The organism is Kineococcus rhizosphaerae, from assembly GCF_003002055.1.
Taxonomy (GTDB): Bacteria; Actinomycetota; Actinomycetes; order Actinomycetales; family Kineococcaceae; genus Kineococcus; species Kineococcus rhizosphaerae.
This window is the reverse complement of sequence record NZ_PVZF01000006.1, coordinates 1-113,314: the sequence shown is the minus strand read 5'-3', so window position 1 is coordinate 113,314 and position 113,314 is coordinate 1. Positions and strand designations below refer to the sequence as shown.

Annotated in this window: 114 protein-coding genes and 1 pseudogene (1 of these 115 cut by a window edge); 70 read left to right on the top strand and 45 right to left on the bottom strand. The window is 74.2% G+C overall.

What is annotated here, in order from left to right:
- Window positions 1–1,723: the 5' portion of a putative bifunctional diguanylate cyclase/phosphodiesterase gene (locus CLV37_RS13050; protein ID WP_106210990.1), read on the bottom strand. It extends 59 nt beyond the left edge of the window; only the first 1,723 of its 1,782 coding nucleotides appear in the window; the start codon lies at window positions 1,721–1,723; its stop codon lies beyond the left edge, outside the window.
- A 189-nt stretch (window positions 1,724–1,912) separates the two neighbouring features.
- On the opposite strand from CLV37_RS13050, the gene CLV37_RS13045 reads away from it, so the two are divergent.
- The 6 genes from CLV37_RS13045 to CLV37_RS13020 all read left to right on the top strand — a co-directional run bounded on the left by CLV37_RS13045 (window position 1,913) and on the right by CLV37_RS13020 (window position 6,941).
- Window positions 1,913–2,785 (top strand): sugar phosphate isomerase/epimerase family protein, encoded by an 873-nt coding sequence (locus CLV37_RS13045; protein WP_106210988.1) that lies wholly within the window; start codon window positions 1,913–1,915, stop codon window positions 2,783–2,785.
- 178 nt (window positions 2,786–2,963) lie between these two features.
- Window positions 2,964–3,404, top strand: a complete 441-nt coding sequence (locus CLV37_RS13040; RefSeq protein ID WP_106210986.1) for an STAS domain-containing protein — start codon at window positions 2,964–2,966, stop codon at window positions 3,402–3,404.
- Window positions 3,405–3,442: 38 nt separating this feature from the next.
- Complete coding sequence (locus tag CLV37_RS13035; RefSeq protein ID WP_146149395.1) at window positions 3,443–3,820, top strand: ATP-binding protein; 378 nt, start codon at window positions 3,443–3,445, stop codon at window positions 3,818–3,820.
- Window positions 3,821–3,916: 96 nt separating this feature from the next.
- Window positions 3,917–4,897, top strand: coding sequence for an acyl-CoA dehydrogenase family protein (locus CLV37_RS13030; protein ID WP_106210982.1), 981 nt, complete (start codon window positions 3,917–3,919; stop codon window positions 4,895–4,897).
- Window positions 4,885–6,282, top strand: a complete 1,398-nt coding sequence (locus CLV37_RS13025) for a bifunctional PIG-L family deacetylase/class I SAM-dependent methyltransferase (protein WP_211298613.1) — start codon at window positions 4,885–4,887, stop codon at window positions 6,280–6,282. Before CLV37_RS13030 ends, CLV37_RS13025 begins: the two co-directional genes overlap by 13 nt.
- Window positions 6,279–6,941, top strand: coding sequence for a glycosyltransferase (locus CLV37_RS13020; protein ID WP_106210980.1), 663 nt, complete (start codon window positions 6,279–6,281; stop codon window positions 6,939–6,941). Before CLV37_RS13025 ends, CLV37_RS13020 begins: the two co-directional genes overlap by 4 nt.
- A gap of 147 nt (window positions 6,942–7,088) precedes the next feature.
- Here CLV37_RS13020 and CLV37_RS13015 read toward each other — a convergent pair whose 3' ends face one another.
- From CLV37_RS13015 to CLV37_RS13005, 3 genes are read right to left on the bottom strand one after another with little or no spacing between them, the layout of a single operon-like run.
- A complete protein-coding gene (locus CLV37_RS13015) occupies window positions 7,089–8,240 on the bottom strand; it encodes an FUSC family protein (protein ID WP_106210978.1) in 1,152 nt (383 codons plus the stop codon).
- 8 nt (window positions 8,241–8,248) lie between these two features.
- On the bottom strand, window positions 8,249–9,457 hold the full coding sequence (locus CLV37_RS13010; RefSeq protein WP_106210975.1) for a zinc-dependent alcohol dehydrogenase: 1,209 nt from the start codon (window positions 9,455–9,457) through the stop codon (window positions 8,249–8,251).
- A gap of 43 nt (window positions 9,458–9,500) precedes the next feature.
- A complete protein-coding gene (locus tag CLV37_RS13005) occupies window positions 9,501–10,385 on the bottom strand; it encodes a Rieske (2Fe-2S) protein (protein ID WP_106210972.1) in 885 nt (294 codons plus the stop codon).
- Window positions 10,386–10,570: 185 nt separating this feature from the next.
- Between CLV37_RS13005 and CLV37_RS13000 the strand changes: the two genes are divergently transcribed.
- On the top strand, window positions 10,571–11,614 hold the full coding sequence (locus CLV37_RS13000) for an NAD-dependent epimerase/dehydratase family protein (RefSeq protein ID WP_106210970.1): 1,044 nt from the start codon (window positions 10,571–10,573) through the stop codon (window positions 11,612–11,614).
- Here CLV37_RS13000 and CLV37_RS12995 read toward each other — a convergent pair.
- Window positions 11,497–12,243, bottom strand: coding sequence for a sigma-70 family RNA polymerase sigma factor (locus CLV37_RS12995; protein WP_106210968.1), 747 nt, complete (start codon window positions 12,241–12,243; stop codon window positions 11,497–11,499). The genes CLV37_RS13000 and CLV37_RS12995 overlap by 118 nt on opposite strands.
- A gap of 645 nt (window positions 12,244–12,888) precedes the next feature.
- Here CLV37_RS12995 and CLV37_RS12990 point away from each other — a divergent pair.
- The 6 genes from CLV37_RS12990 (at window position 12,889) to CLV37_RS28855 (ending at window position 17,508) form a co-directional block, all read left to right on the top strand.
- Complete coding sequence (locus tag CLV37_RS12990; RefSeq protein WP_106210966.1) at window positions 12,889–13,656, top strand: GAF and ANTAR domain-containing protein; 768 nt, start codon at window positions 12,889–12,891, stop codon at window positions 13,654–13,656.
- Between the two features lie 102 nt (window positions 13,657–13,758).
- The gene (locus CLV37_RS12985; RefSeq protein WP_106210964.1) at window positions 13,759–14,127 is read left to right on the top strand and encodes an STAS domain-containing protein; all 369 of its coding nucleotides are present in this window, start codon (window positions 13,759–13,761) and stop codon (window positions 14,125–14,127) included.
- Window positions 14,128–14,273: 146 nt separating this feature from the next.
- Window positions 14,274–14,429 (top strand): hypothetical protein, encoded by a 156-nt coding sequence (locus CLV37_RS27625; protein WP_170127243.1) that lies wholly within the window; start codon window positions 14,274–14,276, stop codon window positions 14,427–14,429.
- 188 nt (window positions 14,430–14,617) lie between these two features.
- Entirely contained in the window at window positions 14,618–15,373 is a 756-nt protein-coding gene (locus CLV37_RS12980) for a GAF and ANTAR domain-containing protein (RefSeq protein ID WP_106210962.1), read from the top strand.
- Window positions 15,374–15,441: 68 nt separating this feature from the next.
- Window positions 15,442–16,152, top strand: a complete 711-nt coding sequence (locus CLV37_RS12975) for an ANTAR domain-containing protein (RefSeq protein WP_170127242.1) — start codon at window positions 15,442–15,444, stop codon at window positions 16,150–16,152.
- Window positions 16,153–16,233: 81 nt separating this feature from the next.
- Complete coding sequence (locus tag CLV37_RS28855) at window positions 16,234–17,508, top strand: ANTAR domain-containing protein (protein ID WP_106210958.1); 1,275 nt, start codon at window positions 16,234–16,236, stop codon at window positions 17,506–17,508.
- A gap of 18 nt (window positions 17,509–17,526) precedes the next feature.
- Here the strand turns inward: CLV37_RS28855 and CLV37_RS12965 are convergent, their stop codons facing one another.
- The 3 genes from CLV37_RS12965 to CLV37_RS27050 are packed head-to-tail and all read right to left on the bottom strand — an operon-like array spanning window position 17,527 to window position 20,864.
- Window positions 17,527–19,401: a CheR family methyltransferase gene (locus tag CLV37_RS12965; protein ID WP_106210956.1), complete on the bottom strand. Its 1,875-nt coding sequence runs from the start codon at window positions 19,399–19,401 to the stop codon at window positions 17,527–17,529.
- 4 nt (window positions 19,402–19,405) lie between these two features.
- Complete coding sequence (locus tag CLV37_RS12960) at window positions 19,406–20,476, bottom strand: chemotaxis protein CheB (protein WP_106211368.1); 1,071 nt, start codon at window positions 20,474–20,476, stop codon at window positions 19,406–19,408.
- 10 nt (window positions 20,477–20,486) lie between these two features.
- Complete coding sequence (locus tag CLV37_RS27050) at window positions 20,487–20,864, bottom strand: hypothetical protein (RefSeq protein WP_146149393.1); 378 nt, start codon at window positions 20,862–20,864, stop codon at window positions 20,487–20,489.
- A 237-nt stretch (window positions 20,865–21,101) separates the two neighbouring features.
- Between CLV37_RS27050 and CLV37_RS12950 the strand changes: the two genes are divergently transcribed.
- The 8 genes from CLV37_RS12950 to CLV37_RS12915 all read left to right on the top strand — a co-directional run bounded on the left by CLV37_RS12950 (window position 21,102) and on the right by CLV37_RS12915 (window position 25,890).
- Window positions 21,102–21,638 (top strand): AraC-like ligand-binding domain-containing protein, encoded by a 537-nt coding sequence (locus tag CLV37_RS12950; protein WP_106210951.1) that lies wholly within the window; start codon window positions 21,102–21,104, stop codon window positions 21,636–21,638.
- Between the two features lie 8 nt (window positions 21,639–21,646).
- Window positions 21,647–22,060 carry a helix-turn-helix transcriptional regulator gene (locus tag CLV37_RS12945; protein ID WP_211298612.1) on the top strand — a complete coding sequence of 138 codons (414 nt, stop codon included), beginning with the start codon at window positions 21,647–21,649 and terminating at the stop codon, window positions 22,058–22,060.
- A 251-nt stretch (window positions 22,061–22,311) separates the two neighbouring features.
- Entirely contained in the window at window positions 22,312–22,764 is a 453-nt protein-coding gene (locus CLV37_RS12940) for a hypothetical protein (RefSeq protein ID WP_146149391.1), read from the top strand.
- 160 nt (window positions 22,765–22,924) lie between these two features.
- Complete coding sequence (locus CLV37_RS12935) at window positions 22,925–23,476, top strand: hypothetical protein (protein WP_106210946.1); 552 nt, start codon at window positions 22,925–22,927, stop codon at window positions 23,474–23,476.
- A gap of 24 nt (window positions 23,477–23,500) precedes the next feature.
- Window positions 23,501–24,427, top strand: a complete 927-nt coding sequence (locus CLV37_RS12930) for a manganese catalase (protein ID WP_106210944.1) — start codon at window positions 23,501–23,503, stop codon at window positions 24,425–24,427.
- 33 nt (window positions 24,428–24,460) lie between these two features.
- Window positions 24,461–24,721: a hypothetical protein gene (locus CLV37_RS12925; RefSeq protein WP_106210942.1), complete on the top strand. Its 261-nt coding sequence runs from the start codon at window positions 24,461–24,463 to the stop codon at window positions 24,719–24,721.
- A gap of 160 nt (window positions 24,722–24,881) precedes the next feature.
- On the top strand, window positions 24,882–25,385 hold the full coding sequence (locus CLV37_RS12920) for a DUF4383 domain-containing protein (RefSeq protein ID WP_106210940.1): 504 nt from the start codon (window positions 24,882–24,884) through the stop codon (window positions 25,383–25,385).
- 133 nt (window positions 25,386–25,518) lie between these two features.
- Entirely contained in the window at window positions 25,519–25,890 is a 372-nt protein-coding gene (locus tag CLV37_RS12915) for an STAS domain-containing protein (RefSeq protein ID WP_170127241.1), read from the top strand.
- A gap of 58 nt (window positions 25,891–25,948) precedes the next feature.
- Here the strand turns inward: CLV37_RS12915 and CLV37_RS12910 are convergent, their stop codons facing one another.
- The 6 genes from CLV37_RS12910 to CLV37_RS12890 all read right to left on the bottom strand — a co-directional run bounded on the left by CLV37_RS12910 (window position 25,949) and on the right by CLV37_RS12890 (window position 29,447).
- Window positions 25,949–26,338 carry an STAS domain-containing protein gene (locus tag CLV37_RS12910; RefSeq protein ID WP_170127240.1) on the bottom strand — a complete coding sequence of 130 codons (390 nt, stop codon included), beginning with the start codon at window positions 26,336–26,338 and terminating at the stop codon, window positions 25,949–25,951.
- A gap of 102 nt (window positions 26,339–26,440) precedes the next feature.
- Window positions 26,441–27,178: a PP2C family protein-serine/threonine phosphatase gene (locus CLV37_RS28100; RefSeq protein ID WP_211298611.1), complete on the bottom strand. Its 738-nt coding sequence runs from the start codon at window positions 27,176–27,178 to the stop codon at window positions 26,441–26,443.
- A gap of 21 nt (window positions 27,179–27,199) precedes the next feature.
- Entirely contained in the window at window positions 27,200–27,637 is a 438-nt protein-coding gene (locus CLV37_RS28095) for a hypothetical protein (RefSeq protein ID WP_211298610.1), read from the bottom strand.
- Window positions 27,638–27,763: 126 nt separating this feature from the next.
- Window positions 27,764–28,222: an SRPBCC family protein gene (locus CLV37_RS12900; RefSeq protein ID WP_106211364.1), complete on the bottom strand. Its 459-nt coding sequence runs from the start codon at window positions 28,220–28,222 to the stop codon at window positions 27,764–27,766.
- Window positions 28,223–28,297: 75 nt separating this feature from the next.
- Window positions 28,298–28,594 carry a DUF3140 domain-containing protein gene (locus tag CLV37_RS12895; protein WP_245885391.1) on the bottom strand — a complete coding sequence of 99 codons (297 nt, stop codon included), beginning with the start codon at window positions 28,592–28,594 and terminating at the stop codon, window positions 28,298–28,300.
- A 1-nt stretch (window position 28,595) separates the two neighbouring features.
- Window positions 28,596–29,447, bottom strand: a complete 852-nt coding sequence (locus tag CLV37_RS12890; RefSeq protein ID WP_106210934.1) for an SDR family oxidoreductase — start codon at window positions 29,445–29,447, stop codon at window positions 28,596–28,598.
- 59 nt (window positions 29,448–29,506) lie between these two features.
- On the opposite strand from CLV37_RS12890, the gene CLV37_RS12885 reads away from it, so the two are divergent.
- Window positions 29,507–31,291, top strand: coding sequence for a glycoside hydrolase family 15 protein (locus CLV37_RS12885; RefSeq protein ID WP_106210932.1), 1,785 nt, complete (start codon window positions 29,507–29,509; stop codon window positions 31,289–31,291).
- On the opposite strand, the gene CLV37_RS12880 is transcribed toward CLV37_RS12885, so the two are convergent.
- Genes CLV37_RS12880 through CLV37_RS12870 form a run of 3 tightly spaced genes read right to left on the bottom strand, consistent with a single transcriptional unit; the run spans window position 31,279 to window position 32,763 of the window.
- Window positions 31,279–32,349, bottom strand: coding sequence for a spore photoproduct lyase family protein (locus CLV37_RS12880; RefSeq protein WP_106210930.1), 1,071 nt, complete (start codon window positions 32,347–32,349; stop codon window positions 31,279–31,281). The genes CLV37_RS12885 and CLV37_RS12880 overlap by 13 nt on opposite strands.
- On the bottom strand, window positions 32,346–32,543 hold the full coding sequence (locus CLV37_RS12875; protein WP_106210928.1) for a DUF3072 domain-containing protein: 198 nt from the start codon (window positions 32,541–32,543) through the stop codon (window positions 32,346–32,348). Before CLV37_RS12875 ends, CLV37_RS12880 begins: the two co-directional genes overlap by 4 nt.
- 7 nt (window positions 32,544–32,550) lie before the next feature.
- Window positions 32,551–32,763 (bottom strand): hypothetical protein, encoded by a 213-nt coding sequence (locus CLV37_RS12870; RefSeq protein WP_106210925.1) that lies wholly within the window; start codon window positions 32,761–32,763, stop codon window positions 32,551–32,553.
- A gap of 112 nt (window positions 32,764–32,875) precedes the next feature.
- Here CLV37_RS12870 and CLV37_RS12865 point away from each other — a divergent pair, with 112 nt between their 5' ends.
- Window positions 32,876–33,769: a glucose 1-dehydrogenase gene (locus CLV37_RS12865; protein WP_106210923.1), complete on the top strand. Its 894-nt coding sequence runs from the start codon at window positions 32,876–32,878 to the stop codon at window positions 33,767–33,769.
- The gene (locus CLV37_RS12860; protein ID WP_106210921.1) at window positions 33,766–35,403 is read left to right on the top strand and encodes a RecQ family ATP-dependent DNA helicase; all 1,638 of its coding nucleotides are present in this window, start codon (window positions 33,766–33,768) and stop codon (window positions 35,401–35,403) included. Before CLV37_RS12865 ends, CLV37_RS12860 begins: the two co-directional genes overlap by 4 nt.
- Before the next feature lie 7 nt (window positions 35,404–35,410).
- On the opposite strand, the gene CLV37_RS12855 is transcribed toward CLV37_RS12860, so the two are convergent.
- From CLV37_RS12855 to CLV37_RS12845, 3 genes are all read right to left on the bottom strand, one after another.
- On the bottom strand, window positions 35,411–36,544 hold the full coding sequence (locus CLV37_RS12855; protein ID WP_106211360.1) for a DUF6596 domain-containing protein: 1,134 nt from the start codon (window positions 36,542–36,544) through the stop codon (window positions 35,411–35,413).
- Window positions 36,545–36,557: 13 nt separating this feature from the next.
- Window positions 36,558–36,965, bottom strand: a complete 408-nt coding sequence (locus CLV37_RS12850; protein WP_106210919.1) for a YciI family protein — start codon at window positions 36,963–36,965, stop codon at window positions 36,558–36,560.
- An 88-nt stretch (window positions 36,966–37,053) separates the two neighbouring features.
- Entirely contained in the window at window positions 37,054–37,878 is an 825-nt protein-coding gene (locus CLV37_RS12845; RefSeq protein ID WP_106210917.1) for a DeoR/GlpR family DNA-binding transcription regulator, read from the bottom strand.
- A 77-nt stretch (window positions 37,879–37,955) separates the two neighbouring features.
- Here CLV37_RS12845 and melA point away from each other — a divergent pair, with 77 nt between their 5' ends.
- Genes melA through CLV37_RS12815 form a run of 6 tightly spaced genes read left to right on the top strand, consistent with a single transcriptional unit; the run spans window position 37,956 to window position 44,520 of the window.
- Window positions 37,956–39,296 (top strand): alpha-galactosidase, encoded by a 1,341-nt coding sequence (melA, locus tag CLV37_RS12840; protein ID WP_106210915.1) that lies wholly within the window; start codon window positions 37,956–37,958, stop codon window positions 39,294–39,296.
- A 29-nt stretch (window positions 39,297–39,325) separates the two neighbouring features.
- Window positions 39,326–40,627, top strand: a complete 1,302-nt coding sequence (locus CLV37_RS12835; RefSeq protein ID WP_211298608.1) for an extracellular solute-binding protein — start codon at window positions 39,326–39,328, stop codon at window positions 40,625–40,627.
- A gap of 9 nt (window positions 40,628–40,636) precedes the next feature.
- Window positions 40,637–41,566, top strand: coding sequence for a carbohydrate ABC transporter permease (locus tag CLV37_RS12830; protein ID WP_106210913.1), 930 nt, complete (start codon window positions 40,637–40,639; stop codon window positions 41,564–41,566).
- Entirely contained in the window at window positions 41,563–42,438 is an 876-nt protein-coding gene (locus CLV37_RS12825; protein ID WP_245885390.1) for a carbohydrate ABC transporter permease, read from the top strand. The genes CLV37_RS12830 and CLV37_RS12825 overlap by 4 nt, the downstream gene beginning before the upstream one ends.
- A 43-nt stretch (window positions 42,439–42,481) precedes the next feature.
- Complete coding sequence (locus tag CLV37_RS12820; protein ID WP_106211353.1) at window positions 42,482–43,594, top strand: SIS domain-containing protein; 1,113 nt, start codon at window positions 42,482–42,484, stop codon at window positions 43,592–43,594.
- A complete protein-coding gene (locus CLV37_RS12815) occupies window positions 43,591–44,520 on the top strand; it encodes an N-acetylglucosamine kinase (protein WP_211298607.1) in 930 nt (309 codons plus the stop codon). The genes CLV37_RS12820 and CLV37_RS12815 overlap by 4 nt, the downstream gene beginning before the upstream one ends.
- 23 nt (window positions 44,521–44,543) lie before the next feature.
- On the opposite strand, the gene CLV37_RS12810 is transcribed toward CLV37_RS12815, so the two are convergent.
- Window positions 44,544–45,146 (bottom strand): TetR/AcrR family transcriptional regulator, encoded by a 603-nt coding sequence (locus CLV37_RS12810; protein WP_106210911.1) that lies wholly within the window; start codon window positions 45,144–45,146, stop codon window positions 44,544–44,546.
- Window positions 45,147–45,172: 26 nt separating this feature from the next.
- On the opposite strand from CLV37_RS12810, the gene CLV37_RS12805 reads away from it, so the two are divergent.
- A complete protein-coding gene (locus CLV37_RS12805; RefSeq protein WP_106210910.1) occupies window positions 45,173–45,913 on the top strand; it encodes an SDR family oxidoreductase in 741 nt (246 codons plus the stop codon).
- A gap of 109 nt (window positions 45,914–46,022) precedes the next feature.
- Window positions 46,023–46,493: a VOC family protein gene (locus CLV37_RS12800; RefSeq protein ID WP_106210908.1), complete on the top strand. Its 471-nt coding sequence runs from the start codon at window positions 46,023–46,025 to the stop codon at window positions 46,491–46,493.
- A gap of 93 nt (window positions 46,494–46,586) precedes the next feature.
- Here CLV37_RS12800 and CLV37_RS12795 read toward each other — a convergent pair whose 3' ends face one another.
- The 5 genes from CLV37_RS12795 to CLV37_RS12775 all read right to left on the bottom strand — a co-directional run bounded on the left by CLV37_RS12795 (window position 46,587) and on the right by CLV37_RS12775 (window position 51,842).
- On the bottom strand, window positions 46,587–47,465 hold the full coding sequence (locus CLV37_RS12795; RefSeq protein WP_106210906.1) for a carbohydrate ABC transporter permease: 879 nt from the start codon (window positions 47,463–47,465) through the stop codon (window positions 46,587–46,589).
- Entirely contained in the window at window positions 47,458–48,384 is a 927-nt protein-coding gene (locus CLV37_RS12790) for a carbohydrate ABC transporter permease (RefSeq protein ID WP_170127239.1), read from the bottom strand. Before CLV37_RS12790 ends, CLV37_RS12795 begins: the two co-directional genes overlap by 8 nt.
- On the bottom strand, window positions 48,377–49,705 hold the full coding sequence (locus CLV37_RS12785; RefSeq protein ID WP_106210904.1) for an ABC transporter substrate-binding protein: 1,329 nt from the start codon (window positions 49,703–49,705) through the stop codon (window positions 48,377–48,379). The genes CLV37_RS12790 and CLV37_RS12785 overlap by 8 nt, the downstream gene beginning before the upstream one ends.
- Window positions 49,702–50,892, bottom strand: a complete 1,191-nt coding sequence (locus CLV37_RS12780) for a Gfo/Idh/MocA family protein (RefSeq protein ID WP_106210902.1) — start codon at window positions 50,890–50,892, stop codon at window positions 49,702–49,704. Before CLV37_RS12780 ends, CLV37_RS12785 begins: the two co-directional genes overlap by 4 nt.
- A gap of 164 nt (window positions 50,893–51,056) precedes the next feature.
- Window positions 51,057–51,842: a DeoR/GlpR family DNA-binding transcription regulator gene (locus CLV37_RS12775; RefSeq protein WP_106210900.1), complete on the bottom strand. Its 786-nt coding sequence runs from the start codon at window positions 51,840–51,842 to the stop codon at window positions 51,057–51,059.
- A gap of 138 nt (window positions 51,843–51,980) precedes the next feature.
- Between CLV37_RS12775 and CLV37_RS12770 the strand changes: the two genes are divergently transcribed.
- Genes CLV37_RS12770 through CLV37_RS12755 form a run of 4 tightly spaced genes read left to right on the top strand, consistent with a single transcriptional unit; the run spans window position 51,981 to window position 55,534 of the window.
- Window positions 51,981–52,835, top strand: coding sequence for an ROK family protein (locus tag CLV37_RS12770; protein ID WP_106210898.1), 855 nt, complete (start codon window positions 51,981–51,983; stop codon window positions 52,833–52,835).
- Entirely contained in the window at window positions 52,832–53,800 is a 969-nt protein-coding gene (locus CLV37_RS12765) for a 1-phosphofructokinase family hexose kinase (RefSeq protein WP_106210896.1), read from the top strand. The genes CLV37_RS12770 and CLV37_RS12765 overlap by 4 nt, the downstream gene beginning before the upstream one ends.
- Window positions 53,779–54,606, top strand: a complete 828-nt coding sequence (locus CLV37_RS12760; RefSeq protein WP_106210894.1) for a class II fructose-bisphosphate aldolase — start codon at window positions 53,779–53,781, stop codon at window positions 54,604–54,606. Before CLV37_RS12765 ends, CLV37_RS12760 begins: the two co-directional genes overlap by 22 nt.
- A gap of 37 nt (window positions 54,607–54,643) precedes the next feature.
- Window positions 54,644–55,534 carry an N-acetylmuramic acid 6-phosphate etherase gene (locus CLV37_RS12755; RefSeq protein WP_106210892.1) on the top strand — a complete coding sequence of 297 codons (891 nt, stop codon included), beginning with the start codon at window positions 54,644–54,646 and terminating at the stop codon, window positions 55,532–55,534.
- On the opposite strand, the gene CLV37_RS12750 is transcribed toward CLV37_RS12755, so the two are convergent.
- Window positions 55,525–57,672: a putative bifunctional diguanylate cyclase/phosphodiesterase gene (locus CLV37_RS12750; protein ID WP_106210890.1), complete on the bottom strand. Its 2,148-nt coding sequence runs from the start codon at window positions 57,670–57,672 to the stop codon at window positions 55,525–55,527. The genes CLV37_RS12755 and CLV37_RS12750 overlap by 10 nt on opposite strands.
- A gap of 123 nt (window positions 57,673–57,795) precedes the next feature.
- On the opposite strand from CLV37_RS12750, the gene CLV37_RS12745 reads away from it, so the two are divergent.
- On the top strand, window positions 57,796–58,128 hold the full coding sequence (locus CLV37_RS12745) for a hypothetical protein (RefSeq protein WP_106210888.1): 333 nt from the start codon (window positions 57,796–57,798) through the stop codon (window positions 58,126–58,128).
- 123 nt (window positions 58,129–58,251) lie between these two features.
- Here CLV37_RS12745 and CLV37_RS28090 read toward each other — a convergent pair whose 3' ends face one another.
- On the bottom strand, window positions 58,252–58,614 hold the full coding sequence (locus CLV37_RS28090; RefSeq protein WP_106210886.1) for a response regulator transcription factor: 363 nt from the start codon (window positions 58,612–58,614) through the stop codon (window positions 58,252–58,254).
- Window positions 58,615–58,721: 107 nt separating this feature from the next.
- On the opposite strand from CLV37_RS28090, the gene CLV37_RS12735 reads away from it, so the two are divergent.
- The 3 genes from CLV37_RS12735 to CLV37_RS12725 are packed head-to-tail and all read left to right on the top strand — an operon-like array spanning window position 58,722 to window position 61,199.
- Window positions 58,722–59,774, top strand: a complete 1,053-nt coding sequence (locus tag CLV37_RS12735; RefSeq protein WP_106210884.1) for a LacI family DNA-binding transcriptional regulator — start codon at window positions 58,722–58,724, stop codon at window positions 59,772–59,774.
- A complete protein-coding gene (locus CLV37_RS12730) occupies window positions 59,771–60,187 on the top strand; it encodes a TIGR03668 family PPOX class F420-dependent oxidoreductase (protein WP_106210882.1) in 417 nt (138 codons plus the stop codon). Before CLV37_RS12735 ends, CLV37_RS12730 begins: the two co-directional genes overlap by 4 nt.
- A 25-nt stretch (window positions 60,188–60,212) precedes the next feature.
- Window positions 60,213–61,199, top strand: a complete 987-nt coding sequence (locus tag CLV37_RS12725; RefSeq protein WP_170127238.1) for a universal stress protein — start codon at window positions 60,213–60,215, stop codon at window positions 61,197–61,199.
- A 120-nt stretch (window positions 61,200–61,319) separates the two neighbouring features.
- Here CLV37_RS12725 and CLV37_RS12720 read toward each other — a convergent pair whose 3' ends face one another.
- Both CLV37_RS12720 and CLV37_RS12715 read right to left on the bottom strand, forming a co-directional pair.
- A complete protein-coding gene (locus CLV37_RS12720; RefSeq protein ID WP_170127237.1) occupies window positions 61,320–61,994 on the bottom strand; it encodes a universal stress protein in 675 nt (224 codons plus the stop codon).
- Window positions 61,995–62,117: 123 nt separating this feature from the next.
- Window positions 62,118–63,023 (bottom strand): endo alpha-1,4 polygalactosaminidase, encoded by a 906-nt coding sequence (locus tag CLV37_RS12715; protein ID WP_170127236.1) that lies wholly within the window; start codon window positions 63,021–63,023, stop codon window positions 62,118–62,120.
- Between the two features lie 129 nt (window positions 63,024–63,152).
- Here CLV37_RS12715 and CLV37_RS12710 point away from each other — a divergent pair, with 129 nt between their 5' ends.
- The 3 genes from CLV37_RS12710 to CLV37_RS12700 are packed head-to-tail and all read left to right on the top strand — an operon-like array spanning window position 63,153 to window position 67,454.
- Window positions 63,153–65,447 (top strand): putative bifunctional diguanylate cyclase/phosphodiesterase, encoded by a 2,295-nt coding sequence (locus tag CLV37_RS12710; protein ID WP_146149390.1) that lies wholly within the window; start codon window positions 63,153–63,155, stop codon window positions 65,445–65,447.
- A gap of 21 nt (window positions 65,448–65,468) precedes the next feature.
- Window positions 65,469–66,299, top strand: coding sequence for a GNAT family N-acetyltransferase (locus tag CLV37_RS12705; RefSeq protein WP_106210873.1), 831 nt, complete (start codon window positions 65,469–65,471; stop codon window positions 66,297–66,299).
- Between the two features lie 9 nt (window positions 66,300–66,308).
- Window positions 66,309–67,454, top strand: a complete 1,146-nt coding sequence (locus CLV37_RS12700; protein ID WP_106210871.1) for a hypothetical protein — start codon at window positions 66,309–66,311, stop codon at window positions 67,452–67,454.
- Here the strand turns inward: CLV37_RS12700 and CLV37_RS12695 are convergent.
- Entirely contained in the window at window positions 67,442–68,239 is a 798-nt protein-coding gene (locus tag CLV37_RS12695; protein WP_211298605.1) for a helix-turn-helix domain-containing protein, read from the bottom strand. The genes CLV37_RS12700 and CLV37_RS12695 overlap by 13 nt on opposite strands.
- A gap of 65 nt (window positions 68,240–68,304) precedes the next feature.
- Here CLV37_RS12695 and CLV37_RS12690 point away from each other — a divergent pair, with 65 nt between their 5' ends.
- Window positions 68,305–68,784, top strand: coding sequence for a VOC family protein (locus CLV37_RS12690; RefSeq protein ID WP_106211344.1), 480 nt, complete (start codon window positions 68,305–68,307; stop codon window positions 68,782–68,784).
- Window positions 68,785–68,804: 20 nt separating this feature from the next.
- Here CLV37_RS12690 and CLV37_RS12685 read toward each other — a convergent pair whose 3' ends face one another.
- Complete coding sequence (locus CLV37_RS12685; RefSeq protein WP_106210869.1) at window positions 68,805–69,362, bottom strand: GrpB family protein; 558 nt, start codon at window positions 69,360–69,362, stop codon at window positions 68,805–68,807.
- 96 nt (window positions 69,363–69,458) lie between these two features.
- Between CLV37_RS12685 and CLV37_RS27045 the strand changes: the two genes are divergently transcribed.
- The 8 genes from CLV37_RS27045 (at window position 69,459) to CLV37_RS12645 (ending at window position 74,489) form a co-directional block, all read left to right on the top strand.
- Entirely contained in the window at window positions 69,459–69,737 is a 279-nt protein-coding gene (locus tag CLV37_RS27045; protein ID WP_146149389.1) for a hypothetical protein, read from the top strand.
- A complete protein-coding gene (locus tag CLV37_RS12675) occupies window positions 69,737–70,642 on the top strand; it encodes an FAD:protein FMN transferase (RefSeq protein ID WP_106211342.1) in 906 nt (301 codons plus the stop codon). Before CLV37_RS27045 ends, CLV37_RS12675 begins: the two co-directional genes overlap by 1 nt.
- A complete protein-coding gene (locus CLV37_RS28850) occupies window positions 70,630–71,217 on the top strand; it encodes a ferric reductase-like transmembrane domain-containing protein (RefSeq protein ID WP_170127235.1) in 588 nt (195 codons plus the stop codon). Before CLV37_RS12675 ends, CLV37_RS28850 begins: the two co-directional genes overlap by 13 nt.
- Window positions 71,214–72,350: an NADH-ubiquinone oxidoreductase-F iron-sulfur binding region domain-containing protein gene (locus tag CLV37_RS12665; protein WP_170127234.1), complete on the top strand. Its 1,137-nt coding sequence runs from the start codon at window positions 71,214–71,216 to the stop codon at window positions 72,348–72,350. The genes CLV37_RS28850 and CLV37_RS12665 overlap by 4 nt, the downstream gene beginning before the upstream one ends.
- A complete protein-coding gene (locus CLV37_RS27615) occupies window positions 72,347–72,589 on the top strand; it encodes a ferredoxin (protein ID WP_211298603.1) in 243 nt (80 codons plus the stop codon). The genes CLV37_RS12665 and CLV37_RS27615 overlap by 4 nt, the downstream gene beginning before the upstream one ends.
- Window positions 72,590–72,636: 47 nt before the next feature.
- Entirely contained in the window at window positions 72,637–73,131 is a 495-nt protein-coding gene (locus tag CLV37_RS12655; RefSeq protein ID WP_106210858.1) for a DnaJ family domain-containing protein, read from the top strand.
- 140 nt (window positions 73,132–73,271) lie between these two features.
- Entirely contained in the window at window positions 73,272–73,655 is a 384-nt protein-coding gene (locus CLV37_RS12650; RefSeq protein WP_106210856.1) for a helix-turn-helix domain-containing protein, read from the top strand.
- A 9-nt stretch (window positions 73,656–73,664) separates the two neighbouring features.
- The gene (locus CLV37_RS12645; protein ID WP_106210854.1) at window positions 73,665–74,489 is read left to right on the top strand and encodes an LLM class flavin-dependent oxidoreductase; all 825 of its coding nucleotides are present in this window, start codon (window positions 73,665–73,667) and stop codon (window positions 74,487–74,489) included.
- Window positions 74,490–74,560: 71 nt separating this feature from the next.
- On the opposite strand, the gene CLV37_RS12640 is transcribed toward CLV37_RS12645, so the two are convergent.
- Genes CLV37_RS12640 through CLV37_RS12625 form a run of 4 tightly spaced genes read right to left on the bottom strand, consistent with a single transcriptional unit; the run spans window position 74,561 to window position 79,357 of the window.
- Entirely contained in the window at window positions 74,561–76,087 is a 1,527-nt protein-coding gene (locus CLV37_RS12640; protein ID WP_106210852.1) for an alpha-N-arabinofuranosidase, read from the bottom strand.
- 7 nt (window positions 76,088–76,094) lie between these two features.
- Window positions 76,095–76,991 carry a carbohydrate ABC transporter permease gene (locus CLV37_RS12635; protein ID WP_106210850.1) on the bottom strand — a complete coding sequence of 299 codons (897 nt, stop codon included), beginning with the start codon at window positions 76,989–76,991 and terminating at the stop codon, window positions 76,095–76,097.
- A gap of 1 nt (window position 76,992) precedes the next feature.
- Window positions 76,993–77,934 (bottom strand): carbohydrate ABC transporter permease, encoded by a 942-nt coding sequence (locus CLV37_RS12630; RefSeq protein ID WP_245885386.1) that lies wholly within the window; start codon window positions 77,932–77,934, stop codon window positions 76,993–76,995.
- Window positions 77,935–77,989: 55 nt separating this feature from the next.
- Window positions 77,990–79,357, bottom strand: a complete 1,368-nt coding sequence (locus CLV37_RS12625) for an extracellular solute-binding protein (protein ID WP_106210848.1) — start codon at window positions 79,355–79,357, stop codon at window positions 77,990–77,992.
- A 256-nt stretch (window positions 79,358–79,613) separates the two neighbouring features.
- Here CLV37_RS12625 and CLV37_RS12620 point away from each other — a divergent pair, with 256 nt between their 5' ends.
- Window positions 79,614–81,425, top strand: a complete 1,812-nt coding sequence (locus CLV37_RS12620) for a sugar-binding domain-containing protein (RefSeq protein ID WP_106211338.1) — start codon at window positions 79,614–79,616, stop codon at window positions 81,423–81,425.
- 94 nt (window positions 81,426–81,519) lie between these two features.
- Here CLV37_RS12620 and CLV37_RS12615 read toward each other — a convergent pair whose 3' ends face one another.
- Both CLV37_RS12615 and CLV37_RS12610 read right to left on the bottom strand, forming a co-directional pair.
- Entirely contained in the window at window positions 81,520–83,265 is a 1,746-nt protein-coding gene (locus CLV37_RS12615) for a diflavin oxidoreductase (protein ID WP_245885384.1), read from the bottom strand.
- Complete coding sequence (locus CLV37_RS12610; protein ID WP_106210846.1) at window positions 83,262–88,826, bottom strand: glutamate synthase-related protein; 5,565 nt, start codon at window positions 88,824–88,826, stop codon at window positions 83,262–83,264. Before CLV37_RS12610 ends, CLV37_RS12615 begins: the two co-directional genes overlap by 4 nt.
- A 235-nt stretch (window positions 88,827–89,061) precedes the next feature.
- On the opposite strand from CLV37_RS12610, the gene CLV37_RS12605 reads away from it, so the two are divergent.
- From CLV37_RS12605 to CLV37_RS12560, 10 genes are all read left to right on the top strand, one after another.
- Entirely contained in the window at window positions 89,062–90,489 is a 1,428-nt protein-coding gene (locus CLV37_RS12605; RefSeq protein WP_170127233.1) for a CAP domain-containing protein, read from the top strand.
- Window positions 90,490–90,567: 78 nt separating this feature from the next.
- Window positions 90,568–90,996, top strand: coding sequence for a nuclear transport factor 2 family protein (locus tag CLV37_RS12600; RefSeq protein ID WP_170127232.1), 429 nt, complete (start codon window positions 90,568–90,570; stop codon window positions 90,994–90,996).
- A 42-nt stretch (window positions 90,997–91,038) separates the two neighbouring features.
- Complete coding sequence (locus CLV37_RS12595) at window positions 91,039–91,755, top strand: helix-turn-helix transcriptional regulator (protein WP_106210842.1); 717 nt, start codon at window positions 91,039–91,041, stop codon at window positions 91,753–91,755.
- A gap of 253 nt (window positions 91,756–92,008) precedes the next feature.
- Entirely contained in the window at window positions 92,009–93,667 is a 1,659-nt protein-coding gene (locus CLV37_RS12590; protein WP_211298602.1) for an acyl-CoA synthetase, read from the top strand.
- The gene (locus tag CLV37_RS12585; RefSeq protein ID WP_106210838.1) at window positions 93,664–94,128 is read left to right on the top strand and encodes a DUF3237 domain-containing protein; all 465 of its coding nucleotides are present in this window, start codon (window positions 93,664–93,666) and stop codon (window positions 94,126–94,128) included. The genes CLV37_RS12590 and CLV37_RS12585 overlap by 4 nt, the downstream gene beginning before the upstream one ends.
- A gap of 28 nt (window positions 94,129–94,156) precedes the next feature.
- Window positions 94,157–95,095, top strand: a complete 939-nt coding sequence (locus CLV37_RS12580) for an SDR family oxidoreductase (RefSeq protein WP_106211332.1) — start codon at window positions 94,157–94,159, stop codon at window positions 95,093–95,095.
- A gap of 5 nt (window positions 95,096–95,100) precedes the next feature.
- Window positions 95,101–95,991, top strand: coding sequence for an amidohydrolase family protein (locus CLV37_RS12575; RefSeq protein ID WP_281260532.1), 891 nt, complete (start codon window positions 95,101–95,103; stop codon window positions 95,989–95,991).
- A complete protein-coding gene (locus tag CLV37_RS12570) occupies window positions 95,988–96,452 on the top strand; it encodes a MaoC/PaaZ C-terminal domain-containing protein (RefSeq protein WP_106210836.1) in 465 nt (154 codons plus the stop codon). The genes CLV37_RS12575 and CLV37_RS12570 overlap by 4 nt, the downstream gene beginning before the upstream one ends.
- A 55-nt stretch (window positions 96,453–96,507) precedes the next feature.
- Window positions 96,508–96,948, top strand: a complete 441-nt coding sequence (locus CLV37_RS12565; RefSeq protein ID WP_106210834.1) for a MarR family winged helix-turn-helix transcriptional regulator — start codon at window positions 96,508–96,510, stop codon at window positions 96,946–96,948.
- A gap of 48 nt (window positions 96,949–96,996) precedes the next feature.
- Window positions 96,997–98,052, top strand: a complete 1,056-nt coding sequence (locus tag CLV37_RS12560; protein WP_106210832.1) for an aldo/keto reductase — start codon at window positions 96,997–96,999, stop codon at window positions 98,050–98,052.
- A gap of 178 nt (window positions 98,053–98,230) precedes the next feature.
- Here the strand turns inward: CLV37_RS12560 and CLV37_RS12555 are convergent, their stop codons facing one another.
- Window positions 98,231–99,883 carry a CYTH and CHAD domain-containing protein gene (locus CLV37_RS12555; protein ID WP_106210830.1) on the bottom strand — a complete coding sequence of 551 codons (1,653 nt, stop codon included), beginning with the start codon at window positions 99,881–99,883 and terminating at the stop codon, window positions 98,231–98,233.
- 147 nt (window positions 99,884–100,030) lie between these two features.
- Here CLV37_RS12555 and CLV37_RS12550 point away from each other — a divergent pair, with 147 nt between their 5' ends.
- Window positions 100,031–100,273, top strand: coding sequence for a DUF6458 family protein (locus tag CLV37_RS12550; protein ID WP_106210828.1), 243 nt, complete (start codon window positions 100,031–100,033; stop codon window positions 100,271–100,273).
- Window positions 100,274–100,471: 198 nt separating this feature from the next.
- On the opposite strand, the gene CLV37_RS12545 is transcribed toward CLV37_RS12550, so the two are convergent.
- Window positions 100,472–102,262, bottom strand: a complete 1,791-nt coding sequence (locus tag CLV37_RS12545; protein WP_106210826.1) for a bifunctional metallophosphatase/5'-nucleotidase — start codon at window positions 102,260–102,262, stop codon at window positions 100,472–100,474.
- A 62-nt stretch (window positions 102,263–102,324) separates the two neighbouring features.
- A complete protein-coding gene (locus CLV37_RS12540; RefSeq protein WP_106210824.1) occupies window positions 102,325–104,928 on the bottom strand; it encodes an ExeM/NucH family extracellular endonuclease in 2,604 nt (867 codons plus the stop codon).
- 276 nt (window positions 104,929–105,204) lie between these two features.
- On the opposite strand from CLV37_RS12540, the gene CLV37_RS12535 reads away from it, so the two are divergent.
- Window positions 105,205–105,519, top strand: a complete 315-nt coding sequence (locus tag CLV37_RS12535) for an ANTAR domain-containing protein (RefSeq protein WP_106210822.1) — start codon at window positions 105,205–105,207, stop codon at window positions 105,517–105,519.
- A gap of 28 nt (window positions 105,520–105,547) precedes the next feature.
- On the opposite strand, the gene CLV37_RS12530 is transcribed toward CLV37_RS12535, so the two are convergent.
- Entirely contained in the window at window positions 105,548–106,288 is a 741-nt protein-coding gene (locus CLV37_RS12530) for a GAF and ANTAR domain-containing protein (protein ID WP_106210820.1), read from the bottom strand.
- 72 nt (window positions 106,289–106,360) lie between these two features.
- A complete protein-coding gene (locus CLV37_RS12525; RefSeq protein ID WP_106210818.1) occupies window positions 106,361–106,630 on the bottom strand; it encodes a hypothetical protein in 270 nt (89 codons plus the stop codon).
- Between the two features lie 169 nt (window positions 106,631–106,799).
- Between CLV37_RS12525 and CLV37_RS12520 the strand changes: the two genes are divergently transcribed.
- From CLV37_RS12520 to CLV37_RS12505, 4 genes are read left to right on the top strand one after another with little or no spacing between them, the layout of a single operon-like run.
- Window positions 106,800–107,423 carry a biliverdin-producing heme oxygenase gene (locus CLV37_RS12520; protein ID WP_106210816.1) on the top strand — a complete coding sequence of 208 codons (624 nt, stop codon included), beginning with the start codon at window positions 106,800–106,802 and terminating at the stop codon, window positions 107,421–107,423.
- Window positions 107,416–109,659 carry a SpoIIE family protein phosphatase gene (locus CLV37_RS12515; protein ID WP_106210814.1) on the top strand — a complete coding sequence of 748 codons (2,244 nt, stop codon included), beginning with the start codon at window positions 107,416–107,418 and terminating at the stop codon, window positions 109,657–109,659. The genes CLV37_RS12520 and CLV37_RS12515 overlap by 8 nt, the downstream gene beginning before the upstream one ends.
- Window positions 109,656–110,732 (top strand): DUF4037 domain-containing protein, encoded by a 1,077-nt coding sequence (locus tag CLV37_RS12510; RefSeq protein WP_211298601.1) that lies wholly within the window; start codon window positions 109,656–109,658, stop codon window positions 110,730–110,732. Before CLV37_RS12515 ends, CLV37_RS12510 begins: the two co-directional genes overlap by 4 nt.
- A complete protein-coding gene (locus CLV37_RS12505) occupies window positions 110,729–111,064 on the top strand; it encodes a hypothetical protein (RefSeq protein ID WP_106210812.1) in 336 nt (111 codons plus the stop codon). Before CLV37_RS12510 ends, CLV37_RS12505 begins: the two co-directional genes overlap by 4 nt.
- 32 nt (window positions 111,065–111,096) lie before the next feature.
- Here the strand turns inward: CLV37_RS12505 and CLV37_RS12500 are convergent, their stop codons facing one another.
- Together CLV37_RS12500 and CLV37_RS12495 are read right to left on the bottom strand one after the other, a co-directional pair.
- Window positions 111,097–111,660, bottom strand: a complete 564-nt coding sequence (locus CLV37_RS12500; RefSeq protein ID WP_106210810.1) for a dihydrofolate reductase family protein — start codon at window positions 111,658–111,660, stop codon at window positions 111,097–111,099.
- 13 nt (window positions 111,661–111,673) lie between these two features.
- Window positions 111,674–112,714 (bottom strand): LacI family DNA-binding transcriptional regulator, encoded by a 1,041-nt coding sequence (locus CLV37_RS12495; protein WP_106210808.1) that lies wholly within the window; start codon window positions 112,712–112,714, stop codon window positions 111,674–111,676.
- A 287-nt stretch (window positions 112,715–113,001) separates the two neighbouring features.
- On the opposite strand from CLV37_RS12495, the pseudogene CLV37_RS12490 reads away from it, so the two are divergent.
- A pseudogene (locus CLV37_RS12490) lies at window positions 113,002–113,314 on the top strand (sugar ABC transporter substrate-binding protein); the annotation flags it as partial.

The following is a 113,314-nucleotide window of genomic DNA, read 5'->3' as shown; positions in this document are numbered from 1 at the left end:
GCGCGGCGGCGAGCAGCTCGTCCAGGGGGAGCGGGCGGGAGAACAGGTACCCCTGGGCCAGCGGGCACCCCAGGCTCGCCAGCAGCGCGGCCTGCTCCTCGTGCTCGACCCCCTCGGCGACGACCTGCAGCCCCAGGGCGTCGGACAGGGACAGCAGCGCCTGCAGCAGCCCGGCCCGGCGTTCGGAGGTGGTGATCTGCGCGGTGAACCCGTGGTCGAGCTTGAGGTAGTCGGCGGGCAGGGTGTCGAGCCGGCTGAAGGCGGAGTACCCGGTGCCGAAGTCGTCGATGGCCACGCGCACCCCCGCCGAGCGCAGGCGGTGCAGGGCCTGCAGGGCCGGGCCCGAGGACGCGTCGAGCAGGCTCTCGGTGACCTCCACGACGAGCTGCTCCAGCGGCCAGCCGCTGGCGCGGACCGCGGCCAGGGTGCGGTCGCCGTACCCCTCGGCGACGAGCTCGCGCCCGGAGACGTTGACGGTGAGCAGCAGGCCGGGGCCGTGGACGCGGGCCAGCTCGACGGCGCCGCGGCAGGCGTCGGCCAGCACGGCCGCACCCAGGTCGAGGATCAGGCCGGTGGTCTCGGCGACCGTGATGAACTCGTCGGGCCGCACGAGGCCGCGCTCGGGGTGCAGCCACCGGGCCAGGGCCTCGACCCCGACGAGGGTGCCGGTGGCGGGGGAGACGACGGGCTGGAACCAGGCCCGCACGTCGCCGGCGGCGAGCGCCTGCGCGAGGTCGTGGGCCAGTTCGGTGCTGTCCAGGTCGTCGAGGCGCGAGCGTCCCCGGCCGGCGAGCTTGGCGGCGTACAGCGCGGTGTCGGCGCGGCGCACGAGGTCGGCGCCGCTCTCGCCGGGCAGGTGCCCGGCGACCCCGGCCGAGCAGCCCGCCCCCGCGAGGGTGGCGCGCAGCCGGTCGACGAGGTCGAGGGCGGCGGCGCCGCTGCACCCGGGCAGCAGGAGGGCGAACTCGTCACCGCCGTACCGGGCGAGCACGGCGCCGGCGGGCAGGCCCTCCTGCAGCTGCGCCGACAACTGCTGCAGCAGCCGGTCGCCGGCGGCGTGGCCCTGGCCGTCGTTGACGGTCTTGAAGTGGTCGACGTCCAGGAGGGCGGCGGCCAGCGGGGCTCCGTGGCGGGTCCGGAGCAGCTCGGCGTCCAGGGCGGCGTCGAAGCCGCGCCGGTTGCGCAGGCCCGTGAGGCTGTCGTGCTGGGCGTCGGAGGCCCGGCGCACGAGGGCGCCGACGACGACCGTGATCACGACGCACACGACGGCGAGGGTCGCGCCGACGCCGGGGGTGACCCCGGCGCGGCCGTGCAGCGCCCACGCCGCGGCGGCGAACAGGCTCAGCAGGTGCGCGATCCCGGAGGCCCAGCCGAAGAAGAACATCACGTCGATGGCGACGAACGAGTAGACGGTGGTGAGGGCCAGCGCGGTGGCGGTCGTGGGGCACAGCGGGACGGCGAGGGTGATGAGCAGCGTCCCGGCGGCCGCGGCGCCGTGGAACGCCACGCGCGGCAGGTGCCGGCCCCAGCGCGCCAGCAGGAGGCCGCCGAGGACGGCCGCCGTCGCCAGCACGAGCAGGACGGTCCGGTCCCGGGGGTGGGGGAAGGGGGCCCAGCCGATCACGGCGAACGCCGCGGTCCCGCCGGCGGTCCAGAAGGCGCCCGCCGTCAGACCCATGACGCGGGTCGTCGCGAAGAGGGGGGCGGAGGACGCGCGAGCCACGTTCGTACGTCGGGCTCCCCGGAGGGCTTCTAGAGGTGGTCCACCCGACCGGAGCAGCACCGGCGGGGGTCGCGAGCCGGTCCCGGAGGGCGGAATTGTCAAGACATCTGTACGTGGCTCTATCCTGTCCGTCGAGGCAGGGACGCCCCTCGCCGACAGCGCAGTCACGGACACGGAGGCCCGCCCGTCATGGTGAAGATCGCTCTCGACCCCACCCCCTTCCACCCCGACCACGACCTGCTCGAGCTGCCGGACCTGGTGGCCCGCGCCGGGTACGAGCACTTCCAGCTCGCCCCGCACGCCGACGTCGCGCCCTTCTTCCGCCACCCCAAGGCCGACGACGGCCTCGTCGCGGCGCTGCGCAAGACGGCCGCCGACGCCGGGGTCACCATCACGTCCCTGCTGCCCGTGCAGCGGATCTCCTGGCCCGACGAGGACCAGCGCGTCGCGGCCGTGAAGAACCTCCGGCGCGTCCTGCAGATCGCCGTCGACCTCGGCGTGCAGGTGCTCAACACCGAGTTCAGCGGCCGGCCCGAACGTTCCGAGGACTCCGAGGCGGCGTTCTACCGCTCCATGGAGGAGATCGTCCCGGTCCTCGAGCGCGAGGGGCTGCGGCTGAACCTCGACCCCCACCCCGACGACTTCGTCGAGGACGGCCTCGAGGCGTGGCGCGTCGTGCGCGGGCTGAACACCGACCACGTCGGGGTCGTCTACGTCGCCTCGCACACGTTCCACTACGGCGACCGGGCCACCACCCTGCTGCCGCTGGTCGGCGAGCGCCTCGGCGCCGTCTACGCGGCCGACACGTTCGACCACCGCCGCTCGCACGGCCTGCGCTACATCTCCAACCCGCCCGGCAACGCCGCGCGCGTGCACCAGCACCTGCGCATCGGCGCCGGGGACGTGGACTGGGCGCAGTTGTTCGGCACGCTCAAGGCCACCGGGTTCCTCGACCGCGAGGACGCGATCGTCGTGTCCAACGTGTTCGCCGAGGACGAGACGGCCCTGGAGACGTCGGCGTACCAGCTCCGGACGCTGCGCGAGCTCATCGCCGGCGCCTGAGCCCGCCCCCGTGCCGGGTGGGGGCGGCCGGTCGCACCGGAACGGGCCCGCCGGTCGGGCGAACGGCCACCCCGGGGGGGCTGGGGTGGACCCTCCCGTGGGGGTACGGTCGGGGCACCGGCTCGAGCACAGGGCGGGGCCTGCACGACCACGCGGACCACACAGAGGAGGGACCAGCGTGTCGACGCCGTCTCCGGAGCCTTCGTCCCCACGATCCCCCGACCTGCGCGAGGACCGTCCCGACGGGCTCGTCACCGTCGAGCGCGACGGCGACCGCGTCCTCGTCCACCTCTCCGGCGAGATCGACGACGAGCTGCGCCTCGACCTCGACGAGGCCGCCGCCCGCGTCGGCACCCTGCTGCGCAGCCGCCCGCGCGCCGGCGGGGACGCCGTGCACGTCGAGGCCACCGGCGTCAGCTTCATGGATTCCGCCGGGGCCGCGTTCCTGGCCCGCCTCGCCGTCCTCGCCCGCCCCGCGCGCGTCAGCGTCGCCCCCAGCCGGACCGTCGCGTTCCTCCTGGACGTCACGGCGCTCGCCGACGTCCTCGACGTCACCGGGGACGTCATCGAGGACGTCACCGGGGACGTGACCGACCCGGACGGGCGCGCGGGGTTCTGACGAGCGTGGACGCCGATCCTCGGCGACGATCGACGTCCATGTGCGAGTGGTTCCCAGCAGCTGAGTCCACCGTCGTGGTGGACCGGTCCGCGGCCCGCCACGCGCGGCGCTTCCTCGACGACCACTGGTGCGTCGAGCACGCCTCCCTCCTGCGCCCGCACGCCGAGCTGCTCGTCAGCGAGCTCGTCACCGAGGCCGTCACCCACGGCACCGCGCCCGTCGTGCTGCGGATCGAGTGCGAGGGCGACGACGGCGTCACGATCGCCGTCAGCGACCGCGACCCCAACGGGCCCCACTTCCGCACCGTGGGGCCCGACGACGCCCACACCACGAACCTCGTGGAGGTCCTCAGCGACGAGTGGGGCGTGCGGACCCGCCCGGGCGGCAAGACGGTCTGGAGCCGGCTCGTGGTCTGACGTGCCGAAGGACGGCGCCGTGGTTAGCGTGCAGGCGTCCTTCCGTGCAGACCGTCGCGGAACCGTTCACGTGCCTGCTCGAACCGGAGGTCGGCCGTGTCGTCCGTGTTGTCCACCCCGTCCCCGCCAGCGACCGTCCCGCCCGCCGTCGAGGCCGCGCTGGACGTCGCGCGACGGCTCACGCGCGAGGTCCCGCTCCCCGCGTCGGGCCGGACCCGCCGCCGCTGGCAGGTCCTGGCCACCCTCGCCGAGCAGGACCTGACGGTCGCCCGGGTCGTCGAGGCCCACCTCGACGCCGTCGCCGTCCTCGCCGAGGCCGGCCTTCCCGTCCCCGAGGGCTCCACGTGGGGCGTCTTCGCCGCCGAGGCCCCCGACGCGGTCCTGGAGTCCTCCGGCGGCCGGCTGACCGGCCGCAAACCCTGGTGCTCCCTGGCCGGCGTGCTCACCCACGCCCTCGTCACCGCCCACACCCCGGCAGGACGGCGTTTGTTCGCCGTCGACCTGCGCGGTCCCGGCGTCCACGTGGAGGAGGGCGCCTGGCACAGCCGGGGGCTCGTCGACGTCCCCAGCGGGCCGGTGCGCTTCGAGGCCGTGACGGCCGAACCCGTCGGGGAGGCGGGCTGGTACCTGCGTCGCCCGGGGTTCGCCCACGGCGGGATCGGGGTCGCCGCGTGCTGGTTCGGCGGCGCCGCCGGGGTGGCGGGGCCGTTGCTGCGCAGCGCGAAGGACGACCCGCTCACCGAACGCTCGCGCGGGACCGTCGACCTGCGGCTGCGCTCGGCCCGGCTCGCCCTCGACGCCGCCGCCGACGACGTGGACGCCGGACGGGCCACCGGCACCGCGGGTGAGCTCCTGGCCCTGCGCACCCGCTCGATCGTGGCCGGGGCCGCCGAGGACGTGCTGACCGAGGTCGGTCACGCGCTCGGCCCGGCACCCCTCGCGTTCGACGCGGCGCACGCCGCCCGCGTCGCCGACCTCACCGTCTACCTGCGCCAGCACCACGCCGACCACGACGTCGCCGCGCTCGGGCGCGCGGTGGGCGCCGCCGGGCGGGAGGACACCTCGTGGCCCTGGTGAACGACGACCCCGCCGTCCGCTCCTCCCACGACGAGTTCACCCACGACAGCCCCGGGACCCCCGAGCAGGACTGGGCCCGCTGGCCCGGGCTGCGCGATGTCCCCGCCCTCGACTGGGCCGGGGTCGAGCACGTCCTCGTCGTCGCCGCCCACCCCGACGACGAGACCCTGGGGGCCGGGGGGCTGATCGCCACGGCCGCCGCCCGCGGGCTTCCCGTCGACGTGGTCGTGGCCACCGACGGGGAGGGGTCGCACCCCGCCTCCCCGACGACGACCCCCCGCGAGCTGGCCGAGCGCCGGGGCGAGGAGGTGCGCCACGCCGTCTCGACGCTGGCCCCCGGCGCGCACCTGCACCGGCTGCGCGTCCCCGACGGCGGGGTGGGCGGGGACCGTGCCGTCCTCGCCGCCCGGCTGACCCGGCTCGTGCGCGGCGGCACCCTGCTCGTCGCGCCGTGGACCGGTGACGGCCACCCCGACCACGACGTCGCGGGGGCCGTCGCCGCGCAGGTGGCTGCCGAGCGGGGCGCGCGGTGCGTGCACTACCCGGTGTGGGTGTGGCACTGGTCGCACCCCGGTGACGTCCGGATCCCGTGGTCGCGCGGGGTGAGCCTCGACCTCGACCCCGACGCGCACCGCCGCAAGCAGGAGGCGATGGCGGCGCACGTGTCCCAGACCGAACCCCTGTCGGCCGCACCCGGCGACGAGGTGCTGCTGGCCCCGGGCGTCCTCGAGCACTTCGGCCGAGACGCCGAGTTCTTCCTCGCGGGTCAGGGGGCCGGCCGCCCCCGCAGCCTCGGCGCGGAGTTCTTCGAGGGTTTCTACGCCGAGCACGGCGACGACCCCTGGGGTTTCGAGGACCGCTGGTACGAACGGCGCAAACGTGCCCTGACCCTGGCCTCGCTGCCGCGTGAGCGGTTCCGCAACGGCCTGGAGATCGGTTGCAGCGCAGGTGTCTTCTCAGTGGAACTCGCGCAACGGTGCGAATCTCTGCTCGCGGTCGACATCTCGCCGTCCGCGCTCGAGCGCGCCCGGGCCAGGGTCCCGCAGAACGTGCGGACGCAGGTGGCGCGGGTCCCGCAGGAGTTCCCCGACGGGGAGTTCGACCTCGTCGTCCTGGCCGAGGTCGCCTACTACTGCGACCCCGACGACCTGCGCGACCTCGTCGAGCGGCTGCGGGCCTGCCTCAGCCCCGACGGGGTCCTGGTGGCCTGCCACTGGCGCCACCTCGTCGAGGACTACCCCCTCACCGGGGACGAGGTGCACCGGACCCTGCGCGGCGCGGCGGGCCTGGACCTGCTCGCCCGTCACGAGGAGGAGGACTTCCTGCTCGACGTCCTCGTCCCGGCCCCCGTCGTCTCGGTCGCCCGGGCCGGGGGACTGGTGTGAGGATCTCCGTCGTCGTCCCGGCCCGCGACGAGGAGACGACCATCGGCGCCTGCCTCGACGCCCTGGCCGCCGCGGCCCGGCACTGCCCCGTCCCGGTCGACGTCGTCGTCGTCGCGGACCGCTGCCAGGACCGGACGGAGCGGATCGCCCGCGCCGCGGGGGTGCGCGTGCTGCTCAGCGGGGCCGGCCAGGTCGGGGCCGCGCGCGCCGCGGGGGTCCGGGCCGCCCGGGCCCTCAGGCCGGTGGAACCCGCGGACGAGCACTGGATCGCCAGCACGGACGCCGACTCCCTCGTGCCCGCCGGCTGGCTGGGCTGGCACGCGCAGATCGCCGCCGCCGACGTCGACCTGCTGCTGGGCACGGTGCGGCTGGCCGGGCCCGCCGGGGCGCACCGGGCGTGGCGGGAGCGGTACGCGGCGGGGGAGTGGGCCACGGGGCACGTGCACGTCCACGGCGCGAACCTCGGGGTCCGCGCCTCGACGTACCTGGCCGCCGGGGGTTTCCCCGCACTGCCCGCCCACGAGGACCGGGCGCTCGCCGACCGGGTCCGCGCGCTGCCCGGCGCCCGGGTGCTGGCGTCCTCCCGGTTCCCGGTGACCACGAGCGACCGGCTGGTGGGCCGTGCCCCCGAGGGGGTCGCGGCCGACCTCAGCGCGTGAACCCGGCACCCGCTCCACCTCACCGCGATCAAGGAATTCCTCACCGCGATCAAGGAAGAGGCTCCCACGAGGGCGGGCGATTCCTCGATCGCTGCGTGGACTTCCTCGATCGCCGGGGGGGTCTCCTCGATCGCGGAGGGAGTGGGGTCAGTGGGAGGGGCGGCGCACGCGGTGGCGGGTGAACCGCTGCGGGTCGGGGCGGGCCCACGGCGTCGGCGGCACCCCCTCGGGGTCGGGGGTCTCGGCGGCAGCGGGGTCGAGCGCACCCAGGCAGCGCCGCAGCGACGTCACGACCGCCCCGGCGGTCTGCCGGTCGCGGGCGGTCTGGAAGTGCGCCGCGTGCTCCACCGCGGACAGGTGCTGCACGTGCCCGCGCACCGACCGCAGCCGCTCGTCCAGGACCCGCGCGTCCGGGTCGCCGTCGGGGTACTCGCGCAGCAGCCGCGCCAGGGCCACGAGCGCCGCGGCCGTCGGCCACCGCAGCCCGGCCTCCAGCGCCACCCCGCGGTCGGCCGGCGTCTGCACCTCGACGAGCAGCTCGGAGAGTTCCTCCACCCGCACCGCGACGTTCTCCAGCGTCACGCCGGCGCGGTGCTGCACCCGGACGCGGTCGAGGTTCCGGCGGGCCCTGACGTTGCCCCGCAACGACTCCTCCGTCTCCTGGCGGGTGGCCCGCAGGGACTCCCGCACGGGCGTGACGGCCCGCAGCCGCTGCTCCCACTGCTGCGCCGACGGAGGGTCTTCGTAGCGCAGACCCGCGGCCAGGTCGTCGAGCTGGTCGGCCAGCACCACCGCCAGCTGCCGCAGGGCACGCTCGGAACGGGCCAGGGGGACCGAGGGCAGCGCCGCGTTCACGGCGACGGCGACGCACCCGCCGAGCAGGGTCAGGGTGCAGTACGCCAGCGCGTACCGGACGGGGTGCTGCGCACCCGCGACCAGCACGAACACCCCGACGGTCAGGACCCAGCTGCCCTGCCCCTCGAAGACCCGCCACCCGGCCAGCAGCGTCGCCAGGAAGACCACGACGGGGATGACGAACAGGTCCCGGCCCAGGACCTGCGAAAGTCCCAGTGAGAGCAGGGCACCGCACAGGATACCCGCGACGGCCAGCACCGAGTTCCGCACCGAGCTGCGGACCGTCGAGTACGACCCGACGACGGCACCCAGCGGCGCGAAGTACGGGTAGGTGTGCGGGACCTCACCGGGCAGGTTCAGGGCGACGACCCAGGCCAGGGTGGCGGCCAGCGCGGTGCGCGCCGCCAGCCCCAGCCGGGGCCACCGGGCGAGGAACTGCCTCACGAGGACGGTCAGGGTTTCAGGACGACCTTGATGCAGCCGTCGCGCTTGGCCTGGAACATCTCGTACGCGTCGGGAGCGTCCTCCAGCGGCACCCGGTGCGTGGTGAGGTCGTCGATGCCCAGCGGGTCCGCCGGGTCCTCCACGAACGGCATGAGGTCGTCGATCCAGGTCTTGACGTTGCACTGGCCCATGCGCAGCTGGATCTGCTTGTCGAACATCGTCATCATCGGCATCGGGTCGGCCTCACCGCCGTACACCCCGGACAGCGAGATCGTCCCGCCGCGGCGGACGGCGTCGACGGCGGTCCGCACCGCCCACAACCGGTCGATCCCGCCGGTCTCCATGACCTTCTGCGCCAGGGCGTCCGGCAGCAGGCCCACGGCGGTCTGCGCGGCCTTGGCGACGACGCCCTCGGCGCCGCCGTGGGCCTCCATGCCGACGGCGTCCAGTACGGCGTCCGGGCCACGGCCGTCGGTGCGCTCGCGCAGCTGGCCGGGGACGTCGGCCCCCGAGGAGTCGGTGAGGTCGATCGCGGGAACGCCGTTGCGCTCGGCCATCGCCCGACGTTCGGGCACGGGGTCGACGCCGACGACGTGGTAGCCGAGCTGGCGGCCGATGCGGGCGGCGAACTGCCCCACCGGTCCCAGGCCCAGGACCGCGAGGGTCCCGCCCTCGGGCACGTCGGCGTACTTCACGCCCTGCCACGCGGTCGGCAGGATGTCGGACAGGAACAGGTACCGCTCGTCCGGCGCCCCGCCGTCGCCCTCACGGCCGACCTTGATCGGGTTGAAGTCCGCGTGCGGGACGCGCAGCCGTTCGGCCTGCCCGCCGGGCACCGACCCGTACAGGGAGGTGTAACCGTACAGCGCGGCGCCGCTGCCCTTCTCCCGGACCTGGGTGGTCTCGCACTGCGTCGTCAGGCCACGGCTGCACATCCAGCAGTGCCCGCAGGAGATCGTGAACGGGATGACGACCCGGTCACCGGGGACGAGGTTCGTGACCGCCGGCCCGACCTCCTCGACGATCCCCATGGGTTCGTGCCCCAGGACGTCACCCTTGGCCAGGTAGGGGGCCAGCACCTCGTACAGGTGCAGGTCCGACCCGCAGATCGCGGTCGAGGTGATCCGCACGACCGCGTCGGTGGGTTCGACGATCACCGGGTCGGGCACGTCCTGGACGGCGACCGACCGCTTGCCTTGCCACGTCAGAGCTCTCACACGTTCCTCCTACCCGTGCCCGGCCGCGGGAAACGGGTCCCGCTCACAGCGGCGGCCCCACGACGCGGGCCAGGACGCGGCCGTCGGCGACCTTCGTCTCGACCGTGGGCTGCGGGGCCGTGGCCGGGCCGTCGAGCACGTCGCCGTCGGCGAAGCGGAACTCGCTGCCGTGCCAGGGGCACGTGATGGTCGTGGCCGCACCCGTCCCCTTCACCTCGCCCTCGTGCAGGGCGGCGCCCAGGTGGGTGCAGGTGTCCGTCAGCGCCAGCACCTGCCCGCCCCGGCGCAGGACGCACAGCGGCGCGTCGCCGATGCGGCGCAGCGCGGGGCGGCCCTCGGGCAGGTCGTCGAGGGGTCCGAGGTCGCTGAACTCCTTGCCGTCCCCGGCCAGGTGCACGAGGTGCTCGGCGTGGTTCGGGCCCGCGGCCCAGCGGTAGGCCAGGTGCCCGCCGAGCGCCCCGGCCGCCCCCGCCACGGACGTGCCCGCCGTCCGCAGCAGCCGGCCGTGCCGGCGGGAGAACAGGGACGCCGTCCACAGCGCGGCGGCCAGCGCGTTGCCGGCCGCGTGCACGATCGCGGTGCGCTGCTGGTCGGGGTGCAGGTCGACGTAGTCGGCCCAGCCGGCCAGCGCCGTCGGAGCGACGGCGGCGACGCTGACGGCCGCCAGCCCGCGCGCGGGCGCCTCAAGGGCCGCGCCGCCGGGGGTCACGGTCGCGACCGCGTCCAGCAGCAGCGCCGAGACGGACGTGCCGATCGGCAGCTGGGCCAGCGCCGGGTGCGCGGGGTGGCCCGCGGGACGGCCGTGCAGCAGGGCGCGGACGCTCCCGCCGGGCAGGAGGCGGTCGGCCACGTCCTTGGCGCGCGCGGCGACGGGGTCCAGCGCCGTCCAGCGCGAGGGGGCGTCGAAGAGCGAACTCAGCAGGGGCATGGGTCCGTGCTACGCCGCCCCGGGGCACCGCGCGCGCCGAAACCCGCCGGAGCGACGACGGTCAGCCCCTCAGCGCGGGTTTCGCCCGGCCCGGGCGGGGTAGGGGACGTGGGACGGCCCGGGCCGACGGGTGCGTACCCGCCGCGACCGCAGGGCGCACGGGAGCGGGACGAGAGGGTGCACGGATGAGGGTCGCGATCACGGGGGCGTCGGGCAACGTCGGGACGGCGCTGCTGCGCCGGCTGGCGGGCACGGGCACGGAGGTCGTCGGGATCTGCCGGCGGCTGCCCGACCTCGAGGGGGTCTACGCCGACGTGCAGTGGGAGTCGATCGACGTCGCCGGCCCCGGCGCCGTGGAACGGCTCGCCGAGGTGTTCCGCGGGGTCGACGCCGTCGTGCATACGGCCTGGCTCATCCAGCCGGCGCGCGACCCGCAGGAGATGACCCGGGTGAACGTCGGCGGCAGCCGCAACGTGGTCCGCGCCGCGTTGCAGGCCGGGGTCCCGCACCTGGTGCACCTGTCGTCGGTCGGGGCGTACGCCACCCACCCGCTCGGTGGCGGCCGGGTCGAGGAGCACTGGCCGGCGACGGGCATCGAGAGTTCGCAGTACTCCCGGGAGAAGGCCGCCGTCGAGTCGTACCTCGACGAGGTCGTCGCCGAGCACCCCGAACTCGTCGTGACCCGTGTGCGACCCGCCCTGGTGTTCCAGCGCGACGCCGGCAGCGAGATCGCCCGGTACTTCATGGGTGCCCTCGTCCCCACGCGGCTCCTGCGGCGCGTCCCGCTGCCCGTCCTGCCGCTGCCGCAACGCCTCCGGTTCCAGGTCGTGCACGCCGACGATCTGGCCGACGCGCTGGCCCGCATCCTCGAGCGCGTCCCCGGCGGGGCGTTCAACGTCGCCGACGAACCGCTCCTGACGAACCGGGACCTGGCGCTGTCGCTGAACTCCCCGCGGTTCGTCGGAGTGGACCGCAAGCTCGTGCGAGCGCTCGCGGACCTCACCTACCGCGCGCACCTGCACCCCGTGCAGCCCGGGTGGCTGGACCTGGGGTACGGGGTCCCCGTGATGGACACCACCCGGGCGCGCGAAGTGCTGGGGTGGCGGCCCGCTCACGCGGCGCGCGACGTCCTGGTGGAACTGCTCGACGGCGTGCGCGACCACGCGGGGGCCCCGTCGGGCGCGCTGCGGCGGCGGACGGGGCTGGTGACGTCCCGCACGGGCACGTGAACGCCGAGCTCGACACGCAACCGCGCCAGGATGCCGGCGAGGAGGCGGGACACCTGCATCTGGCTGATGCCGAGCTCGGCGGCGATCTCGGACTGCGTCGCCTCGTCGTAGAAGCGCAGGTGCAGGATGCGGCGTTCACGGTCGCTGAGCCCGGTCACGGCCGTCCGCAGCGACAGCAGGTCGTCGACGTGGGCACTGGTGTCGTCCTCGCCGGCGACGTCGTGGCGGGGGACGTCCAGGGAGAGCGCGGAGTAGGCGTGCGTGGCCCGGTGCGCCTCGCGCAGTTCGGCGACGGTGGCGTCCAGGCGCGCGGCCAGTTCCTGCTCGCTCAACCCGGTGGTGGTCTCCTGGATCATCCGCGTCCGCAGTTCCTGCAGGCGCCGCGGCGGCCGGACGCACCAGCCGTGGTCGCGGAACCAGCGCCGCAGCTCACCGGTGATCGTGGGCGTCGCGTACGCGCCGAACTCGTGACCGGCCTCGGGCCGGAACCGCTCGGCGGCCTTGACCAGCCCGAGCCGGGCGACCTGTTCGAGGTCCTCGTCGGGGATGCCGCGGTGGCGGTAGCGCAGGGCCAGCCCCCGGGCCAGGCCCAGGTGGTCGTGGATCAACTGCTCGCGGACGTCGGGCATGCGCGTTCCCCCTCCAGGGTCCGTGAGGTACCGGCCTGGGCGAAACGCTGCTGCACCCGACGTGCACCACTCCAACACCGGCCCTCACGCTCGGCAACCGGAAACGGTGAGCGTGAGTGGTCCCCGGCCCTCGACGTGCGCTGGGACTCCTCCAGCGCGACGGAACGGGCCTCGGAGTGCGGGGGCACGACGCCCTCCCGCGGGCGGCGAGACCGGTGGCCGGGAGTTCTCCCCCGCCCTCAGCCGCAGCCGCTCGCAGAACCCCGGCCTGCAGCAACGCCCTGCGCCGCACCACCGAGGCGCCTGCGGGGAACTGCCCAGCGCCGGCCCGGGAGCCCGGGCGGGGACTCGCGCGGTTCGGCGACGACGGTGTCGTCGGCGCCGCCCGGTTCGACGAGGGCGCCTGCGGTCAGCACGGCGACCCGGCCACCGACGGGCCGCGCGCGGCCCGCACCCCGAGGTCGCGCACCGTCGTGACCACTGGCGCGGGTTCTCCCCGGATCCCCCTGCGGTTCCCTGCCCGGTTCCGGCGTCGTGGACCTGCGGTCGCCGAGCAGCACCCTGCCCGCGCCCGGCTGAGCGGGCTATGGTGGGCGGGACGTCGGGTCGAAGCAGCGGCCGGCCGTCCCGGCGAAGTGAGGACCCGTGTCCCGATCCGAGGCGAACAGGCGGCTCGCGAGTTCGCGGCTCAGCGTCGTCCGTGACGAGCCGCTCACCACGGACGTCCCCGGTTCCGACGTGCCCCTGGCCGCGGCCCTGGCGGGTCTGGCCCGCGAGCTGCAGACCGAGGCCGCGCCCCGCGACGTCGTGCAGCAGGCCGTCGCCAGTGCCGCCGCCCTGATCGGCGGGGTCGAGCACGCCTCGATCAGCCTCGTGCGCAGGCGGCGCCAGGTGTGGTCCGCGGCCGTCACCGACGAGACCGCCCTGGCCTTCGACCGGCTCCAGGAGGAGGTCGGGGAAGGACCGTGCCTGGACGCCATGTTCGCCGACGCCGTGGTGCGCACCGACGACCTGCGCGACGACCCCCGCTGGCCGGTCCTGGCCGTGGAGTCCGCCGACCTGGGCGTGCGCAGCATGCTGTGCTTCCAGCTGTTCGTGCACGAGAACACGCTGGGTGGGCTGAATCTCTTGTCCTCGCGGCCCGCCGCGTTCGACGGGGAGTCCGAGCTCGTGGGGTCGATGGTCGCCGCGCACGCCGCCGTGGCGCTGGCGGCCGCGCAGAAGTTCGACGACCTCACCACGGCGCTGAGCCACCGCGACGTGATCGGGCAGGCCAAGGGCATCCTCATGGAACGGTTCAAGCTCGACGCCGACCAGGCGTTCGCCCTGCTGGCCCGCATCAGCCAGGACCGCAACGTCAAGCTCCACCACCTCGCCGAGCAGCTCACCCGGTCCGGTTCCCTGGACCGGTAGGCGAGCGGCCGTGGACCGGTGGCGCCGCTCGCGGCCGCGGTCTACGGTCGTGCGACGGGCGGTTGAGGATCCAGCCGCCACCGGTCCACGCCAGGAGCGCAGATGCTCACGGATCCCCCCACCCACGACGCGCCGCACGACGGGCGGTTCGCGTTGCGCATCGACATCGACTACACCCCGGGCAGTTGCCGGCTCTCGCTCGCCGGGGAGCTCGACTCCGACACCGCCTCCCTGCTCGGTGACGCCCTCGAGGACGCGGCCCGCCGACGGCACGAGGTCGTCGTCGACCTGCGCGAGGTCACCGCGTGCGACGAGACGGGCATCGACGAACTCCTCGCGGCCCGGCGACGGGCCGACGCCTACGGCACCCGTCTTGAGCTGACGGGGACCGGCGCCTTCGTCCGGCGGGCCGTGCGGGCGGTGTGGGCCGAGGACCTGCCTGCCTCTCCCGACGGGCACGCCCCCGGCTGAGCGCCTACCGTGATCACGCTGCACCGGCCAGGGGCAGGCAGACGCGCCGCCGTGGACGACGACCTGTCGGCCGGGGCACGAACCCCCACTGGCCGCCCGTCGTCCCGCCCGTCCAGAGATCCGGTGACCGACCGAGAGGAAGCGCCATGACCAACCCCGCCGAGGAACCCGGTACCGAGGAGATGGCCGAGGAGCCCCTGGAACAGGGCTACGGCAACGACACCGGCTTCGCCGAAGAGGCCGCCGAGGCCGACGACGACGGCACGGACGCCGCGTCCGGGGCCGAACCCCCGAAGGTCTGACCCGGGCACGGTGCCAGGAGTCGGCACCGGTCGTGTACGTTCGGTGAACGGTTGAACCGTCAGCCTCACTGCACGTCCGCTCGACTCCTGGCTCGTCCACGGGGAAACGGCTGTGGGAGGGCCGGCCATGCCCGTCTCCCACCCTGCCCCCCGGCGCCGCCGCCGGGACCGGGCAGGGAGGAACACCGATGCCGCTGGCCCTCGAGGCCGCCTTCCTCGAGCTGGGGCGCCTCCTGCTCGACCAGCCGCTGTCCGCCGTCCTGCGCCGCGTGGCCGACCTGGCCGTGGAGTGCGTCGACGGCGTCGACGACGTCTCGATCACGCTGCTGCGCAAGGGGACCCCGCGCACCGTCGTGTTCCACGGTGACCTGGCGGCCGACCTGGACGAACGGCAGTACAGCCTCGGGTACGGGCCGTGCGTCGCGGCCGCCCAGGCGGGCGGCACGGTCCGCCTCGACGACACCGGCCACGACGACGCCTTCCCGGACTTCTCCGTGGCCGCCGCCCGGCGCGGGGTGCGCAGCGTCGTCGCCGTCGGGCTGCCCGACCCCGGGCGCTGCCAGGGCGCGATCAACGCCTACCACCTCGCCGCCGCCGGAGCGCCGCCCGTCTCGGCGCAGGCCCAGCGCGCGCTGGAGCTGTTCGCCCAGTACGCGGCCGTCGCCCTCGGCAACGCCGCCGCCCTCGCCGAGGCCGGCGAGCGTGCCGAGAACCTCCAGATCGCCATGCAGTCGCGTGCCGTCATCGAGCAGGCCAAGGGCGTCCTCGTCGCCCGGCACGCCATCAGCCCCGACGACGCCTTCGCGCGCCTGGCCTCCCTCTCCCAGCACAGCAACCGCAAGCTGCGCCACGTCGCGCAGGACCTCGTGGCGGCCGCGGTCGCCGGAACGGTCCCCGACACCGAGCCGGGCGCCGAGCCCGTCGGGGACGGGGCCCGCCGGTGACGTCGGGCTGCAGCCCGCGCAGGCGGGGTGTACCTGTCGAGAGGGGCCCGAGACCGAGGAGGGACGACGTGCCCGAACCCGCCGACCTGATCGAGGAGCAGGACGTGGACGAGCCAGCGCTGGGGGAACGCCTGCGCAGGGCGTTCGGTGAGCGCAGCGTTCCCGGCGACGGAGCCGACGACGAGGGCGTCCTGGACCGCGTCGCGGACGCGATCGAGGCCCTGGGGGCGCTGCTCGACCTCGGCTGGGTGCAGCCCGAGCCGGTCGCCGACCTGCTCGCCCGGGCCGATCCCGACCAGCACGCCCCCGTCGGCGACGGGGTGCGGTCCCTGGCCGAGGACCTCGCCGTGGCCCGGCTGCGCGCCCGGACGGCGGGGGAGCGCAGCCGCGACGCCGTCGAGCGCGCCCGCGTCGTCGTGGCCCGTTCCGAACAGCTGGCCCAGGAGGTCCAGGAGCGGTTCGTGACCTCGCGGCGCGCGTGCGGTGAGGCCGGCGCCCGGGTGCAGGCCCTGGAGGAGGAGACCCGTCAGCTGCGCACCGCCCTGGAGAACCGGCCCCCCATCGAGCACGCCGTCGGCATCGTCATGCACGCCGTCGGCTGCGACGCCGACACCGCCTGGCGGAGCCTGAGCACGCTGTCGCAGCACCTCAACGTCAAGGTCCGGGTCCTGGCCGCGAACCTGGCTGACGGCGCCTCGCACGGTACCGGGCTGTCGCCGGAGGTGCTGGCGGCGCTGCGCGTCCTCGCCGCCGGTGGCCGGCTCCGCCGGCGCGGCTGAACGGAGTTGCCGACCGCGCTCACCGTCGGCAGGATGCGGTGACCATCGAACCCACGGTGTCACGACCGCAAGGGGCTCTCGATGTCCGGGGACCGGACCAGCACGTCCGACGATGAACTCCTCCTGCGCCTCACCGTCGTGTCCCAGGAGCTCGCCGTCGCCGACGACGAGCTGGCCGCCCAGCAGCGCCAGATCGACGACCTCGTCGCCCGTGAGCTCGACGCCAGGCACACGGTGAGCGCCATCGCCCGCAGCGTCCCGGTGCCCGTGGTCGTCACCGACGCCGCCGGCAGCGTCGTGGAGGCCAACCAGGCGGCGGGGACGCTGTTCGGCATCGCCGTGGGACGGCTGTCGCGCAAACCCGTCCAGGCCTTCGTCCACCCCGACGGGCGCGGCGCGGCGCGCGACCTCGTCTCCCGGGCCGCCACCACGGGTCACGCGGAGGGCGTCCTGGTCCTGACCCCCCGCACCGGTCCCGTGCGCGAGGTCCGTGTCGTGCTCACCGCCGGTGGGCGCCACCCCGACGGCCGCACTAGCCTCACCTGGGTCTTCGCCACCCAGCCCGGGGCCGGCACCCCCGACGAGCGGGCCGCCGACGCGGCCGCCCTGCGGGCCGTCTCGGGCCTGACGGCCCTCGGGATCGGCGACCGCTCCCTGCACGACCTGCTGACCCGGATCGCCGTCCTGGCCACCACCGCCGTCGTGGGCGCCTCCTGGACCAGCGTCGTCCTGGGCGACCCCGCCGACCCCGACGAGCTCGCCGCCGACTCCGAGCAGGCCCAGCGCATGGACGGCGCGCAGTGGCGCACGCGCCAGGGACCGTCCGTCGACGCCCGCGGTGGTGACGCCCCCGTCGTGGCCCACGACCTCACCTCCGACCCCCGCTGGCCCGACCTGGCCGCCCTCGCCGGGGAACTGCCCGCCGCCAGCGCGGTGGCGGTGCCGATCCGCGGCCAGGACGGTGCCCGCGGGGTCCTGACCGTCTACGGCCGCGACGCCGACGTCTTCGGGGCCGACGTCCAGGTCGACCGGGCTCTGGTGTTCGCCGAGGCCGCCGCGGCCGTCCTGCACGACCTGCAGCGCATCGACGAGCTGCGGTCCACGGCCGAGAACCTCAAGGTGGCCATGAGCTCGCGCGCCACGATCGAGCAGACCAAGGGCCTCATCGCCGGCTGGCTGCAGTGCAGCGTCGAGGAGGCCTTCGCCGCGCTCAGCCGGCTCTCGATGGACCGCAACGTGAAGCTGCGCGACCTCGCGGCGCTCGCGGTGGCCGACCCCTCGCGCCACGACCTGCAGCCCCTGCTCGTCGAGGCGCTGGGGCGGGTGCGGCGCGAGTCCCCCGCGCGGGGCCGCTGACCGGGGCCAGGGCCGGGGTCAGGCGTCGTCGAGCTGGTCCATGACGACGATGGCCCCGGACCGACCGGACGCCCCGGCCAGCGAACTGACGGTGACCTGGACGCGGATGGAGCGCCCGCGCCGGTTCACCGCTTCGAGCAGGAACGTGCCGTCCTCGGCGGGGAGCTCCTCGCCGGCCAGGACCGTGCGCACGGCCGGCCCGACCTCGATCAGCGGCAGGCCGATGTCGAGGTTCAGCAGGTGCTGGCCGGCGGCCTCGTCGGCGCGCACGCCCCACAGGTCCGCGGCCCAGGCGTTCCACACCGTCACCCGCATGTCGGCGTCCACGACGGCCACCCCGACCCGCAGGCTCGCGAAGACCCCCTCCATGTAGGCGTTCAGGGCGCTGACCTCGTCGGTGCGCAGCCGCAGCTCGTGGTTGGAGTTCTGCAGCTCGTCGTTCATCGACTGCAGCTCCTCGTTCATCGTCTCGAGCTCCTCGTTGGTGGAGTGCAGCTCCTCGTTGGTGGTCTCCAGCTCCTCGACCGTCGACTGCAGCTCCTCGTTCGTGGTCTCGAGCTCCTCGTTGGTCGACTGCAGCTCCTCGTAGGCGGTCTCGAGCTGGCGGTGGGCATCCTCCAGCTCGTCCTGCAGCTGCCGGGACCGGGAGACGTCGATGAACACCACGGCCGTGCCCAGGGCGTGCCCCTGCGGGTTGCGCAGCGGTACGACCTGCACGTCGAACCACTGCCGGTCCGAGCGGGGCCGGGTGAACTCGACGTCGCGGATCCAGACGGTGCGGCGCTGGGTGTGGGCCTGCTCGACGGCCGAGCGCAGCTCCACCGGCCGGTAGCTGACCTCGAGGTCCTGGAAGGGCCGGCCCGTGTCGGCCGGGGTGAGGCCGAACAGGGTGTCGGCCCGGTGGTTGGACAGCACCACCTCGCCCTGGGCGTTGAGCACGATCTGCGCCACGGGGCTCGCCGCGAGCGCCTCGGCGCGCAGGGTCGCCGAGTCGTCGGAGACGGGCGGGTAGACGGCCGGGGCGACGGTCGCGGTGATCCGGTGCGGGGTGCGGCTGCCGCCGACCCGGCGGAAGAAGCGGTTCTTCAGGTCGACCGGGCTGAACAGGGCGGACTGGCTGAGCAGCATCTCGGCCTTGCCGAGGAACAGGAGCCCCTCGGGTTTCAGGGAGTAGTGCAGCCGCTCGGCGATGCGGGCCTGCGTCTCGGCCGTCAGGTACATGAGGGTGTTGCGGCAGGTGAGCAGGTCGACGTGGGAGATCGGTGCGTCCTGGACGAGGTCGGCGCGGCCGAAGATCACCGACCGGCGCAGGTCCTGCCGGAAGGTGTACCGGCTGCCGTTGGGCTCGAAGTACCTCTCCAGCAGTTCCGGCGGCAGGCTCTTGACCTCGCGCTCGGTGTACGTCGCGGTGCGGGCGTGGGTGAGGGCCTCGTCGTCGGCGTCCGTGGCGTAGATCTTGACGCGGTCGCGGAACTCGTCCGGGCCCAGGATCTCGGCCAGGCAGATGGCGATGGTGTACGCCTCCTGTCCCGAGGCGCACCCCGCGCTCCAGGCCCGGATCGGGCCCGACGGGCGCTGGGACAGCAACTGCGGCAGCAGGTCCGTGCGCAGCTTGTCCCACGCGTCCGTGTCCCGGAAGAACGAGGTGACGTTGATGAGGATGGTGTTGAACAGCGCGGTGAACTCGTCGGCGTCGACCTCGAGCCGGTCCCGGTACTCCTCGTAGCCGCTGACCCCGACGTCGTCCATGCGTCGGTGCACCCGCCGCAGCAGGCTCGCGCGCTTGTAGCCGGTGAAGTCGAACCCCCGGGCCTCCTTGAGGTGCTCCAGGAGGCCCTCGAACTGGTCCGTCGTCCCGCGGACGGGTTCGGTCTCGTCGCCGTGCTCGGTCACGTGGTCACAGGCTCGTTTCGTCGTCCGGTCCCTGCGGCGCAGAGTGCGTGTGCGGGGCAGCGGCCTCGGCGGTCCGTTCGCCGTCGGGACCGCGCAAGGCCCGCGAGGTCAGCAACCGCCGGATCGTGCGGGCCGCCTCGCCCGTCTCCACGGCCCGGTCGCCGAACCGCGTCGCGGTGAGGTGGTGCCCGTTCGCGCGGGCCCGCTCGCTCATCTCCCGGGCCAGCGCGGCCCGTTCCTCCAGGCTGCGCAGCGCGATCCACAGCGCCCCGTCGAGCTCGAACGTCTGCTTGTCCTGCAGGCTGTCCGGGCTCCAGGCGTGCCCGACCCGGCAGCGGAACCGCAGCAGGCCGTGGTCCTCGATACGCCACAGGACGCCCGAGCAGTCCGGGCACGAGTAGCCGGACGGTTCGCCCGGGTGGTCGTCGGACCCCGTCGTCGTCAGGTCGAACTCGGCCACCGCGATCTCCTCCTCCAGCAGCTCGCGCGTTGCGGGACGGGCAGGAGCTTCCTGCTTCGTGAGCTGGGCCAGCAACCCGGGCAACGCGCTCAGCGGGACGACGTGCTCGGGGGAGGCCGCCTCGACCGCCGCGCGCGGCATGCCGTCGTAGAGGGCGTCGGCGGGGTCCTGGACGACCCCCAGCCCGCCCTGGGCGCGGACGGCGACCAGCCCCGCGGCGCCGTCGTCGAGCGCGCCGGACAGGACGACGGCGATCGCCCGCGACCCCACGGCCCGGGCAGCGGACCGGAACAGCGTGTCCACGGCGGGCCGGTGCCCGTTCTCCCGCGGCCCGGCGCCGAGGGCGACGTGGTCGTCGGTCAGCAGCAGGTGCAGGTCCGGGGTGGCCACCAGCACCTCCCCGTGCCGCAGCTGCTCGCCGTGGGCGGCCGGGCGCGCCGGCAGCGGCCCCGCGCGGTCGAGGATGGCGGCGAGGGCGTTGGCGCCCGTGGGGGGCACGTGCAGGACGACGAGCACGGTCGCGGGCAGGTCGGTGGGCAGACCGGCGACCAGCGATCGCAGCGCCTCGACGCCTCCGGCGCTGGCCCCGACCAGCACGACGTCGCGGGTGGGCATGGGCTCCACCCTAGTGTCCCGGTCCCGGGGGACCGGTCCCGCTCGCCGCGGCGGCGCTCGCCCTGCGCAGGGCCGTCGCGGTCCCGGTGCAGCCGTGGTGCAGGCGCAACCGGGTGAGCCGCGCACCGAGCTCGCGCAACGGCACGTCCAGCTGTGCAGCGGCCTCGTGCGCGCTGAACCCGGCGGCGAGGAGTTCCACGAGCGCCGTCTCCTCCCCGGGCACCCGCGGTGCGGCAGGTCGGGCCGGCGGGGGTGACCAGCCCAGGTCCAGCAACGTCCGGCGCAGGCTGCGGGCCCCGGGGTGGTGTGGATCGGTGAGGGCTGCGCGCACGACGTCGCTCAGGCCGTGCGCCTGCCCGGACGAACCGGGCCGTGGTCGCGGTTCCATGACGCACCTCGTCGCTGGTGCTGCACCCGTTGCTCGAGCGTCTCCCCAGTCAAGCACTCCGGACGCCGGGAGGGGACCGGACGGTGCGACCGGCGGCGTCCGCGGCCGCCGGGACCGGTCCGTCGCAGTCCCGTCCGACCCGTGACCGGTGCCCGCCCCCGGGGCTGCGGTGGACGCGCCGGAGGAGCCGGCGTCCAACCTGCGGCGGTGCGCTCCCGGTCCGGAGGGAGTGGACACGTGGCGGTCGAGGTCCTGGAGGTGTCCACGCGGGAGCCCGACGTGGCGCACTCGATGCTGAGCGAGGTGTACTGCCCGGAGAACCCCATCGCCTTCTCCCGGCCGGGGGACCGGTTCCTGTGCGAGTTCCGGGCCGCGTCGTCCGGTGACCTGGGCGCGGACCGCGTCCGGTTCACGACGGGGATGCGGGCCGAGCTGGCGCCCATGGACTCCTTCCTCGTCGCCGCCGGGGTCCGGGGGTCGTCGCGGTACGCGGTGGGACGCGAGCAGGTGGACATGCGGCCCGGGGTCGTCTTCCGGTACCCCACCGACGCGGCCATCTCCTCCTGGTGGCAGGACACGCAGGCCGTGACCGTCCGCGTCCCCCTGTCCCTCGTCGAGCGGATCGTCGAGGAACGGTTCGGCACCGCTCCGCACGGCCTGCGCTTCGAGGGGCTGACCCCGGTCTCCGAGCCGGCGCGGCGCAGCTGGCTGCGGCTCATGCGGTTCGTCCGGGACCACCTCGACGACCCCGTCGCCGGGGGAACGCGCTGGTGACCGCGGCTGTGAGCGATCTCGTGGCGACGAGCGCCCTGACCACGTTCGCGAACAGCACGCAGAGCGGCGGCTACCTGCCCGGACCCGGGTCCGTGGCTCCCGCCACGGTGCGCCGGGCGGTCGCGCACGTCGACGCCCACGCCGCGGAGCCGATCACGCTGCACGACATCGCCGCGGCGGCGGGGGTCGGCGCCCGGGCGTTGCAGCTGGCCTTCCGCACCCACCTCGGGGTCACGCCCACCGCCTACCTGCGCCGGGTCCGGCTGGAGAACGCCCACCGCGAGCTCCAGGCGGCGGACCCCACCGGGAGAGCCACCGTCGCCGCGATCGCGGCGCGGTGGGGGTTCGTGCGCCCGGACCGGTTCGCCCGGGCCTACCGGGAGGCCTTCGGGGTCGCGCCCAGCCTCTCGCTGCGGACCTGAGGTGGGGGCGGCCCGGAACCTGCTTGGTTCAAGTCCCGGGCCTGCGTCCCGCCGGGCCGCGGACCGGCGGTGGCGCGCTCCCAGTGGACGACGAGGGCCACGGTCCGCAGCCGAACGCCGGATCGCCTTCGCCCGGTGGGGGGCCGGCTTCGCTCCCCGGCGGGGGTGAGGTGCGAGGGCGGGAGCGTGCCGGCCGGACCCACAGGTTGAGGACACCGGTTGAGGACACCGCGCGGGGGTAGGTGCCGGGCATGCGCCGTCACACCGTCCTCCTGGGGATCGTCGCCGTCAGCCTGGCGGTCCTGCCCGGGTGCTCGAAGAACGCCGACAACCGCCAAGACCAACCGAGTGCGACCGTGGCGGCGACGGACGTGCCGTCGACCGTCACGTCGCAACCCGGCCCGACGCAGGGGCAGCCGGCGACCGACACGGAATCACCGACCACGCTCACGGCCAGCCCCGACGCCGCCCAGACCACCGAACTCCTCGCGCAGCTGAACGTGATCGCCCCCGGCCTCGGCGACGACCGCGACCAGGCCGTGACCGCCGCGGCCCTGGTGTGCCAGCAGCAGGCGCGCGGCGACGACCCCGCCATGCTGTCCAGCGACGTCGGGCAGGAGTTCGGGGACCGGGGAGCTGCCCTGTCCGACGAGCAGCGTCGTGCCGTCGCCGCCGCGATCGCCGCGACGTTCTGCCACTCGTGATCCGGTTCTGAGGTGCACGGCCCCGGGAGCGGGGTCACAGTGGCCGTGGCCGCGTTCTGCGGCCACCGGTGCAAACCTCGCCGACACGTCCGGGCCCGTTCCCGGCGGGTACGTGCGCCCGCCCGACGGGTCTCCTACTCCTCAGGAGGACCGTTTCCCCATGGCAGGACGACAGACGTTCATCCGCACGCTCCACGACGCCGGCCTCGCGGCTTGGTTCGGTGGTTCCCTCTTCGGCGCGGTCGGCCTCAACGGTGCCGCGGCCGCGGCGTCGGACCCGTCCGAACGCACGAAGATCGCCGCCGCCGGGTGGGCGAAGTGGGCCCCGGTCAACGCCGTGGCCCTCGCCGCCCACACCGTCGGGGGCATCGGCCTCATCGCGGGCAACGCGGGACGGGTCGCGACCCAGAAGGGCGCGGGCCAGAACACCGCGCTCAAGACCGTCCTCACCCTCGCCGCGATGGGCGTGACGGCCTACTCCGGACTGCAGGGCGCCAAGCTGGGCAAGAACTCCCCGGCCCCGGCCGCGGGGGCCACCGAGCCGAACGAGCAGACCCCGCACGAGGTGGCGCAGGCCCAGAAGCGCCTCAAGGCGCTGCAGTGGTCCATCCCCGCGCTCACCGGCGTCCTGCTGGTGATGACCGTGCAGCAGGGCGAGCAGCAGAAGCCCTCGCAGATCGCCAAGGGCCTCATCGAGCGCGTCCGTTCCTGACCACCGACGCAGGAGGAGAACACCGTGTACCGGCACACCCGAGAACTGCAGTTCACCGCGAAACCCGAGAAGCCCGACGCGCTGTTCGCCGCCAAGTTCCAGGAACTCGTGGGCGGCCAGTTCGGCGAGATGACCGTCATGATGCAGTACCTGTTCCAGGGCTGGAACTGCCGTGTCCCCGGCAAGTACAAGGACATGATCATGGACATCGGGACGGAGGAGATCTCCCACGTCGAGATGCTCACCGTCATGCAGGCCCGTCTGCTCGAAGGCGCTCCCGGTGAGACGACTGCCAAGGCCGTCGCCGCCAACCCGGCCCTGGCCGCCGTGCTCGGCGGGCAGAACCCCCAGCACGCCATCGTCTCCGGCGGCGGGGCCCGCCCGACCGACTCCCTGGGCAATCCGTGGAACGCGGGCTACATCGTCGCCAGCGGGAACCTGCTCACCGACTTCCGGTCCAACGTCGCGGCCGAGGCGCAGAGCCGTCTCATGACCAGCCGCATCGCGAACATGACCGACGACCGCGGGGTCAAGGACATGTTGGCGTTCAACCTGGCGCGCGACACCTACCACCAGCAGCAGTGGCTCCTGGGCATCCAGATGCTGATCGAGGACGGGTTCATCGAGACCCAGGTCGAGCAGTCCAACGGCGAGTGGGAGAACAAGGACGCCGCCCACGTGTTCTACACCGGCACCGACGGCAGCCGCGCCGGGGAGGGGTTGTGGGCCACCGCGAACAGCCTCGTCGACGGCGAGCCGCTGCGCGCCGAGGAACTGCGTCCCCTCACCGACGACCAGGGCGTCCTCCCGGCGCCGGACCCGCTGCAGTTCGTCACCTACGACGGCAACCAGGGTCCCGGCAAGCCCGGCAACGCCGTCGGCGGCGTGGCGCAGCAGGCGGAGAACGTCGTGACCAAGGTCAAGGACGCCATCACCGGCGACAAGCACTGAGGGACCACCGGTGAAGTCGGCGGCGAGCGGGTCGTGGACACCCCCCCCGACGGCGGCAGTCGGCTGCCGGCGGGGGAGGTCCACGCCTGGGAGCAGGGGAACAACGCCACCGCGTGCGGTGTCCCGCTGCGGCGGGCGGGGCTGATCCGGTTCCCGCACGTCGACTTCGCCGACCTCGACCCGCTGACGGGCAGCAGCGCCGACGCCGTGCGCTGGACCTGCCCGACGTGCCAGGCCGCCACCGGCGGCCGGGCGCGGGGACGGAGCTGGGTGCGGATGGACCCCCGGCCCTGACCCCTTCCGGAGCGTCGACGCACCGGTACGGACCTTCCGCACCGGTGCGTCAACGGTCCAGCAGGTGCACCCACCCGTGGGTGGCGTGCGCCGCCACCGAAGAGGTCGAGCCCGCGGCCGCCCCACCGCCGGGAACCCCGGCCGTCCTCCAGGAGGCCTCATGAGCACCACGAAGAGCTCGACGTCGTCCCGCCTGTCCGTCCACCGCCCCGCGGTCTCCCGCGCAGCCCTCGTCGTCGGGCTGGCCTTCCTCGTCGTGGGGGTCCTGGGGTTCGTCCCGGGGATCACGACGAACTACGGCTCCCTGGCCGGAGCCGGACACCACTCGATGGCGATGCTGCTCGGCGTTTTCCAGGTGTCGGTCCTGCACAACCTCCTGCACCTCGGGCTCGGGCTCGTGGGCGTCCTGCTGTCGCACAGCGCCACCCTGGCCAAGGCCTACCTCGTCCTCGGCGGGATCGCCTACCTCGTGCTGTGGATCTACGGGCTGGTCGTCGACCAGCAGAGCTCGGCGAACTTCGTCCCGCTCAACACGGCCGACGACTGGCTGCACCTCGGGCTCGGGCTCGGCATGGTCGTCCTGGGACTGGTCCTGCCGCGGCGCTACACCGAAGCGACCGCCGCGACCTACCACGGGCCGACGGCCGGCGGCCGGATCCAGTGAGCCGACCGTCACGGAGCGGGTGTACGTCGCCCGCTGCGTGACGTACGGTTCCCCCAAGGTTGCACACCCAGCCTCGGCGACGATGCCGCGGAGCGGGGAGCCCTGGGGCGTCGAGCTCACGAAGGGCCCGGCCATGACCACCACCGCGACCACGCTCGCACCCGCCACCGCTCTGATCGCCGAGACGCCAGGACTCCGGCTGAGAGTCACCTCGCACCCCATGGGCCGTACGGTCCTGCTCGGGGGTGAGTTCGGCGTCGAGACGGCCGACCTCGTGGCCGTCGTCGTCGGCCACGTCCTGCGCTCGGGGCAGGACGTCGTGCTCGACCTCGCCGATGTCACCTTCTGCGACGTGCGCGCCTGCAACGCGCTGTTCGTGTGCGCGCGTGACGCGCGCGCCGCGGGGACGACCCTGCGGCTGGTGAACGTCCGCGCGTTCCAGCGCCGCGTGTTCCGCCTCGTGGGACTCGACGCGGTCGTGGGTGTCACGCGCCCGTGCGCGTGAGGGGAACTCCACGTCGCCCACCCCGGCGGTGAACCCTCGACCTCGCCGCGAGCGCGGGTCAGGGGGCGTCGAGGCCCAGGAGATCCTCCGCCCCGACCGAGGCCAGCAGACGTCGCAGGAACGGGCGGGCGTTGACGACGAACACTCGTCGGCGGGCCGCGGTGGCCTGGTGCGCGCAGGCCAGCAGGGCGCGGGCCGCGGCGGTGTCGCAGTAGGTGACGGCACCGACGTCCACCACGACGTCCTGCCCGGGGCGCAGCAGGTGCTCGACGGCCGCGCAGACCAGTTCCACGGACGCGGCGTCGAACTCACCGGTCAGCTCCAGGTGCCTTCGCCCGTCGTCGTCGGTCTCGGGGGCCTCGCGCAGGCGCAGCGGCGGTTCCTGGAGGGTGGGCCAGGTCGGGGACAGGGCGCGCGGGCCGGTGGTGTCGAGGACGGGTCGTCGCACGAGTCGCTCCAGCGCTGGGGACGACGGGAATCGGCCCCGTCACCGAGGCTGGCTCCTCAACCTCGCCGCACCGCACCTCCGTCCGTGTGCGGGCACAACAGATCACCGGGGCGTGGAACTCGCGCCCGCCGCGGACCGGCGCGTCCCGCCCGACCCGTGCCACTGCAGGCACAACGCCGTCGCGTCGTCGGCCAGGGACGTGGACCGCGGGCCGTGCTCGACGGCCTCCTGCACGGCGCTGGTGAGGATCTGCATGAGCTGGCGGGGGTGGACGTCGGCGTTCCGCACGAGCAACCCCTCGAGGTCCACGTCGTGGGCGTTCCGTTCCTGCATCCGGCGGTCCCCGGGTTCGAGGGCGAACTCCTGCACGGCGTACTCCGTCTCGGGCAGCACTCCCAGCGGCAGGTTCGGCTGGAGCTCGACGGGCTGCACCCGCCCGCCGCGCAGCAGCAGCGGCAACGGGTGGCCGGCGTTGACCACCCTGACCGTGCCCTCGTCCAGCCGCACGTCCAGCAGCAGCCCGGTGACGAACCCGAGCCCCGACCGGTGCTCGGCGATGGCCCGCCCGGCGGTCGCGGCCATCTCCGCCAGGTCCTGGTCCGCCCGCCGGCTGTTGCGCAGGCTGCCGACCGTCAAGGTGGCGGGCATCGCGGCGTCGACGTCGTGGCCCATGGCGTCGGTCATCGACAGGAACAACCGGTCGCCGTCGAGGACGTAGTCGAAGGCGTCACCGCCGACCGTGCTGGCCGGTTCCAGCCAGGCCGCGAGCGTGAACTGGCCCGCCTCGCAGGTGAAGGCGTCCGGCAGCCGTTGGCGCTGGATCTCGGCGGCCAGCGACACCGGCCGGGTCCGCTGGCCCCACTAGTACAGGTCGGTGTGCCGGCGTTCGGTGGTGACGACGTAGGCCAGCGCGTGCGCGGCCGCAGCGACGCGGTCCAGAGTCCCCTCGTCCGGCGTGGAAGGGAGCACGAGGTCCAGCGCACCCATGGCGTCCCCGCGGGCGGTGACGGGGGCCAGGACCCGCGCGCCCGCTCCGTCGGGGACGACCTGCACCTGCTGCTCGACGACGACCAGCCCGTACGGCAGGTCCTCGTCGTCCAGCGGGACCTGCTCGTGCTTCGTGCCCTCGCCCAGCCGGATCAGGGACCGGCCGGCGAAGTCGGTGATGAGGAAGCTGACCCGTCCGGCCCCGAACTCCTCGGTCAGCCGGTGGGCGAAGACCTTCACGGCGTCGGTCGGCGGAGCCGCCTCGATATCCTCCAGCGGAACGGGGAACGGACCAGCTTCGTCCTGCTGCACTCCTTCATCGTGCCAGGAGTTCGCGCCCCGTGCCGGACCCTCACCACCTCACACGGGGGTCGTGCCGCACGAGCGGCACGACCCCCGCGTGAAGGCCCCCGGTGTCGAACGGGCGGGCCGGGCGGATCACTTCGGCGGAGTGACGTCCCCGCGCCAGGCGCCGGTCTCGCCGCCGCGGGACTCGATGAAGTCCTTGAAGCGCTCCAGGTCCTTCTTGATCTGACGGTCGTCCGCGCCGACCGCGGCGCCGATCTTCTCCACGATGCCCTCGGTGTCCCAGTCGAGCTGGACGGTCACCCGGGTCTCGTCGTCGGAGAGGCGGTGGAAGGTGACGACCCCGGCGTGCTGCTTGCCGTCGACGCTCTTCCACGCGACGCGCTCGTCGGGGTGCTGCTCGGTGATCTCGGCGTCGAACTCGCGCTCGACCCCGGCGATCTTCGTCTTCCAGTGCGTGTGGGTCTTATCGGTCTGCGTGATCGACTCGACCCCGTTCATGAAGTGGGGGAACGACTCGAACTGGGTCCACTGGTCGTAGGCCGTGCGGACGGGGACGCTGACGTCGATGCTCTCGGTCACGTTGCTCATGGTCCAGTGGTACCGGTTCGCGCCGGTCGCGACCACTTGGAACGCGACCGGCACCGGATGTTCACCTCAGCACGTTCACTTCAGCGGGTCGTGCCCCCAGTTCATGAGCGAGTAGCGCCACTTCGTCTCCGTGACGTCGCCGTCCGGCCGCTGGGCGCTGTGCCGGGCCACGTACCCGGCGACCTTCGTCATGTGGTCGTGGTCGGCGTCGGTGAGATCGCCCTTCTTCGTGCGCAGGATCTCCACGATCCGCCGGCCCGAGCGGTGCCCGACCGACTCGCCCTCGCCGACCCCCACGGACTTCGACTCGTCGGTCTCCAGCCAGTCCTCGAGCTCCTTCGGCGTCATGTTCACCGCGTCGGAGAACTCCACGTCAGTTCCCTCCCGCGACGCGCACGACCGCGCCGCTGGTGTAGCTGGACTCGACCGAGGCGAGGTGGACGTAGGCGGGCGCGAGCTCGGCGGGCTGACCCGCACGACCGAGGGGGGTCTGCGTGCCGAAGTCCTCGACCTGGTCCGGCGGCATGGTCGCGGGGATCAGGGGCGTCCAGACGGGGCCGGGGGCGACGGCGTTGACGCGGATGCCCTTCTCCCCGAGCTCCTGGGCGAGGTTGGTGGTGAGGTTCACCAGCGCGGCCTTCGTCATGGCGTAGTCCAGCAGCGCGGGCGAGGGGGTGTCGGCCTGCACCGAGACGGTGTTGACGATCGACGAACCGGGCTGCAGGTGCGGGACGGCGGCCTGGATCAGCCACACCGTCGCGAACACGTTGGTCGTGAAGGTGCGCAGGAGCTGCTCGCTGGACAGGTCGGTGAGGCTGTCCACCGACATCTGGTAGGCGGCGTTGTTGACGAGGACGTCCAGGCCGCCGAACTCCCGCACGGCGTCGTCGACCACGCTGCGGCAGAACGCCTCGTCGCGGACGTCCCCGGCCCGGCTCAGGCCCTTGCGGCCCGCGGCCTCGACGAGCTGCACCGTCGAGTCGGCGTCGGCCTGCTCCTCGGGCAGGTGGACGATCAGGACGTCGGCACCCTCCCGGGCGAACGCGACGGCGACCGCGCGGCCGATCCCGGAGTCCCCGCCGGTGATCACCGCGCGGCGTCCGGCCAGCCGGCCGCTGCCGCGGTAGCTGTCCTCGCCGTGGTCGGGCACGGGGGTCATGTCGGCGAAGGAGCCGGGGTGCTCGAGGGACTGCGCGGGCGTGGACTCGGGGCGTTCGCTCGTCATGGTCGGGTCCTACCCGCTCTTCGGCGTGCGAACCGTCGGCACGGCTGGTCAGGTGGGGTGTGCCCACGTTCAACCACTGCGTCCGCGATGGCGACGGGTACGTCGACCTGCGCTCCTACGCCGCGATCGGCGACGGGCGCACCGTCGCCCTGGTCGCCGAGGACGGCGGCATCGACTGGCTGCCGCTGCCCGACCTGGACTCCCTGCCCGTGTTCGCCCGGCTGCTCGACGGCGAGGACGGCGGCCACCTCTCGCTCGCACCGGTCGGTGAGTGGACGGTGGCCCGGGCCTACGTCGCGGGCACCAACGTGCTGCAGAGCCTCTACACGACCCCCACCGGGCGGGTGCGGGTCACCGACTCCATGAACCTGGGTGCGACGGGCCGGCTGCCCTGGGGGGAGCTGTGCCGGTTCGTCGAGGGGCTGGACGGCGAGGTCGAGATGGCCTGGTGCGTTTCCCCGGGGTCGGGGCTGAACGCCTACTCCTCCTGGGCCGAGGACACCGGCAACGGGGCCGTGCTGCGCGTCGACGCGGTCACGATGGCCGTGCGGGCCGTGGACGTGGGCAACACCACGTTCGAGGACCGGGAGGTCTCGGGGCGATTCCGCACCTCACCCGGTTCCGAGCACCTGCTGGCCCTGCTGTCCAGCCAGGGCGAACCGCTGCGGATGCCCAGCACGGCCTGGATCCGGCGCAACCTGGACCACACGGTGCAGCACTGGCGGAACTGGAGCGAGCAGTTCACCTACGACGGGCCCTGGCGCGAGCAGACGCTGCGCAGCGCCCTGATCCTCAAGCTGCTGGCCCACGAACCGTCCGGGGCGGTGGCGGCCGCCGCGACGATGTCCCTGCCGGAGAGCGCGGCCGGGGGCAAGAACTGGGACTACCGGATGGCGTGGCTGCGCGACGCCACCTACAGCCTGCACTGCCTCATCGCGCTGGGGGAGTTCGAGGACGTCCACGCCCACGTCTCGTGGCTGCTGCGCGTCGCGCGCCGCCAGCAGCCCGACCTGCCGGTGCTGTCGCGGCTCAACGGTCACCAGCCGGACGGCCTCGTGCGCCACGACGTCCCGGGGTGGCGGGGGATCGGGCCGGTGGTCTCCGGGAACGGGGCCGCCGGTCAGTTGCAGCTCGGCGTGTACGGCGACATCTTCGACCTCGTCCACCAGTACGTCCTCGACGGCAACGTCCTGGACATCGAGACGGCCCGGTTCCTGGCCGGGGTCGCCGACCACACGTGCGACCTGTGGCGCCGGCGCGACGCGGGGATGTGGGAGCTGGAGGAGCGCCGGCACTACACGAGTTCGAAGATGGCGTGCTGGCAGGCGCTGGAGTGCGCGGTGCAGCTCGCCGAGGGCGGTCACATCCCCGGCCAGCTCGACCGCTGGCGCCGCGAGGCGGACCGGATCCGGACCTGGATCGACGAGCACTGCTGGTCGCCGCAGCGGCAGGCCTACGTCTGGTACCCCGGCACCGACCAGCTCGACGCGTCGGTGCTGCTGCACGCCGCCTCGGGGTTCGACTCCGGGGAGCGGATGTCCTCGACGATCGACGCGGTCCTGGCCGAGCTGTCCGACGGTCCGCTGCTGTACCGGTACTCCGGGGCGGCCGAGGAGGAGAAGGCGTTCCTCGCGTGCTCGTTCTGGGCGGCGAACGCCCTGGGGTCCGTGGGTCGGGGGAAGGAGGGCGTCGACCTGCTCGAACGCACCCTGGCTCTGGGCAACGACGTCGGGGTGTGGACGGAGATGGTGGACCCGGCCGACGGTTCGTTCTGGGGGAACCTGCCCCAGGCCCTGAGCCACCTGGCGTTCATGACCGCCGCTCTGACCCTTCAGAACGCGTAGCGCACCCGCAGGTAGGGGGCCCGTTCGGCGATGAGGTCCAGCAGCTGCTGCACGTAGCGGCCCTTGTCCCCGGAGCGGTACCGGACGTTGAGGCCGCCGGACTGCGAGCGCTTCGTCTCCTGCATGGCCGGGCGCCACAGCAGGTCCTCGGCCCTGGGGTGCCAGCCGAGGTTGACGCGGTGCAGGTTCTCCTCGTGGGTCAGGAAGATCACCTCGGCCTGCAGCTGCGCCTTGGTCGTCGCGTTCGTGGCGTCCCCGAGCTGGTCGAGGAGTTCGGCCCACCGGGGCAGCCAGTCCTCGTGCACGACGACGGGGGAGAGGTTGACGTGCACCTCGTACCCGGCCGCGACGAAGTCGTCGATCGCGGCGAGCCGTTCGGGGACCGGGGAGGTGCGGATGTCCAGCAGCTTCGCGACCCGGGCGGGCATCAGGGAGAACCGGACGCGGGTGCGTCCCTGCGGGTCCAGCGTCAGCAGCCGTCGGTTGACGTGCTTGGTCGCGAACGACGCCTTCGCCGTCGGCAGGTCCCGGAACAGGGTGATCAGGTCGTCGACGTTGTCGGAGATCTGCGCGTCCACCGAGCAGTCGCTGTTCTCCCCGACGTCGTAGACCCAGCTGTCCGGGTCGCACTGGTTGGGTTCGGTCTTCACACCCTGCCGGGCGACGTGCCGGCGGACGTGGGCGGTGATCTGCTCGATGTTGGCGAAGACCGTGATGGGATTGCTGTAGCCCTTGCGGCGCGGCACGTAGCAGTAGGCGCACGCCATGGCGCACCCGTTCGCCGTCGAGGGGGCGATGAAGTCGGCCGAGCGGCCGTTGGGGCGGGTCGTGAGGGACTTCTTGACGCCCAGGACGAGCGCCTCGCGCTTGATGCGGACCCAGCGGTCCACGTTCGTCTCGTCGCCGTGCACCTCGGGGATGCGCCAGTGGCTCTCCACGGGCACCACGGTGGCCTGCGGCCAGCGGTCCAGGACCTGGCGGCCGCGGGGGAGGTCCGCGGCCGCCGGTTCGCAGTAGATGCGGGTGACCTCGACGAGCTGGTCCGCGCGGTGGTTCAGGCCCCGCGACCCGTCTGCTGCTGCAGCTCGTCGATCAGCTCCGACGCCTTCGCCTTGGTCAGTCCCTCCGGGACCTCGCGCCCGGCCTCGCGGGCCAGGGTCTCCAGGTAGCTCTGCTGAGGGCCGGTCACCGGTTCGTCGCCGGTCGTCCAGTCCTCGGGGTCCTTCTCGGCGCTGGAGGTGGTCTCGCTCACGCGGTCCTCACTTCTCGTAGGTGTTGAGCGCCAGGCCGACGCCGAAGAACGTGGGCGCCCAGTGGCCCACGAAGATGCCCCAGCGGTCGGCGCGGTCCACCCCGGCGTCCTCGGCCTGCCGGGAGATGGCCCAGGCCAGGAACGACAGCCCGATGCTGGCGAAACCCGCCGTGTAGGCCCACTCGGACTTCACGCCGGCTTCGTGCAGTGCCTTGATCATGGTGCTCTCCCTCGGAGTCGTGTCGGGAGTCCCAGCAGACCCGACAGCGGGCCCGTCCGCCACCTGAACGGGTGAACGCGCAGATCCCCCAGGGTCTGCCTACGGTGAAACGGTGACCGACCAGTTCACCTTCAGCAACCCCGTGACCCTCTACCACCAGGGTGGTTTCGAACCCCAACCGCAGGACGGCCCCGGCCTGGCCTCGCAGCAGTCGCCGAAGCCGGACCACGGCGAGAGCACCTACCGCGGGACCGGCCGCCTCACCGGGCGCAAGGCCCTGGTGACCGGCGCCGATTCCGGTATCGGCCGGGCCGCCGCGATCGCCTTCGCCCGCGAGGGCGCCGACGTCGTCCTCACCTACCTGCCCGCCGAGGAGAGCGACGCCCGCGAGGTCGCCGCCCTGGTCGAGGAGGCCGGCCGCAAGGCCGTGCTCGCCCCCGGCGACCTCACGGACGAGCAGTTCGCCCGCAGCCTGGTCGCGACCACGGTGCGCGAGCTCGGCGGGATCGACCTCGTCGCCAACGTCGCCGGCAAGCAGCAGCACGTCGAGGACATCGCCGACCTCACCTCGGCCCAGTTCGACGAGACCATGCGCACCAACGTCCACTCGCTGTTCTGGATCGTGCAGGAGGCCGTCCCGCACCTGCCGCCGGGCTCGACGATCGTGAACACGGCCTCCATCCAGGGCTACCAGCCGTCACCGAACCTCGTGGACTACGCCACGACGAAGGCGGCCATCATCACGATCTCGCAGGCGCTGGCGCAGCAGCTCGCGCCGAAGGGGATCCGCGTCAACGTCGTGGCCCCCGGGCCGGTGTGGACGCCGCTGCAGGTCGCGGGCGGTCAGCCCGACGACGCCATGCCGGAGTTCGGCACCTCGACGCCGCTGGGTCGCGCGGGCCAGCCCGCCGAACTCGCTCCTGCGTACGTGTTCCTGGCCTCGCCCGAGTCGAGCTACGTCGTGGGTGAGGTCCTCAACGTCAACGGCGGCATGCCCACGCCGTGAACGACCTGCTCCGCGTCGCCCGGGACGCGTTCGGGTACGAGGCGCTGCGGCCCGGCCAGGAGGAGGCCATGCGGGCCGTCCTGGCCGGGCGCGACGTCCTGGCCGTCATGCCGACCGGCGCGGGCAAGTCGGCCGTCTACCAGGTCCCGGCCCTGCTGCTGGACGGTCCGGTGGTGGTCGTCTCCCCGCTCATCGCGTTGCAGCGCGACCAGGTCGACGGCCTGACGGACGACTGCGCGGGCGGCGACTGCGCGGGCGGCGACCTCGGGGCCGTGATGCTGAACTCGGCCATGTCGGCCGCGGCGTGGCGGCAGGCCCGCGAGGACCTGCGGGCGGGATCGGCCCGGTTCGTCTTCCTCGCCCCCGAGCAGCTCGCGCGCGAGGAGGTCGTCGACGAGCTCGCGGCGCTGGGACCCCGGCTGCTGGTGGTCGACGAGGCGCACTGCGTCAGCTCCTGGGGCCACGACTTCCGGCCCCTGTACCTGCAGCTCGGGTCGGCCCGGGCCCGGCTGGGGAACCCGCCGGTCGTCGCGCTCACGGCGACCGCCAGTCCGCAGGTCCGGGCCGAGGTCATCGCGCGGCTGCACCTGCAGGACCCGCTGGTCCTCGTCGAGGGGTTCGACCGTCCCGAGATCGACCTGCGCGTCGTGCACTGCGCCGACGCCGACGTCCAGCGCGCCGGTGTCCTGGACGCCGTGGCCGTCGCCGGGGGATCCGCGCTCGTCTACGTGGCGACGCGGGCCGCGGCCGAGGAGATCGCCGGACAGATCCCCGGCGCCGACTTCTACCACGCCGGCCGCAGGCGGGCCGACCGCGACGACGTCCAGCGCCGGTTCGTCGACGGCGACCTCGACGTCGTCGTGGCGACCACGGCGTTCGGCATGGGCATCGACAAACCCGACGTCCGCGCCGTCGTGCACGCCACCGTCCCGGACTCCCCGGACAGCTACTACCAGGAGGTGGGCCGGGCGGCCCGCGACGGCTCCCCGGCGGTGGCGACCTTGTTCTACCGTCCCGAGGACCTGGGCCTGCGCACGTTCTTCTCCTCCGCGGTCGCCAAGGTCGGGCCCCTGCAGGAGACCGCCGCCGCCGTGCGGGCCCACGCCGGGCCCGTCGAACCGGGTGACCTGCGCCGCGAGCTGGGCGTCACCGCCTCCCGGCTGGCGGGTGCGGTGAACCTCCTCACCGAGGTGGGCGCGCTGACCGAGGACGGCCGGGGGCGGTTGCTCGTGCCCCCGGGCGCACCGAAGCCCGCTCCGGCCGCCGAAGCGGCGGTAGCGGTCTCCGAGCGTCAGCGCGGCGTCGAACGCTCGCGGCTGGAGATGATGCGCGCGCTCTGCGAGACCGCGGCCTGCCGTCGGCAGTTCCTGCTGGGGTACTTCGGGGAGCAGCTCGACGCCGGCTGCGGCAACTGCGACACGTGCCGGGCGGGCACCGCGCGCGAGCACGAGGCCGGGGACGAACCCTTCGCCGTCGGCTCCAGCGTCGAGCACGGCGACTGGGGAGCGGGTCAGGTCATGCACTACGAGGACGACCGCGTGACCGTGCTGTTCGAGGGTGTGGGGTACCGGACGCTGGCCCTGGACCTGGTCCGCCGCGACGAGCTGCTGCACGCGCTGGACGTGGCCGGGTGAGGGAGGTTCAGCCGTTCAGCCGCGCCGCCTGCTTCACCAGGTGGTCGCGCTCCGCGGTGCTCGTGGCCCGGCGGGCCGCCTCGGCGTAGAGGGCGGCGGCGGTGGCGAGGTCACCGGCCTTCTCGTGCAGGTGCGCGCACACCGCGACGTACCGGGGCAGGCCGGGGTCGAGACCGGCCAGGGCCGCCAGCCCGGCCGGCCCGCCGTCGGCCTCGCCCACCGCGACGGCGCGGTTCAGCCGCGCGACGGGACTGCCGGTGAGTTCCACGAGCTCGTCGTACCACTCGACGACCTGCACCCAGTCGGTCTCGGCGGCGCTGGGGGCGTCGGCGTGCAGCGCGGCGATCGCGGCCTGCGCCTGGAACGGTCCCAGCCGGTCGCGGGCCAGCGCCCCCTGCAGGATCGCCACGCCCTCGGTGACCAGGGCCGTGTCCCACCGGGAGCGGTCCTGCTCGGCGAGCGGGACGAGCGCGCCGTGGGCGTCGGTGCGGGCGGCCCGCCGCGCGTGGTGCAGCAGCTCCAGGGCCAGCAACCCGGCCACCTCCGGGTGGTCCACGGCCCGGGCCAGTTCCCGCGTCAGCCGGATCGCCTCGGCCGCCAGGTCCACGTCGCCGGAGTACCCCTCGTTGAACACCAGGTACAGCACGTGCAGCACGGTCGCCACGTCCCCGGGTTCGGTGAACCGGACCCCCGCGACGGTGCGCTTGGCGCGGCTGATGCGTTGCGCCATCGTCGCTTCCGGCACGAGGTGGGCCTGCGCGATCTGCCGGGTCGTCAGGCCGCCCACGGCGCGCAGCGTCAGCGCCACGGCCGAGGACGGCGACAGCGACGGGTGCGCGCACAGGAAGTACAGCCGCAGGGTGTCGTCGGTGGAGCTGACCGCCCCCGGTCCCGGTTCGGCGTCCAGGAGTTCCTCGCGCCGGCGCCGGGAGGTCTCCGAGCGGGTGGCGTCGAGGAACCGGCGCCACGCGACGGTGACGAGCCACCCCTTCGGGTCCCGCGGCGGCTGCCCGGGCCAGGTCCGCAACGCCTCGGCGAGGGCTTCCTGGACGGCGTCCTCGGCCGCCGCGAAGTCGGCGCCGCGGCGGACGAGGACGGTCAGGACGGCGGGGATCAGGGTGCGGACGAGGGTCTCGTCCATCATCCGGTGATCCTCACTCGGTGACGGTGGGCGGCTCGGTGAGGAAGGGCCGCAGCTCCAGCCACTCGTGGATCGGGCGGCCACCGGCGCCGGGGGCGGCGGACAGTTCCCCGGCGAGCTCGACCGCACGCTCGTAGCTGTCGACGTCGATGACCATCCAGCCGGCGACGAGGTCCTTCGTCTCGGCGAACGGGCCGTCGGTGACCGGCGGGCGTCCCTCGCCGTCGTAGCGGACGAAGGTGCCCTCGGGGGACAGGGCCTGCCCGTCGACGAACTCGCCGGTGCCCTCCAGGCGGGCCGCGAAGTCGCGCATGTACGCCATGTGCGCGTCCACCTCCTCCGGCGTCCACCGGTCCATCGGGACGTCGTTCACCGGTGCCGGCGCGCCGCGGTAGTGCTTCAGGAGCAGGTACTTGGCCATCGTGGTCTCCCTCGTGTCGTGCGAGCCTCGCTCGCTGTCGTACCCCGGGGACGGAGCCGGTCGCGCGTTCTCGACGTCGTGGCCCGCCTCAGTCCACAGGACCGCTCCGGTCCCGGTCGCCGACGACGTGGACCCGCGCCCCCGCCGCCCGCATCCGCTCCAGCTCGCCCGGGTCGGCGTGCTCGTCGGTGACGACGTCGTCGATCCCGTCCAGAGCCGCGACCCGGGCCAGCGTCACCCGGCCCACCTTGGAGGAGTCGGCGACCACGACGGTGCGCTGCGCGCTGCGGATCATCGCCGCGTTCGTCCGCGCCTCGGTCTCGTCGTGCGTCGTGACCCCGCCCTCGGCGCTGAGCCCGTCGGCCCCCAGGAACGCCGTGCCGACGTTGAGCGCGGTGAACGTGTTCTCGGCGAGCACCCCGACGAGCTCGAAGGAGTGCGGCCGCACGACCCCACCGGTCATGAGGACGCGCAGGTTGGGGCGGGACCCGATCTCCCCGGCCGTGGTGAGCGAGTTCGTCACGATCGTCAGGTCCGGGCGGAAGCGCAGCGCCCGGGCGACCTCGGCCGCCGTCGTCCCGCCGCCGATCGCCACGGCGTACGGGCCCTCGGGCAGGAACGTGGCGGCCCGGCGCGCGATGAGCTCCTTGAGGTGGTGGGAGGTGCCGGCCCGCAGCCGGACGGGGACCTCGACGGCCGCGGCGGCGGTCCGGGCGCCACCGTGGGTCCGGGTCAGCAGCCCCTGCGCCTCCAGGTCGGCCAGGTCGCGGCGGACGGTGGCGACCGAGACGCCGAGCTCGTCGACGAGCCGGTGCAGGCCGACCGACTCCTGCTCGCCGAGCAGGCGCAGGACCGCGAGCAACCGGCGGGAGCGCTTGCCGGAGCCGGCCTGGGGGAGGGGAGGCGTCGTCACTGGGAATCCGATCAGTAATTCTGAGCGCTTCGCTCAGATCATTGCAGCCGTCGCTCATCCTCGCTCACCATCGCCCCATGACTCGCGTCACCTTCGTCGGAGCCGGCAGCGTCGTCTTCACCCGGCAGCTCGTCGCCGACCTCCTGCGGTTCGACGACCTCGGCCCGCTCGACCTGACCCTCTTCGACATCGACGAACGACGGCTCGCCGTCGCCGAGGGCACCGCCCACCAGGTCGCCGAGCGCCTGGGCCGGGCCTCCGGCTCCGCCCCGGGAGGCGAGCTGCGGGTCAGCGCCACCACCGACCGGCGCCGCGCGCTGGCCGACGCCGACTTCGTCGTCGACATGGTCCAGATCGGCGGCATCGAGGCCACCCGGCACGACCTGCAGATCCCCGCCCGCTACGGCCTGCGCCAGACCATCGGCGACACCACCGGCGTCGGCGGCGTCTTCCGCGCCCTGCGCACGTTCCCGTTCCTCACCGGGCTCACCGCCGACCTGCGCGAGGTCGCGCCGGACGCGGTGTTCCTCAACTACACGAACCCGATGGCCGCCAACGTCTGGTGGACCAGCGTCGTCGCCCCCGAGCTCACCGCGCTGGGCCTGTGCCACAGCGTGTACTGGACCGCCCACGACCTCGCCGGGCTCCTCGGGCTCGACGTCGAGGACACCCGGTACCGCGCCGCCGGCGTCAACCACCAGGCCTGGCTGCTGGAGTGGACCCACGAGGGCCGCGACCTGTACCCGCTGCTGCGCGAGCGCATCGCCGGTGACCCCGAGCTCCAGCGCCGCGTCCGCGTCGAGATCTTCCGCCGCGTCGGCTACTACCCCACCGAGACCAGCGAGCACTCCAGCGAGTACCTGCCCTGGTTCCTGCGCTCGCCCGAGCAGGTCGAGCGGTACCGGCTCGAACCGTCGGAGTACCTGCGGATCTCGCAGGAGAACGTCGACGAGTTCCACGCCGCCGAGAAGGCGCTCGCCGCGGGGGAGTTGCTGGCGCTGGAGGAGGGGGCCTCGGAGTACGCCCCGCAGGTCATCCACTCCCTCGTGACGGGGACCGAGCGCGAGATCCACGCCAACGTCGTCAACCGCGGGCTCGTCGACAACCTGCCGGCCGGGTGCGTCGTCGAGGTGCCCACCACCGTCGGGGCGCGCGGCGTCGAGCCGGTCCCGATGGGGGCGCTGCCGGTCCAGGCGGCCGCCGTGAACCGCCCCTACGTCTCGGTCGCCGAGCTCACGGTCGAGGCCGCCCGGACCGGGGACCCGCGCCTGCTGCGGCAGGCCGTGCTCGTCGACCCCAACGCCAGCTCGACGCTCACCCCGGAGCAGATCTGGGCGATGTGCAACGACCTCGTCGTCGCCCACGGCGACCTGCTGCCCGAACCGCTGCGCGAGACGCTGCCGGCGAACGCGCTCTGAGCCCACCACCACGACCGGAGGAGTTCCTGGTGCCCGTACCCCGCAGGGCGGCCCTGGCCGCCGCAGCCCTGCTCACCGTGTCCCTGGCCACCGGGTGCGGGAAGCCGGAGATCACCGTCCTGGACACCGCCGCCAAGGTCCACCTCACGTTCTGGACCGGTCAGAGCGACGACGCCCAGAGCCTCCTGGAGGAGCTCGCCGGCGAGTTCGAGCGCCAGCACCCCAACGTCAGCATCGACCTGTCCCCGGGGGCCTCCTCGACGGAGGAGCTGCTGCAGAAGCTCGCCGCCTCCTTCGCCGCGAACGACTCCCCGGACATCTCCTACACGTTCGGCTCGTGGGCCAGCCAGCTCGAACGGTCCGGCCGGACCCTCGACATCACCGACGAGGTGGCCGAACCCGACGTGCACTGGGAGGAGTTCACCCAGGCCGCCCGGGAGACGGCGCGCCCCACGGGCCGGCGCACCATCGGGTTCCCGGCGGTCGTGGACAACATCTCGTTGTTCTACAACACGACCGTCTTCGACCGCGCCGGCGTCGCGTACCCGACGCCCGACTGGACCTGGGACGACTTCCGGGCCGCGGCGCGCGAGCTCACCGACCCGGCGAACCAGACGTACGGGTACGCCTACTCGGTGTCCGGCAGCGAGGAGACCACCTGGCAGCTGTGGCCGCACCTGTGGCAGAACGGCGGGGAGGTCCTCGACGGCTCCGGGAAGCGGTCGGCCTTCGCCTCCCCGGCCGGGGTGGAGGCGCTGAGCTTCCTGCGCGCCATGGCCGTCGACGACCGCAGCGTCTACCTGGACCAGACGGACACGAAGTTCGCCCAGCTCTTCGCCAGCGACCGGGTCGCGATGATGACCTCCGGGCCGTGGGAGCTGTCCGCGCTGAAGACGGCCGGCACCTCCTACGGCGTCGTGCAGCTCCCCGGCACGGACGGCAACCACGAGACGGTCTCCGGCCCGGACCTGTGGACGCTGTTCGACAACCACGACGTGAACCGGGCCTACTGGGCGACGCAGTTCACCCGGTGGCTGACCTCCCCCGAGCAGGACGAGAAGTTCAACGTGGCCGTCGGCAACCTGCCGCTGCGCTCCAGCGAGGCGACCAGCGAGGCCTTCCTGGCCCAGGCCCGGGAACTGCCCGGTCTGGACGTCATGCAGGCCAACGCCGCCAACGCCAAGCACTCCCGGCCCACCGTCCCCGGGTACAACGGGCTGTCCGAGGCCGTCGGCGACGCCGTCGCCCACGTCCTGCAGGGCCAGGGGACCCCGCAGGCCGCGCTGCAGGACGCCGCGCAGGCCGCCGACAAAGCTCTGCGACAAGGTTAGGGGAACGACGTGACGACCCTCGGAGTGCGTTCCCGGCCGCAGACGGCCCCCACCCGCCGGCCCCGCCGGCGGCTGACGGGCGAGGCCCTCGCGGGCTGGGGCTTCGTGGCCCCGGCCCTGGTCGTCGTCGGTGGCCTCACCCTGTTCCCCGGGATCTGGGCGCTGGTCCTGTCGTTCCGCTCGTGGGACGGGTTCAGCCCCCCGACCGCGGTGGGGACCCAGAACTACCAGGACCTGCTGACCGACGCGGCCCTGGGCGGCGCCGTCCTGCACACCCTGCTCTACACCGTCATGTTCGTCCCGGCGTCCCTGCTGCTGGGGCTGCTGCTGGCCACCGCGCTCAACCGCCGGATCCGTTTCATCGGCCTGTACCGGACGGCCGTGTTCGTGCCGTTCGTCGCCTCCGCCGCGGCCACCGGCATCCTCACCACCTACCTGTTCAGCCCGCAGTTCGGGCTCGTCAACAACGTGCTGCGGGTCCTGCACCTGCCTCAGCAGGGGTGGCTGGAGGACAGCCACCAGGCGATGGTCGTCATCACGATCATGTCGCTGTGGGGCCAGGCCGCGTTCACCACGGTCATCTACCTCGCCGCCCTGCAGGACATCCCGGGCGAGACCATCGAGGCGGCCCGCATCGACGGGGCGGGGTCGGCCCAGATCTTCTGGCGGGTCGTGTGGCCGCAGCTGCGGCCCGTGACGACCTTCGTCGGGATCTACCAGACCCTGCAGGCCGTGCAGCTGTTCGACCTCGTGTACGCCACGACGCGCGGCGGGCCGCTGGACGCCACCCAGACGATCGTCTACCAGATCTGGACGACGGCGTTCCAGAAGCTGCAGTTCGGGTACGGTTCAGCCGTCGCCTACGCGCTGTTCTTCGTCACCCTCGCGGTGACCGTCGTCGTGACCCTCGCCCAACGCCGCGCCGGGAGGACCGCGTGACCACGTCCACCGTGGGGCTCGCCCCCGCCACCACCGCCCTCACCCGCCGCCCGCGCCGGCGGCTGCCATTCAGCCCCTGGCACCTGCTGCTGGTCCCCGTCGCCCTGCTGTTCATGCTGCCGTTCGTCGAGATGTTCCTGACCTCGCTGACCCCGGCGTCGGACATCAACCGGTTCCCGCCGGCGTTCCTGCCCTCGCACCTGACCCTGTCCGGCTACGAGAAGCTGTTCGCCGAGTCCTCGATCCTGCGCTGGCTGCTGAACACGGCCGTCGTGTCCGCGACGTCGATCGTGTCCCACCTCGTGCTGTGCTCGCTGGCCGGGTACGGCTTCGCGCGGCTGCGGTTCCCGGGGCGGACGTTCGGGTTCCTGGCGATCCTGGCGACCATCATGATCCCCTCGCAGCTGCTGATGATCCCGACGTACGTGATGTTCGCCAAGCTCGGCCTGGTGAACAACCTCGGGGCCGCGATCGTCCCCTGGCTGGCCTCGGCCTTCGGCATCTTCCTCATGCGCCAGTTCTTCCTGTCGCTGCCGGCCGAGCTGGAGGAGGCCGGCCGCATCGACGGCTGCTCGCGGTTGCAGGTCTTCTTCCGGATCGTGCTGCCGCTGGCCCGGCCCGCCATGGCGACGCTGGCGATCTTCACGCTGCTGGGCTCGTGGAACGACCTCGTCTGGCCGCTGGTCGCGATCAACGACGAGCAGAACTTCACCCTCCAGCTGGGGCTGACGAACTTCCAGGGCACCCGGCGCACCGACTGGTCGCTGCTGATGGCCGGCAACGTCGTCGCCACCCTGCCCCTCATGCTCCTCTTCCTGCTCGCCCAGAAGCAGTTCGTCGCGACGATGGCCTCCGCCGGCCTCAAGGGCTGAGCACCCCGTGAACCCCACCGAGCACCGACCGCAGGAGAACCCCGTGACCACCCCCGTGACCAGTGACGTGTCCCTCAGCGCCACCCACTCCGAGATCCGTCAGCAACCCGGCGCCTGGCGCGAGCTGCGCGACGGGCTGGTGCGGCGCGGTGGCGAGCTCGCCGCCTTCCTCGAACCCGTCCTGGCCCGCGAGGACCTGCGGATCGTCTTCACCGGCGCCGGGACGTCGGCGTTCATCGGCGACATCGCCGCCGAGGCGTTGCGCCCGGTCCTGGGCCGGCGGGTGGACGCCGTCGCCACGACCGACCTCGTCGCCGACCCGCGCGGGGCGCTGGCCGAGCCGCTGCCCGTGCTGCTGGTCTCCTTCGCCCGCTCGGGCAACAGCCCCGAGAGCCTGGCCGCGACCCGGCTGGTCGACCGCCTCGCCCCGCAGGCCCACCACCTCGTCGTCACGTGCAACGAGCAGGGGCAGCTGGCCCGCGAGCACCAGGGTGCGGCGGGCTCCTTCGTCCTGCTGCTGCCCGAGCAGACGCACGACCGGGGTTTCGCGATGACCTCCAGCTTCTCCACCATGCTCCTGGCGGCGCTGCTGGCGTTCGACCCCGCCGGCCTGGGCGCCGTCGACGCGCTCGCCGCCGCGTCGTCCTCGCTCATCGACCGGGCCGGTGAGGTCGAGGCCCTCCTGGACTCCGCGCCCCACCGCGTCGTGCACCTGGGCAGCGGACCGCTGAAGGGGCTCGCGCAGGAGTCCGCGCTGAAGCTGCTGGAGCTCACCGCGGGCCGCGTCGCGGCGTTCCACGACACCCCCCTGGGGTTCCGGCACGGGCCGAAGTCGATCGTCGACGACCGGACCCTCGTCGTCGTCCACGCCTCGGCCGACCCCTACACCGCGCAGTACGACGCCGACATCGTCGCCGAGCTGCGCGCCGACCACCCCGGCCGCGTCGTGCACCTGGGCGCGGACGGTGGTTTCGCCGTGCCGGGCCTCGACGGCCTGCCCGACGGCCTGCGGGCCGTGGCGCTGGCGACGTTCTCCCAGCTCCTGGCCCTGGGCGCCTCGGTGCGGCAGGGCTGCGACCCGGACAACCCGTTCCCCGACGGGACGGTCAACCGCGTCGTGCAGGGCGTCCGCATCCACGAACTGCCCGTCCGGTGAGCTACTACCTGGGCATGGACGGCGGCGGGACGAAGACCGCGTTCGTCCTCGTGGACGCGCAGGGGCGCATCGTCGCCCAGGACCGGCAGCCGACCAGCTACTACTTCGGCGGCGCCGGGCTCGAGGCCGTGGAGGAGGTCCTGCGCACGGGCGTCGGGAACGTGACCGCGGGGATCGACCCCGGGGACGTCGCGCACGCGTTCTTCGCCTTCCCCGGGTACGGGGAGGCCAGCGCGGACGTCGCCGCCCTGGACGCGCTGCCCGGCCGGGTCCTGGGCCACGACCGATACGTGTGCGGCAACGACATGGTCAGCGGCTGGGCCGGTTCCCTGGGCGGGCACGACGGGATCAACGTCGTGGCCGGGACGGGGTCGATCGCCTACGGCGAACGCGCGGGCGTCGCCCACCGCGCGGGCGGGTGGAGCGAGTTGTTCGGCGACGAGGGCTCGGCCTACTGGGTCGCCGTCCAGGGGCTCGCGGCGTTCTCCCGGATGGCCGACGGCCGCGAACCGCGCACGGGCCTGTACGACGCCGTGCGCACCGAACTGGACATCACCGAGGACCTCGACGCGATCGGCGTCGTCGTCGACCGCTGGCAGGGCCAGCGCACCCGGATCGCCGGGCTGGCCCGGACCGTCACGGCGTGCGCCGAGGCGGGGGACGAGCGGGCCCTGGGCATCGTGCGCGCGGCCGCCGCCGAACTGCTCGAACTCGTCGAGGCCACCGCGCGGGCGCTGGGCCACACCGCGGGGGAGGTGGTCCCGGTGTCGTACTCGGGCGGGTTGTTCGAGGCGCCCGTGGTGCTCGCGGAGTTCCGGGCGGCGCTGGCGGGCACCTCCTACGACCTGCGCGAACCCCTGCACGACCCGGGGCTGGGCAGCGCGCTGTACGCCATGCGCCGGGCCGGGGCCGAACCGGTGGTCTGACCGGGCGCACCCGGGCGCACCGGTCAGGCCCGGTGCGTCCGCAGCCCGTCGAGCAGCACCGCCAGCAACCGCGGGCCCCGTGCGTCGAGCTCGGCGTCGTCCAGGCGCGAGAGCCAGCTGATCAGCACGATGACGTCGCGGGCCTCGACGTCGGCGCGCAGGCTCCCGTCGGCCCGGCCGGCGGCCAGCAGCCGCTCCACCGCCTCGCCGATCGGGCCGAGGCTGTGGGCGGCGAGGTCGCGCCACGTCGCCGCCTCCACGGCCGCGAAGACGTGGGTCTTGACCCGGGCGTAGGCCGCGACGCGCTCGAACCAGGCCGCGAGCGCCTCGACGGGGCCTCGGGTCGACAGCAGGTCCGCCGCAGCGGCGACGAGGTCGTCGACGTCGTGGCGGTAGACCTCGACGAGCAGGTCCTCCCGGGTGGGGAAGTGCCGGTACAGCGTCCCCTGCCCGATGCCGCAGGCCTTGGCCACGGCGTTGAGCTTCAGCTCCCCGGGCCCGCGCAGCTGCTCGCGGGCCGCGTCCAGGATCCGCTCGCGGTTGCGCCGGGCGTCCGCCCGGCGGGGATCGTCACCGGTGGCGGAAGCGGACACGTGTCCGCTATGGTCGTCGACGTATCCGGACATGTGTCCACCTTACGTGGGGAGCCACCGTGACCATCCAGGACAAGGTCATCGCCATCACCGGGGCCAGCAGCGGCATCGGGGAGGCCACCGCCCGCCACCTCGCCGCCCGCGGCGCCGCCGTGGTCCTCGGCGCCCGCCGCACCGACCGGCTGGACCGGCTCGTCGAGGAGATCGCCGCCGCCGGCGGGCGCGCCGCGGCCGTGCGCGTGGACGTCACCGCCCCCGGGGACCTGCGCGCGCTCGTCGACCGGGCGCTGGAGCGGTTCGGCCGCCTCGACGTCCTGGTGGGCAACGCGGGGATCAGCAGGGTCGGCCCGGTCGCGGACCTCGACGTCGAGGGCTGGTCGGCGATGGTCGACGTCAACGTCAAGGGCGTCCTGCACGGCATCGCCGCCGCCCTGCCGGTGTTCCGCCGCCAGGGCACCGGTCACCTCGTCACCGTCGTCTCCACGTCAGGGCTGAAGATCGTCCCCGCGCAGGCGGTCTACGCCGGGACGAAGAACGCGGTGCGGACCCTGCTGGAGTCTCTGCGGCAGGAGAGCACCGACGGGGTCCTGCGGACCACGTCGATCTCCCCGGGCTACGTGCGGACCGAGCTCATCGACTCCGCCGTCGACGACCCCGGCCTGCGCGAGCGGATGCAGCAGGACATGGCCGAGCTGGGGCTGGACCCCGACGCCGTGGCCCGGGCCATCGCCTTCGCGATCGACCAGCCCGAGGACGTCGAGATCGGGGACCTCACGATCCGGCCGACCCGGCAGGGGTGAGCGGGGGCTCGCCCGATCCGGCCCTGCCCGCGGGCGCGGTGCTCGCCCGCCGGCAGGCTGACGGTGGCCCCGCGGCCACCCCGCCACGCGCCACAGCCACACTGGCGGCATGCACCGTTCCCGTCCGGTCACGGACGTCGCGCACGCGGGCCTGACCGTCCCCGACCTCGAGGACGCCCTCGCCATGTGGTGCGACGGCCTCGGGTTCACGCTCGAACGTTCCTTCACGCTCGACGAGACCGTCACGCGAGGTACGACCGGCGTCCAGGGATCGACGATCCGCGCGGCGACCGTGACTCTCGGCGCTCATCGCATCGAGCTCCTGCAGTACAGCCCGCCGCACCCCCGCACCGGAGCGAGCGACCCCGCGCGAACCGGTGCCGTCCACATCGCCCTCGTGGTCGACGATCTCGAGGAAGTCGTCGGCGTCTGCGGCCGGCACGGCTGGCGCGCAGTCGGATCGCCGCACCTGATGAGCACCGGCTCACGTGCCGGTACGAGGATCACCTACCTCGAGGGTCCGCGAGGGGGACTCATCGAACTCATCGCGCCACCGTCCACCCGCGACGAGACGCACTGACCCCTTGCCGGCAGCGACCCGCCGGTGACCACGGGTCACGTCGTGCGGTCGTGCTCCGGGTGCAGGACGACCAGGACCGCGACGGTGACCGCCCTACTTCAGCCCCGAGCTCGCCAGCCCGTCGATGACGCGCCGCTGAAGCACCACGAACAGCACGAGCACGGGGGCCATGGCCAGCAGGCTCGCGGCCATCACCACGGGGTAGTCGGTGGTCCGGTCGCTGATGAGCGTGGCCAGCCCCGCCGACAGCGGCATCCGCTCGGCGTACGTCGAGACCACCAGCGGCCACAGCAGCTCGTTCCAGCTCCACAGCGTCGAGGTGATGGCGAGGACGCTGATCGTGGGCCGGGCCAGCGGGAGCATGACGCGCCAGAACACCTGGAACGGGTTCGCCCCGTCGAGGCGGGCGGCCTCCTCCAGCTCGTCGGGCATCCCCAGGAAGGCCGTCCGCATGAGGAACGTCCCGAAGGCGCTGAACAACCCCGGCAGGACCAGGCCGCCCAGGCTGTCGAGCAGCTCGAGGTCGGCGATGATCTGGTACTGCGAGAGCAGGTACACCTGCGAGGGCACCATGAGGATCGACAGCACGGCCGCCAGCAGGACGGTGCGGCCGCGGAAGCGCATGCGCGCGAAGGCGTACCCGGCGGCGGTGCAGAACAGGATCTGTGCCAGGACCCGGACGACCGTGATCACCACCGACGTACGGAACTGCTCCAGGAACGGCAGCCGCTCGAAGACGGCGGCGTAGTTCCCCCACTGCAGGTGGGCCGGCCAGAACGACGGGGTGACGCTCTGCACCTCGGCGTTCGTGGACAGCGACATGACGATCTGCCACAGGAACGGGAACGCCATGACCAGCGCCCCGGCACCCAGCACCAGGTGGGCCACGACGTGCGAGCCGCCCCGGCGGCGCTGCGCCCGGGCCAGGTCGCGCCGGGTCGGGGCCGCGACGCGTTCGAGCTGCTCAACCATGGACCCACCGCCGCTGCAGCCGGAACTGGACGGCCGTGGCCAGGCCGACGAGGAGGAGGATCACCATGGCCGTGGCCGCGGCGACCCCCTTGTCGTTGTCCACGAAACCCGCCCGGTAGAAGTAGTAGACGAGGGACAGGCTCTTGGGCAGCGCCGGGTTGGTCGTCCCCAGGATCGCGTAGAGCAGGTCGAAGAGCTGGAACCCCGCGATGACGGTCACCACGGCCAGGAACGAGATGCTGGGGGTGAGCAGCGGGACCGTGATGGACCGGAACTGCCGCGACCGGCTCGCCCCGTCCAGCTGCGCCGCCTCGTACAGCTCCGGCGGGACGTTCTTCAGCCCGGCGGACAGGACGATGAGGGAGAACCCCAGCGAGGACCACAACCCCACGACGGCGACGGCGACGATCGAGGCCCACGGCGTGCTGATCCAGTAGGGGCCGTCGATCCCGGCCAGGCCCAGGACCCAGTTCAGGATGCCGAAGTCGCCGTTGAAGATGATGCGCCACACCATCGCCACAGCGGTCGGCATGGCGACGTAGGGCAGGAAGTACAGGACGCGGTAGAACGCCGCGAACCGCAGGCCGGGCAGGTTCAGCAGGGCCGCCAGGTACACGGCGATCGGGATGTTGAGCAGGACGATCGCCGTGTAGAGCAACGTGTTCACCAGCGAGCGGTACAGCGTCGGATCGCTGAGGATCTCGGCGTAGTTCTCCAGCCCCGAGAACGTGGTCCCGCCGAACACGCCGAACGTCGTGAGCGAGTACCAGGCCGTCTGCACGATGGGCCACAGGTAGAACACCGCGACCCCCAGGGCCAGCGGGGCGACGAACAACCACGGCCAGGCGCCGTCGCGCCGGACGCGGCGCTGTCGGGCGGGCCGGCGCGCGGACGCCCGGGCCGGCAGGGCCTCACTCACCGGCGAGGGCCTTGTCCATCTTCTGCGCCAGGTCGCTCGCCACCTCGCCGACGGGCTTGGCGCCCGAGAACGCGTCGGGCAGCAGGTCGGTCTCCAGCGCGTTCCACGCGGCGGTGTTCTTGCTGACCGGCAGCGGCTTGGAGTAGTCGACGGCGTCGAGGAACAGCTGCAGGTCGGTGCCCGGCATCGAGGAGGCGAACGTCCCCTGGGTGCCGTTGAAGGCGGGGATGACGGTGCCGGCGCTGCCGAGCTGCTGCTGCGCCTCCTTCCCGGCCAGGAACACCTGCAGGGCCTGGGCGGCCTGCTTGTTCTTCGTCCCGGCGGCCACGACGTTGGACACGCCGTGGATGACGGTGACCTGCGCGGTGCCCTTAGGCAGCGGCAGCACCTGCACCTTCCCGGCGAGGTCGGTGTCGGTCAGCGCGGCGCGGAACCAGCTGCCGCCCCAGTACATCGCGAGCTTGCCGGAGGTGAACCACTGGTCGGCCGTGGTGTCGGTGAGCTGCTGGATGCTGGGCGAACCCCCCGCGGCGATGAGGTCGGTCCAGAACTGCAGCCCGGCGACGGAGTCGGTGCTGGCGTACCCGGACTTCCCGTCGGCGATGACCTCGCCGCCGGCCTCGAAGATGGTGTTGTAGTAGGTCGTCTGCCCGTCCATGCCGCCGGCCGCCCCGTAGATCCCCTGCGCGGACAGGGCCTGGGAGATGCGCACGGCCGTGTCCTGGAACTCGTCCCAGGTCCACTCCGCCGTCGGCAGCGGCACCCCGGCCCGGGAGAACAGGTCGGTGTTCACCCACACGCCGATGGTGTCGAAGTCCTTGGGCACGCCGTAGGTGACCCCGTCGTAGCTGTAGAGGTCGACCAGCGCCGAGGGGTAGTTCCCCGGGTCGACGGCGCCCGCCTGGATGGCGCCGGTGAGGGGGGCGATCTTGCCGTTGGAGGCGTAGAGCTGGAAGTTCGGCCCGTTCATCCAGAACAGGTCCGGCAGGGTGTCGCTGGAGGCCTGGGTCTGCAGCTTGGTCCAGTACTCCGAGAACGGGGTGACGTTGAGCGCGACCTCGACCCCGGGGTACTTCGCGGTGAACGCGTCGATGTTCTTCTGCAGGCCGGCGACCTGGGTCTGGTCCCACAACCCGTAGGTGATCTTGGCCTTGAGGTCCGCCGACGGGGTCTCGTACCCGGTGTCGGCGGCCGGCCCGTCGCTGGAACCGCCGCCGCAGGCCGCGGTCGTGACCAGGACGCCGACGCTCGCGGCGCCGGCCAGCGCGGTGCGGCGGCTGGGGGCGGACGGACGGGCGGTGTTCTCAGTCGTCGTCGTCACGGGAGGACCCTTTCGTCGGAGGTGGTGGAGAAGTGCCGGACGACCGCGTCCGGCAGGTCGGGGACCTGCAGCGGGACCGACCCCGAGCGCAGCGACTCGGCGGCCAGCGCCCCGGTCGCCACGGCCTCGCGGGCCGCGACGGGGGAGACGAGCGTGGGGGTGCCCTCGGCGACGTGGGCCAGGAACTCGGCCATGGTGGCGACGTCGGCGTCGTCGTGGCCGCTGGTGACGCCCCCGATCGGGTGCTCGCGGTCGCCGGCCGCGGTCCACTCGTGCCGCCGGTTCCACACGCGCACGACGCCGCCGGCGGTGTCGCCGAAGTTCTCCAGCCGGCCCTCGGTGCCGATGACGGTGTAGTTGCGCCAGTAGTCGGGGGTGAAGTGGCACTGCTGGTAGCTGGCCAGCACCCCGTTGTCCAGGCCCATGAGGACCATCGAGACGTCCTCGACGTCGACGACGGGGTTCAGGCCGGTCTGCGCGGCCGGCGGCCAGTTGTCCATGGAGAACCAGTCCGGCATGGTCTCCCCGGGCCGTTCGCGCCGGTCGGTGATGCCGCCGTAGACCATGAGGTCGCCCATGCCGACGACGCGGCGCGTGTAGCCGCCGGCGAGGTGGTGCACGACGTCGAGGTCGTGGCTGGCCTTCTGCAGCAGCAGGGTCCCCGTGCGGCGGCGGTCGGCGTGCCAGTCCTTGAAGTAGTAGTCGCCGCCGTGGCCGACGAAGTGGCGCACCCACACGGCGCGCACCTCGCCGATCTCACCGCGCTCGACGACGCCCTTCATGGTGCGCACCACGTCCGCGTGCCGGAAGTTGTGGCCGACGTAGAGCGGGGTGCCGGTCTCGGTGGCCGTGGCCAGGACGCGGTCGGCGTCGGCCAGGGTCGTGGCGAGGGGTTTCTCCAGGTACACCGCCACCCCGGCGCGCAGCAGGTCGACGGCGATGTCGGCGTGGGTGTGGTCGGGGGTGGTGACGACGGCGGCGTCGACGTCGACGCCGGCCAGGAGCGCGCGGTGGTCGGCGAAGACCGTCGCCCCGGGGAAGGCGGTCGCGGCGCGGTCGCGGCCGGCCTGCGTGGTGTCGGCGACGGCGCTGACGCGCGAGCCGGGCCGGACCCGCGGCACGTGCTGCCCGATCTCGGCCCGGGCCCCGACGCCGATGACGGCCACGGACAGGTCGCGGTTGATCACCTCGCCTCACCCTTGAGCGAACTTGTCACGAACACGCCTGAAACGAGCATGAAGTGACGGTAGCCGTCAGGGGACGACAGCACCAGAGGGTGCGGGGAGGTGAAACACCCCGGAAACACGAAGGGCCCCGGACGCGGTCCGGGGCCCCTGGCGGTGCGCTGGGCTCAGCGCGCGGGCCTGGCCTCGACGACCCGGACCCCCGCGGCCGCCAGGTCGGCGGCCTGCTCGGCCGGGACCGGGCCGTCGGTGACGAGCACGTCGATGCGCTCCAGCGGGCAGATCCGCGCGAACGTGGTGCGTCCCAGCTTGGTGGCGTCGGCGGCCACGACGACCCGCCCCGCGACGGCCGCGAGCTGCCGGCTGGCCTCGGCCTCGCCCTCGTGGATGGTCGTCGCGCCGAAGCGGCCCGTGAGCCCGTCGACCCCGAGGACCGCGAGGTCGAGGGAGAAGTCGCGCAGCGCCGAGCCCACGAGCGGCCCGACGAGCTCGTAGGACTTCGCCCGCGGCACCCCGCCCGTCACGACGATCTTCACGTGCTCGCGCACCGACAGCTCGTAGGCGATGTTCAGCGCGTTCGTGACGATGGTGACGCCCACCGAGCCGAACCGTTCGCTCGAGCCCAGGGCCCGCGCCACCTCCGTCGTCGTGGTGCCGCCGTTGAGCCCCACGGACGCCCCCGGCTCGACGAGCTCGGCCACGGCGCGGGCGATCGCGAGCTTGGCCTCGGCCTGCCGCGGGATCTTGTACTGGAGCGGGAGCTCGTACCCCGAGCCCAGCACGGCGGCGCCGCCGTGGGTGCGGGTGACGAGGCGCTGCTCGGCCAGCAGGTTCAGGTCGCGCCGGGCGGTCGCGGTCGAGACGCCCAGGGTCCCGGACACCTCGGCGATGGTGACGTTCCCGCGCTCGGTGACGAGCTCGAGCACCCGGTTCAGGCGCTGCTGGGCGGTCATGGCGCGTACTCCTCGGTCGGGGGCTCCCCGGGGACCGGGACCCCCAGGATGGCACGGCGGGGCATTGACGTAGGTGCTCGACCCTGATCAGAATACGGTCAGTTCAATCAGAATCGATCAGAGAAGCGAGGTGGGCGGGTGCGGATCGGGATCGACGTCGGCGGCACGACCGTCAAGGGTCTGGCCCTGGCCCCCGACGGCGCGGTCCTGGCCGAGCACCGCGCCCCCACCCCCGCGCCCGACCCCGACGGCCGCCGTGTCGTCGCCGTGGTCGCCGAGGTGGCCCGCGCCCTCGGCCACCGCCCCGGGGCGCCCGTCGGCGTGGCCCTGCCGGGCGTCGTCGACGAGACCACCGCGACCGCGGTGCTGTCCGCCAACCTCGGCTGGGCCGACGTCGCCGTCGGCCACCTGCTCGGCGACCTGCTGGGACCGGGTGCGCTCGTGTGCCACGACGTGCGGGCCGGGGCCGTCGCCGAGGCCCGCACCGGCGCCGCCGCGGGCGCTGCGGGCGTCGTCGCGTTCGTGCCCGTCGGCACCGGGGTCTCCGCGGCCGTCCTCGTCGACGGGGTCCCGCTGCGCGCCGGGGGTTTCGCCGGCGAGATCGGCCAGCTCGTCCTGGCCGACGGCCCGTTCCGCGGACTGCGCACCGAGCAGGTCGCCTCCGCGAGCGCCACCGCCCGCCGCGCCGGGCTGCCCGGGGCCGTCGACGTCGCCCGCGCGGTCCACGAGGGAGATCCTGCGGCGCAACGGGTGTGGGCCGAGACCGTGGACGTCCTGGGCCAGTCCCTGGCCGGACTGGTCGCCGTGGTCGCCCCCGCCGTCCTCGTCGTCGGCGGTGGGCTGGCCCTGGCCGGGGACCTGCTGCTGGACCCCCTGCGCGCCCGTCTCGCCGCCCTGCTGCCCGGGTTGCGCGTGCCCCGCCTGGTGCCCGCCGCGCACGGCGACACCGCCGCCGCCCGCGGGGCCGCCCTGCTGGCCGGGGACGCCTCGTGACCTCCCCGTCGGGCCGCGTCGTGGTCGTCACGCCCAACCCGGCCCTCGACGTCACCTACCGGGTCGACCGCCAGCTCGTCGGCCAGACCGTGCGCGTGCGCTCGGTCCTGCACCGCGCGGGCGGCAAGGGGCTCAACGTGGCCCGCGTGCTGCACACCCTCGGGTTCGCCGTCCACACCGTCCAGCCGCTCGGGGGCGACGCCGGGCGCTGGATCGCCGCGGAACTGGACCGCTCGGGGATCGGCTGCACCGCCGTCGGGATCGAGGGCACCACCCGCAGCACCGTGACCGTCGTCGACGACGTCGCCCACCCCACCGTCCTGGCCGAACCCGGCCCGGAACTGAGCGCGCAGGACGCCTCGCGCGTGGTCGCCGCCGCCGTCGGGGCCTGCGCGCCGGGGGACGTGCTCGTCGTCTCCGGGTCCCTGCCGCGGGGCGCGGCCGACCTCGGCGCGCTGGTCGCCGCCGGCCGCGCCGCCGGGGCCCGCGTCCTGGTCGACGTCAGCGGCCCGGCGCTGCTCGACGCCGCCCGCGCCGGGGCCGACCTGCTCAAGCCCAACGCCGAGGAGGCGCGCGAGGCGACCGGCGCGCCCGACCTCGACGGCGCCGTGGACCGCCTCCTGGCCCTGGGGGCCGGACGGGTCGTCGTCTCCGACGGCGCCGCGGGCCTGGTCTCCACCGGGCCCGCGGGCCGGGTGCGCCAGTCCGCGGTCCCCGGCGTCACGGGGAACCCCACGGGCGCCGGCGACGCCGCCACCGCGGGCCTGGCCGCGGGCTGGGTCGCGGGTACCGACCCGGCCACCGCCCTGCGCTGGGCCGCGCTGCTGGGGGCCGCCGCCGTCCTGCGCCCCGGGGCCGGGGAGATCGACCCCGCCGACCTGCCCGAGCTGTCCGCACGCCTCGACGACCTCCACGACGACCCCTCCACGAGAACGGAAACCCCGTGCCTACCCAGACCCTGCTGACCGACGCCCGCGCCGCCGGGCGCGGCCTCGGAGCGTTCAACGTCGTCCTGCTCGAGCACGCCGAGGCCATCGTCGACGGCGCCCAGCGGGCCGGGCTGCCGGTCGTCCTGCAGATCAGCCAGAACTGCGCCGCCTACCACGGGGGACTCGCCCCGCTGCTGCTGGCGACGCTGGAGATCGCCCGCACCGCGACCGTCCCGGCCCTCGTGCACCTCGACCACGCCGACGACGAGGACCTCGTCCGCGAGGCCGTCGAGCGCGGCGTGCACACCGTCATGTACGACGGTTCGCGGTTCGAGCACGCCGAGAACGTCGAGCGCACCCGGCGCGTGACGGAGTTCTGCCACGCCCACGGGGTGCCCGTCGAGGCCGAGCTCGGCGAGGTCGGCGGCAAGGACGGGGTCCACGCCCCCGGGGCGCGGACCGAGCCGGGCGAGGCGGCCGAGTTCGTCGCCGCGACGGGGGTCGACAGCCTCGCCGTCGCCGTCGGCAGCTCGCACGCCATGACCGAGCGGACCGCGGCGCTCGACCTCGACCTCGTCGCCGCCCTCGCCGCCGCCGTCCCCGTCCCGCTCGTGCTGCACGGTTCCTCCGGCGTCCCCGACGACCAGCTCGCCGCGGCCGTGCGGGCCGGCATGACGAAGGTGAACGTCTCCACCCACCTCAACGGCCTGTTCACCCGCGCCGTGCGCGAGGTGCTGGCCGACCGGCCCGAGCTCGTCGACCCCCGCAAGTACGTCGCCCCCGGGCGCGAGGCCGTCGCTGCCGAGGTCGAACGGCTGCTGCGCCTGCTGGCCCTGAGCTGACCCGCCCCGCCGCCCCGCCGTGCGGCAGGGTGGGGCCGTGACCTCGACGGACCGGCTGCCCACCGAACGGCGCGACCCCGCGACGACCGACCTGGACCGGGTCGGCTCCGCGGGCGTCCTCGCGCTGCTGCACACCGCCGACCGGGCCGCGGTCGCCGCGGTGCAGCCCCTGCTGCCGGACCTGGCGCGCCTGGTGGACGTGGCGGTGGCCGCGCTGCGGGCCGGCGGGTCGGTGCACTACTTCGGGGCCGGGACCTCCGGGCGGCTCGCGGTGCTCGACGCCGCGGAGCTGGGGCCCACGTTCTCCCTCGAACCGGGCCGGGTCGTGGCCCACGTCGCGGGCGGGGCCCGGGCGGTCACCGAGGCGGTCGAGGGGGCCGAGGACGACGCGGGGGCGGGGGAGCGGGCGGCCTCGGACCTGCGCCCCGGGGACGTCGCGCTCGGCGTCGCGGCCTCCGGGCGCACGCCGTGGGTGGGCGGGGCGCTGCGCGCGGCACGGCGGCGGGGGGCGGTCACGGCCCTGCTGGCCAACGTCCCCGACCCCGCGCTCGGCCCGCTGGCCGACCACGTCCTGGTGGCCGACACCGGGCCCGAGGTGCTGACCGGCTCCACGCGGCTGAAGGCGGGCACGACGGCCAAGCTCGTCCTCAACGGGTTCTCGACGGCCGTCATGGTCGGGCTCGGGCGTACGTGGTCGAACCTCATGGTCGCCGTGACCGCGACCAACGCCAAGCTCCACGACCGGGCGGGCCGGATCCTCGTCGAGGCCACGGGGCTGCCCCCGCAGGAGGCGGCGGACCTGCTGGCCGCCGCCGACGGCGACCTGCGGACGGCGCTCGTGGCGGCGCTGCGCGGGTGCCCGGTGGACCAGGCGCGCACGGCCCTGGCCGCGGCGGACGGGTCGGTGCGCGAGGCCGTTCAGAGCTGAGCGCGGGCCGGGGTCCGTGGACGCGACCGCGCCTGGAGCCAGCACAGGAACTCCCCGGCCGGCACCGGGCGGCTGTGCAGGTACCCCTGCGACTCGTCGCAGCCCAGCCGGCGCAGCAGGTCCAGCGTCGCGGGGTCCTCGACGCCCTCGGCCACGACGCGCAGGCCGAGGTGGTGCGCCAGCTCCACCGTGCCGGCCACGATCGCGGCGATGCGCTCGTCCTGCAGCGCCCGGGAGGTGAACGTCCGGTCGACCTTGACCTCGGTGGCCGGCAGGTTCGCCAGGTAGGCCAGCGAGGAGTACCCCGTCCCGAAGTCGTCGATGCTCAGGGCGACACCGCGGGCGGTGATCTCGTGGCACGTGGCCAGGGCCCTGTCCGGGTCGTTCATGAGGGACGTCTCGGTCACCTCCACGACCAGGTGGCCCGCGTCGGTGCCGCCGGCGACGAGCTCGTCGAGCAGCCGCAGCAGCTCAGGGTCGGCCAGGTACGTGCTCGACGTGTTGACGGCCAGCCGCAGGTCGTGACCGGCCGCGTGCCACCCGGCGAGGTCGCGGACGGCGCGGCGGGCCACGTGCACGGTGAGGGCGGGCAGCAACCCGCGTTCCTCGACGACGTCCAGGAAGGCGCCCGGGGCCAGCAGCCCGTGGCGGGGGTGGCGCCACCGGACGAGGGCCTCGACACCGACGACCTCGTCCGCGGTGTCGACCTGGGGCTGGTAGTGGACCTCGAACTGCTCGGCGGCGCTCGCGGGGGCGTCCGGCCCCAGCGCCAGGAGCAGCTCGTCGGACAGCTCCACCCGGGCCCGCCAGGCGCGGTCGGCGTCGTCGTCGTGGACGGCGACCCCGAGACCGCCGCCCTTGGCGGCGTACATGGAGGCGTCGGCGCGGCGCAGGAGCTCGGTGCCCGACAGGGCGTCGGCACCCGTCGAGGTCGCGACCCCCACGCTGGCGCTGACGTCCACCGCAGCCACGGCCGTCAGCATGTCGGCGGCCGCGGCGACCGCGGCGTCCACGTCGGCCCCGGGCAGGATCGCCGCGAACTCGTCCCCGCCCAGGCGCGCCAGCAGGGCCCCCGCGGGCAGGGCCCGCTCCAGGTGCACCGCGGTCGCGGCCAGGAGCTCGTCCCCCACGGCGTGGCCGTGCTGGTCGTTGACCTCCTTGAACCGGTCGAGGTCGAGCAGCAGGACCCCGAGAGGGTGCCGCCGGGCGGTCTCGGCGGCCAGGCGGCCCATGAACTCGCGCCGGTTGGCCAGTCCCGTCAGGTCGTCGGTGGTGGCCTGCCGGCGGGCCCGGTCGTGGTCGGCGAGGTCGCGGACCAGGCGCACGAGGCGCACGGCCGACCCGGCGACGGCGGCCGTGCCGAAGCCCAGCGCCCAGTGCCGGGGCGCCACGTGCAACCCGGCCCCCACCACGGCCACCAGCCCGAGGACGAGCCCGAGCAGGCTCGTGGCGGGGACGGTGAAGGCCGACGGGTGCCGGCGCGGGACGGTGGCGGGCGGCAGGAGGGACAGGGCGCCGAAGGCCACGGCCAGGAGCACCCAGCCGGTCCACGCCGCGACGACGACGTCGGTGCGCGGCCCGGTCACGACGTACAGCACCTGCGTGAGGAGGACGTACGCGACGGTCACGGCGATGCCGCGGGCCCGGCCGGCGATCTGCCGCGGCATCGACCAGGCCGCCACGACGAGCGCGGACAGCAGCACGACGATCGAGCTGACGTGCAGCCAGCGGAGCTGGTCGGCGAGCCCGGCCAGACCCGGCGGGACGTCGACCAGGACGTTCACGACCCCGGTGGCGCCCAGGATGCAGCTGCCGCCGACGAGCCAGTCGACGCGGCCCGCGGGCCGCGTCTTCTCCTGCAGCCGGAACCAGGACGCGACCCCGCGGTAGAGGTGGAAGCTGGCGACGCTGCTGGCCAGCCGCAGCGGCACCGCCAGGACCAGCCCGGCGGCCCCGACGGGGGTGCCGGCCACCACGAAGACGGCCTCCAGCAGGCTGCAGGCGGTCAGCAGGACGAACCCGGCCCGGTAGGACCGCCACGCCGGCTGGGCGACGCGGTCGCGCCGCGTGCGCCGCCAGACGAGGGCCAGCGCTCCGGCGACGACGAGGGTGCGCAGCACGACCAGGACCGTCAGCACGACGGCCCGCCCGCCTCGGTGACGTTGCCCACCCCTGTCAGATCGGTCCGCCCGGCCCCGGGCGGGATCGCCCGAACGGGGGTTCGACGGGCAGGAACGGGCCGTCTACCGCACAGTGCGGGGGTGAGCACCGACGACGGACGGCACGGACACGACGAGCAGGAGGAGGTGGGTGCCTGGGGTGGCACCGGGTACGTGCGCAGGGAACCGGACCCGACGGTGGTGGCCTGGTGGCAGCAGCTGCCGGAGGCGACCCGGGCGGAACTGGCCGCCCTGCGGCCCGGGCAGGTGCTGCCGCGCGGCGCGGCGCACGCCCTGCAGGTCATCGGGGTCCAGGCCCCGGAAGTGGTGGTCACCGAGGACGGTCGGCGGGTGCGGCGCGGTGTGGCGTCGCGCGACGTGATCTCCACGGTGCTGATGGTCCGGCTGACGCACTCCGAGCGCAGGCTCGTCTGAGGGCGCGCGGACCCCTGGAGACCCAGGGGGTCCGCCACCGGACCCGGGGAACGGCCTCCTGCGGAGGAATTCCCTGAACACCCTGTGAATGACGTGACCTGCGGACGGGAATGCCCCGCAGGCTCACAGCGCGCCGTCGCGGCGGGCCCGTTCCACGGCCGCCCGCGTGCTCGAGACCCCGTACTTGCGGCGCGCACCCACGAGGTGCTGGCTGACGGTGTTGACGGCCACGCCGAGGACGGCGGCGGTCTCGGCGGCGGTCAGGCCCCCCGCGACCAGGCGCAGGGCCTGCACCTCCCGGGGGGTCAGGTGCACTGCCGGGGAAGGGTTTTCCCGGACGTGGTCCCCGGAGCTGCGGCCGGTGAGGCGCTCGAAGGCGTCCTCGGTCAGGCACACCAGGCGGGTGTCCCCGACCTGGGCGCGCACGAGCCCCTCGGACCGGACGCGGGCAGCGAGGGCGTGGAGGCCGAGGTCCGGGGAGGACATCACGCACCAGCTCCTGGTCATCGGAGGAAAACGCCTCTGAACAATACTTTTGTCAGCGCTAACAGCGCAAATGCACACAACCGGTCAGGCGTGCCACAATCTGTGACGTGATTCCGCACCGGGTGCACCGGGCCGCGAGCCTGGCCGACGTCGCCCGCCGCGCCGGGGTCTCCACGCAGACCGTCTCGCGCGTCGTCAACGGCCGCCCGCACGTCGGCGCGCTCACCCGAGCCCGCGTCGAGGAGGCCGTCCGCTCCCTGGGCTACCGGCCCAACGGGGCCGCCCGCTCGCTGGCGACCGGCAGGTACCGCACGCTGGGCGTGGTCGCCTCCACCCTCACCACCCACGGTGCCGTGCAGGCCCTCGACGGCGTCACCCGCGAGGCCCTGCACCACGGCTACGCCGTCTCCCTGTCCCCGCTGAGCGAACCCACCGAGGCCGAGGTCCGGGCCGCGATCGCCTCCCTCGTCGAGGACGGGGTCGACGCCCTCGTCCTCGGCGTGCCCTCCGGGCTGGTGGCCCGGCTGCCGCGCCCGCTGGCCGCCGGCATCCCCGTGGTCGTGAACGACGGGGCCGGCGCCCGGGACGTCCCCGCCGCCGACAGCGACCCCGGCCCGGGGCTGACCGCCGCCCTGGAGCACCTGGTCCGGCTCGGCCACCGCCACGTCCGGCACCTGGCCGGCCCGGCGGACTCCGACACGGCCGCGGTCCGCCGCCGGATCTGGCAGGACTTCCTCACCGGGCGGGGGATGCCCGTCGTCGAACCCCTCGTCGTCGACTGGAGCGCCGCCTCGGGGGAGCGCGCCGGGCGGGAACTGCTCGCCCACGACCGCGAGGTCACCGCCGTGGTCGCGGCCAACGACCAGGTCGCGCTCGGCTTCGTGCGCGCCTGCGCCGACGCCGGGGTCGCGGTGCCGGCCGACGTGTCCGTGGTGGGTTTCGACGACGTCGAGCTGGCCGCCGTGTCCGTGCCCCGGCTGAGCACGGTCCGCCACGACCTGCGCGAGGTGGGCCGCCGCGCCGTCCGGCAGCTGCTGCACGACCTCGGCGTCCTGCCCGAGGCCCCGTCGTGGCCGGTGCCCAGCGAGTTCGTCGAGCGCGAGAGCACCGGGCCCGCGCGCACCGGCCCCGGGGTCGCCGCCGCCCCCGGCCCGTCGTGAACCTCGACCCGCAGCGGGCCCGGGAACTGTTCGCCGCGTCCCGGGTGGCCCGGCTGGCGACGGCGGGTGCCGACGCCGTCCCCCACCTCGTCCCGGTGACGTTCGCCCTCACCGACGACGACCGGGTGGTCGTGGCGGTGGACGCCAAGCCGAAGCGCTCGGCCGTGCTGCGGCGCACGCGCAACGTCCGGGAGAACCCGCCGGTGGCGCTGCTCGCCGACCACTACGACGAGGACTGGTCGCGGTTGTGGTGGGTGCGCGCCGACGGGGTGGGGCGGGTCGTCGACGCCGCCGCGGTGCCCGCGGAGGTCGACCTGCTGGTGGCCCGGTACCCGCAGCTGTCCGGTGCCCGGCCGGCCGCGGACGTGCTCGTCGTCGGGGTGCGCCGGTGGTCGGGGTGGGTCTACCGTTGACGCCTCACCGATGGAGGTGGTCCACATGGGCGTGGACGCGGGTGCGGGTGCGGGCCGGGTCGTCGTCGGGGTGAACACCCTCGAGGGGTGCCGAGACGCCGTGGAGTGGGCGGCGGACGCGGCGGACCGCGCGGCCGCGGACCTGGAGATCGTGCGCGCCGTGCAGTTCCCGCCCGCGGTGGACGTGTGGACGGCCGGGTACGCCCCGCACATCCTGGACCAGCTGGACGTCGCCGCCCGGGACGACCTGGCCCGGGCACGGGACCTGGTGCGCGGGCGCCTGCACGGTGACGTCCGCACGAGCCTGGTCCACGACCACCCCCGGCCGGCCCTGCTGAGGGCCGCCCTGGGCGCCGACCTGCTCGTCACGGGGGCGCGGTGGCACCACCGGTTGCGCACCGGTGTGTTCGGGGGTTTCCAGCTGGGCTCGACGAGCCTGTTCGCCGCCTCCCACGCGCCGTGCCCGGTCGTGGTGGTGCGGGGACCGGGGAGCGCCGGGGCCCGTGACCTGGTGGTGGGTTTCGACGGGTCGCCGTCGTCGAGGTCCGCCGCGCGGTGGGCGGTGGCGCACGCGGGCGCGACGGGGGCGGCCGTGCGGGTCCTGCTGGTGTGGCACCCCCTCCCGGACGTGACGCTGGGCACGGACCCGTCGGCGGTCGGGTACCGGCAGGACCACGAGCGCGACGAGCAGGAGGCCCGGACCCGGTTGCTGGAGTTCTGCGAGGAGTTGCGGGAGGAGTCGCAGCGGACCGGGCCCCGGGTGGACGTGACGGGTACCGCGGTGCGCGGCGACCACCCGCAGGACGTCCTGCTGGCCGCGGCGGGCGACTGCGCCCTGCTGGTCGTGGGCTCGCGCGGGCACTCCGCGTTCACGTCGGCGCTGGTGGGTTCGACCAGCCACGCGGTGCTGCACCGCGCCACCACACCCGTCGTCGTGGTGCCGGACGCCGACCAGGCCGCGCACCGGCGGGCCGCCTGCCTGCGCGCCGAGGCCCGCGACACCGTCCACTGACCCGACCGTCGTGGGGTCGCTCCCGGGGCACCCGCCGGTGCGCACCTGCCTGGGCGTGCCCGTCCGGTCCCGCGACCAGGTGTTCGAGAACCTGCACCCGACCGAGGGGTCCGTCGACCGTCAGGGGCGGCGCGGCAGCACGAGGACCGGCCGGTCGACCTGCGTGAGCAGCTGATCGGTGTCCTCACCGGAGTTGGCGAGCACGACGAGACAGGCGCCGTCGGCGGCGTCGGGCACGACGGAGGCGTGCGGGCCGTGCCGCAGGGCGTGGGCGACGTGCAGACGCGAGCGCCGCCGGACCGCCCAGTCGCGCCCGGCGGCCAGGACGGGGACGTCGCTGTCGTCGCCGGCGAGGGAGACGAGGACGTCGCCGTCGTCCGGGTCCGCCGGGAGGGTCCTGCGCTCGCCGGGTGCGGCCGGCGGGGAGGTCGCCGGGACGAGGGCCAGCGGGACGGGGCAGGCGGTGAGCAGTTCCCGGGCCGTGCGGCCGAGCTGGTCGCCGGGCCGGTCGCCGGGCCGGTCGCCGCGGCCGACGACGAGCACCCGGGCCCCGGCCGCCGCCTCCAGCAGGGTCCGGGTGACGGCCCCCAGCCGCAACACCGTCCGCGCGTCGAGGGGTCCCAGACCGCGCAGGGACCGCGCGGCCCCGGCCAGGGCGCGTTCGGCCGGTTCCATCGCGGCGGGGTCCTCGGCGACGGCGAGGACCTGCAGCGGGGCGCGCAGCCCGGCGGCGTGCCGCGCGGCGAAGCGCAGGGCGGCGCGCGCCTGCGGCGAGGCGTCGACCCCGACCAGCACGGGTCGGTCGTCCGGTCGGCTGCGCTCCACGGGGACCAGTCCACCGCAGACGGCCCGCGGTGACCAGGGTCGTTCCTCCCCGGCGGCGTTGTCCACGGCCCGGGCCGCCGGTCCGCGCGGCCCTCAGCAGCGGTCGAACTCGTAGCCCGGCACGCCGCGGGCCAGCAGGTTGCGGTCGCGGTAGACCACCGAGATCCGTGAACCGCGTGCGGCGCAGGCCGCCTGGAAGTTCTCGGGGCCGTCGTCGGAGTACTCGACCTCGATGACGTGGTCGCCGTGGACGGCGGTGTAGTCCGCGCACTCGGCGTAGACCTGGCAGCTCTCGGCGACCGCGAAGTCGAAACCCACCGCGCGCGCCTGCGCCGCGGACGTGCCCGGCGCGTTCTTCTGCGCGATCGCCAGCCCGCGGGCGTGGGCGCGTTCGGCCAGCAGGGTCGCGAAGGCGTACGCGTCGTCCATCGTCAGGAGGTCGCCCGAGCGGGTGGCCGAGTCGAGGTTGTCGGGTTCGACGGCCTGGAACCCGGCGTCGGCGCAGCCGTCGACCCAGCCGCCGACGATGCCGGCCAGCGCGGCCCGCTTCTCGGGGGTGGAGGTGTCGAGCAGGTACTCCCCGGGCCAGCCGTCGTCCTCCACGAGCGCACCGCGGGCGTCGTGCAGCAGCAGGTCGGGGTGCTGGGCGAACCAGTAGCCGTTCTCGTCGGGCTGGGTCTGGAACGCGTTGACGTAGCAGATCGAGTACACGCCGGGCACGGGTTCGGCGGTCCGGTCGCGGCTGACGACGCGGACGTCGGCGGCCGGCGGGTAGGCGCCGCCGAGCTGGTAGTCGGCGACGACGCCGGTGGGCGGCGGCAGCACGGCGGGCGCGCCCGGGACGGTGGGTGCGCTCGTGGGGGCGGTCGCGGAGGTGGTGGGCGCGGGTGCGGCGCTGACGGTCGGGGTGGGCGCGGCCCGCGGCTCGGGAGCGTCCGCCCCGCACGCGCCCAGCCCGGCCAGCAGCAGGACCGGCCAGAGCGGGGGACGGGGGCGCACGTCTGCATCCTGCCCGCCGGCGCTGCCGATCGGGTGAGGGGCACACCTCGTCCGTCAAGCCTGCGCACGACCTCTCCGAACAACCCCCGGAAGCCGATCGTCCGGTGGGCTCGCGCAGGAGGTCGGCTCGTGGGAGTGCAGCGCTCGGCCCGGCGGTCCACCCGTCGGGCGGACGCCGTCGTCGCGCTCGTGCTGGCGCTCGTGGTCGCCGGGTTCGCGCTGCCCCTGCCCGCCGCCGTCACCGTCGCCCTGCTGGGGGCCTGCGGGATCGTCGGGCTCCTGGGGCTCGCGGTCGGCACGCTCGTCCACCGCCCCGCACCGCGGGCCGCGTGGTGGACCCTGTCCGGGGCGGGACTCGTCTTCCTGCTGGGCGTCGCCGTGCGCCCGTGGGCGCTGGCCCAGGACGGGTGGGTGCAGCACCTGGGCGACTTCGTCTCCCTGACCGGCTACTCCACGCTGCTGACCGCCCTCGTGCTGCTGCTGCGCGCCCACGGCGGGCTGCGCCGGGAACTGCTCACCGACGTCCTCGTGCTGACGGCCGCCGGTGCGCTGAGCGCCCTGCGCGTGCTCGTGCTGCCCGGGCTCGCAGCGGCCGGGGTGGACCGCGGCACGGCCGTCCTGGCGGGGCTGTTCCCGCTCGTCGACGTCGTGCTCCTGGGGATCGCGGCCGACCTGGTCATCTCCGACCCCCGCGACCCCCGCCACCGGCTGGTGGCCGCGGGCGTCCTCGCCCTGCTCGTCGGCGACGTCGGCTACTCCCTGGTCGACGTGGGCGCGAACGACGTCCCGCCGCAGGTCACCGACGCCGCCTGGGCCGTGGCCTACCTGCTGCTGGGCGCCTCGGCCCTGCACCCGGCGCGAACGCGGTCCCCCCTCACCCGCCGTCCCCGCGACGACCAGCGGCGCGACGCGTGGAACCTGCCGCGGCTGCTGCTGCTCGGCCTGTCCCTGGCCGTCGTCGTGGTCGCCGTCACCTGGCCCCCCGCCGGGCACCGCGTGCTGTACGGCGTCGCCTCCGGGGCCACCCTGACCACCGTGCTGGGCCTGCTGGTGTTCCGGTCGGTCTCGGCCGTCAACGGCCAAGCCCGGGCGCGCGCGGTCCTGCACCGCCGCGCCAGCCACGACGACCTGACCGACCTGCCCAACCGCGGCGAGGTGCACCGGGCCGGCGCCGCCCTCCTGGCGACCCCCGCGCCGGCGGGCACCGGCCGGTGGGTCCTGTTCTGCGACCTGGACGGCTTCAAGCGCGTCAACGACCGCTGGGGCCACGGCACCGGGGACGGGCTGCTGAAGGTCACCGCGCAGCGGCTGCGCTCGGTGGCGCCCGGAGCCCTCGTCGGCCGGCTCTCCGGCGACGAGTTCGTCCTGGTCACCACCGGCAGCGACGCCGACGTCGTCGCCCTGGCCGCTGCCGTGCTGGAGTCCATCGGGCGACCGGTGCCGCTGCCGGCCGCCGAGGTCGTCGTCACGGGATCGGTCGGCCTGGCCCGCGTCGCCGACGGGGCGCAGGGGGTGGACAGGGCCCTGCAGGACGCCGACGCCGCGATGTACCGGGCGAAGGGGCTGGGACGCAACCGCTGGGCCGTGTTCGACGAGTCCATGCGCTCGGACGCGGGGGACGGCTACGACCTGGAGCTGGCGCTGCGGCAAGCCGTGGCCACCGACGGCTTCGACGTCCACTACCAGCCGGTCGTCGACGTCCGCGACGGCTCGGCCCGCGGGGTCGAGGCCCTGCTGCGCTGGGACCGGCCCGGGGTCGGCCCCCTCTCCCCGGCGGTGTTCGTCCCCGTCCTGGAGGACACCGGGCTCATCGTCGACGTCGGCCGCTCGGTCCTGACCCGCGCGGTGACGCACCTGGCCCGCTGGCGGGCGTCGGGCGTCGTCGACGAGGACTTCACGATGTCCGTCAACGTCTCGCCGCGGCAGCTGTTCGACACCGGGTTCGCGCAGGACCTCGCCGACCTGCTGCGCGCCCGGGACGTGCCCGGCTCGGCCGTCGTCCTCGAACTCACCGAGTCCTGCGTGCTGGAGGGGGACGACGCGACGCTGCGCGTCCTGCACGACCTGCGCGCGCTCGGCGTCGAACTGGCTCTCGACGACTTCGGGACGGGGTACTCCGCGCTCAGCTACCTGCGCGACTTCCCCGTCACGCGCGTCAAGGTCGACCGCAGCTTCGTCAACGGCATCGGCCGTTCCCCGCGCGACGAGGAGGTCGTGCGCGCCGTCGTCGCCGTCAGCACCGCGCTGGGGCTGGCGCTGACCGCCGAAGGGGTCGAGACCCCCGCCCAGCGCGACGCCGTCCTGGCCATGGGCGTCACCCACGGCCAGGGGTGGCTGTGGGCCCGGGCGCTGCCGCCGGCCGAGCTGGCGGCCTGGCTGGGCGCAGGTGCGGGTGCGGGGGAAAAGCGGGTGCCCCTGGGCTGAGCGAGCTGCCACGCTCGCCCGGTGCCAGGACACAGCCGCGAACCCACCACCGCGCCGGGCCTGAACCTGCCGAGGGCGCACGCCGACGCGTGGGCCGTGCACTCCGGGGCCCGGCCCGGCGGGGCGGCCGCCCGGTTGCCGGGGGTCCGGGTGGCGTGCAGCGGAACGCCTCTGGCCCAGTGCAACGGGGCCGACGTCGTCGACGCGGTCCGGGCCGACCCCGGGCAGGTCGCCTCCTGGTTCGCCGCCCGGGGCACGCCGTGGGCGTGGCGGGTGCCGGCCGGCTCCGGCTGGCCCGGTGACCTGCTCGTGGCGCAGCGGCTGGCGGGGGTGCACGCGCACGAGTTCGCTCCCGTGCCGCTGCCCGGCGGGACCACCGTCCGCACCGCCGGCGCGGACGACCTCGACGCGCTCGTGGCCGTCGACGTCGCGGCCTTCGGCGGGGACCCCGCCGGGGCGCGGACGTGGTGCGCCGGGCAGCTGCGGACCCCCGGCGTGGAGGTCGTCCTGGTCACGGGCGCGGTCACGGGCGCAGTCACCGGCGCGCACGGTCCCCTCGCCGCCGCGTACACCGTCGCCTCCGACGGGGACTGCGGACCGGCCGTGCTGCTCGGCGGGGTCGGGGTCGTCCCCGCGGCCCGGCGGCGGGGGATCGCCGCCGGCCTCTCGTCCTGGGCGCTGACCCGCGCCTTCGAGCGCGGGGCCCGGTTCGCGCACCTGCAGCCGGACGACGACGCGGCCGCCCGGGTCTACGCGCGCCTGGGGTTCGCGGAGGGACGGGGCCTGGAGGTCCGCGCCCCGCTGCCCGGGGGGACCCGCGCGGGCGGTACCCGGGGCACCGGTCCCGGCTAGGGTCGGACGGTGCCCAAGAAGAAGAAGCCCCGCGGTCACCCCGCCCGGCACGCGCAGGCTCTGTCCCCGACGTCGCAGATGTCGCCCCTGCGGGCCGGCGGCCGCGTCCTCGGTGACCTGCAGATCGAGTTCCGCCGGTTCCTGGAGGCCGAGCTCGAGCAGGACGGACCGGACGAGGAGGTGATGCCCGTCGAGGACGTCGAGGCGCGCCTCATGGAGTCCCTGGGGTGGTTCGCGCTGAGCTTCGAACTCGACCTCGTCCCGGCCACGGCCCGGCGCTTCGCACCCGCCGACCTCGCGGAACTGTTCACCGAGATCGTGCCCTCGGTGGCCGAGCACAACGAGCTCGACCCGCAGGAGCTCGTCGACGAGACCCGACTGGCCTGGACGTCGTACCTGATGTTCCTGGGGGAGTCCGAGCAGTGGGCCGGTGAACCCGAGGAGCTCGCCGACTGCCTCGACGTCGCCTCCGGCGGGGTCGGGGGCGCGGCCTCCGGTCAGGCCGGGGTCCTGGACGCCCTGGCCGAGGCCGAGGCGAAGGTACCGCTCGCGGACCGCTACGCCGACCTGCGGGCCCTGCCGGTGGTGCAGGGTTTCCTCGCCGCCTTCGACGAACTGGCCGCCGGGGTCGACCTGCGGGGGGCCGAGCTGGCCGAGAGCCCTGCGGTGGACGTGGTGCGGGGCAAGCTGTCCGACGTCCACGAGGTCGACCCGGTCGCCCTCGTGCTCGACCTGGCCGCGAACGGGTCGCTGACCGTCGACGGAGACCGGACGGTGATCGCCGACGCCGACGACCTCGAACGCCGCTACCAGGTGGCGACGTTCGCGCTGGCCGCCGTCGTCACCGGGGTCCTGGCCAGCACCTCCTCGCCCGCCGCGATCGTCGGCGCGCTCACGGTGGTCACCTCCTCGGTGCTGCAGCCCATGACGTCGGCGGAGCTGCGCGGGTTCCTGGAGGACTCCGGGGACGCTGCGGAGTTCGAGGTCACCGCCGGGCGCGTCGCGCGGCTCGTCGAGCTGGGCGTCCTGTCCCCGGTGGAACCCTGGACGGCCCGGCCCGGTTTCGCCGGGGCCGTGCTCGACGTCGTCGACGGTTTCTTCCGTCCCGAGGAGGAGCCCGAGCAGGAGGTCCAGCAGGCCCCTCAGGAGGGGTGAGGCAGTTCCCGCCGGTACCGGCTGGGCGCCACGCCCAGCACCCGGCGGAACTCGTTCGTCAGGTGGGCGTGGTCGGCGTAGCCGAGGTCGGCGGCGATGCGCGCCAGGTCTGCGCCGGGGTCGGCGCGCACGCGTTCGGCGGCCTCCTGCAGGCGCCGGCGGCGGATCAGCGCCGCCGGCGGCAGCCCCACGTACCGGCGCGCCAGCCGTTGCAGCGTCCGGGGGGAACGGCCCAGCCGGGCGGCCGCGTCCTCCAGCCGCACGATCGCCGGGTCCGCCTCCACGACGGCGACGAGCTCGTTCGCGGCACGGCCCTCGTCCCCGACCGGGCCCACCCGCTCGGCGATCCAGCGGCCGAGCGCCCCCGCGGCCGCCTCGAGCCGCCCGGCGCCCACCTCGGCGCTCACGAGCCGGTGCAGCCCGGGCGCCTCGATCCGGCGGTAGCCGTCCCGGTCGGCGGCCGGGTCCGGGGAGAAGGCCGGGACGGCCGCGGGGTGCAGGAGCGCGCCGACGGCCCAGCCGCGCCCGCGCAGGTCCTGGTGCGAGGCCCGGGTCGTCGGCCCGGCGAAACCCGCGGACCCGTCCTCGCGGGAGTCGACGACGACGTTGCCGGCGGGGAACCCGACGACGTGCTGGCGCGAGACCCGCCCAGGTTCCACGTCCCACTGCGGGATCCAGAACCAGCGCACGACCTCGGCGAACTCCGGCGGGGCGGCCAGCCGCGTCAGCTTCGGCAGCCGCGCCGGGTAGAGGACGCCCAGGGTGGCACGGCCGGGGACGCTCACGTCCGGCAGCGTACTGGCGCGAATGTCCAAGCGCCGGGGTTCGCCGGGGGAGCAGGGTGGGTCCCATGACCACTGGAGAACACACGACCGACGGTGTCCCGCACGGGATGACGAGCCTGACGCCCTTCCTCGCCGTCCCCGGGGCGCGCGAGGCCATCGAGTTCTACCGCGACGTCTTCGGCGCCCGCGTCGTCGACGTCACCGACGTCGGCGGGGTCGTCGTGCACGCCGACCTCGACTTCGGGAACGGCCACCTGCAGCTCGGCGAACCCAACCCCGCGTACCACCTCGTCGCCGCCCCCGCCGGCGAGGACGACTGCTGCTCGCTGGGGTTCTACTGCGCCGACGTCGACGCCGTCGTGGCCCGCGCCGAGGCCGCGGGGGCCACGGTGCGCGAACCGGCGACGACCTTCGTCTCCGGCGACCGGTTCGCCAGCCTGCGCGACCCGTTCGGGGTGCGCTGGTCGGTCATGACCCGCGTGGAGGACCTGTCCGAGGCCGAGAGCGCCGCGCGGGTGCGGGAGTGGGCGGCCTCGCTGGGGTGAGCCGCCGCCGGGCCGAGGCGTCAGCGCAGCGCCGCGCGGGCCCGGTCCTTGATCGCGGTGATGACCTCGGTCTTGGCGTCGGCGTAGTCGTTCGTGTCCGTCCACCGGCGGGTCATCAGCGCCCGCTTGGTGTCCTCGTACAGCCGCCGGTCGGCGGCGTCGGCGCGCAGGTGGTCGCGCAGCAGCAGGTACTCGCCCACGGCCGGCGCGTCGCGCTCGTAGACGTGCACGTGGACGTCGCGGGCCGGGGTCCGCACCAGGCGGTGCCCCGGCTCGCGGACCCGCAGCACGTACCCCGCGGCCAGCAGCTGGCCGAGGTAGTCCTCCTCGGCCGTGATGTCGTCGACGGTCACGAGGACGTCGACGACGGGTTTCGCCGCCAGGCCCGGGACCGACGTGGACCCGATGTGCTCGACACCGACGTGCGGCAGCACGGCGCGGATGCGGTCGCGGTGCCGGCCGAACCGCTCGGGCCAGCGCGGGTCGGGTTCGTGCAGGGCGACCTCGAGGGGTTCGGCGCCCCCGACGATCTCGACGGTGCTCACGTCCGGTCGTCTCGGGGTGCGGCGCGGGGTCACCGCACCATCATCACCGGCGCCGGACCCTCCCCGTCCCACACCCGCCGCACAGCCGGCGCACCGGTGTGACGGAGGAGCCCGGCGCACGCTCGGGTCGTGGACGAAGCGGACGGGACGCGCCCCCGGGGTACGGCGCGCGCACGGTGGATCACGGCGGGGGTGGTGGCCGGCGGGGTGCTCGTCACGGCCGGGGCGACGACGGCCTTCGCGGTCGCCTCGAACGACACGGGCACGACGACCACGACGGGCACGACGAGCACCACGGGCACCACCTCCACCGACTCGGGCTCCTCGGGGTCGACCTCGTGGGCGCCCGGCGGTTCCGGGACGTCGGCCGGTTCCACCTCGGGGTCGGCCACCTCCGGCGGTTCGTGATGCCGCTCGTGGAGACGCTGCCCGTGACCGACGGCGTCGCGCAGTGGGACCTGTGGGGGACCACGGCCCGGATCGTCGTCGACGACCCCGCGGCCCTGCCGGCCGCCCGCGGCCTGGTCGTCTCCGAGCTGCAGCGCGTCGACGACGCCTGCAACCGCTTCCGCGCCGACTCCGAGCTCGCCCGGCTGGTCCCGGACCGGTGGACGACGGTCTCGCCGGTCCTCGCGGACCTGCTCGCCGAGGCGTTGCGCGCCGCCCGCCGCACCGACGGCGACGTCGACCCCACCCTCGGGGACGCGCTGTCCGCCCTCGGGTACGACCGCCCGCTCGCGCAGTTCCGGCACGGGCAGGTGCAGGTCCGGGTCCTCACCCGGGAACGCCGCGACTGGCGCTCGGTGGAGCTCGACGGCGACCGCGTGCGGGTCCCGGACCGCGTCCACCTCGACCTCGGGGCGACCGCCAAGGCCGTGGCCGCCGACCGGTGCGCCGACCTGGTCCGCGCGCAGCTCGGCGTCGGGGTCCTCGTGGCCCTCGGCGGGGACGTCGCGACCGCCGGGGCGGACCCCTGGCAGGTGCGGGTCAGCGACGGTCCCGGGGAACCCGAGCAGGTCGTGGAACTGCCCGCCGGGGCCGCGCTGGCCACCTCCAGCACCCGGTCCCGGCGCTGGCGGTGCGGGACGCGCGAACTGCACCACGTCCTGGACCCCCGCACCCTGTCGCCCGCCGAACCGGTGTGGCGCACCGTGTCCGTCGCGGCCGCGCGGTGCGTCGAGGCGAACACCGCGACGACCGCCGCCCTCGTGCGGGGCCGCGCGGCCCTGCCGTGGTTCGCGGCGGCCGACGTGAGCGCCCGGTTCGTCACCGCCGGCGGCGAGGTGCTCACGACGGGGCGGTGGCCCTCGTGATCCCGGAGTTCCCGTGGTTCCTGTCCCGCGCCAGCGGGCTGGTGCTGCTGCCGCTGTTCACCACCGTCGTCGTCCTGGGGATCCTCACCCGCGGCGGCCGCCGGCTCGGGACCGCGCCGCGGTTCGTGACGCCCGTCGTCCACCGCGGCCTCGCCCTGGCCGCCCTGGGTTTCCTGCTCGTGCACGTCACCAGCGTCGTCGCCGACGGCTACGTCGACGTCTCCGTGCTCGACGCGCTCGTGCCCTTCGCCGGCTCCTACCACCGGTTCTGGACCGGCCTGGGGACCCTGGCGCTCCTCCTGCTCGTCGCGCTCGTCGCCACGAGCCTGGCCCGGGTCCGCCTCGGCCGCCGCGTCTGGCGGGCCGTGCACGCCCTGGCCTGGCCGTTCTTCGCGCTCAGCCTCGCCCACGGCCTCGGGGTCGGCAGCGACACCCGCACCTGGTGGGGCCTGGCGCTGTCGGCCGGCTGCGCCGTCGCCGTCGTCACCGCCGTGCTCACCGGCCGCCGCCGCCCCTCCTGGCGCCCGGCCGCACCCGCCCGCCGTCCCGCCGTCCTGGAAGGAGCCGACCGGTGATCCTGCCGCGCCAGACCCCCGACCGTCCCTGGTCCCTGGACCGCCACCTCGCCGAGCACGGCACCCGGCGCGTCCCCGACCTCCTCGACCTGGTGCACCGCAGCGGGCTGCGCGGGCGCGGGGGAGCGGCGCGCCTGGTCGCCGACGAGCTCGTCCGCGTCCGCGACGAGGTCCACGCCACCGGCCGCCCCGGCGTGGTCGTCGTCAACGGGGTGGAGGGCGAACCGCTGTCGCGCAAGGACGTCACCCTGCTGGCGACGGTCCCGCACCTCGTCCTCGACGGCGCCCTGGCCGCCGCCGGGCTCGTCGGGGCCACCGACGTCGTGGTGTGCACCGCCGAGGGCCCCGTCCTGCAGGGCGTCCGGCGGGCGCTCGCGCAACGGCCGGCCGCTCCGGTGCGGCTGCACGCGGCGCCCGCCGCCGCGGGTTTCGTCGCCGGTCAGGAATCGGCCGTCGTGGCCCACCTCGACGGGTTCGCCGCACGACCGCGAGGCACCGGTGTCCCGTTGTGGCGCAAGGGCTTGGCTGGACGGCCGACCGTGGTGAAGAACGTCGAGACCCTCGCCCGGCTCGGTCACCTCGCCGCCCACGGCCACCAGCCCGACACGGTGCTGCTGACCCTGGCGGCGCCGTCCGGGCCCCGGGTCGTGGAGGTGTCGGCCGGCACCCCGCTCGACCTCGTGCTCACCGGGCACGGTCTCGACGCCCGCGGCGGTGCGCTGCTGGGCGGCTTCCACGGGACCTGGCTCGGCCCGGCCGACCTCGGGACGCCCCTGACGGTCGACGGGGTGCGCGCGGGGGTCGTGCGGCCGGTCGCGGCGGGGGAGTGCGCCCTCGGCGTGTGCGCGGACGCGGTGCGCTTCCTGGCCGGCGAGTCCGTGCGCCAGTGCGGTCCCTGCACCTTCGGGATGCCGCGGCTGGCGGACCTGACCGGCGCCCTCGCCGGGTGCCGGCTCGACGCGGCCGGGCTGCGGGAACTGCGCCGCACCGTCGGTCTGCTCGCCGACCGCGGCGCCTGCCGGCACCCCGACGCGAGCGCGCGCACCGTCGCCGGGGCGCTCGTGGCCTTCGCCGACGAGGTCGACGCCCACCTCGCCGGGGCGTGCGTGGCCGGGCGGGCGGTGGCCGCGTGAACCCCGCACCGGGTCCCGCGCACGAGCTGCGCATCGACTTCGCGGCGTGCGACGGGCACGGGGCCTGCGCCGACCTGCTGCCCGAGCTGCTGGCCACCGACGACTGGGGGTTCCCGCGCGTCCGCGGCGGCGGCCGCCGGGCTCTCGTGCCCGACGCCCTGCTCCGCGCCGCCCGGGAGGCCGAACGGTGCTGCCCGGTCCTCGCGCTGCGCGTTGACCGCCGCACGACCGCTGGCTAGTTTCGGGACCAGGGGCCCCGCACGGCCCCGGGTGGAGCGGAGGGCACGTGAGCGGTCGCAAACCCGCGGGCAGTTCCTTCGAGGACTGGGTCGAGCGCCAGGTCCGCGAGGCCACCGAGCGCGGCGAGTTCGACCACCTGCCCGGTGCGGGCGCGCCGCTGCCCGGGCTGGACCGCGCCTTCTCCGCCGACCGGTGGGCCGCCGACAAGGCCCGGCGCGAGGGCTTCGACGTCACGGGGATGCTGCCGCCGGCCCTGGCCCTGCGGCGCGAACGGGAGGTCCTGCTGCGCGACGTCCACCAGCTCGTCTCCGAGCGGGCCGTGCGCGACGTCGTCACCGACTTCAACGACCGCGTGCGCGAGCAGTACCGGCGCCCGGCCGACGGACCGCTCGTCGTGATCGCCCTGCTCGACGTCGAGGCGCTCGTGGCCGAGTGGCACCGCCGGCGCCCGCCCGCACCGGCCCCGGCGACCACGCAGGCACCCCCGGTGCGAGGCGTCCGGCGGTGGTGGCGCCGGATCCGGGGCAGCCACCCGCAGTGAGCGCCGCGCTGCGGTGCGCGGTCGCGGGCCCCCCGAACCGGGGGAACTCCACCCGGGAGGTGCCGGGGCGTCCACGGATCTCGTCGTGGTGCCACATCCTGGCTGTCGTCGCGCTGCGCGACGCGGGGCGAGGAGGACACGTGGACGAGCGCACGTCACCGTCGGGCGGCACCTGGCCCGTCCCGCTGGCGACGGTCCTGCTCGCCCTCGAGGAGACCGACGAGGTCGACCTCGACCTCGGGGCCGACGGCGTCCTGCACGTCCGCCGGAGCCCGGCGCCCGCGCCCGCGGCGCGGCGGGCCCAGCCGGTCCCTGGCACCCCGCCCGCGCTGGACGCCCTGTCCCGGCGCGTGCTCGCCCTCGTCGCCGCCGGCGAACCCGCCGCCGTCGTGGCCGACCGGCTCGGGGTGGGCATCGCCGACGTCGCCGACGTGCTGCGGGGCCTGCGGACCCGCTACGGCGTCGGCTCCACGACCGCCGCGGTCCAGGCCGCGCGCCGCACCGGGGACCTGCGGCGGGACTAACCTCGCCGCGTGGACCTGTCCTGCGTCGTCCTCAACGACCTGCACCCGACCGCCTTCACCGCCACCGCCCGCACCGCCGAGGAGGCCGGGCTGCGGACCGTGTTCAGCTACGACCACCTGTCGTGGCGCGACTTCCGCGACGGCCCCTGGTACGCCGCCGTCCCCCTGCTCGCCGCGGCCGCGGCCGCCACGGAGGACGTCCGGCTCGGCACCCTCGTCGCCTCCCCGAACTACCGCCACCCCGTGACGTTCGCCCACGAGGTCATGACCCTCGACCAGCTCTCCGGTGGCCGGTTCGAGCTCGGCGTCGGCGCCGGCACCTCCGCCGCGGACGCCGCCGTCCTCGGCCTGCCCGCCCTCACCCCGCGCCGGCGCCAGGAACGCTTCGAGGAGTGGACGCTGCTGCTGCGCACCCTCCTGACCCGGCGCGCCACGGACGCGGAAGGGGAGCACTACACCGCCGTGGACGCGCGCAACGTCCCCGGCCCCGTCCACGGCCGGGTCCCGCTGACCGTGGCGGCCGCCGGGCCCCGCGGCATGCGCTTCGCCGCCCGCACCGGCGACGGCTGGGTCACCTACGGCGAGGAGGGTCCGGACGCCGTCGAGCGCTTCACCGCACCGCTGGCCCGCTTCCAGGCCGTCGAGGGAGCCGGGGGAGTCCGCAAGGTCGCGCTCCTCGGCCTCGACGAGCGCGAGGCCTACGACGACTACCCGGCGTTCGCGACGGCGCTGGCCGACGCGGGGTTCGACGAGGTCTGCGTGCACTGGCCGCGTCCGGACGGGCGGGGACTGCCCGCCGCCGAGCTGGACACGGTGCTGGCCCACCACCGGTAGACGTGAGAGCGCCCGGGTGCGACCTGTTCGGCAGCACCCGGGCGCGTCCGGGGGTCCCTCGCGGGACGGGCTCAGGCCAGCGTCAGCTCGACCGTCGCGAAGGAGTGCGCGGGCAGGTCCACCACCAGGGTGGACCCCTCCCGCCGGGCGCCGTCGAAGGCGGCCGGGGCGACGGCCCCGGGGTCCTCGACGGTGTTGTGGGCCTGCGGGGTCGGCGCCGCGAGCAGCCGCGCCGCACCGACCTGCCAGTCCCGGCCGCGCAGGTCGAGACGGACCGTGGCGGGGCCGTCCAGGTCCAGGTTCGTCAGCGACACCAGCGCGCTGCCGTCGCGCGAGCTCACCGACGTCGACAGGGTCGGGTAGGACCCGTGGTCGCCCTCGGACCGGGCGTCGGCCGACGTGACCTGCACCGGATGGTGCGTGGCGTCCTGGTGGCCGGCGTTCATGGCGAACACGTGGTACGTCGGGGTGAGCACCATCTGCGCCCCGTCGGTCAGCACCATGGCCTGCAGCACGTTGACCGTCTGGGCGATGTTGGCCATGACGAGCCGGCGCGCGTTGGCGTGGAACACGTCGAAGTGCAGCCCCGCCACGAGCGCGTCGCGCATGGTGTTCTGCTGGAACAGGAACCCGGGGTTGGTGCCGGGTTCGACGTCCCACCAGGTGCCCCACTCGTCGCACACCAGGCCGACGGTGGCGTCCGGGTCGTAGGCGTCCATGACGCGGGAGTGGCCGCGGACGATCTCGTCGATGCGCCAGGCGTTGACCATCGTCGCGTGGTACTCGTCGGCGTCGAACCCCGTCGCCGAGCCCTTGTGCTTCCAGTCGTCGCTGGCGTGCGTGTAGTAGTGGAACGACAGCGCCTGCCAGCGCTGGTGGTGCCGCTCCTCGACCGGCCCGCCGAGGGTGCTGATCGACTTCATCAGCGTCTCGGTCCACGCGTAGTCGTCCCGGTTGGGGCCGGCCGCGATCCGGTACAGCTCGTTGCCGTCGTGGTTGCGGCAGTACGTCGCGAACTGCGAGGCGAGCTGGGCGTACTGCTCGGCGGTCATGTTTCCGCCGCAGCCCCAGGACTCGTTGCCGATGCCCCAGAAGGGGACCTTCCACGGCTCGGCGTGGCCGTGCTCGGCGCGCAGCCGCGACATGGGGGCGTCCCCGGACCGCGTGAGGTACTCGACCCAGTCGGCCATCTCCGCGACCGTCCCGGACCCCACGTTGCCCGACACGTACGGCTGCGCGCCCAGCAGCTCGCACAGCCGCATGAACTCGTGCGTGCCGAAGGAGTTGTCCTCGACGACGTCACCCCAGTGGGTGTTCACCATCGAGGGCCGTTCCTCGCGCGGGCCGACGCCGTTCATCCAGTGGTACTCATCGGCGAAGCAGCCCCCGGGCCAGCGCAGGTTCGGGATCGAGATGTCCTTCAGGGCCTGCACGACGTCGTCGCGGATCCCCGCCGAGTTCTGGATCCCGGAGTCCTCCCCGACCCAGAACCCCTCGTAGATGCAGCGGCCGAGGTGCTCGGCGAAGTGGCCGTAAAGGTGGCGGCTGATGGTCGGTCCGGCGACGTCGAGGTCGACGACGCCGTTCAGGGAAGTCACAGGTGGTTCAGCCCTTCAGGCCGGTTCCGGCGACGCCCTCGACGATGCGGCGCTGGAAGATGAGGAACAGGATGACCAGCGGCAGCGCACCCAGCAGCGAGGACGCCTGGATGTCGGAGTAGCGCTGGCCGAAGGAGCCCTGGACGGTGGCCAGACCCACGGGGATGGTCATGAGCTTGGGGTTGGACACCACGAACAACGGCAGCAGCAGGTTGTTCCAGACGTTGACGAAGGTCAGGATGCCCATGGCCGAGATCACCGGCTTGGACAGCGGCATGATGACCGAGCGGTAGATGCGCCAGTAGCCGGCCCCGTCCAGGCGGGCGGCCTCCTCCAGCTCCACGGGCAGGCCGTCGAAGAACTGCTTGAACACGAAGACCGCGATGACCGCCGGCACCTGCGGCAGGATCACCGCCCAGTAGGTGTTGAGCAGGTGGACCGCACCGAGGCCCTCGAAGATCGGGACGATGAGGACCTGACCGGGGATCATGATGCCCAGCAGCATGACCCCGAAGACGACGTTGCGGCCGCGGAAGCGCAGCCGGGACAGCGCGTACCCGGCCATCGAGGCGAAGACGACGGTCAGGACGACGGTGATCGCGGAGGTGAGGAAGCTGGCCAGGTACCAGTTCCAGATGTCGCCACCCTCGAGCAGCGCCAGGTAGGAGGCCAGCGTCGGGCTGGTGTCCTTGAGGATCGCCGGGGTGCCGAGCGCGGAGACCGCGTTCGTCGTGAACGAGGTCTTGATCGCCCACAGGCTCGGGATGAGCCAGACGACCGCGAAGACCCCCAGCACCACTCCGCAGACGATGTTGAAGGTGCGCGTGGAGTTCCCCGACGGCGTCCGGGGTGCGCGGGCGGGAGGGGCTGCGGCGGAGATGCCGGACCCTGTCGTGGTCGCCATGTCAGGCCGTCCTCTCCTGGTTGCGCTCGATGAGCTGGCGGATGGCGGCGATCGCCAGGATCACGATGAACAGCAGCACCGCGGCCGCCGACGCCGCACCGCTGCGGAAGTCGGTGAAGGCGGTGTTGGTGATCAGGCCGATGGCGGTCTGGGTCGACGTGCCCGGCCCGCCGGAGGTCATGAGGTAGACCTGGTCGAAGATCTTCAGGCTCGCGATGATCTGCAGCACGATGATCAGCGACGTCGTCCGGCTGAGCAGCGGGATGGTGATGTACCGGATCTGCTGCCAGGGGGTCGTGCCGTCGATGGCCGCCGCCTCGTACAGCTCGCGGGGGATGTCCTGCAGGCCGGCCAGGTACAGGATGAAGTTGAACCCGATCGTCCACCACAGGGTGGCGATCGCGACGCCGACCATCGCGGTCTTGGGGTCGGCCAGGACGGGCGTCGGGGCCGCGTTGCCCAGCCAGGTCTGGATCTGGGCGAACAGGCCGTTGCCGGGGGCGTAGATGAAGACCCAGATCAGGGAGATGGTCGCCGACGGCAGGATGAAGGGGACGAAGAACGCCAGCCGGAAGAACCACTGACCGCGCCGGACGCGGTTGGCCAGCACGGCGAAGACGAAGGCCAGCACGACCAGCGGCGGCACCGTGTACAGCGTGAACTGCAGGGTGTGCCACATGTCGTCCCAGAACTCGCGCTTGGTCAGCATCTCCTGGTAGTTCGCGAACCCCGCGAAGCTGCCCAGGCCCGACTTGGCGATGCTCGTGTTGAAGAAGCTCGAAATGGCCATGTAGATCGTGGGCACCACGAGGAACAGGGCGAAGAAGAGGACGAACGGGGCGAGGAACAGCCACGCGGGCTTGTTGTCGGCGTACCGCGGGCGGGCGCCTCCGCGGGCCGCCAGCGAGACGGCGCCTGCGGAGGTGGTGGTCTGGGTGCTCACCGGGAGACCTCCAGGGGGGCGGGTCGCGAGCCGGTCGCGACGGGGGTACCGGCGCTCACAGCGGGTTCGCCGTGCTCGCGTAGGACTGCAGCTGCGACCGGATGGACGAGATCGCGGCCGAGGGGCTGGACAGGCCCTGCTGGACCAGGCCGATCTGTGCTCCGACGATGTTCTCGAAGTTCGACCCGGAGCCGGAGTACCACGCCGGGGCGTCGTAGACGGCGACGTCGGCCGCCGAGGCGTAGTCGGCCTGCGGCTCCAGCGCCTTGTACTCGTCGCTGTCCAGGGTCGGCAGGTAGGCCGGGACGTGACCGCCGGCGGCCCAGGTCATGCTCTGGTCGAGCATCGACTTGATGAAGCCCATGGCCCGCTGCACCTGCTCGGGGGAGCGCTCCATCTTCGGCAGGACGAAGGTGTGCGAGTCCGCTTGCGCGGCCGGTTTGTCGAAGACCGTGGGGACCGGCACCATGCCGAACTTCAGGTCCTTGATCCCCTGCGCGGTGGTGATCTCCCACTCGCCCTGCAGGTAGAAGGCCGACTTCCCGGTGAACATGTCGGTCTGCGACCCGGCGTAGTCGGCGGCCTTGCTGATGAGGCCGTCGTTGGCCAGCTTCTGGATGTACTCCAGCGTCTTGGCGGTCAGGTCCTCGTTGAAGGTGATCTTCGTCCCGCCGTCGGAGAGGAAGTCGGTGGCCCCCTCCTGCTGGGAGTAGAGGGTCTGGAAGAAGCGCCAGGGCGTGGCGAACTCGTTGACGTTGGCCACGCTGAGGCCCAGGCCGCCGGTGGCCTGCTTGGCCGCCTTCAGGGCGGCCTCCCACTCCTCCACGCCCTGGATGGGCTTGAGCTTGCCCTCGCCGTCGAGCAGCCCGGCCTTCTGGCAGACGTCGACGTTGTAGAACATGACGAAGGGGTGGGTGTCCAGCGGGACGGTCCAGTCCTGGTCGTTCACCTTCTGGGCCGCCCAGACCTTCTGGTTGAAGTCCGCCGACGTGAGCCCGACCGTGCTCAGCATGTCCTCGGTGATCGGCGTGAGCAGACCCGCCTGGGCCAGGTTGGCCGCCCGCGTCAGGTGGGCGACGGCGACGTCCGGCGGCTGGTCGCCGATCGTGGCGAGGGAGACCTTGGTGTAGTACGGGTTGCCCCAGGCGAACGTGGCCGCGACCAGCGAGTCCGGCCTGCTCTGCTGCTGGCGGTACTCGTCCAGCATGGTCTGCAGGCGGGCGCCGTCGCCACCGCCGAAGAGGTTCCAGAAGGTGACCGTGCCGGGGTCGAGCTGGCTGCCGGCCAGGCCCGCGGCCAGGGGGGAACCGCACCCGGCCGTCGCCGCGACGAGGCCCAGACCACCGGCCGCGAGACCACCGCGCAGGAGGTTGCGCCGGCTGAGGACACCCCGGGCGGGGGGTGTCGGGGGATGACTGTTCACGCGTGTCCGTCCCTGCCGTCGTTGGCGGTCGGTGCCCACCGGGTCGGGGGCACCGGCTGACCAGGAACCGCTCTGTCCCGGTCAGTGGGGTGGAAGGTAGCACGCGCTTTGCAACGCTGCATAGATCGACGCACCACACCCTTGCAACGATGTACGACGGGGGGCAGACTGGTCCCGCACGCACATCATCGACGAGGAGAAGCACGTGCCCCCCACCTCCGCAGCCCAGCCCCGTCCCGAGCACCCGCGGCCCTCGATGGTCCGCCGCGACTGGGTGAACCTCAACGGGACCTGGGAGTTCGAGTTCGACCACGGCGACTCCGGGCTCGAACGCGGGCTCCGCGACCGCCCGCTGAACGCGACCATCACCGTGCCCTTCGCCCCCGAGTCCGAGCTGTCCGGCATCGGCGAGACCGACTTCGTCGCCGCCGTCTGGTACCGCCGCGAGGTCACGATCCCCGCCGAGTGGGCCGGGCGGCGCACCCTGCTGCACTTCGGCGCCGTCGACCACGACGCCACCGTCTGGGTCGACGGGGAGGAGGTCGTGCGCCACCGCGGCGGCTTCACCCCGTTCACCGCCGACCTCGGCCACCGCACGGGGACGGTCACCGTCGTCGTGCGGGCCCGCGACGACCACCGCGGCCCGCAGGCCCGCGGCAAGCAGTCCACCCGCTACGACAACTACGAGTGCCTCTACACGCGCACCACGGGCATCTGGCAGACCGTCTGGGCCGAACCCGTCCCCGACGTCAGCCTCGGCCGGCCCCGCCTGACGCCCGACGTCGCCGGCAGCACCTTCCACCTCGAGCAGCCCCTGCGCCGCAGCCACACCGGCTCCGTGGGCGACCGCGCGGGCTGGACGCTGTCCGCGCAGGTCCGCGACGGCGACGGCGTCGTGGCCGAGGCGAGCGTGCGCGCCGACCTCGACCTCTCACCCCGCCTGACGCTGCCCGTGCCCGCCGACCGCGTGCGGCTGTGGGGGCCCGAGGACCCGCACCTGTACGACGTCACCGTGACCCTGACCGACGCCGCGGGCGAGGTGGTCGACACCGTCGAGACCTACGCCGGCCTGCGCTCGGTGAGCATCGACGGCAAGGCCGTCCTGCTCAACGGCCGGCCCGTCTTCCAGCGGCTCGTGCTCGACCAGGGGTACTACCCCGACGGCCTCATGACCGCCCCGACCGACGAGGCGCTGCGCCGCGACATCGAGCTGTCCCTGGCCGCGGGCTTCAACGGGGCCCGGCTGCACCAGAAGGTCTTCGAGGAGCGGTTCCTGCACCACGCCGACCGGCTCGGCTACCTCGTGTGGGGCGAGTTCGGGGACTGGGGAGCCGTCGAGGAGGGCACCTCGGTGCGCGGGGAGCACCAGCGGCCCACGCCGAACTTCATCGCGCAGTGGCTGGAGGCGCTCGAACGCGACTACTCCCACCCCTCGATCGTCGGCTGGTGCGGCCTGAACGAGACCCGCCAGGAGCTGACCGACCGCGGGCAGGTCCTCGACGACGTGACGCGCGCGATGTTCCTGGCCGCCAAGGCCATGGACACCTCCCGTCCGGTCCTCGACGCCTCCGGGTACTCCCACCGCGTCCTGGAGTCCGACGTGTGGGACTCGCACAACTACACCCAGGACCCGGCGAAGTTCGCCCAGGAGGTGGGGGGGCTCGCGCAGGACCGGCCCCACACCAACTACGGAGGCCACGAACCCGACTACGGCCGCGAGGGCGTCGTCTGGTCGCTGCCGTACCAGGGCCAGCCGTGGTTCTGCAGCGAGTTCGGCGGCATCTGGTGGCGCCCGGACGCCGCCGCCTCGAACCCCGACCTCGACCGCAGCGCCACGTCGTCCTGGGGCTACGGCGAGCCCCCGCGCACCGAGGAGGAGTTCCACCACCGCTTCGAGGGGCTCACCGGCGCGCTGCTGAACGACCCGCTGATGTTCGGCTACTGCTACACCCAGCTCACCGACGTGTTCCAGGAGCAGAACGGCGTCTACTCCTTCGACCGCTCCGACAAGCTCGACGTGGCCCGGGTGCGGGCGGCGCAGACGCGGCCGGCGGCCATCGAGAAGTAGTAGCGCGGCCCGGGGGTTCGGATCGTGGACGCATCGCGCCAAACCTATCGGCGTGATGCATCCACGACCCGGCCCGCGAGCCGAGCCCGACGCGTCAGTACACGTCGCGCACGTAGCGCTTGGACCGCTTCAGGTCGTTGACGTACGCCGCCGCGTCGTCGGCGCCGCGCCCGCGGTGCTCGGCGACGACGTCGTGCAGAGCGGCGTCCACGTCCCGGGCCATCCGCGACGCGTCACCGCAGACGAACACCGACCCGCCGTCCTCCAGCCAGGAGAACAGCTCCTTGGAGTTCTCCCGCATCCGCGTCTGCACGTAGACCTTCTCGGCCTGGTCGCGGGAGAACGCGAGGTCGAGGCGGGTCAGCACGCCGGAGGCCTGGAACTCTTCGAGCTCGTCGGCGTAGATGAAGTCGTCGGCGCGGTGCTGGTCGCCGAAGAACAACCAGTTGCGCCCGCCCGCCCCGCGCCCGGCCCGTTCCTGCAGGAAGGCCCGGAACGGGGCGATGCCGGTGCCGGGGCCGATCATCACGACGGGGGCGTCGTCGTCGGCGGGCAGCCGGAACGCGGCGTTGGGCTGCAGGAAGATCCCGACGGGGTCGTCCTCGCCGAGCCGGTCGGCGAGGTAGGTGGAGCAGACCCCGAGGTGCTCTCGCTCGGTGCCGTGCCGGACGGCCGCGACGGTCAGGTGGATGCGGTCCGGGCTGGCCAGCGGCGACGAGGAGATCGAGTAGGCGCGGTGCGTCAGGGGACGCACCAGCCCGGCGAGCGCGTCGACGTCGACCCCGTGGTCGGGGTGCAGGCGCAGCAGGTCCAGGACGTCCCTGCCCCACAACCAGTTCTCCAGCAGGCCCTTGTCGTCGTGGGCGATGACGGCGGCGAGCTCGGAGTCGGGGTGGCGTTCGGCGAGACGGGCCACGAGGTCCTTCGAGGGTGCCGAGATCTCCCAGTGGCTGCCGAGCTGCTCGCGCAGCGGCACCCCGGACACGTCCTGGTCGGGGTCGAACCCGAGCTCGGCCAGCAGCGCGTCCACCAGCGCGGGGGAGTTGCGCGGCACGACGGCCAGAGCGTCACCGGCGGCGTACTCGATGCCGGAGCCGGCGAGGTCGAGTTCGAGGTGCCGGATCTCCTTGGCGCTGCCCGCCCCGGACAGGACCCGGTTGACCCGCAGCCTCGAGGGGTAGGGGTTCTTCCGGTTCCACTTCGACCGCTCCCGGCGCACGGGCGCGGCGGGGGCCGGGACGGGCGCGGACCCGGCCTCGGCGGCCAGCAGGCCCACGACCCGCCCGGTCCACTCCGCCGCGGGGTCCTCGAACTCCACGTCGCAGTCCACGCGGGGTGCGACCCGCGTCGCCCCCAGCTGCTCGAAGCGCAGGTCGAACAGCCTGCCGGCCTGGCAGAACTCGTCGTAGCCGCTGTCCCCGAGGGCGAGCACGGAGAACCTCAGGCCCTCCAGGCGGGGCGCCGTCGGGGAGGCCAGGGCCTCCCAGAACAGCTCGGCGTTGTCGGGCATCTCGCCCTCGCCGTAGGTGGAGGTCACGACCAGGACCCGCTGCATCGCGGCGAGGTCCTCCAGCGACACGTCGTCCAGCACCCGCGCGGTGCCGCCCAGGCCCTGGGCCCGCAGCGCCGCGACGACGTCCTCGGCGACCCGTTCGGAGTTGCCCGTCTGCGAGCCGTACAGGACCTCGACGGTGACGGTCGCCGCGGGTTTCGCCGCGGTGTTCCGCCGCGCCGAGGAGACCCCGGCGAGGAACCCCGCCAGCCACACCTGCTGCCCGGCGGAGAAGGGCGCGTCGGCCGGGATCAGGAGGCCGTTGCCGGTGGTGCTCGCGGCGGTCACTGGACGATCCTCTCGGCGCGCCCGGCCAGGTCGTCCAGGGCGGCGGTGGTCAGCAGTTCGTCGAAGCGCGCCCAGCGCGAGGACCCGAAGCGCTCGGTGTTCCGGGCGTGCTGGTGCATGATCCAGCCGTACGTGCCGGGGGCGTCCGTGCTGCGGTTGTTGCGCAGCACGAGCGAACGCTTGTAGTCGTCGAGGCGCTTGGCGGCGACGAGCGTCGCCAGTTCGGCGTCCTCGAACGGTTCGAGCGTGTCCCGCAGGTACTTCAGGACCTTCTGCACGACGAAGAAGTCCTCGGTGAGGACCAGCTTGCGCACCGCGGAGGTGACGCGCGGGTCGTCCGGGCCGGTGGCGTCGGGGACGCGTTCGAGCGCGAGGTCCTGCGCGGCCGACAGCACCACGAAGGAGGACAGCAGGGCGAAGGTGTCCGCGGCCCCGCCGGCCCCGGCCGCCGGGGTGCGGCCACCGGCGACCGGACGGCCCTGCCGGTAGTCCTGCTTGAAGGACCGCAGCTTCTCGCCCGCCACCGACGTCGCGAGCTCGTCGAGCAGTTCCCGGCGGGTGGCGGCGGCCGCGATCGCGTCGACGTCCTGGTACAGCAGCAGCGCCCGCGGCATCCCGCAGAACACGTGCTCGCGGGTGGTGTCCCAGTCGGCCAGCAGCCGCGCGGCGAGCTCGGAGCCCGTCGCCTCGTGGTGCCAGGTCAGCAGGAGCTTGACGGCGTCCTCGTGGAACCCGCCCGCGACGGGCGAGACCAGCAGCGAGTCCGTGCTGACCTTCTCGCGCACCGCGCCCGTCGGGTCGTACTGGTAGAGGAACCCGCCGCTCATGCCGTTGCCCAGGCCCTTGCCGGCCGGGCCCAGGTTGAGGACGGCGCCGTTGGTCATGTACTCGCAGCCGAACTCGCCCAGGCCCTCGACGACGGCGCTGGCCCCGGAGTTGCGGACGGCGAACCGGTCGCCGGCCTCGCCCTGGACGAACGTGCGCCCGCCGGTCGCGCCGAACAGCGCGAAGTTGCCGACCAGGACGTTGCCGCCCGGCTCGGAGCTGCCACCGCCCGGAGCGCGCACGACGATGGTGCCGCCGGTCTGGGACTTGCCGACGCCGTCGTTCGCGGTGCCGGTGTGCTCGAACTCCAGCCCGTCGTTGAGGAAGGCGCCGAAGGACTGGCCCGCCGAACCGTGCGTGCGCACCCGCACCGACCCCGGCAGCAGGTACCCCCGCCCCCGGTCGTCGACGCGGGCGGCGGGCAGGTCGCGGACCTGCTCGGCGCTCAGCTGGTGGTTCAGCAGCCGCTCCACGTCGATGGACAGCTGCCCGCCGACCGACTTGTCGCTGTTGCGCAGCCGGCCGTGGTCGATCTCGACGGACTCCTCGCGGCGCTCGACGAGCGCGGCCCGGACGAGGTCCCACAGGGAGTCGTCGACGCCGAAGTCCTTCTCGAGGTAGACGGGGTTCTCCACGACCTTCTCCGGCACCTGCGCGAGCAGGGCGCGCACGTCGAGCCGCCCGACGCTGGAGGGGTGGTCGAGCAGCTGGACGAGGTGACCGCGACCGCGCGCCTCGCGCAGGGACCGGAGCCCGAGCCGGGCGAGGATCTCGCGCACGTCGTGGGCGATGTTCAGCAGGTACTGCGCCAGCGCCCGCGGGTCACCGTCGAACGCCTCGGGGTTCGTGGTGAGCCCGGCGGGGCACTTGACGTTGCAGTTCTTCGCCATGACGCACTTGAGCATCATCAGCGCGGTCGTCCCGAACTCGAAGCTGTCCGCGCCGAGCAGGGCCGACATGACGACGTCGCTGCCGGTCTGGTGCGCGCCCGAGCAGCGCAGCACGACCTTCTCGCGCAGACCGTGGGCGACGAGGGCCTGGTGGACCTCGGCGACGCCGATCTCGGCCGAGCGCCCCGCGTACTTCAGGCTCGTCACGGCCGCGGCGCCCGTGCCGCCGGTGTTCCCGGCGACGTTGATGACGTCGGCCCCGGCCTTGGCGACGCCGACGGCGATGGTGCCGATGCCCTCGGAGGACACGAGCTTGACGACGACGCGGACCCGGGCGGCCTTGCAGTCGTGGATGAGCTGGGCGAGGTCCTCGATGGAGTAGGTGTCGTGGTGCGGCGGGGGCGAGATGAGCTCGATGCCCGGCGTCCCGCCGCGCGCGGCGGCGATGTCGACGGTCACCTTCGGCGCGGGCAGCTGACCGCCCTCACCCGGTTTGGCGCCCTGCCCGATCTTGATCTCGAGCTCTTCGAGCATCGGGTCGGCGAGGTAGCCGGCCCAGATGCCGAACCGGCCCGAGGCGAACTGCTTGATGCGCGAACCGCGGATGGTGCCGTAGCGGGACAGGTGCTCCCCGCCCTCACCGCAGTTCGACATCCCGCCGACCATGTTCGTGCCGTGGGCGACGGCCTCGTGGGCGGTCGCGACGAGCGCGCCGTGGCTCATGGCCCCCGACGCCAGCGTGCGGGTGATCTGCGAGGCGGGCTGCACCTCGGTGAGCGCGATCGCGGCCGGGGCCGGGCGGACCAGGGACAGGAAGTGGCCCGTGACGCCGGTGGCGGTGACGACGAGCTCGTCGTCGGAGACCTTCTCGACGCTCACCAGTCCCGGGTGGATCTCGGTGAGGAACCGGCCGAGCTCGGCGTAGCGGGCCCGGTCGGAGGGGACGTCGGTGAACCACAGGGTGTACCGGTCGCCCTCGGACCACACGTCCAGGCCGCGGACGAAGATGCTGGAGTTGCCCTCGGCGGAGAACCGGCCCAGCTCGGTGCGGAACTCCTCGGCCGCGTGCAGGCCCGCGACGTCGGCGGGCAGGGACAGGACGTCGCGCAGCGCCGCGGGGCGCCGGGAGCGCTCGGCGTGCGTCGTGGCCAGGAAGTCGCGGTAGCCCTGGGTGATCCGGAACCCGTCCACCCGCTCGGGGGTGAGCGCCTCGAAGCCGGCGTTCTGGTAGGCCTCGTCGTCCAGGCCGAAGGCGTCGTCGAGCTGGCCCAGCGTCAGCAGGCGCAGGGAGTCGGCGTCGCCCCCGTGGGGCGCGTGGCCCTCGTGGACGTCCTGGGGGTCGGCGAACCGCGCCGGTTCCTCCGTCATCCCCGCGAAACCCCGGACGGCGGCGGTCCCGAAGGAGTGGCCCGCCCCCTCGGCCCGTTCCTTGAACAGCCCCAGCAGGGGGACGTCCTTCTCGGTGGCCACGGACCGCGCGCGCTGGTGCCACTCGGTCGCGGCCGCGGCGATGCGGGTGAAACCCACGCCGCCGACGGGCGCCTCGAGGTGCGGGAAGCACTCGGCCAGCACGTCGTCGCGGGTGTCGAGGTAGTTCGGCTCGAAGAACTCCCCGCCGATGTAGCTCTCGACGGTGCACAGCCCGACGCGGCCCATCGTCTTGGCCAGCGCCTTCACCGCGGCCTTGCGGTAGCGGGTGAAGGCGTGGTCGGTCTCGGTGAGCTCACCGGCCGGGGCCGCGGGCGTGGGGTACTTCTCCTCCGCGCGCAGCCGGGCCGACAGGCTGTAGACCGCCGAGGCCCCGAACCCCAGCGCGACGGCGACGTGGTGGGAGCTGGGCAGCTGACCGGACTCGGCGACGATCGAGACGCGCAGCCGCAGACCCGTGCGGATGAGCCGCTGGTTCACGGCCGACAGCGCCAGGACCAGCGGCAGCGGGGCGGCGTCGGAGGCCACGTTGCGGTCGGACAGGATCGCGATCCCGCCGTCGGCGCGGGCGAACGCCTCCACGTCGTCGCACAGCTGCGCCAGGCTGCGGCGCAGCGAGTCCGCGTTGGCCGTCGCGTCCCCCGGCACGGGTGCGTAGAGGATCTCGAAGCGCTGCATGGGCGTCAGGCGCTGGTCGCGCAGCCGCACCATGTCGAGGTGCCCCAGGACGGGGGAGTGCACGACGATCTGCGTCTGCCGCGCGCCGCCGCCGTTGGGCTTGGCCCCCAGCGCGACGCGCATGCTCATGCCGTCGGCCTCGCGGATCGAGTCCAGCGGCGGGTTCGTGACCTGCGCGAACCGCTGGGAGAAGTACTTCGCCATCCCGCCCTCGGCGTCCGACAGCGCGTTGATGGCGTTGCCGTACCCCATCGCGGAGATGCGCTCGGACCCGTTGGCCAGCATCGGGTCGAGCATGAACCGGAAGCTCTCGGAGTTCAGCGACCAGGCGACGTAGCGGCCCGACGTCGACAGGTCCCCCGTGTACCCCAGGGTGTTCACGGTGCGGTCGTAGTCGGGGGCCGGCAGGTCGTCGAGGTTCACCCGGGACTCGGCCAGCAGCGTCCCGTAGTCGCGCCGGGCGGCGAGCAGTTCGAGCGTCTCGCGGGTGCGGTAGCTGCGGTGGGTGCGGTGGTCGTAGGAGAGCATCCCGCCGGCCTCGATGCGGCCGCGGTGCACCACCTCGTCGTCGGCGAAGTCGATCTGCCCGGCCTCGGAGGCCACGACGAGGTAGTCGGCGGTCTCGACGGTGCGCAGCGGGCGCAGGCCCAGGCGGTCCAGGCGCGCCCCGACGACGTCGCCGTCGCTGAAGATGACGGCGGCCGGGCCGTCGTTCTTCTCCTCGTACAGGGAGAAGAACTCCAGCATGTCGCGGACGGCCGGGGGCAGCGTCGTGTCGTTCTCCCACGCCGGCGGCATGAGGGAGACGACGGCCTCGACGGTGTCGAGCCCGTCGTCGAAGACCCGGCTCTGCAGCGTCTGGTCGAAGCGGGAGGAGTCCGACTGCCCGGGCGGGCGGACGATCGAGCGCGAGCGCGCGGTGGCCAGGGCCTCGTCCGAGAGGCGGTTCTTGCGGTCGGTGTTCAGCTCGCCGTTGTGGGCGACCATCCGGAACGGCTGGGCCATGCTCGGGTGCGGTTCGGTGTTCGTGGAGAACCGCGTGTGGAAGTACAGCGTGGTCACCGCGTGGCGCTCGTCGAGCAGGTCGCGGAAGTAGGGGACCACCTCGCCGGAGTTCAGCCGTCCCTTGAGCACCTGGGTGCGCGCCGACAGCGACAGCGGGTAGAGGCCGGCGAGCTCGGGGCGGCTGTAGGCCTGGGCCTCGACGGCCAGCAGGGCCGCGTTGGCGGCGCGGTCGACCTCGGTGCGGTCGGTGCCGGCGGCGGCGCGGAAGACCCACTGCACGATCGGCAGCTGGTAGGCCACGGCGGCCGGGCGCAGGACGGTGTCGTCGACGGGGACCTCGCGCACGAGGAGGACCTCGAGGCCCTGCGCGCGCAGCGCGTCGCCCACGAGGGCGCGGGCGGTGTCCCAGGACGAGGCGTCGGCGGGCAGGAAGAAGTTGCCCACCCCGAAGCGGCCGGCCTCCAGGGGTTCGCCCACGAGGGCGCTGAAGAAGGCCACCGACAGGTCCACGCTGACGCCGGCGCCGTCGCCGACGCCCTCGGAGGACATGCCCCCGCGGTGGGGGATGGCGCACAGGGCCTGGTCACCGAGGGCGATGACGTCGTGGGTCTGGAGACCGTCCTTGCGGGTGATGAACCCGACCCCGCAGTCGCTGTGCTCGCGCCGGGGGTCGTGCAGGCCCGTCGTGCCGGCCGTCCCGGTGCCCTCCGGACCCGTGCCCTGGTGCTGCGCCATGTAGCTCCTCTCCGTGGTGCTCCCGGTGCTGATCACCCGGTCGCGCCAGCCCGCCGCACCCCGGTTCCACGACCGGGGGAGGCTGTCCTCAGAGGTCGCATTCTACTGCCCCGACCCCCTCCTCCCGGCCCTGCGCGTCCCCCCGGTCGGTGACCCACGGTCACCCGGGTGCGGCCGGTCGGGGCCCCCCGGGTGGGCTCTGTCCTCACCCGTCCGCCGCGACGATCCCTCTGGGGTGACCACGACCCGCACCCGCCTCCTGGCCCCGCTGCTGGCCGCGCTCGTCGCGCTCCCGTGCGCCGGCGCCGTCGGCGTGGCGACGGCCGCCCCGGCCGCGGCCGCCGCCCAGGTGCTGCAGCCCGTCGTGCCCGCCGCGACGCAGGAGCGGCAGATCCTCGACGGCCTCAACGCCGAGCGCGCGAAGGTCGGCGCACCGCCGGTCACCCTCGACCCCACCCTCGAGCGCGTCGCCCAGGACTGGGCCGACGTGCTCGGGCAGGGCGACGGCATGAAGCACAACCCGAACCTGTCCACCCTGCTGTCCGACTTCCCGCGCTGGGGCGAGATCGTCGCCACCGCCGACATGGGCAACGCCGACACCCACGGCCTGGAGAACGGCGTCCTCGCCGTCCAGACGTGGATGAACTCCGCGCCGCACAAGGCCGTCCTGCTGGACCCGCAGTACACCGGCGTCGGCATCGGGCTCGTCTACACGACGCTGTGGTCCGGGGGCCGGACGGTGTGGCGCTCCTACTGGGTCGCCGACTTCGGCTCCCCGCGCCGCACGGCGCTCGTGGCGGCCAACGCCGACGGCTCCCGCAGCTTCGTGGGGATCCCCGTCAAGGGCGCCATCCTGCAGTCCTACACGGCCGCGGGCGCCAACTCCGGGTACCTCGGGCTGCCGATGGCCACCGAGATCGGCCCGCTGCGCGCCGGCGGGTACGGCCAGCACTTCGCCGGCGGCTCGGTCTACTGGAGCGCGAGCACCGGCGCGGCCGTCGTCCGCGGCGCCATCCGCGACCGCTGGGCGTCCCTGGGCTGGGAGAACGGCACCCTCGGGTACCCCACGGGTGCCGAGTTCGCCGTGAAGGGCGGTGTCGCGCAACGCTTCCAGGGCGGGATCGTCTACTGGTCCCCGGCCACGGGCGCGCAGGCCCTGTCCGGTGCCGTGCTCGCGGCGTACGGGGCCACGGGCTGGGAGAACGGTCCCCTCGGGTTCCCCACGACCTCGGTGACCGCGCTGCGGGCCGGTTCCTTCGCGCACTTCCAGAACGGGTCGGTCTACTCCGGCGCCGCCGGGACGCACGTCGTCGCCGGGGCCGTGCGCGCCGCGTGGCAGGGCCAGGGCTGGGAGGACGGCGCCCTGGGGTACCCGAGCTCGGAGCAGTTCGGCGGCCTCGCCGGGGGCGGGGTCGGCCAGCACTTCACGGGCGGGTCGGTCTACTCCTCGCCCGCGTCGGGGACCCACGTCGTGCCGGCCGCCGTCCGCGACCGCTGGGCCGCGCAGGGCTGGGAGACCGGCCGGCTCGGCTACCCCGTCTCCGGGGCGCGCACCGTCGCCGGGTCCGTGGTGCAGGACTTCCAGGGCGGCGCGATCACCGTCACCGCGGGGAAGGCCGTCGTGCAGTCGGTCGACCTGGGGCGGGGTGCGCGCGCCCTCTGAGCCGGGGCGCGCGGACCTGGGTGCGGGTGCCGCGAACACCGACACACCGTTGTCGCGCGGGCGTCCGAGGGTGGGGCCATGACCGAGGACACCCGCTCCACGACCCCGACCAGCACCCCGGCCAGCACCCCGACCGGCACCACGGCCCGGCGCTCGCTCGACGCGTGGCTGACCATGTGGAACACCGACGGGGACATCGCGCGCCGCATCTGCGCCGACGACTTCCGGATCCACTTCGCCGTGACCGAGCCCGACGGGTCGACCCCCGCCGACGACATCCGCACCGCCGAGGACTTCGCCCGCTACCTCGACTGGTGGCACGGGCAGAACCCGGGCGTCGTCTTCACCGCCGTCGCCGATGCGATCGACGGCGAGCACGGCCGCCTGCTGTGGGACGTGGAGGCGGGCGGCACCCGGGCCGGCGGCGTCGACGTGTTCGACTTCGACCCCGACGGCCGCGTCCGGCGGGTCTGGTCCGTCGGCGGGCAGCGCAGCATGCGCAGCTGAGGTGCGCCGGGGGAGCGCGGGGGCACCTGCGAGGCTGCCGACGTGAAGCGCACCGAGCGCCAGTACGCCCTCGTCGATCTGCTCCGCGCCGCGCGCCGGCCGTGGTCGGCCGCCCGCCTCGCCCGCGAGTTCGGGGTGTCCACCCGCACCGTCGAGCGCGACGTCAGGTCGCTGCAGCTCGCCGGGGTCCCGATCTACGCCGACCACGGGGCGAGCGGCGGCTACTCGATCCTGCCCGAGTACTCGCTGCCGCCGCTGAACCTGACCGCCGCGGAGTCGTTGGCGGTGCTCGCCGGGCTCGCGCTGCTCGACTCCTCGCCGTACCGCTCCGCCGCCCGCCGCGCCCACGCCAAGATCTCCGCGGTCGTGGACGAGCGGCACCGCGGGCCCGTGCAGGAGCTGCTCGGCCGGATGCAGGTCATCGACGCCGCCGCCCCGGCGGACGGCGCCGTGCCGCTCGGCGTGCTCGCGGACGTGATCGCCGCCCGGCGCGTGGTCCGGATCACCTACCTGGGCGAGGGAGTGGACGGTGGCCCGGACCCGGCCGCCGGCACCGTCCGGGACGTGGAGTCGATGGGTCTGCTGCGCGGGGGCGACGCGTGGCTGCTCGTGGGGTGGTGCCGGCTGCGGGAGGCGATCCGCGGGTTCCGCATCGAGCGGATCACGCGGCTGGAGGTCCTGGAGGAGGTCGCGCCGCCGCGCGACCCGGCGTTGCTGGCGGCGGACCAGGCGCGGTGGCCGACGCGGCGCCTGGGGTGAGGCGGCCCCGGGGTCGAGGCGGCGGGTGCGGCGCTGCCGCCGTGCACGATCGATGCGGCCACGACACGACACCCCGGCTGCCGAGCCGTCCGCCCCGGCGTGTCGGCCGATGGCTGCAGCGATCGTGCGCGCTCGCTCGTCCGGCGGGTCACGAGGTACGTCATTGACAGGTTTCCTGTCGTTGACTCACACTGGGCCGCGGCCACCCGTGGCCTCCTCGGACGACTCCCCGATGACGTGGCAGGAGCGAGCAGTGACCACCCCGGACCTCCCCGCCGACCCCCCGGTGCCCCCCTCCACCGACCTCTCCCCGGATCGCGGGCTCGGCTCCTGGCCGTGGCGCCGCGCCCGCATCGACCCCCACGTCGTGGCGCTCGGCCAGGGCACCCGCACCCGCACCTACGCCGAGCTCGCCGACCGCACCGACCGGCTCGCGGCCGGGCTGCGCTCCCTGGGCGTGGCCCGCGGTGACCGCGTCGCGTTCCTGGGTCTCAACGACGTCGACGCCTTCGAGCTCCTCTTCGCCTGCGGCCGGCTGGGAGCGCTGTTCGTGCCGCTCAACGTGCGGCTGGTCGCCCGGGAACTGGCGTTCCAGCTGCGCGACTCCGGGACCGAGGTGCTCGTCGTCGGTGCCGGGGTCGAGGCGGTCGCCGCCGACCTGCGCGCCGAGGACACCCCGCTGCGGCACACCCTGGCCCTGCACCCGGCGGCGGCGAACCCCGCCGGGACGCTCGCGGACCTCCTGGACGCGGCCGGTCCGCCGAGCGGCGACCTCGGCGCGGACCTGGACGACCCGGCCGTGCTGCTCTACACCTCGGGCACCACGGGCCGCCCCAAGGCCGCGGTCCTGACCCACGGGAACCTCACCTGGAACACCGTGAACCAGCTGGCGCACCTGGACTTCACGCACGACGAGCGGGCGCTGTGCACGGCCCCGCTGTTCCACGCCGTGGGGCTGGGGATGGTCTCGCTGCCCACGCTGCTCAAGGGCGGGCGCCTGGAGGTCCTGCCCCGGTTCGACGCCGGCGGCCTGCTGGAGGCGGTCGTCGCGCACCGGGCGACGAGCTTCTCCTGCGTGCCGACGATGCTGCAGATGGTGGCCGACCACCCGGCGTGGCCCGCGGCGGACCTGTCGACGCTGCGCACCGTCGTCTACGGCGGCTCGCCCGTGACCGAGCGCGTGGCCCGGGCCTGGCGCGAGCGGGGGATCGACGTCGTCCAGGGCTACGGCATGACCGAGGCCGCCCCCGGCGTGTTCATGGAGACCCCTGCGCGCGGCCGCACCCGGCCGACCACCGTGGGGGCACCGCACTTCTTCACCGACGTCGCCGCCGCGGGCCCCGACGGCGCGCCCGTCGCCCTGACCCGGGCGAGCACGCCCGCGGAACTGCTGGTGCGGGGCCCGAACGTCTTCCAGGGGTACTGGGGGCGCCCCGCCGACACCGCCGCCGCGACCGTGGACGGCTGGTACCGCACCGGCGACGTGGTGGACGTCAGCGGGGACGTCACCGGGGACGTCACCGGGGACGGGGAGGACCGCGTCCGCGTCGTGGACCGCCTCAAGGACCTGTTCATCTCCGGGGGCGAGAACGTCTACCCGGCCGAGGTGGAGGCCGTGATCGCCGGACTGCCCGGCGTGGCCACCGTGGCGCTCGTGCCGGTGCCCGACGAGCGCTGGGGCGAGGTCGGCGCGGCCTACGTCACCGCCCTGGACGGGCACGACCTCGACCCCGAGGAACTGCGCGAACGGCTGCGGGGACGCGTCGCCGCCTACAAGATCCCCCGCTGGGTGTTCCGCGTCGACGAGCTCCCCGTCGGCGGCAGCGGCAAGATCCGCCGCGCCGACCTGCGCCGGCAGGCCGCCGAGGACGTCGCGCGCCGCGTCGCCGCCGCGACGGGCGGCGTCGCGTGAGCGGGACCCCCGTGCTGGAGCCCGTGTTCTCCCTGACCGTCGAGGTCGGCCCTCCGGTCGACCTCGGCCCCGCCGAGGACGGCCACCGCCGGATGGTCCCGATCCTCGGAGGCACCCTGAGCGGTCCGGACGGTCTGCGCGGGCACGTCGTGCCCGGGGGAGCCGACCACCAGGTCCTCGTGTCCGCCGAGCTGACCCGGCTGGACGCCCGGTACGTCGTCGAGACCGACGCCGGCGACCGGCTGGGCGTGCACAACCGCGGTGTGCGATCGGGTGCGGCGCAGGACATCGCGGCCCTCGTGCGGGGTGAACCCGTCGACCCCGCGCGGATCTACTTCCGCTGCACCCCCGAACTGTCGAGCGCCGCCCCGGCGTGGGCCTGGGTGACCCGCACGGTCTTCGTGGCCACCGCCCGCCGCGAACCCGACCGCGTCCTCCTGGACGTCTTCGCCGTCCGCTGACCGCACCACCGAGAGGAACGTCATGAGCATCTCCCTGCAGGGCAAGGTCGCCGTCGTCACCGGCGCCGGGGCCGGCCTCGGCGCCGCGTACGCGCTCGCGCTGGCGCGCGCCGGGGCGGCGGTCGTCGTCAACGACGCCGTCGAGGCCGCGGCCGCGGCGACGGTCGCGCGGATCGAGGAGTCCGGTGGCCGTGCGGTCGCCGTCGTCGCCCCCGTGGGATCGACCGAGACCGCGCAGGCGCTGGTGGACACGGCCGTCGAGCGGTTCGGGGGTTTCGACGTCCTGGTCACCAACGCCGGGATCCTGCGCGACAGGTCGCTGCTGAAGATGACCGACGACGACTTCGACCAGGTCCTCGCCGTCCACGTGCGGGGGACGTTCACCTGCGTGCGCGCGGCCTACGCCTCGTTCAAGGACCGCGGGGTGGCCGGTCGCATCGTGACCGTCGGCTCGCCCACGGGCCAGCGCGGGAACTTCGGGCAGACGAACTACGCCGCGGCCAAGGCCGCGATCGTGGGCATGGTCCGCACGTGGGCGCTGGAGATGGCGCGCGCGCAGGTCACGGTGAACACCGTCGTCCCGGTGGCGGCCACGGCGATGACCCGCACCGTCCCCTACTTCGCCGCGGCCGTCGAGGCGCTGGACGCGGGGGAACCGATCCCGGACTTCTACCGCCAGGACCTGGGTTTCGGGACGCCCGAGGACGTCGCCGGCCTGGTGGTGTTCCTGGCCTCCGACGAGGCCGCGGGGATCAGCGGGCAGGTGCTGGGCGCCGGCGGGGACCGGGTGCAGGTGTGGAGCCACCCCGAACCCGTCGTCACCGCCTCCCACGCCGGCGGCTGGGACGCCGACACCCTCGCCGCCGAGTTCGCCCCGACGCTGCGCGAGAACCTGCAGCCGGTGGGGGAGCGGTTCCCCGACCTGCCCGCCGAGCTGGTCCGGACGCCCGCCCGGCCCGGGGCCTGAACCCCGTGTACCGCCCGGAGATCGACGTCGCGCACCTGGCCGCCGTCGACGTCCACGTGCACGTCGAGGTCGGCCACGACGGGCACACCGCGCTGCCGCCGGACCTGGCGGCGGCGGCCGCGGCGTACTTCCGCACCGACGGCACCACCCCGGACCTGACGTCGATCGCGCAGTTCTACCGCGACCGGAACATGGCCGCGGTGGTGTTCACCGTCGACGCCGAGACCGAACTGGGGCACCCGCCGATCCCGAGCGAGACGGTCGTCGAGCAGGCCGCCGACCACGCCGACGTCCTCGTCCCGTTCGCCTCGGTCGACCCGCGCCGGCCCGACGCGGTGGAGCGGGCGAGTTCGCTCGTCCTCGACCACGGGGCACGGGGTTTCAAGCTGCACCCCACCGTGCAGGGTTTCGACCCCTCCGCGGAGGAGTTCGGCCCGTTCTGGGCCGCGCTGGCCGGCCTGGGTGTCCCCGTCCTCGTCCACACCGGGCAGACCGGGATCGGGGCGGGCACCCGCGGTGGGCGCGGGTTGCGGCTGCGGTACTCGAACCCGATGCTGCTCGACGACGTGGCCGCCGACCACCCCGACCTGACGCTGATCTTCGCGCACCCGTCGGTGCCGTGGCAGGACGAGGCCATCTCCATCGCCACCCACAAGACGAACGTCGCGATCGACCTGTCCGGCTGGCGGCCCAAGTACTTCCCTCCCCAGCTGGTCCGGGCCGCGGACACGGTCCTGAAGGACCGGGTCCTGTTCGGCTCGGACTTCCCGATGATCCACCCCGACCGGTGGCTCGCGGACTTCGCCGACCTCCCGGTCCGCGACGAGGTCCGCCCGCTCGTGCTGCGCGATAACGCGCTGCGCATCCTCGACCTCTCACCGAAACCCCAGGAGTGACCGTGGCAGAGCAGAAGACCGTCCGACTCGACGAACTGGCCGGGCTCGTCGGCACCGACATCGGTCCGTCGGACTGGATGGACGTCGACCAGGGACGCATCGACCGGTTCGCGGCCGCCACCGACGACCACCAGTGGATCCACACCGATCCCGACCGGGCGAAGGACGGGCCGTTCGGCACGACGATCGCCCACGGGTTCCTCACCCTGTCGCTGTTCATCCCCCTGTGGACCAGCGTCTTCGACGTGGAGGGGGTGACCACCAAGGTCAACTACGGCCTCGACCGGGTCCGCTTCACCGCGCCCGTCCCCGCGGGGTCCCGGGTCCGGCTCGTGGGGACCCTCAAGGAGGTCACCGAGGTCAAGGGTGGCGTCCAGCTCGCGGTCTCGGGGACCATCGAGGTCGAGGGTCAGGAACGGCCGGCGGTCGTCGTGGACTTCCTGGCCCGCTTCTACGCCTGAGCGTCCCCGGGCCGGACGGGGCGGGGTGGCGCGCGCGGTGGGGTTGGATGGGACGGTGCCCACCGCGAAGGACGTCACCCTGCTCTACCTCGTCAAGCAGGTCGAGCTCGCCGTGCGGCACCGCCTGGACGCGGTCGTCGCCGAGCACGGCCTGACGTCCCTGCAGTACACGGCGCTGACCGTCCTGGCGCGGCACCCGGGCATGTCGGCGGCGGACCTGGCCCGCAACTCCTTCGTGCGGGCCCAGACGATGACGCAGATGGTCCTCGACCTCGAGGGCAAGGGGCACCTGTCGCGCGAGGTCGACCCCAGTTCCCGGCGGCGCATGCTGCTGACCCTGACCGACCGGGGCCGGCGGGTGCTGGAGGACCTGCGGGAACCGGTCGCGGCCCTGGAGGCCGGCATGGTCGAAGGGATGAGCGCCGCCGACCGGGCCGCCTTCCGGGCGGCCCTGGAGAGCGCGCGGCGGGCGCTGGGGCAGGCGCCCCCGCGCTGAGGCGGGACTCGCCGCGTCCCGGCCCGTGCGCACGGGTAGCGTCGCGCCATGGAACACCGACGACTCGGAAGGTCGGGACTGCGCGTCTCGACGATCACCCTGGGGACGATGACGTTCGGCGGCAAGGGCGCCTTCGCGGCGGTCGGGAACAGCGACGTCGCCACCGCCCGCCGGCAGGTCGACCGAGCGATCGAGGCGGGCGTCAACCTCGTCGACACCGCCGACATGTACTCGGACGGTCTGAGCGAGGAGATCACCGGTGAGGTCCTGCAGGGCCGCTACGACGACGTGCTCATCGCCACCAAGGCGCGCATGGTCGTCGGCCCCGGCCCCAACGACGGGGGAGCCTCCCGCCACCACCTCGTCCGCTCGGTCGAACGCAGCCTGAAGCGCCTGAGGACCGACCACATCGACCTGTACCAGATCCACGAGTGGGACGGGCAGACGCCGCTGGAGGAAACCCTCGAGGCGCTCGACACCCTCGTCCGTTCCGGCAAGGTCCGCTACGTCGGGGCGTCGAACTACACCGGCTGGCAGCTCATGAAGGCGCTGGCGACCTCCGACGCCCGCGGCTACCAGCGCTACGTCTCCCAGCAGATCCACTACACGCTGCAGGCCCGCGACGCCGAGGACGAACTCGTCCCGCTGACCCTGGACCAGGACCTCGGCGTCCTGGTGTGGAGCCCGCTGGCCGGGGGGCTGCTGTCGGGCAAGTACCGCCGCGACGCCTCCGCGCCGGAGGGTTCGCGGCACCTGGGGGACTGGGACGAACCGCCGGTCCACGACGAGGGCAAGCTGTACGACATCGTCGACGTCCTCGTCGAGGTCGGTGCGGCGCACGGGGTCTCGGCGGCGCAGGTGGCGCTGGCGTGGCTGCTGGGCCGCCCGGGGGTGACCTCGCTCGTGGTCGGGGCCCGCACCGACGAGCAGCTGGCCGACAACCTCGCCGCGGCCGACCTCGTGCTGACCGACGACGAACGGGCCCGCCTGGACGCGGTCAGCGCGGTTCCGCTGAGGTACCCGCACTGGCACCAGGCCGCGACGGCGAAGGACCGGTTGTCGGCCGCGGACCTGAGCCTGCTCGGACCGCACCTGGCGGGGTGAGAAGGGGTGCTCGCGGGGTGCGGGACGCGGTGCCGCAGCGGCGCGTCGCGGCTCCCCGGCCGTGCCGCCGGGTAGGTTCCCGGTCCCGGTCCGGTCAGTGACGACCGAGGGGGCGGCGAGCGATCTCGCCGCCCCCCTGCCTCACCGCCGGACGCCGCCCGCGCGGCTCGCGTCCGGTTCAGCGGAGCCAGCGGTGGAGGCGCTTGGTCCGCATCGTGGCCCAGGTCTGCTCGAAGTCGGCGTCAGTGGCCGCGGAGTGCGCCTCCTCCTGGGCGAAGAGGCGGCCGTAGGCGAACGCGACGTCGGGGCGGGCGGAGGCCGCGAGGTCCTGCAGGCGCTGACGCGTGACGACGGAGTCCTGGTGCTCGCCGAGCACCTCCTGGACGTCGGTGACCGCACGGGCGAAGCGCTTGGCGTCCTTGCCGAAGACGACCGCGACCGCTTCGGCGGCGTACCGGACCTGCTTGGCCGCCTTGCGCGCCTCGTGCAGCAGTTCGTCGCGTTCGTGGCCGGGTTCGCGGCCCTCGGCCTCCTCGACGAGCTGGGCCAAGGCCTTGAACGTCTTGGCCACCCGGCCGGGCAGGACCTCGTCGGCGCGGCGGCGGCCGCGGGCGGTCACGGCGGGGTGCTCGACGAGGTGCTGCAGCCAGTCCAGCAGCGCCTGGTACCGCTCGGAGTCCAGTTCGGCCAGCACCTGGTCGTGGGCCCTGCGGTAGTCGCCCTCGAGCTGCAGGTGGACCAGCTGCGGCACGGCCCCGGTGGCGGCCGGGTCGGCGGGCTGCTGGTCGGGGTCGGCGTCGAGGGAGGCCACCGAGCGCACGAGCCGGTCGCGCAGGACCTCGGCGTCGCGGGCCGTGCCCAGTTCGGCGGCCAGCCAGCGCAGTTCGTCGCGGACGGGTTTCGTGGGGTCGGCCAGCAGGGGCTGGAAGGTGCGCAGCGCGCTGCGCAGCCGCCGGGTGGCCACGCGCATCTTGTGGATGCTGTCGGGTTCGTCGGCCCGGACCCGCGGGTCCTGGTCGAGGATCTGCTGGACCTGCTCGCTCAGGTGGACGAGCAGGACGTCGGCGGCTGCGGACTTCCGGCTCAGGTCGGTGCGTCGCGGCCCGGTGCGGGCGAGGGTGCGCGTCCCGGCCGACTCCGCCACCGGTGGGGCCGGGGTCTCGGGAGCGGGGCCGGTGCCGGTGAGGATCCGCCCCACCTTCGACGCGCTGGCGGCGTGCTGCAGCCCGGCCGCGCGCAGGCCGGCGTCGAGGGCGTGCAGGAGTTCGCGGTCACCGTCGAGGAGTTCGAGCTCCGCCTCGCGCCAGGACTGCGTCGCGCCGGCGGCGTCACCGGGTCCCGTGCTGGATCCGGGGCCGGGCCGCAGGCGCCGTGCCTCGACGTGGTCGTCGGCCAGTTCGGCCAGCCGGGTACCGGTGGCGTCCAGCACGGTCCGCACGTGCCGGCGGGTGCTGACGTGCGCCACGGGGACGAGGGGTTCGTCGCCGGTGAGCTCGGCCACCAGGCGGCGCAGGGCAGCGGGGACGGTGCGCACGGCGCGCCCCAGCGGCAGCCGCTGTTCGAGCCGGGCGCCCTCGCCGCCGGGGGTCTTCAGGTGCCAGCCGGCGTCGGGGCCCCCGGTGCGGCGGCGCAACGTGGTGCGCGCGGCCTGCAGGCGCAGGTCGGCGGTGTCGAAGTAGGTGGCTTCCAGCTGGTGCTCGCCGAGGTCGCCTTCGCGGTAGCCGCGTGCGGTCGCGTCGGGCAGTTGCGCGAGCACCGGGGCCAGGGGAGGCAGGTCGGCCCCGGGGGGGACGTCGTACTTGATCTCGACTTCTTCGTGCTCGCTGACCATGGTCCCGTTCTACCGGTGCAGGTGCGGCGGCGCGCGGGGTGCGGCCGAGGACCGGGGCCGTGCAGGCAGCACCGTCCGGTTCCGGCGAACGGGTGGTTCCGCCGTCCTCGCCGCGCCGACCCGGCGGGCCGTGCTCAGTCTTGAGGCATGCGCTTGGGAACCAGCATCTTCTTGCTCGCCGTGGGGGCGGTCCTCACCTTCGCCGTCACCGTCTCGGTGTCCGGCATCGACCTGTCGACCGTGGGGGTGATCCTCATGGTGGTCGGCGCGCTCGGGATCGTGCTCGAGTTCGCCTTGTTCCGGCCCCGCGGCCGGTCCATCACCAGCACCGCCAGCGTCGACCCCGTGACGGGCAGCACGGTCCGTCGCACGACCGACCGCAGCATCTGAGGGCACCCGCCGGTGGGGTTCGGGACCGGCTGAGTCCGGGACTCGGCTGAGTCGAGTCGTCGCCGCGAGGGGTTCTGGTCCACGTCCGTCGCGGAGCCGGACCGCGACGTCGCGGTGGGACGGACGCCGCTGCCCCCGGCACCGTGCGGTCGAGACCGCTCGTCGGCGCCGGGGGCAGGGGGCTGGGAACTCCTCGGGTCAGCTGCGGGTGCTGATGCGCTCCAGGGCGGGAGCCGTGACGGGGGAGTTCGCGCCGAGGTAGGCGGTGAAGGCGTCCAGGTCGATGGGGCCGGTGACCGCGCCGCTCCCTTCGGTCAGGACGCTGAAACCGTCGCCCCCGCCGGCGAGGAAGTTGTTGACGGTGATGCGGTAGGTCGCCGTGTCCGTGACCGGCTGCCCGGCGATGGCGACGGTGTCGTCGATCACGCGGCTGCCGGTGCAGGGGTCGGCCCCGGTGGCCGCGGTGGTCCCGGTGGTGTCCACGGTGTACGTGAGGGTGGAGGAGGGGTAGAGGGTGCGCCCGACCTGGAACTGCTGCTCGAGCAGGCACTGCAGCTGGGCGCCGGTGACGTCCAGGGTGACGAGGTTGTTGGCGAACGGCTGGACGGTGAACGCCTCCTCGTAGGTCACCGGCCCGGCCGACAGGTCGGCCCGGACCCCGCCGGGGTTCATCAGGGCGGCGACCGCGCCCTGCTCGTCGTCGGTGGCGGCCAGCTGCGCGTCGGCGATCACGTCCCCCAGCGTCGACTCGCCCAGGGCGAACAGGGGCGCGCCGGTGGAGGAGGTGCCGGTGGGGAACAACTGCTCCTGGGTGCGGGTGAGGTCCTGGGCGGCGGTGCCGACCTGGGCGGTGGCGATGGGGCCCAGCGCCGTGCGGTAGCGGTCGATCAGCGCGGTCTGGGCCGGGTCCTTCGCCACGTCGCGGGTGACGACGACGTTGTCGGCCGTGGCCGAGGTGACGTCGCCGCTGCGGCGGTCGATCGACAGGTCGATGTCGGTGACCAGGCGCCCGGCGGAACTGGCGCTGGTGACCAGCTTGCCGTCGATCTCGCAGTTGTAGGCCTGGTGGGTGTGGCCGCTGACCACGACGTCGATGGCGTCGCTCATGCCCTCGGCGATGTCCACGACCGGTCCGGTCAGGCCGTGGCAGCCGTCGACGTCCCAGGCGTCGGGACCGGTCTGCTGCCCGCCCTGGTGCAGCAGCACCACGATGGACTCCACCCCCCGGGCCTGCAGCTCACCGGCGTACCGGTTCGCGGTGGCGATCTCGTCGGCGAAGTCGAGGCCGGCGACCCCCTGCTGGCTGACGATGTCGCCGGTCCCCTCCAGGGTCATGCCGATGAAGCCGACCTCCACGCCCTGCACCTTGCGCACGGCGTACGGGGCCAGCAGCGGCTGCCCGGTGGCGGTGACGAAGGCGTTGGCGGACAGGTACTGGAAGTCCGCTCCGGCGTAGGGGGTCCCGTCGGCGCAGCCGTCGACGGGGTGGCAGCCGCCGTTCTGGATGCGCAGCAGTTCGTCGGCACCCTCGTCGAACTCGTGGTTGCCGACGCTGGCGTAGTCGAGGCCGGCCAGGCCGAGGGCCTCGACGGTGGGTTCGTCGTGGAAGGCGGCGGACAGCAGGGGGGAGGCGCCGATGAGGTCGCCGGCGGCGACGGTGATGGTGTTCTGCTTCTTCTGCTGCGCGGCGAGCTGACGCAACTGGGTGGCCAGGAACTCCACGCCGCCGGCGTCGACGGTGACGGCGCTGCCGTCGGGGGCGACACCGGTCTGGATGCGCCCGCCGGACCCGGCGGGGGCCTCGAGGTTGCCGTGGAAGTCGTTCAGGGCCAGCAGCTGGACCTGCACCGGCGGCGGCCCGCCCGGGCGTCCGTGGCCGGACGCGGTGTTCGTGCCGGTGGCGTCGGGGTGGGCGGCGGCGCTCAGGGCACCGGCCACCAGGGTGGTCACGCCGACCAGGGCCAGCCGGCGCAGGGAGGGGGTCTTCACAACGGCTCCTCGGGGTAGGGGTGCAGCAGGGGGTCAGAGGGTGGGGGTCGGTCCCCGCAGGATCAGGACTCGGCGCCGTCCTGCTCGTGGCGGCCGCTGCCTCGGCCCTGGTCCAGGACGTCGGTGCCCGGTCCGCCGATCAGCACGTCGTCGCCGTTGTCGCCGCGCAGGCGGTCCTGGCCGAACCCGCCGACGAGGACGTCGTCGCCGTTGCCGCCGGAGACGACGTCGTCCCCGGCCCCGCCGCAGATCACGTCGTCGCCGTTGCCGCCGGAGATCACGTCGTTCCCGCCCAGCCCCGCGACGACGTCCCGGCCGTTCGTGCCGGTGAGAACGTCGTCGCCCGCAGTGCCGCGGATCGTGGGCACCAGCCCCTGGCAGCGCTCGTCGAGGTCGATGCCGAACACGACCGGGTCGTGGTCGCTGGAGCGGTACGGGTCCGGTGCGTACAGCGCCTCGTCCCCGGTGTACTGGTAGGCGGAGGACTCCACGGAGTTGATGTTCCAGTGCGTGGCGCCGGTGACCTTCGCGGTCAGTTCCGGGCTGGCGAGCGCGTGGTCCAGGGAACCGGAGAGCGCGTCGAAGACGTAGCTGTAGCGGCCCGCGTCGAAGCGCGCACCGAGGTCCACCAGTCCCGCGCGGGTCCGCAGGACCTCGATCGGGTCCTCCTGCGTGTAGGCGTTGAAGTCGCCGAGAGCCACCACATCGGGGTCACCGGTGCTGGTGCGCAGAGCGGCGACGAAACCGGCCAGCGACTGCGCCTGGCGGACGCGGTCACCGGTGAAGGAACCCTGGCCCTGGTCGCGGTTGTCGCCGGTCCCGGCGCCGCCCTTGGACTTGAAGTGGTCGGCCACCACCGTGAACCGGTCGCCGTCCGCGACGAACGTCTGCGCGATCGGCTCGCGGGCGTTGAACCACACGCTCTCGTCGACCAGGCCGACGGGGGCGCCCACCGGCTGCACGACGCCCCGCTTGTAGACGATCGCGTTGCGGATGACGTCGCGGTCCACGGCGTACAGCTCCGCCGGCATCGGCACGTACGCCCACTCCTCGAACCCGGCGGCGGTGTTCAGCCGGCCCACCAGGTCGGCCAGGGCGGTGTTCGCGTTCCCCGGGGTCAGGCCCGTGGAGTCGGTGTCCTCGATCTCCATGAGGGTGACCACGTCGGCGCCCAACGCACCGATCGCGGGCACGATCTTGCCGGCCTGCCGGTCGAGCTCGCCCTGGTCCTTCGCCCCGCGCCCGACGGTCTGGTCGAAGGTGAGGAAGTAGTTCAGGACGTTGAACGCCCCGACCCGCACGTCCCCGCCCACCGGGCCCGGCGCCGCGGGACGGGTGTCCTGGGCGGCGAACACGCCGTCGGCGCTGCCGTCGGCCGGCTGCAGCCGCCACGCGTCGAAGCCGAAGCCGAGCACCAGCGGTTCGGTGAAGTCCAGCTCGTCACCCACGCGCACCGGCGTGGCCGGGCTCAGGTACGGGCGCGTGCCCACCGAGACGCGGGAGCTGACGGCGTCGTCCAGGACGATGCTGCGCCGGGTGTTCTCCGCCGCGACCGCAGCGGCACCGGCGCCGGGACGGGCCAGCTCGGTCGGCTGCACCAGCAGCCCACCCTCGGACAGGGTCAGCTCGCCGAAGCTGGTCAGGTCGAACACCTCGCTGACGGTGAGGCGGTCGGCGGGGGCGACGAGCATCCCCTCCAGGCGCTCGCGGGTGGCGTCGTCGGCGGGCAGGTCCAGCGCCGCGGGCGCGGGCAGGTCCGCCGCCGAGCCGTCGGCGACGACCGTGACCCCGGAGGCGCGGACCTGCGTCTGGCCGCCGAACTCCTGCGCCTCGCCGGTCACGGTGACGGTGTCGCCCAGGTCCACGGCGGCGGTGCTGACCACGAAGACGCCGTCGGAGGTGGCGGGGTCGCCGTCGCCGTCGCGGTCCTGCAGGGAGAACCCGGACAGCCCCGGGGTGTCGCCGACGACGACGCCGGTGACGCTGACCTGCTGACCGTCCAGCGGGGTCGTCGCGCCGGTGCCCTGGACCGCGCCGATCTCGACGCTGCGGACAGGCCCGGGGGGAGGGGGAGCGGTCGTGGCGGGGTTGACGGAGCCGCGGGTGGCGGTCGCCGGCCCGGACCAGGTGGAGGTGCCGTCGGCGGCGACGGTGCGCGCCAGCGACTGCCCCGCCGGCTCGGTGCCCGTCTCCGAGACGCCGACGTCCGTGCTCGTGGTGCCGGCGGCGGGGCCGCCCGCCGCGGTGAAGGTGCCCTCGTAGGAGAGGAACTCGACCACGTCGGCGCCGCGCACGAGGGCGACGCCGTCCGGGGAGCCGTTCTGGACGCCGTTGACGGGGTAGTCGACGACGACCACCGCGGGGGCGTCGGCCGGCGCGGTGACCACCGGAAGGGCGTCGGTGTCGTACACGGCGCCGTTGCCGCCGTTGTAGAGCACGACGGACAGCCCGGCCGAGCTGGTGCCCGCAGGGACCTGGACCTCGACGAACTCCCCGGTGTCGGTGCCGGCGTTGTCGTAGTGGACCTCGGAGACGAACGGCGCGGTCGTGGGGGTCGGTGCGGCGGCGGAGGCCGTCGGCAGGCCGAGCGCGGTGAGCGCGGCGCCGGCGACGCCGAGGGCGAGGCAGCTGCCGGTCAGGCGTGTCGCGGGGATTCGGCGGAGCATGGTGGTCCTTCCGAGCAGGCACAGGGAGTGCTCAGAAGATAACTGGACGACACACGGGTCGACGGCGGTGCGGGGTGCGTCCCGGTTAATTCCTCGTGACGTCCCGGTGCGGTGCCGGGCCGGTCCTGCTCATCGGTCCGGCCCGTCGGCCCTGGCCCGCCGCGAGCTCGTCTGTCGTAAGATCTCCCGCAGGTTTCGCTCTGCCCAGACCTCGCTGTGCGAACCGCCTCCCGCCGACCGGCGGGGGGTCGGCTCCACCCGGAGGACGCAACGAGGATGCACGACGGTTCGCGCCGACTGGACGGCGCGCGCGAGGGCCAGCACGAGGACGGCGAGGCGCTGCTGGCCGAGGTGACCCAGCTGCGGACGGCGCTGACCCGCCGCCCGGTGATCGACATGGCCAAGGGCGCGATCATGGCGCTCACCCGCTGCGACGAGGACACCGCCTTCCGGCAGCTGTCGGAGGTGTCGCAGACGCACAACGTGAAGCTGTTCGACCTCGCCTCGGCGCTGCTGGGCGACCTGCAGCGTCCCGACCCCGGCACGTCCGAGGTCGACCGGCTGGTCCAGCAGAACTGGACCCGGCGGTGAGGTCGTCCCGTTGACCCGCGGGGCGGGCCTACGCCTGCCCCGCGCGGACGCGGTCGAGGTCGGCCACGACGTCCGCCGCCACGTCCCGCAGCCGGCGCCGCTGACCGCGCGCCTGCATCCTCAACTGCCCGAACGCCTCCTCGGGCCCGATCCGGTGCCGCTCCGCCAGGACGCCCTTCGCCTGCTCCAGCACGACGCGGCTGTCCAGGGCCTCCTGGAGCTGGTCGCGCAACCGCTCACCCTCGGCGGAGGCGATCAGCTGCCCGATCCCGATGCCCCCGAACGAGGCCATGGCGTGGGCGACGTCCGTCTCCACCGTCGAGAACGGCCCCTCGTGGTCGCGGAAGAGGTTCAGGGCGCCGATCGTGCGCCCCTGGACCTGCACCGGGACGGTGTGCACCGCGACGATCCCCTGCTCGCGGGCCTTGGCCGCGAACCGCGGCCACCGCTGGGCCATGTCGGCGGCCGTCGTCTCCGCCGTGGGCGCCCCGGTGCGGTAGCAGTCCAGGCACGGGCCCTCGTCGTCCTGCAGCTGGAAGAGCTCCACCACGAGCGCTTCGCTGGAGCTGGCCGCGAGGAGCTCGAGCCGCCCCGAGGAGTCCTCGACGAGCAACCCGACCGCGCTGGCCGAGAGCAGGTGCGCCGTGTGGTGCACCAGCCGGTGGGCCAGGTCCAGGGGCTCACCCCGCTCGGCCAGCACCGCGGCGACGTCGGCGACCGCCGCCGCGACCTCGTCCGCCCGCACGTCGGCCCGCGCCTCCGCCTCCACCGCACCCTCCTCCGCTCGGTCGTCCTCGTCCGAGGGTGCCAGGCGACGCGCGGCGGTGCGTGCCGAACCCTCTCAGCCGAGGAACGTCGACGGGTCCGGTCCCACCCGGCGCGGCACGCGCGGCAGGGGTCGGCACTGCCGCTCCAGGTCGTTGATCTCCAGGGCGCTGCGGGTCAGCTCGTCGTCGGCGGGATGCTCGACGCTGGCGGCGGCGACCAGCCGCCACCGCTCCTCGTAGGCCTCGTGCAGGGCCTGCAGCGGACGGTCCCGCACGTCGACCGTGAGGTCGGAGCGTCCGGGCGCCTGCTCGGCGAGCGGTTGACTGAGCGGCATCATGGTCATGAGGCACCTCACCGACTCGGGCTCCGCGGCTCGTGGCTCGACCACGGGTGGTTTCTAGAAGTGGACCACCGGCAGCGGACCCCGGCAACCCGAGCGTGTTGGACCACGTGCGGTGTGCGACTACCGTCGAACGGTGCTCCGCGCTGCGCGGGGCCGTGGAGGAGGAACGTTGTCCGACGTGCCCGTGCGACGCCGTGACCCCGAGGGCACCCTGGCCCGGTTGCGGGCCGCGACCACGCAGGCCCACCACGACCTCGACTCCTCCCTCGGCGTCCTGGACCGCCCGTGGGACCTCACCCGGCACCGCCGGTGGCTCGAGCTCACGTGGGGGCTGTTCGCGCCCCTGGAACGAGCCCTCGCCGGCTGGGCCGCGCAGGACCCCGGCGCTCTCGACGTCCGGGCCCGGGCCCGCGCCGACCTCGCGCTCGCCGACCTGCGGGCCCTGGGGGTCCCCGCGGCCGAGCTCGACGCCCTGACCGAGTGCCCCGGCACCCCGGCCGTCCCCGACCGGGCCACGGCCCTGGGCGTCTGCTACGTCCTCGACGGCTCGACGCTCGGCGGCCGGCTCATCGCCGAGGCCGTCGTCGCGGCCGGGGTCCCGGCCACGGCCACGACGTCCCTGACCGGGCGCGAGGGCGCGGGACGGCGCTGGCGGGACACGACGGCCGCCGTCGAGGCCGCCGGTCCCGACGCCGTGCCGGCCCTGGTCGCCGCCGCGCTCGCCACGTTCTCCGCCTACCGGACCTGGCTGGCCCCCCTGGAGCTGCAGGCGGCGGGGCCGGCCCGTGACTGAGGTCAGCCCCTACGTCCCGGCCTACGGCGAGGTCGACCTCACCAACTGCGACCGCGAACCCATCCACGTGCCGGGCGCGATCCAGCCGCACGGGTTCCTGCTCGCCGTCGACCGGAGCACCCGCACGGTGGTCGTCGCCTCCGAGACGACCGCCGCGTTCCTGGGCCGGCCCGCCGGCGAACTCCTCGGCCGGCCGCTGGGTGAGGTCCTGGGCGACCAGCTCGCCCTCGACGTGTTCGACGTCGAGGCCTCCGAGGTGCTGTCCGAACCCCTGCGGGCCCGGTTGGACCTGCTCTCGGGGGCGGCCACCGACGTCGACGTCGTGCTGCACCTGTCCGGGGACCGGCTCGTCGTCGAGGTCGAACCCGTCGGTTCCTCCACGGGCGTCTCCGCGGTGTCCTACCGGTCGGCGCGCGCCGCGGTGTCCCGGCTGTCCGAGACGTCGACGATGGACGAGCTGTGCCGCCGGCTGGCGCACGAGGTCCGCCGCCTCACGGGCTTCGACCGCGTCATGGTGTACCGGTTCGACGCCCAGTGGAACGGGGAGGTCGTCGCCGAGGACCGCCGCGAGGACCTCAACGCCTTCCTCGGCCTGCACTACCCGGCCAGCGACATCCCCGCCCAGGCCCGGCGCCTGTACACCGTGAACTGGACGCGGCTCATCGCCGACGTCTCCTACGTCCCGTCCCGGTTGCACCCCGTCCTGGACCCGGTGACGGGCGCCCCGCTGGACCTGTCCTTCTCGGTCCTGCGCAGCGTGTCCCCGATCCACGTGGAGTACCTGCGGAACATGGGCGTCACGGCGTCCATGTCGATCTCCCTGGTGCAGGACGGGCAGCTGTGGGGGCTCGTCGCCTGCCACCACTACTCCGGCCCGCACCGGCCGTCCTACGACGCCCGCTCGGCCGCGGAGTTCCTCGGCCAGACCGCCTCCCAGCTCATCGCGGGCCGGCAGCGTTCCGACGACCGCGAGGACGCCCTGCGCTCCCAGGAGCTGCTCGCCGCGCTCGTGGCGGACGTGTCCAGCTCCGGGCGCGACCCCCTCAGCAGCCTCGTGGCCGACGAGCGGCTCCTGGACCTGGTCGGCGCCGGCGGGGCCGCGCTGTTCGACGGCGACCGCGTCCTGACCGTCGGGCGGGTCCCGCACCGCGCTGCGCTGCAACGCGTCGCGACCATGCTCGCGCGCTCGGACGGGGCGCCGACGTTCACCGACCACCTGGCCTCGCTCCTGCCCAGCCTGTCCGAGGTCGAACACGAGGCCGCCGGGGCCCTGCGGGTGGGGCTGGGTGCGGACCGGTGGCTGCTGTGGGTGCGCCCGGAGCAGGAGGAGGTCGTCGACTGGGGCGGTGACCCGCACAACAAGGAGCTCGCCGCCGCCGAGGGCCCCGACGTCCGGCTCAGCCCCCGCAAGAGCTTCGAGAAGTGGCGCGAGACCGTCCGGGGCCGCAGCCTGCCGTGGGAGCGCTGGACCGCCGACACCGCCGAACGGCTGCGCAACCAGCTCACCTCCATCGTCCTGGGCCGCGCCCGCGACCAGATCGCCATCGCCGAGTCCCTGCAGCGCGCCGTCGTCCTCGACGAGGCGCCTGAGTTCGACCGGCTGCAGGTCCTGGCCCGCTACCGCCCCGCCGAGGGGTCCCAGCTCGGCGGGGACTGGTGGGACGCCCTCGACCTGCCCGACGGCCGCGTCGCGGTCGTCGTGGGCGACGTCGCCGGGCACGGGGTCCACGCGGCCGCCGCGATGGCTCAGCTGCGGACGGCGCTGCGGGCCTACCTGCTCGAGGGGCACAGCCCGGGCCACTGCCTCGACCGGCTCGACAACCTCGTCGGCACGCTGTTCAGCGACCACATGGCCACGGCCGTCATCGTCGTGCTCGACCCCGACCGGGGGACGGCGCGGTTCGCCAGCGCGGGGCACCCGCCGCCGCTGCTCGTCGCCGGCGGCACCTGCGAGGTCCTGCGCGTCCCCCCGCGGCCCCTGCTCGGGGTCGGCACCGGACGGGCCACGGACGTCGACGTCGAGGTCCCGCCGGGCGGTGCCGTGCTGCTGTACAGCGACGGGCTCGTCGAACGCCGCGGCGTGGCGCTCGACGAGACGATCGAGCGGCTGCGCGCCGCCGCCGCGGACGGCCCCGCCGGGGACGACCTGGCGTCCTACGTGGACCGCCTCATGACCGTCGTCCCCGGTGCCGAGGGCGACGACACGACGCTCGTCCTGCTGCGGCGCACCTCGTGACGGGCCGCGTCACGGGCCTGGTCACGGGCCTGGTCACCCCCCGGGTGAACGGCGCCGACCTGGCCCGCCGCTTCCACCACGAGGTCGTCGAACCCCTCGTGCGGGGCGAGTTCGGCGACGTGCCCCTCGTGGCCGGCCGCTTCGGCGGCGGGTCCGACGTCCTGGGCCACGACGACGACGTCTCCGCCGACCACGACTGGGGACTGCGCACGACCCTGCTGGTCCCCGCCGGGCCGCCCGTCGCGCGGTTCCTCCAGGACGCGCTGCCCGCGGAGTTCGCCGGGCACCCCGTCCGGTTCCCCACCACCTGGGACGGCTCGGCCCGTCACCGCGTCGAGGTGGCGACCGTCGAGGACTTCGTCCGCGCCCGCCTCGGCGTCGGGCCGCAGGACCCCTGGTCGGTGGCCGACTGGCTGTCGTTCACGGGGCAGGCGGTGCTGGAACTGCGCGCCGGCCCCGTGTTCGCCGACGACGAGGGCCGGTGGGAGGAGCTGCGGCGCAGGCTGACCTGGTACCCCGACGACGTCTGGCGCTACCTGGTGGCCAGCGCCTGGAAGCAGCTCGAGCAGGAACTGCCCTTCGTCGGGCGCACCGGCTCGCGCGGGGACGACCTGGGGTCCCGCGTGATCGCCGCCCGTCTGGGCGAGGTGGCGGTGCGCCTGGGGCTGCTGCTCGACCGGACCTGGGCCCCGTACGCCAAGTGGCTCGGGACGGCGGCTGCGGCCGCTCCCGGCGGGCGGGTGCTGCCGGCGTTGTCCCGGGCGCTGCGGGCGCAGGACTGGCGCGAGCGCGAGGACGCGCTGTGCGCGGCCCTGGAGGACCTGCTGGCCCACCAGCGCGACGTCCTCGGCGGACCTGCGCGGGCGACGGGCCCCTTCCACGACCGGCCGTTCCGCGGCGTCGTCGAGCACCTCGCCGAGGACGTGCTCGCCCCCGTCACCGACCCCGCCGTCCGGGCGCTGCCGCTGGGGGCGGGATCCGTCGAGGGGTTCGTGCGTGCCGTCGACGTGCTCGTCCGTCCGGACCTGCGCCGGGCGCTCGCCGCCGGGCTCACGGACGGGACCGCCCGGTGAGCGGGGCCGAGGACGCGCTGCTCGGTGCGGTGACCCGCGCCGGGCAGAGCGTGCTGGCCTCCCTGCCGCTCACCGGCGGGACGTTCGGGGCGTCGGGAGCGCTCGCGGTCTCGGCCACCGAGCTGTGGCTGTCCCAGCCCCAGCTGCTCGGTGGGCCGGCGGTCGCCTCCGTCGCGCGCGGCGAGGTGCGCCGCGCGGTGGCGCGCCGGGCGCGCTTCGGCGGGTACGTCCTGGACCTGCAGCTGGACGGTCGCCGGGTGCGGCTGACCACGCGCGCGTCCGGTGCCGACGTCGAGGCCTTCCTGGCGGTGCTGGGCGTCGTGCGCGACTGAGGAGCGGCGCCGCCCCGGCGCACGGCGCCGTCTCAGTGCACGACGTCGTAGACGAGCTTGACGATCCCGTTGGCGTAGGTCTGCGACTCCCGCACCGACAGCTTCTGGGTGTCCTTGTCGGTCTCGCTCCACAGCCGCTTCCCGGCACCGAGGAGCAGGGGGAAGACGAGCAGGTGGTAGCGGTCCACGAGACCGGCGTCGGCCAGCGACCGGGCCAGGGTCGCGCTGCCGTGCACCGCGATCGGGCCGCCGTCGGTCTCCTTCAGCGCCGCGACCTCGTCGAGGGAGCGCAGGATCGTCGCCGGCCACCGGTCGTCCTGGGCCGCCAGCGTCGTGGAGACCACGTACCGGGGCATCGCGTTGTACCCGGCGAAGTCGTCCATGGTCGGCCAGACGGGGGCGAAGGCCTCGTAGCTGGTGCGCCCCAGCAGCAGGGCCGTCGTCTCCTCCTGCTCCCGGCCCTTGATCTCGTAGGCCGCGGGGTCGAACGCCACGTCCCGGAACGTCCAGCCGGAGTTGCGGTAGCCCGGCTCCCCGCCGGGGCCCTCCACCACGCCGTCGAGGGAGGTGAACGCGGTGACGATCAGCATGCGCACGGGCCGACGCTACCTAGCGCAGGGGTGCCGTGGAACCCCGCACGACGAGTTCGGTGGCGAGCTCGACGTGGTGGGAGTCCAGTTGCTCACCGCTCGCCATCCGCAGCACGGTCCGCAGCGCCACCCGGCCCATGTCGCGCAGCGGCTGGCGCACCGTCGTCAGCGGGGGAGCGGCCATCGGCGCCAGCTCGGTGTCGTCGAAGCCCGTCACCGACAGGTCGTCGGGCACCCGCAGACCCAGGGTCCGGGCGGCCTCCATGATGCCCAGGGCGATCGAGTCGCAGCCGCCCACGACGGCCGTCGGGCGGTCGGGGCCCGCGAGCAGCCGGTGCCCCAGGCGCCGTCCGGCGTCGTAGCGGAAGTCCTCGTTGAGGATGTGGAGCGGGTCCGGGGCCAGCCCCGCCGACTCCATGGCGGCCCGGTAGCCGTGCAGCCGGGCCTGGTTGCACTGCGACCCGGGCGGTCCGCCCACCCAGGCGATGTTGCGGTGGCCCTGCGCCAGCAGGTGGTTGGTGGCGCTCATGCCGCCGGTGAAGTTCGTGGACCCGACGCTCGCCACCTCGCGGCGGGGCAGGTTGAGCGGGTCGATGACCACCAGCGGCAGGTTCACGGCCGCGAGCGCGTCCACGTGCGCGCCCGTCAGCTCACCCGTCACGACGATGACGCCCGTGCGCCCGGCCTGGGCCAGCGAACGGGCCCAGGACCGCGGCGGCCCGGGGTAGCGGCCCGCGCGCTGCTCGCGCAGCAGGCCCACGACGACGGCCGCCCCGGCCTCGCGCGCGGCGTCGACGACCCCGTCGACGACGGTCGTGGCGTAGGAGGAGAAGTCACCGTCGATGAGGAACTCGACCGTCGCGGAGACCGTGTTGGGCCGGCGGGCCGAGGGCGGTGAGTAGTCATGGGCGACGAGCAGCTCCTCGACGAGGGCGCGGGTCTCGGGCGACACGTCCTCGCGGCCGTTGACGACCTTGGAGACGGTCGCGATCGAGACCCCGGCGCTCGCGGCGATGGTCGCCAGGGTCGTCTTGTGGTGCGCGCGTGGACTGTCCAGCACGGGTCCTCCTCGACTCACGTGCTGCGACTGTACGGCCTGCGACGTCCTCGCCGCTAGGTCTTCTCGAAAACTTTCGAGTCGTGATCGTGACCCGATCGTGCTCTCCCGCAAGCTTTGGGGCCGTTCGCCGGGCGATCTTTCTGCAAGCTTGACCGAAAGGCGACGAGCAACCTATGGTCGGCGCAGACGACGCGGTCGAAACCTTTTCGATCACGTTCGGCGCGGTCCCACCCGGGGTCGTGCAAGCGACAGCCGCAGGGAAGCGGCTCGGCACAACGGAGATCACTGTGGATCACAACCGCGCTTCGCGTCGGTCCTTCCTGGCCCTGGCCACCGCCACCCCGCTGGTCGCGACCGCGCTGGCGTCGTGCGGCGACTCCGGCCCCGCGGGATCGAGCTCGGGCGACACCGCCACCGACTGGATCCTGTCGGGTCAGCCCAAGGAGGGCATCCGCCAGACCGCCGTCGACGACTGGAACAAGGCGCACGACGACCAGCAGATCAAGACGAGCTCGTTCCAGAACGACGCCTACAAGGCCAAGATCAAGACGGCCATCGGCGCCGGCCAGGCCCCGACCATCATCTTCGGCTGGGGCGGCG

Excerpts from the sequence above, each read along its gene's own strand:
- CLV37_RS12870 (WP_106210925.1), bottom strand. The coding sequence starts at position 32,763 with ATGATCAAGGCACTGCACGAAGCCGGCGTGAAGTCCGAGTGGGCCTAC.
- CLV37_RS12775 (WP_106210900.1), bottom strand. The coding sequence starts at position 51,842 with ATGACCGCCCAGCAGCGCCTGAACCGGGTGCTCGAGCTCGTCACCGAG.
- CLV37_RS13045 (WP_106210988.1), top strand. The coding sequence starts at position 1,913 with ATGGTGAAGATCGCTCTCGACCCCACCCCCTTCCACCCCGACCACGAC.
- CLV37_RS12810 (WP_106210911.1), bottom strand. The coding sequence starts at position 45,146 with ATGTCCGGATACGTCGACGACCATAGCGGACACGTGTCCGCTTCCGCC.
- CLV37_RS12675 (WP_106211342.1), top strand. The coding sequence starts at position 69,737 with ATGCCGCTCGTGGAGACGCTGCCCGTGACCGACGGCGTCGCGCAGTGG.
- CLV37_RS12540 (WP_106210824.1), bottom strand. The coding sequence starts at position 104,928 with ATGCTCCGCCGAATCCCCGCGACACGCCTGACCGGCAGCTGCCTCGCC.
- CLV37_RS12535 (WP_106210822.1), top strand. The coding sequence starts at position 105,205 with ATGCACGACGGTTCGCGCCGACTGGACGGCGCGCGCGAGGGCCAGCAC.
- CLV37_RS12600 (WP_170127232.1), top strand. The coding sequence starts at position 90,568 with ATGACCGAGGACACCCGCTCCACGACCCCGACCAGCACCCCGGCCAGC.
- CLV37_RS27050 (WP_146149393.1), bottom strand. The coding sequence starts at position 20,864 with ATGGAACCGCGACCACGGCCCGGTTCGTCCGGGCAGGCGCACGGCCTG.
- CLV37_RS12560 (WP_106210832.1), top strand. The coding sequence starts at position 96,997 with ATGGAACACCGACGACTCGGAAGGTCGGGACTGCGCGTCTCGACGATC.
- CLV37_RS12960 (WP_106211368.1), bottom strand. The coding sequence starts at position 20,476 with ATGCCCACCCGCGACGTCGTGCTGGTCGGGGCCAGCGCCGGAGGCGTC.
- CLV37_RS12725 (WP_170127238.1), top strand. The coding sequence starts at position 60,213 with ATGGGCGTGGACGCGGGTGCGGGTGCGGGCCGGGTCGTCGTCGGGGTG.
- CLV37_RS28090 (WP_106210886.1), bottom strand. The coding sequence starts at position 58,614 with ATGTCCTCCCCGGACCTCGGCCTCCACGCCCTCGCTGCCCGCGTCCGG.
- CLV37_RS12550 (WP_106210828.1), top strand. The coding sequence starts at position 100,031 with ATGCGCTTGGGAACCAGCATCTTCTTGCTCGCCGTGGGGGCGGTCCTC.
- CLV37_RS27625 (WP_170127243.1), top strand. The coding sequence starts at position 14,274 with ATGACCAACCCCGCCGAGGAACCCGGTACCGAGGAGATGGCCGAGGAG.
- CLV37_RS12900 (WP_106211364.1), bottom strand. The coding sequence starts at position 28,222 with ATGAGCAACGTGACCGAGAGCATCGACGTCAGCGTCCCCGTCCGCACG.
- CLV37_RS12995 (WP_106210968.1), bottom strand. The coding sequence starts at position 12,243 with ATGCCCGACGTCCGCGAGCAGTTGATCCACGACCACCTGGGCCTGGCC.
- CLV37_RS12985 (WP_106210964.1), top strand. The coding sequence starts at position 13,759 with ATGCTCACGGATCCCCCCACCCACGACGCGCCGCACGACGGGCGGTTC.
- CLV37_RS12890 (WP_106210934.1), bottom strand. The coding sequence starts at position 29,447 with ATGACGAGCGAACGCCCCGAGTCCACGCCCGCGCAGTCCCTCGAGCAC.
- CLV37_RS12795 (WP_106210906.1), bottom strand. The coding sequence starts at position 47,465 with ATGGTTGAGCAGCTCGAACGCGTCGCGGCCCCGACCCGGCGCGACCTG.
- CLV37_RS12850 (WP_106210919.1), bottom strand. The coding sequence starts at position 36,965 with ATGGCCAAGTACCTGCTCCTGAAGCACTACCGCGGCGCGCCGGCACCG.
- CLV37_RS12635 (WP_106210850.1), bottom strand. The coding sequence starts at position 76,991 with ATGGCGACCACGACAGGGTCCGGCATCTCCGCCGCAGCCCCTCCCGCC.
- CLV37_RS13035 (WP_146149395.1), top strand. The coding sequence starts at position 3,443 with ATGTGCGAGTGGTTCCCAGCAGCTGAGTCCACCGTCGTGGTGGACCGG.
- CLV37_RS12690 (WP_106211344.1), top strand. The coding sequence starts at position 68,305 with ATGACCACTGGAGAACACACGACCGACGGTGTCCCGCACGGGATGACG.
- CLV37_RS12935 (WP_106210946.1), top strand. The coding sequence starts at position 22,925 with ATGGCAGGACGACAGACGTTCATCCGCACGCTCCACGACGCCGGCCTC.
- CLV37_RS13000 (WP_106210970.1), top strand. The coding sequence starts at position 10,571 with ATGAGGGTCGCGATCACGGGGGCGTCGGGCAACGTCGGGACGGCGCTG.
- CLV37_RS12525 (WP_106210818.1), bottom strand. The coding sequence starts at position 106,630 with ATGACCATGATGCCGCTCAGTCAACCGCTCGCCGAGCAGGCGCCCGGA.
- CLV37_RS12915 (WP_170127241.1), top strand. The coding sequence starts at position 25,519 with ATGACCACCACCGCGACCACGCTCGCACCCGCCACCGCTCTGATCGCC.
- CLV37_RS12940 (WP_146149391.1), top strand. The coding sequence starts at position 22,312 with ATGCGCCGTCACACCGTCCTCCTGGGGATCGTCGCCGTCAGCCTGGCG.
- CLV37_RS12855 (WP_106211360.1), bottom strand. The coding sequence starts at position 36,544 with ATGGACGAGACCCTCGTCCGCACCCTGATCCCCGCCGTCCTGACCGTC.
- CLV37_RS12610 (WP_106210846.1), bottom strand. The coding sequence starts at position 88,826 with ATGGCGCAGCACCAGGGCACGGGTCCGGAGGGCACCGGGACGGCCGGC.
- CLV37_RS12920 (WP_106210940.1), top strand. The coding sequence starts at position 24,882 with ATGAGCACCACGAAGAGCTCGACGTCGTCCCGCCTGTCCGTCCACCGC.
- CLV37_RS28855 (WP_106210958.1), top strand. The coding sequence starts at position 16,234 with ATGTCCGGGGACCGGACCAGCACGTCCGACGATGAACTCCTCCTGCGC.
- CLV37_RS13005 (WP_106210972.1), bottom strand. The coding sequence starts at position 10,385 with ATGCCCCTGCTGAGTTCGCTCTTCGACGCCCCCTCGCGCTGGACGGCG.
- CLV37_RS12555 (WP_106210830.1), bottom strand. The coding sequence starts at position 99,883 with ATGGTCAGCGAGCACGAAGAAGTCGAGATCAAGTACGACGTCCCCCCC.
- melA (WP_106210915.1), top strand. The coding sequence starts at position 37,956 with ATGACTCGCGTCACCTTCGTCGGAGCCGGCAGCGTCGTCTTCACCCGG.
- CLV37_RS12620 (WP_106211338.1), top strand. The coding sequence starts at position 79,614 with ATGGTCCGCCGCGACTGGGTGAACCTCAACGGGACCTGGGAGTTCGAG.
- CLV37_RS12800 (WP_106210908.1), top strand. The coding sequence starts at position 46,023 with ATGCACCGTTCCCGTCCGGTCACGGACGTCGCGCACGCGGGCCTGACC.
- CLV37_RS12980 (WP_106210962.1), top strand. The coding sequence starts at position 14,618 with ATGCCGCTGGCCCTCGAGGCCGCCTTCCTCGAGCTGGGGCGCCTCCTG.